Source organism: Nonomuraea monospora, assembly GCF_039531895.1.
Taxonomy (GTDB): domain Bacteria; phylum Actinomycetota; class Actinomycetes; order Streptosporangiales; family Streptosporangiaceae; genus Nonomuraea; species Nonomuraea monospora.
Genome location: NZ_BAAAQX010000009.1, coordinates 110,167 through 220,204 on the forward strand (window position 1 = coordinate 110,167; position 110,038 = coordinate 220,204).

114 protein-coding genes, 3 tRNA genes, 1 pseudogene and 1 riboswitch (2 of these 119 running past the window's edge) are annotated in these 110,038 nt (G+C 70.4%); of the genes and pseudogenes, 61 read left to right on the forward strand and 57 right to left on the reverse strand.

The genetic code is table 11. From position 1 onward, the window contains the following. Positions 1-552 carry the 5' portion of a hemolysin family protein gene (locus ABD331_RS19700; protein WP_344476733.1) on the reverse strand. 453 nt of this gene lie to the left of the window's left edge, so only the first 552 of its 1,005 coding nucleotides appear in the window; the start codon lies at positions 550-552; its stop codon lies off the left edge, out of view. 2 nt (positions 553-554) lie between these two features. After that, positions 555-1,904, reverse strand: coding sequence for a hemolysin family protein (locus ABD331_RS19705; protein ID WP_344476735.1), 1,350 nt, complete (start codon positions 1,902-1,904; stop codon positions 555-557). 243 nt (positions 1,905-2,147) lie between these two features. On the opposite strand from ABD331_RS19705, the gene ABD331_RS19710 reads away from it, so the two are divergent. Beyond that, the gene (locus ABD331_RS19710) at positions 2,148-3,446 is read left to right on the forward strand and encodes an LCP family protein (protein ID WP_344476737.1); all 1,299 of its coding nucleotides are present in this window, start codon (positions 2,148-2,150) and stop codon (positions 3,444-3,446) included. Here the strand turns inward: ABD331_RS19710 and ABD331_RS19715 are convergent. Continuing rightward, positions 3,443-4,126: a GOLPH3/VPS74 family protein gene (locus tag ABD331_RS19715; RefSeq protein WP_344476739.1), complete on the reverse strand. Its 684-nt coding sequence runs from the start codon at positions 4,124-4,126 to the stop codon at positions 3,443-3,445. The genes ABD331_RS19710 and ABD331_RS19715 overlap by 4 nt on opposite strands. Positions 4,127-4,150: 24 nt before the next feature. Between ABD331_RS19715 and ABD331_RS19720 the strand changes: the two genes are divergently transcribed. Continuing rightward, positions 4,151-4,756 (forward strand): TenA family protein, encoded by a 606-nt coding sequence (locus tag ABD331_RS19720; RefSeq protein WP_344476742.1) that lies wholly within the window; start codon positions 4,151-4,153, stop codon positions 4,754-4,756. 30 nt (positions 4,757-4,786) lie between these two features. Then, positions 4,787-5,665: an Fpg/Nei family DNA glycosylase gene (locus ABD331_RS19725; RefSeq protein ID WP_344476744.1), complete on the forward strand. Its 879-nt coding sequence runs from the start codon at positions 4,787-4,789 to the stop codon at positions 5,663-5,665. A gap of 49 nt (positions 5,666-5,714) precedes the next feature. Here ABD331_RS19725 and ABD331_RS19730 read toward each other — a convergent pair whose 3' ends face one another. Beyond that, positions 5,715-7,112 (reverse strand): MFS transporter, encoded by a 1,398-nt coding sequence (locus ABD331_RS19730; protein ID WP_344476746.1) that lies wholly within the window; start codon positions 7,110-7,112, stop codon positions 5,715-5,717. A 121-nt stretch (positions 7,113-7,233) separates the two neighbouring features. Between ABD331_RS19730 and ABD331_RS19735 the strand changes: the two genes are divergently transcribed. The 3 genes from ABD331_RS19735 (at position 7,234) to ABD331_RS19745 (ending at position 9,443) form a co-directional block, all read left to right on the forward strand. Next, a complete protein-coding gene (locus ABD331_RS19735; protein ID WP_344476748.1) occupies positions 7,234-7,623 on the forward strand; it encodes a winged helix-turn-helix transcriptional regulator in 390 nt (129 codons plus the stop codon). Continuing rightward, positions 7,620-7,943 (forward strand): rhodanese-like domain-containing protein, encoded by a 324-nt coding sequence (locus tag ABD331_RS19740; RefSeq protein WP_344476750.1) that lies wholly within the window; start codon positions 7,620-7,622, stop codon positions 7,941-7,943. The genes ABD331_RS19735 and ABD331_RS19740 overlap by 4 nt, the downstream gene beginning before the upstream one ends. Positions 7,944-8,019: 76 nt before the next feature. After that, positions 8,020-8,133, forward strand: a riboswitch (TPP riboswitch). Further along, on the forward strand, positions 8,124-9,443 hold the full coding sequence (locus tag ABD331_RS19745; protein ID WP_344476752.1) for a purine-cytosine permease family protein: 1,320 nt from the start codon (positions 8,124-8,126) through the stop codon (positions 9,441-9,443). Its footprint overlaps the riboswitch before it by 10 nt. Here the strand turns inward: ABD331_RS19745 and ABD331_RS19750 are convergent. Next, positions 9,403-9,981, reverse strand: coding sequence for a methylated-DNA--[protein]-cysteine S-methyltransferase (locus ABD331_RS19750; protein WP_344476755.1), 579 nt, complete (start codon positions 9,979-9,981; stop codon positions 9,403-9,405). The two genes, ABD331_RS19745 and ABD331_RS19750, sit on opposite strands and share 41 nt — an antisense overlap. Before the next feature lie 93 nt (positions 9,982-10,074). On the opposite strand from ABD331_RS19750, the gene ABD331_RS19755 reads away from it, so the two are divergent. After that, positions 10,075-11,943: an ATP-binding protein gene (locus ABD331_RS19755; protein ID WP_344476757.1), complete on the forward strand. Its 1,869-nt coding sequence runs from the start codon at positions 10,075-10,077 to the stop codon at positions 11,941-11,943. Positions 11,944-12,085: 142 nt separating this feature from the next. Next, on the forward strand, positions 12,086-12,517 hold the full coding sequence (locus ABD331_RS19760) for an ATP-binding protein (protein ID WP_344476759.1): 432 nt from the start codon (positions 12,086-12,088) through the stop codon (positions 12,515-12,517). Here the strand turns inward: ABD331_RS19760 and ABD331_RS19765 are convergent, their stop codons facing one another. The 3 genes from ABD331_RS19765 to ABD331_RS19775 all read right to left on the reverse strand — a co-directional run bounded on the left by ABD331_RS19765 (position 12,518) and on the right by ABD331_RS19775 (position 13,629). After that, the gene (locus tag ABD331_RS19765) at positions 12,518-13,165 is read right to left on the reverse strand and encodes a YidC/Oxa1 family membrane protein insertase (protein ID WP_344476761.1); all 648 of its coding nucleotides are present in this window, start codon (positions 13,163-13,165) and stop codon (positions 12,518-12,520) included. It abuts the gene before it with no gap. 87 nt (positions 13,166-13,252) lie between these two features. Then, positions 13,253-13,453, reverse strand: a complete 201-nt coding sequence (locus ABD331_RS19770) for a DUF6412 domain-containing protein (RefSeq protein WP_148443644.1) — start codon at positions 13,451-13,453, stop codon at positions 13,253-13,255. Positions 13,454-13,455: 2 nt separating this feature from the next. Then, entirely contained in the window at positions 13,456-13,629 is a 174-nt protein-coding gene (locus tag ABD331_RS19775; RefSeq protein WP_187415187.1) for a hypothetical protein, read from the reverse strand. A gap of 95 nt (positions 13,630-13,724) precedes the next feature. Between ABD331_RS19775 and ABD331_RS19780 the strand changes: the two genes are divergently transcribed. Further along, positions 13,725-14,420, forward strand: a complete 696-nt coding sequence (locus ABD331_RS19780; protein ID WP_344476765.1) for a response regulator transcription factor — start codon at positions 13,725-13,727, stop codon at positions 14,418-14,420. Between the two features lie 28 nt (positions 14,421-14,448). After that, positions 14,449-15,552 (forward strand): sensor histidine kinase, encoded by a 1,104-nt coding sequence (locus ABD331_RS19785; RefSeq protein ID WP_344476767.1) that lies wholly within the window; start codon positions 14,449-14,451, stop codon positions 15,550-15,552. Positions 15,553-15,696: 144 nt separating this feature from the next. On the opposite strand, the gene ABD331_RS19790 is transcribed toward ABD331_RS19785, so the two are convergent. Continuing rightward, positions 15,697-15,969 (reverse strand): hypothetical protein, encoded by a 273-nt coding sequence (locus ABD331_RS19790; RefSeq protein ID WP_240973466.1) that lies wholly within the window; start codon positions 15,967-15,969, stop codon positions 15,697-15,699. 310 nt (positions 15,970-16,279) lie between these two features. Here ABD331_RS19790 and ABD331_RS19795 point away from each other — a divergent pair, with 310 nt between their 5' ends. The 4 genes from ABD331_RS19795 to mptB all read left to right on the forward strand — a co-directional run bounded on the left by ABD331_RS19795 (position 16,280) and on the right by mptB (position 20,090). After that, a complete protein-coding gene (locus ABD331_RS19795; protein WP_148443648.1) occupies positions 16,280-16,627 on the forward strand; it encodes an STAS domain-containing protein in 348 nt (115 codons plus the stop codon). Between the two features lie 184 nt (positions 16,628-16,811). Beyond that, entirely contained in the window at positions 16,812-17,540 is a 729-nt protein-coding gene (locus ABD331_RS19800) for a glycosyltransferase family 2 protein (RefSeq protein ID WP_344476771.1), read from the forward strand. Positions 17,541-17,564: 24 nt separating this feature from the next. Beyond that, positions 17,565-18,104, forward strand: coding sequence for a DinB family protein (locus ABD331_RS19805; protein WP_344476773.1), 540 nt, complete (start codon positions 17,565-17,567; stop codon positions 18,102-18,104). 240 nt (positions 18,105-18,344) lie between these two features. Next, positions 18,345-20,090: a polyprenol phosphomannose-dependent alpha 1,6 mannosyltransferase MptB gene (mptB, locus tag ABD331_RS19810; RefSeq protein WP_344476775.1), complete on the forward strand. Its 1,746-nt coding sequence runs from the start codon at positions 18,345-18,347 to the stop codon at positions 20,088-20,090. Here mptB and ABD331_RS19815 read toward each other — a convergent pair. Beyond that, a complete protein-coding gene (locus tag ABD331_RS19815; RefSeq protein WP_344476777.1) occupies positions 19,975-22,632 on the reverse strand; it encodes a hypothetical protein in 2,658 nt (885 codons plus the stop codon). The two genes, mptB and ABD331_RS19815, sit on opposite strands and share 116 nt — an antisense overlap. Positions 22,633-22,642: 10 nt before the next feature. Between ABD331_RS19815 and ABD331_RS19820 the strand changes: the two genes are divergently transcribed. The 5 genes from ABD331_RS19820 to serS all read left to right on the forward strand — a co-directional run bounded on the left by ABD331_RS19820 (position 22,643) and on the right by serS (position 27,379). Then, the gene (locus ABD331_RS19820; RefSeq protein ID WP_344476779.1) at positions 22,643-23,152 is read left to right on the forward strand and encodes a hypothetical protein; all 510 of its coding nucleotides are present in this window, start codon (positions 22,643-22,645) and stop codon (positions 23,150-23,152) included. 85 nt (positions 23,153-23,237) lie between these two features. Continuing rightward, entirely contained in the window at positions 23,238-24,446 is a 1,209-nt protein-coding gene (locus ABD331_RS19825) for a glycosyltransferase 87 family protein (protein WP_344476780.1), read from the forward strand. 22 nt (positions 24,447-24,468) lie between these two features. After that, positions 24,469-24,888 (forward strand): DUF4446 family protein, encoded by a 420-nt coding sequence (locus tag ABD331_RS19830; RefSeq protein ID WP_344476782.1) that lies wholly within the window; start codon positions 24,469-24,471, stop codon positions 24,886-24,888. A gap of 159 nt (positions 24,889-25,047) precedes the next feature. Further along, positions 25,048-25,968 (forward strand): prephenate dehydratase, encoded by a 921-nt coding sequence (gene pheA, locus ABD331_RS19835; protein ID WP_344476784.1) that lies wholly within the window; start codon positions 25,048-25,050, stop codon positions 25,966-25,968. 148 nt (positions 25,969-26,116) lie between these two features. Further along, positions 26,117-27,379: a serine--tRNA ligase gene (serS, locus tag ABD331_RS19840; RefSeq protein WP_344476786.1), complete on the forward strand. Its 1,263-nt coding sequence runs from the start codon at positions 26,117-26,119 to the stop codon at positions 27,377-27,379. Between the two features lie 137 nt (positions 27,380-27,516). On the opposite strand, the gene ABD331_RS19845 is transcribed toward serS, so the two are convergent. Beyond that, on the reverse strand, positions 27,517-28,890 hold the full coding sequence (locus tag ABD331_RS19845) for a hypothetical protein (protein ID WP_344476788.1): 1,374 nt from the start codon (positions 28,888-28,890) through the stop codon (positions 27,517-27,519). 221 nt (positions 28,891-29,111) lie between these two features. Continuing rightward, entirely contained in the window at positions 29,112-29,315 is a 204-nt protein-coding gene (locus tag ABD331_RS19850; protein WP_043619750.1) for a cold-shock protein, read from the reverse strand. A 250-nt stretch (positions 29,316-29,565) separates the two neighbouring features. On the opposite strand from ABD331_RS19850, the gene ABD331_RS19855 reads away from it, so the two are divergent. After that, complete coding sequence (locus ABD331_RS19855; RefSeq protein ID WP_344476800.1) at positions 29,566-30,336, forward strand: HAD family hydrolase; 771 nt, start codon at positions 29,566-29,568, stop codon at positions 30,334-30,336. A gap of 202 nt (positions 30,337-30,538) precedes the next feature. Here ABD331_RS19855 and ABD331_RS19860 read toward each other — a convergent pair whose 3' ends face one another. Together ABD331_RS19860 and ABD331_RS19865 are read right to left on the reverse strand one after the other, a co-directional pair. Beyond that, positions 30,539-31,051, reverse strand: coding sequence for a bacterial proteasome activator family protein (locus ABD331_RS19860; RefSeq protein ID WP_148443656.1), 513 nt, complete (start codon positions 31,049-31,051; stop codon positions 30,539-30,541). A gap of 5 nt (positions 31,052-31,056) precedes the next feature. Further along, entirely contained in the window at positions 31,057-32,013 is a 957-nt protein-coding gene (locus ABD331_RS19865) for an NAD(P)H-quinone oxidoreductase (RefSeq protein WP_344476802.1), read from the reverse strand. Between the two features lie 114 nt (positions 32,014-32,127). Between ABD331_RS19865 and ABD331_RS19870 the strand changes: the two genes are divergently transcribed. Beyond that, positions 32,128-34,449 carry a nucleotide-binding protein gene (locus tag ABD331_RS19870; RefSeq protein ID WP_344476804.1) on the forward strand — a complete coding sequence of 774 codons (2,322 nt, stop codon included), beginning with the start codon at positions 32,128-32,130 and terminating at the stop codon, positions 34,447-34,449. A 108-nt stretch (positions 34,450-34,557) separates the two neighbouring features. On the opposite strand, the gene ABD331_RS19875 is transcribed toward ABD331_RS19870, so the two are convergent. Beyond that, positions 34,558-34,647: transfer RNA gene (locus ABD331_RS19875), tRNA-Ser, on the reverse strand. Positions 34,648-34,671: 24 nt separating this feature from the next. Here ABD331_RS19875 and ABD331_RS19880 point away from each other — a divergent pair. Beyond that, a complete protein-coding gene (locus tag ABD331_RS19880) occupies positions 34,672-35,025 on the forward strand; it encodes an STAS domain-containing protein (protein WP_344476806.1) in 354 nt (117 codons plus the stop codon). On the opposite strand, the gene ABD331_RS19885 is transcribed toward ABD331_RS19880, so the two are convergent. The 6 genes from ABD331_RS19885 to ABD331_RS19910 form a co-directional block, all read right to left on the reverse strand. Then, positions 35,022-35,864, reverse strand: a complete 843-nt coding sequence (locus tag ABD331_RS19885) for an NUDIX hydrolase (RefSeq protein ID WP_344476808.1) — start codon at positions 35,862-35,864, stop codon at positions 35,022-35,024. The two genes, ABD331_RS19880 and ABD331_RS19885, sit on opposite strands and share 4 nt — an antisense overlap. A 12-nt stretch (positions 35,865-35,876) precedes the next feature. Beyond that, complete coding sequence (locus ABD331_RS19890; RefSeq protein ID WP_344477214.1) at positions 35,877-36,578, reverse strand: M15 family metallopeptidase; 702 nt, start codon at positions 36,576-36,578, stop codon at positions 35,877-35,879. A 95-nt stretch (positions 36,579-36,673) separates the two neighbouring features. Next, on the reverse strand, positions 36,674-37,114 hold the full coding sequence (locus ABD331_RS19895; protein ID WP_344476810.1) for a universal stress protein: 441 nt from the start codon (positions 37,112-37,114) through the stop codon (positions 36,674-36,676). 49 nt (positions 37,115-37,163) lie between these two features. Beyond that, positions 37,164-37,400 carry a hypothetical protein gene (locus ABD331_RS19900; protein ID WP_344476812.1) on the reverse strand — a complete coding sequence of 79 codons (237 nt, stop codon included), beginning with the start codon at positions 37,398-37,400 and terminating at the stop codon, positions 37,164-37,166. Next, positions 37,397-37,822 carry a hypothetical protein gene (locus ABD331_RS19905; RefSeq protein ID WP_344476814.1) on the reverse strand — a complete coding sequence of 142 codons (426 nt, stop codon included), beginning with the start codon at positions 37,820-37,822 and terminating at the stop codon, positions 37,397-37,399. Before ABD331_RS19905 ends, ABD331_RS19900 begins: the two co-directional genes overlap by 4 nt. Continuing rightward, positions 37,819-39,630: an MDR family MFS transporter gene (locus ABD331_RS19910; RefSeq protein ID WP_344476816.1), complete on the reverse strand. Its 1,812-nt coding sequence runs from the start codon at positions 39,628-39,630 to the stop codon at positions 37,819-37,821. The genes ABD331_RS19905 and ABD331_RS19910 overlap by 4 nt, the downstream gene beginning before the upstream one ends. Before the next feature lie 97 nt (positions 39,631-39,727). Here ABD331_RS19910 and ABD331_RS19915 point away from each other — a divergent pair, with 97 nt between their 5' ends. From ABD331_RS19915 to ABD331_RS19925, 3 genes are all read left to right on the forward strand, one after another. After that, positions 39,728-40,288 carry a TetR/AcrR family transcriptional regulator gene (locus tag ABD331_RS19915; RefSeq protein ID WP_344476818.1) on the forward strand — a complete coding sequence of 187 codons (561 nt, stop codon included), beginning with the start codon at positions 39,728-39,730 and terminating at the stop codon, positions 40,286-40,288. A gap of 139 nt (positions 40,289-40,427) precedes the next feature. Next, entirely contained in the window at positions 40,428-41,750 is a 1,323-nt protein-coding gene (locus tag ABD331_RS19920) for a glycoside hydrolase family 6 protein (protein WP_344476820.1), read from the forward strand. A 67-nt stretch (positions 41,751-41,817) separates the two neighbouring features. Further along, the gene (locus ABD331_RS19925) at positions 41,818-42,813 is read left to right on the forward strand and encodes an LLM class flavin-dependent oxidoreductase (RefSeq protein ID WP_344476821.1); all 996 of its coding nucleotides are present in this window, start codon (positions 41,818-41,820) and stop codon (positions 42,811-42,813) included. A 33-nt stretch (positions 42,814-42,846) separates the two neighbouring features. On the opposite strand, the gene ABD331_RS19930 is transcribed toward ABD331_RS19925, so the two are convergent. Further along, positions 42,847-43,296 (reverse strand): hypothetical protein, encoded by a 450-nt coding sequence (locus ABD331_RS19930; RefSeq protein WP_344476823.1) that lies wholly within the window; start codon positions 43,294-43,296, stop codon positions 42,847-42,849. Beyond that, positions 43,286-44,038 carry a PAS domain S-box protein gene (locus ABD331_RS19935; protein ID WP_344476825.1) on the reverse strand — a complete coding sequence of 251 codons (753 nt, stop codon included), beginning with the start codon at positions 44,036-44,038 and terminating at the stop codon, positions 43,286-43,288. The genes ABD331_RS19930 and ABD331_RS19935 overlap by 11 nt, the downstream gene beginning before the upstream one ends. Before the next feature lie 157 nt (positions 44,039-44,195). On the opposite strand from ABD331_RS19935, the gene ABD331_RS19940 reads away from it, so the two are divergent. Further along, entirely contained in the window at positions 44,196-44,414 is a 219-nt protein-coding gene (locus ABD331_RS19940; protein ID WP_148443753.1) for a hypothetical protein, read from the forward strand. Here ABD331_RS19940 and fxsT read toward each other — a convergent pair. Then, positions 44,409-46,943 (reverse strand): FxSxx-COOH system tetratricopeptide repeat protein, encoded by a 2,535-nt coding sequence (gene fxsT / locus ABD331_RS19945; RefSeq protein WP_344476827.1) that lies wholly within the window; start codon positions 46,941-46,943, stop codon positions 44,409-44,411. The two genes, ABD331_RS19940 and fxsT, sit on opposite strands and share 6 nt — an antisense overlap. A gap of 145 nt (positions 46,944-47,088) precedes the next feature. Here fxsT and fxsA point away from each other — a divergent pair, with 145 nt between their 5' ends. The 5 genes from fxsA (at position 47,089) to ABD331_RS19965 (ending at position 52,409) form a co-directional block, all read left to right on the forward strand. Continuing rightward, the gene (fxsA, locus tag ABD331_RS60975) at positions 47,089-47,253 is read left to right on the forward strand and encodes an FxSxx-COOH cyclophane-containing RiPP peptide (RefSeq protein ID WP_425566014.1); all 165 of its coding nucleotides are present in this window, start codon (positions 47,089-47,091) and stop codon (positions 47,251-47,253) included. Between the two features lie 91 nt (positions 47,254-47,344). Beyond that, positions 47,345-48,223: an SIR2 family NAD-dependent protein deacylase gene (locus ABD331_RS19950; RefSeq protein ID WP_344476829.1), complete on the forward strand. Its 879-nt coding sequence runs from the start codon at positions 47,345-47,347 to the stop codon at positions 48,221-48,223. Positions 48,224-48,231: 8 nt separating this feature from the next. Beyond that, positions 48,232-49,869, forward strand: a complete 1,638-nt coding sequence (locus ABD331_RS19955; protein ID WP_344476831.1) for an nSTAND1 domain-containing NTPase — start codon at positions 48,232-48,234, stop codon at positions 49,867-49,869. Between the two features lie 75 nt (positions 49,870-49,944). Further along, positions 49,945-51,123, forward strand: a complete 1,179-nt coding sequence (locus tag ABD331_RS19960) for an FxsB family cyclophane-forming radical SAM/SPASM peptide maturase (RefSeq protein ID WP_344476832.1) — start codon at positions 49,945-49,947, stop codon at positions 51,121-51,123. Next, positions 51,120-52,409, forward strand: coding sequence for an HEXXH motif domain-containing protein (locus ABD331_RS19965; RefSeq protein ID WP_344476834.1), 1,290 nt, complete (start codon positions 51,120-51,122; stop codon positions 52,407-52,409). The genes ABD331_RS19960 and ABD331_RS19965 overlap by 4 nt, the downstream gene beginning before the upstream one ends. Here ABD331_RS19965 and ABD331_RS19970 read toward each other — a convergent pair. Continuing rightward, positions 52,397-53,800, reverse strand: coding sequence for a S8 family peptidase (locus ABD331_RS19970; protein WP_344476836.1), 1,404 nt, complete (start codon positions 53,798-53,800; stop codon positions 52,397-52,399). The genes ABD331_RS19965 and ABD331_RS19970 overlap by 13 nt on opposite strands. Beyond that, complete coding sequence (locus ABD331_RS19975) at positions 53,800-54,510, reverse strand: hypothetical protein (protein ID WP_344476839.1); 711 nt, start codon at positions 54,508-54,510, stop codon at positions 53,800-53,802. Before ABD331_RS19975 ends, ABD331_RS19970 begins: the two co-directional genes overlap by 1 nt. 240 nt (positions 54,511-54,750) lie before the next feature. On the opposite strand from ABD331_RS19975, the gene ABD331_RS19980 reads away from it, so the two are divergent. Then, positions 54,751-55,734, forward strand: a complete 984-nt coding sequence (locus ABD331_RS19980; RefSeq protein WP_344476841.1) for an ATP-binding cassette domain-containing protein — start codon at positions 54,751-54,753, stop codon at positions 55,732-55,734. Beyond that, positions 55,731-56,570 carry an ABC transporter permease gene (locus ABD331_RS19985; RefSeq protein ID WP_344476843.1) on the forward strand — a complete coding sequence of 280 codons (840 nt, stop codon included), beginning with the start codon at positions 55,731-55,733 and terminating at the stop codon, positions 56,568-56,570. The genes ABD331_RS19980 and ABD331_RS19985 overlap by 4 nt, the downstream gene beginning before the upstream one ends. Before the next feature lie 2,052 nt (positions 56,571-58,622). Here ABD331_RS19985 and ABD331_RS19990 read toward each other — a convergent pair. The 4 genes and pseudogenes from ABD331_RS19990 to ABD331_RS20005 form a co-directional block, all read right to left on the reverse strand. Continuing rightward, positions 58,623-59,744, reverse strand: a pseudogene (locus ABD331_RS19990) (AfsR/SARP family transcriptional regulator); the annotation flags it as partial. Between the two features lie 259 nt (positions 59,745-60,003). Beyond that, complete coding sequence (locus ABD331_RS19995; RefSeq protein ID WP_344476845.1) at positions 60,004-60,513, reverse strand: hypothetical protein; 510 nt, start codon at positions 60,511-60,513, stop codon at positions 60,004-60,006. Then, positions 60,494-60,673 carry a hypothetical protein gene (locus tag ABD331_RS20000; RefSeq protein WP_344476847.1) on the reverse strand — a complete coding sequence of 60 codons (180 nt, stop codon included), beginning with the start codon at positions 60,671-60,673 and terminating at the stop codon, positions 60,494-60,496. Before ABD331_RS20000 ends, ABD331_RS19995 begins: the two co-directional genes overlap by 20 nt. Positions 60,674-60,805: 132 nt before the next feature. Beyond that, a complete protein-coding gene (locus tag ABD331_RS20005) occupies positions 60,806-61,381 on the reverse strand; it encodes a hypothetical protein (RefSeq protein ID WP_344476849.1) in 576 nt (191 codons plus the stop codon). 109 nt (positions 61,382-61,490) lie between these two features. Between ABD331_RS20005 and ABD331_RS20010 the strand changes: the two genes are divergently transcribed. Continuing rightward, positions 61,491-62,132, forward strand: coding sequence for a DUF6461 domain-containing protein (locus tag ABD331_RS20010; protein ID WP_344476851.1), 642 nt, complete (start codon positions 61,491-61,493; stop codon positions 62,130-62,132). Continuing rightward, on the forward strand, positions 62,129-63,703 hold the full coding sequence (locus tag ABD331_RS20015) for a hypothetical protein (RefSeq protein ID WP_344476852.1): 1,575 nt from the start codon (positions 62,129-62,131) through the stop codon (positions 63,701-63,703). Before ABD331_RS20010 ends, ABD331_RS20015 begins: the two co-directional genes overlap by 4 nt. A gap of 102 nt (positions 63,704-63,805) precedes the next feature. On the opposite strand, the gene ABD331_RS20020 is transcribed toward ABD331_RS20015, so the two are convergent. Both ABD331_RS20020 and ABD331_RS20025 read right to left on the reverse strand, forming a co-directional pair. Then, a tRNA-Arg gene (locus ABD331_RS20020) sits at positions 63,806-63,878 on the reverse strand. Between the two features lie 182 nt (positions 63,879-64,060). Continuing rightward, positions 64,061-64,348 (reverse strand): hypothetical protein, encoded by a 288-nt coding sequence (locus ABD331_RS20025; protein ID WP_344476854.1) that lies wholly within the window; start codon positions 64,346-64,348, stop codon positions 64,061-64,063. Between the two features lie 551 nt (positions 64,349-64,899). On the opposite strand from ABD331_RS20025, the gene ABD331_RS20030 reads away from it, so the two are divergent. From ABD331_RS20030 to ABD331_RS20055, 6 genes are all read left to right on the forward strand, one after another. After that, complete coding sequence (locus ABD331_RS20030; RefSeq protein ID WP_344477217.1) at positions 64,900-66,174, forward strand: sensor histidine kinase; 1,275 nt, start codon at positions 64,900-64,902, stop codon at positions 66,172-66,174. Continuing rightward, a complete protein-coding gene (locus tag ABD331_RS20035; protein ID WP_344476856.1) occupies positions 66,171-66,812 on the forward strand; it encodes a response regulator in 642 nt (213 codons plus the stop codon). Before ABD331_RS20030 ends, ABD331_RS20035 begins: the two co-directional genes overlap by 4 nt. 1,179 nt (positions 66,813-67,991) lie before the next feature. Continuing rightward, positions 67,992-68,270, forward strand: coding sequence for a hypothetical protein (locus tag ABD331_RS20040; RefSeq protein ID WP_344476857.1), 279 nt, complete (start codon positions 67,992-67,994; stop codon positions 68,268-68,270). Between the two features lie 6 nt (positions 68,271-68,276). Further along, positions 68,277-69,008 carry a prolipoprotein diacylglyceryl transferase gene (locus ABD331_RS20045; RefSeq protein WP_344476859.1) on the forward strand — a complete coding sequence of 244 codons (732 nt, stop codon included), beginning with the start codon at positions 68,277-68,279 and terminating at the stop codon, positions 69,006-69,008. Beyond that, positions 69,005-70,522, forward strand: coding sequence for a radical SAM protein (locus tag ABD331_RS20050; RefSeq protein WP_344476862.1), 1,518 nt, complete (start codon positions 69,005-69,007; stop codon positions 70,520-70,522). The genes ABD331_RS20045 and ABD331_RS20050 overlap by 4 nt, the downstream gene beginning before the upstream one ends. 64 nt (positions 70,523-70,586) lie before the next feature. Next, on the forward strand, positions 70,587-70,847 hold the full coding sequence (locus ABD331_RS20055; protein WP_344476864.1) for a hypothetical protein: 261 nt from the start codon (positions 70,587-70,589) through the stop codon (positions 70,845-70,847). On the opposite strand, the gene ABD331_RS20060 is transcribed toward ABD331_RS20055, so the two are convergent. From ABD331_RS20060 to ABD331_RS20075, 4 genes are read right to left on the reverse strand one after another with little or no spacing between them, the layout of a single operon-like run. Beyond that, entirely contained in the window at positions 70,837-71,304 is a 468-nt protein-coding gene (locus ABD331_RS20060) for a sigma factor (protein WP_344476866.1), read from the reverse strand. The two genes, ABD331_RS20055 and ABD331_RS20060, sit on opposite strands and share 11 nt — an antisense overlap. Before the next feature lie 39 nt (positions 71,305-71,343). After that, the gene (locus ABD331_RS20065; RefSeq protein ID WP_344476868.1) at positions 71,344-71,802 is read right to left on the reverse strand and encodes a MaoC family dehydratase; all 459 of its coding nucleotides are present in this window, start codon (positions 71,800-71,802) and stop codon (positions 71,344-71,346) included. 11 nt (positions 71,803-71,813) lie between these two features. Continuing rightward, on the reverse strand, positions 71,814-72,971 hold the full coding sequence (locus tag ABD331_RS20070; RefSeq protein ID WP_344476870.1) for a TolB family protein: 1,158 nt from the start codon (positions 72,969-72,971) through the stop codon (positions 71,814-71,816). Next, positions 72,968-73,450: a SigE family RNA polymerase sigma factor gene (locus tag ABD331_RS20075; protein WP_344476872.1), complete on the reverse strand. Its 483-nt coding sequence runs from the start codon at positions 73,448-73,450 to the stop codon at positions 72,968-72,970. The genes ABD331_RS20070 and ABD331_RS20075 overlap by 4 nt, the downstream gene beginning before the upstream one ends. 235 nt (positions 73,451-73,685) lie before the next feature. Between ABD331_RS20075 and ABD331_RS20080 the strand changes: the two genes are divergently transcribed. After that, positions 73,686-74,867: an AAA family ATPase gene (locus ABD331_RS20080; protein WP_344476874.1), complete on the forward strand. Its 1,182-nt coding sequence runs from the start codon at positions 73,686-73,688 to the stop codon at positions 74,865-74,867. Between the two features lie 103 nt (positions 74,868-74,970). On the opposite strand, the gene ABD331_RS20085 is transcribed toward ABD331_RS20080, so the two are convergent. Beyond that, the gene (locus ABD331_RS20085) at positions 74,971-75,765 is read right to left on the reverse strand and encodes a MauE/DoxX family redox-associated membrane protein (protein WP_344476876.1); all 795 of its coding nucleotides are present in this window, start codon (positions 75,763-75,765) and stop codon (positions 74,971-74,973) included. A gap of 5 nt (positions 75,766-75,770) precedes the next feature. Beyond that, positions 75,771-76,712, reverse strand: coding sequence for a hypothetical protein (locus ABD331_RS20090; protein ID WP_344476877.1), 942 nt, complete (start codon positions 76,710-76,712; stop codon positions 75,771-75,773). A gap of 218 nt (positions 76,713-76,930) precedes the next feature. On the opposite strand from ABD331_RS20090, the gene ABD331_RS20095 reads away from it, so the two are divergent. After that, a complete protein-coding gene (locus ABD331_RS20095) occupies positions 76,931-77,428 on the forward strand; it encodes a SigE family RNA polymerase sigma factor (RefSeq protein WP_344476879.1) in 498 nt (165 codons plus the stop codon). Here ABD331_RS20095 and ABD331_RS20100 read toward each other — a convergent pair. Next, complete coding sequence (locus tag ABD331_RS20100) at positions 77,397-77,909, reverse strand: MarR family winged helix-turn-helix transcriptional regulator (RefSeq protein ID WP_344476882.1); 513 nt, start codon at positions 77,907-77,909, stop codon at positions 77,397-77,399. The two genes, ABD331_RS20095 and ABD331_RS20100, sit on opposite strands and share 32 nt — an antisense overlap. Positions 77,910-78,008: 99 nt before the next feature. On the opposite strand from ABD331_RS20100, the gene ABD331_RS20105 reads away from it, so the two are divergent. Both ABD331_RS20105 and ABD331_RS20110 read left to right on the forward strand, forming a co-directional pair. Next, the gene (locus ABD331_RS20105) at positions 78,009-78,572 is read left to right on the forward strand and encodes a YceI family protein (RefSeq protein WP_344476884.1); all 564 of its coding nucleotides are present in this window, start codon (positions 78,009-78,011) and stop codon (positions 78,570-78,572) included. 179 nt (positions 78,573-78,751) lie between these two features. Continuing rightward, a tRNA-Ser gene (locus tag ABD331_RS20110) sits at positions 78,752-78,841 on the forward strand. Between the two features lie 135 nt (positions 78,842-78,976). Here the strand turns inward: ABD331_RS20110 and ABD331_RS20115 are convergent. Both ABD331_RS20115 and ABD331_RS20120 read right to left on the reverse strand, forming a co-directional pair. Beyond that, positions 78,977-79,540 (reverse strand): dihydrofolate reductase family protein, encoded by a 564-nt coding sequence (locus ABD331_RS20115; protein ID WP_344476886.1) that lies wholly within the window; start codon positions 79,538-79,540, stop codon positions 78,977-78,979. A gap of 104 nt (positions 79,541-79,644) precedes the next feature. Further along, positions 79,645-80,268 (reverse strand): hypothetical protein, encoded by a 624-nt coding sequence (locus ABD331_RS20120; protein WP_344476888.1) that lies wholly within the window; start codon positions 80,266-80,268, stop codon positions 79,645-79,647. Between the two features lie 105 nt (positions 80,269-80,373). On the opposite strand from ABD331_RS20120, the gene ABD331_RS20125 reads away from it, so the two are divergent. Next, the gene (locus ABD331_RS20125) at positions 80,374-80,859 is read left to right on the forward strand and encodes a DUF6650 family protein (protein ID WP_344476890.1); all 486 of its coding nucleotides are present in this window, start codon (positions 80,374-80,376) and stop codon (positions 80,857-80,859) included. Positions 80,860-80,866: 7 nt separating this feature from the next. Here ABD331_RS20125 and ABD331_RS20130 read toward each other — a convergent pair whose 3' ends face one another. Beyond that, complete coding sequence (locus tag ABD331_RS20130; RefSeq protein ID WP_344476892.1) at positions 80,867-81,310, reverse strand: hypothetical protein; 444 nt, start codon at positions 81,308-81,310, stop codon at positions 80,867-80,869. Positions 81,311-81,459: 149 nt separating this feature from the next. On the opposite strand from ABD331_RS20130, the gene ABD331_RS20135 reads away from it, so the two are divergent. Together ABD331_RS20135 and ABD331_RS20140 are read left to right on the forward strand one after the other, a co-directional pair. Next, entirely contained in the window at positions 81,460-82,467 is a 1,008-nt protein-coding gene (locus ABD331_RS20135; protein ID WP_344476893.1) for an aldo/keto reductase, read from the forward strand. 61 nt (positions 82,468-82,528) lie between these two features. Beyond that, positions 82,529-83,191 carry a YoaK family protein gene (locus tag ABD331_RS20140; protein ID WP_344476894.1) on the forward strand — a complete coding sequence of 221 codons (663 nt, stop codon included), beginning with the start codon at positions 82,529-82,531 and terminating at the stop codon, positions 83,189-83,191. A 4-nt stretch (positions 83,192-83,195) separates the two neighbouring features. Here the strand turns inward: ABD331_RS20140 and ABD331_RS20145 are convergent, their stop codons facing one another. Next, positions 83,196-83,504 carry a hypothetical protein gene (locus ABD331_RS20145; RefSeq protein ID WP_344476895.1) on the reverse strand — a complete coding sequence of 103 codons (309 nt, stop codon included), beginning with the start codon at positions 83,502-83,504 and terminating at the stop codon, positions 83,196-83,198. A gap of 180 nt (positions 83,505-83,684) precedes the next feature. Here ABD331_RS20145 and ABD331_RS20150 point away from each other — a divergent pair, with 180 nt between their 5' ends. Continuing rightward, positions 83,685-84,830 (forward strand): hypothetical protein, encoded by a 1,146-nt coding sequence (locus tag ABD331_RS20150; RefSeq protein WP_344476897.1) that lies wholly within the window; start codon positions 83,685-83,687, stop codon positions 84,828-84,830. A 216-nt stretch (positions 84,831-85,046) separates the two neighbouring features. Beyond that, entirely contained in the window at positions 85,047-85,406 is a 360-nt protein-coding gene (locus ABD331_RS20155; RefSeq protein ID WP_344476898.1) for a neutral zinc metallopeptidase, read from the forward strand. 57 nt (positions 85,407-85,463) lie between these two features. Here the strand turns inward: ABD331_RS20155 and ABD331_RS20160 are convergent, their stop codons facing one another. Next, positions 85,464-86,594: a S1 family peptidase gene (locus ABD331_RS20160; protein ID WP_344476900.1), complete on the reverse strand. Its 1,131-nt coding sequence runs from the start codon at positions 86,592-86,594 to the stop codon at positions 85,464-85,466. A gap of 150 nt (positions 86,595-86,744) precedes the next feature. Here ABD331_RS20160 and ABD331_RS20165 point away from each other — a divergent pair, with 150 nt between their 5' ends. Then, positions 86,745-87,236: a hypothetical protein gene (locus tag ABD331_RS20165; RefSeq protein WP_344476902.1), complete on the forward strand. Its 492-nt coding sequence runs from the start codon at positions 86,745-86,747 to the stop codon at positions 87,234-87,236. A 29-nt stretch (positions 87,237-87,265) separates the two neighbouring features. Here the strand turns inward: ABD331_RS20165 and ABD331_RS20170 are convergent, their stop codons facing one another. From ABD331_RS20170 to ABD331_RS20180, 3 genes are all read right to left on the reverse strand, one after another. After that, complete coding sequence (locus ABD331_RS20170; protein WP_344476905.1) at positions 87,266-88,528, reverse strand: MFS transporter; 1,263 nt, start codon at positions 88,526-88,528, stop codon at positions 87,266-87,268. Between the two features lie 116 nt (positions 88,529-88,644). Beyond that, positions 88,645-89,097, reverse strand: coding sequence for a MarR family winged helix-turn-helix transcriptional regulator (locus ABD331_RS20175; protein WP_344476907.1), 453 nt, complete (start codon positions 89,095-89,097; stop codon positions 88,645-88,647). Next, on the reverse strand, positions 89,094-89,450 hold the full coding sequence (locus ABD331_RS20180) for a winged helix-turn-helix transcriptional regulator (RefSeq protein ID WP_344476909.1): 357 nt from the start codon (positions 89,448-89,450) through the stop codon (positions 89,094-89,096). Before ABD331_RS20180 ends, ABD331_RS20175 begins: the two co-directional genes overlap by 4 nt. Positions 89,451-89,543: 93 nt before the next feature. On the opposite strand from ABD331_RS20180, the gene ABD331_RS20185 reads away from it, so the two are divergent. Then, positions 89,544-90,119 (forward strand): NADPH-dependent FMN reductase, encoded by a 576-nt coding sequence (locus ABD331_RS20185; RefSeq protein ID WP_344476912.1) that lies wholly within the window; start codon positions 89,544-89,546, stop codon positions 90,117-90,119. A gap of 46 nt (positions 90,120-90,165) precedes the next feature. Further along, positions 90,166-91,449 carry a TIGR04013 family B12-binding domain/radical SAM domain-containing protein gene (locus tag ABD331_RS20190; RefSeq protein WP_344476915.1) on the forward strand — a complete coding sequence of 428 codons (1,284 nt, stop codon included), beginning with the start codon at positions 90,166-90,168 and terminating at the stop codon, positions 91,447-91,449. Positions 91,450-91,466: 17 nt separating this feature from the next. On the opposite strand, the gene ABD331_RS20195 is transcribed toward ABD331_RS20190, so the two are convergent. Continuing rightward, positions 91,467-91,715 (reverse strand): hypothetical protein, encoded by a 249-nt coding sequence (locus ABD331_RS20195; RefSeq protein ID WP_344476917.1) that lies wholly within the window; start codon positions 91,713-91,715, stop codon positions 91,467-91,469. A 40-nt stretch (positions 91,716-91,755) separates the two neighbouring features. Continuing rightward, positions 91,756-92,265, reverse strand: a complete 510-nt coding sequence (locus ABD331_RS20200) for a VOC family protein (protein WP_344476919.1) — start codon at positions 92,263-92,265, stop codon at positions 91,756-91,758. Between the two features lie 158 nt (positions 92,266-92,423). Between ABD331_RS20200 and ABD331_RS20205 the strand changes: the two genes are divergently transcribed. From ABD331_RS20205 to ABD331_RS20230, 6 genes are all read left to right on the forward strand, one after another. Next, entirely contained in the window at positions 92,424-92,612 is a 189-nt protein-coding gene (locus tag ABD331_RS20205) for a hypothetical protein (RefSeq protein WP_148438267.1), read from the forward strand. Positions 92,613-92,655: 43 nt separating this feature from the next. Next, positions 92,656-93,801 (forward strand): xylose isomerase, encoded by a 1,146-nt coding sequence (gene xylA, locus ABD331_RS20210; protein WP_344476923.1) that lies wholly within the window; start codon positions 92,656-92,658, stop codon positions 93,799-93,801. Next, positions 93,798-95,234 carry a xylulokinase gene (locus tag ABD331_RS20215; RefSeq protein ID WP_344476925.1) on the forward strand — a complete coding sequence of 479 codons (1,437 nt, stop codon included), beginning with the start codon at positions 93,798-93,800 and terminating at the stop codon, positions 95,232-95,234. The genes xylA and ABD331_RS20215 overlap by 4 nt, the downstream gene beginning before the upstream one ends. Positions 95,235-95,739: 505 nt before the next feature. Next, on the forward strand, positions 95,740-96,423 hold the full coding sequence (locus ABD331_RS20220; RefSeq protein WP_344476927.1) for a DUF998 domain-containing protein: 684 nt from the start codon (positions 95,740-95,742) through the stop codon (positions 96,421-96,423). A 56-nt stretch (positions 96,424-96,479) separates the two neighbouring features. Further along, the gene (locus ABD331_RS20225) at positions 96,480-98,843 is read left to right on the forward strand and encodes a sensor histidine kinase (RefSeq protein WP_344476929.1); all 2,364 of its coding nucleotides are present in this window, start codon (positions 96,480-96,482) and stop codon (positions 98,841-98,843) included. Continuing rightward, on the forward strand, positions 98,840-99,214 hold the full coding sequence (locus ABD331_RS20230; protein ID WP_344476931.1) for a DUF742 domain-containing protein: 375 nt from the start codon (positions 98,840-98,842) through the stop codon (positions 99,212-99,214). The genes ABD331_RS20225 and ABD331_RS20230 overlap by 4 nt, the downstream gene beginning before the upstream one ends. Before the next feature lie 10 nt (positions 99,215-99,224). Here the strand turns inward: ABD331_RS20230 and ABD331_RS20235 are convergent, their stop codons facing one another. From ABD331_RS20235 to ABD331_RS20260, 6 genes are all read right to left on the reverse strand, one after another. Next, positions 99,225-99,797 (reverse strand): GTP-binding protein, encoded by a 573-nt coding sequence (locus ABD331_RS20235; protein WP_148438261.1) that lies wholly within the window; start codon positions 99,795-99,797, stop codon positions 99,225-99,227. Beyond that, positions 99,778-100,140: a DUF742 domain-containing protein gene (locus ABD331_RS20240; protein ID WP_148438260.1), complete on the reverse strand. Its 363-nt coding sequence runs from the start codon at positions 100,138-100,140 to the stop codon at positions 99,778-99,780. The genes ABD331_RS20235 and ABD331_RS20240 overlap by 20 nt, the downstream gene beginning before the upstream one ends. Further along, complete coding sequence (locus ABD331_RS20245; RefSeq protein ID WP_148438259.1) at positions 100,137-100,544, reverse strand: roadblock/LC7 domain-containing protein; 408 nt, start codon at positions 100,542-100,544, stop codon at positions 100,137-100,139. The genes ABD331_RS20240 and ABD331_RS20245 overlap by 4 nt, the downstream gene beginning before the upstream one ends. Further along, positions 100,541-102,661, reverse strand: a complete 2,121-nt coding sequence (locus ABD331_RS20250) for a sensor histidine kinase (protein ID WP_344476935.1) — start codon at positions 102,659-102,661, stop codon at positions 100,541-100,543. Before ABD331_RS20250 ends, ABD331_RS20245 begins: the two co-directional genes overlap by 4 nt. Positions 102,662-102,825: 164 nt before the next feature. Next, the gene (locus ABD331_RS20255; RefSeq protein WP_344476937.1) at positions 102,826-103,698 is read right to left on the reverse strand and encodes a PrsW family intramembrane metalloprotease; all 873 of its coding nucleotides are present in this window, start codon (positions 103,696-103,698) and stop codon (positions 102,826-102,828) included. Further along, entirely contained in the window at positions 103,695-105,209 is a 1,515-nt protein-coding gene (locus tag ABD331_RS20260) for an FAD-dependent oxidoreductase (RefSeq protein ID WP_344476939.1), read from the reverse strand. Before ABD331_RS20260 ends, ABD331_RS20255 begins: the two co-directional genes overlap by 4 nt. 273 nt (positions 105,210-105,482) lie before the next feature. Here ABD331_RS20260 and ABD331_RS20265 point away from each other — a divergent pair, with 273 nt between their 5' ends. Beyond that, positions 105,483-106,154, forward strand: coding sequence for a hypothetical protein (locus tag ABD331_RS20265; RefSeq protein WP_148438256.1), 672 nt, complete (start codon positions 105,483-105,485; stop codon positions 106,152-106,154). A 59-nt stretch (positions 106,155-106,213) separates the two neighbouring features. On the opposite strand, the gene ABD331_RS20270 is transcribed toward ABD331_RS20265, so the two are convergent. Together ABD331_RS20270 and wecB are read right to left on the reverse strand one after the other, a co-directional pair. Next, positions 106,214-108,250: a glycosyltransferase family protein gene (locus tag ABD331_RS20270; RefSeq protein ID WP_344476941.1), complete on the reverse strand. Its 2,037-nt coding sequence runs from the start codon at positions 108,248-108,250 to the stop codon at positions 106,214-106,216. Between the two features lie 55 nt (positions 108,251-108,305). Next, positions 108,306-109,436 (reverse strand): non-hydrolyzing UDP-N-acetylglucosamine 2-epimerase, encoded by a 1,131-nt coding sequence (gene wecB, locus ABD331_RS20275; protein WP_344476943.1) that lies wholly within the window; start codon positions 109,434-109,436, stop codon positions 108,306-108,308. Between the two features lie 188 nt (positions 109,437-109,624). On the opposite strand from wecB, the gene ABD331_RS20280 reads away from it, so the two are divergent. Then, a protein-coding gene (locus tag ABD331_RS20280; RefSeq protein ID WP_344477219.1) for a glycosyltransferase family 4 protein crosses the window boundary here: on the forward strand, positions 109,625-110,038 show its start. The gene runs 1,137 nt beyond the window's last position; the window shows 414 of its 1,551 coding nt (coding positions 1-414); it begins with the start codon at positions 109,625-109,627; its stop codon lies off the right edge, out of view.

The following is a 110,038-nucleotide window of genomic DNA, read 5'->3' on the forward strand; positions in this document are numbered from 1 at the left end:
GAGCTGGCGCGGGGTCCTGGTCGTGGCCAGCTCGTCCCTCGCCTGCACGCCGAACAGGTGCAGTATGAGGTTCGTCAGCGCGTTCAGCGCCGACAGCAGCGGGCGCACGACCGTGGTGAACGCCCTGAACGGGAAGGTCAGCAGGAGCGCCGCCCGCTCGGGGTGGGTCAGCGCCCAGGACTTCGGGGCCATCTCGCCGATCACCATGTGCAGGAACGTCACCAGCGCCAGGGCGATCACCAGGGCGATGGGCAGCCGCATGGCCTCGGGGACGCCGATGGCGGCGAAGACCGGCTCCAGGTAGTGCTCAAGGGCGGGCTCGGTCACCTGACCGAGGCCCAGGGTGCACAGCGTGATGCCGAGCTGGGCGCCCGCCAGCATGAGCGAGAGCTGCCGGCTGCCGCCCGCCGCCGACCTGGCGGCGAGCCTGACGAGCCGGTTGCCGCCCACGGCCATCTCCTCCAGGCGGTGCCTGCGGGAGGAGACGAAGGCGAACTCCGCGGCCACGAAGAGCGCGTTGAAGGCCAGCAGCGCGAGGCTTAGAATGATCATGGTCATCGGGACGTCGCCTCCGCGTGCCGCAGCGGCGTCAGGCGCACCCATTCGGGCACCCGCCTGTTGAGCGAGATCACCGTCAGCTCCGCCTGGTGGTCCTCCACGTCTTCCGCGAAGGGGTCGGTGTTGGCGTCGATCGGTACGGTCACCGTGTCGCCGGGGTTGGGCATCCTGCCCAGCCTGGCCAGCACCAGCCCGGCGAGGGTGTCGTAATCGTCACTCTCCGGCAGCGACACCCCCGTCGCCCGCTCCACCTCGTCGAGACGCAGGCTGCCCGGCACCTCCCAGACGCCGCCCGGGTGCTCGACGGCGCCCACCGGCTCGGGGTCGTTCTCGTCCACCAGCTCGCCGACCAGCTCCTCGGCCAGGTCCTCGATGGTGATGACGCCGGCCAGGCCGCCGTACTCGTCGATGACGCAGACGATGTCGTCCTTGGCCGCCCGCATCCTGTCGAGGACCGCGGGCAGCGGCACCGAGTCGGGCACCAGCAGGGCCGGACGGGTGATCGCGGCGATGCTGCCCTCCTCCAGGCCGGAGGCGAGCAGCTCGCGGACGCCCGTGACACCGGCCACGTCGCCGTCCTCGCCCACCACCGGGTAGCGGGAGTGACCGCATTCGCGCATCACCGTCAGCAGGTCGCCGATCGGCTGCGAGGCGCGCAGCACCACCACGCGCGGGCGGGGCACCATGATCTCCTCCGCCGTGCGGTCACCGAACTCCAGCGCCCGCTCCAGGAGGTCGGAGAGCCGCTCGGGCAGTTCGCCCGCCTGGGTCGACTCCGCGATGATGCGGGACAGCTCCTCGGGGGTCGCGCCGTGCTCCACCTCCTCAACGGGCTCGATGCCGACGCGCCGCAGCAGGCCGGTGGCGGCCGAGTCGAACAGCTTGACCACGGGGCCCACGATCGCCAGGTAGACCAGCGTCGAGCGGGCCAGGAACTTGGCCACCTGCTCGGGCCTGGCGATGCCCAGGTTCTTGGGCGCCAGCTCGCCGAACACCATCTGCACCACGGTCGCCACGAACACGCCGGCGGCCACGGACAAGCCCGTGATCATGCCGTCGGACAGGCCCGTGCCGGCCAGCCACGGCCGTACGATCGTGGCGATCGCCGGCTCGGCCAGGAAACCGACCAGCAGCGCCGTCACCGTGATGCCCAGCTGGGCGCCGGAGAGCATGAAGGACAGGCGGGAAGTTACTTGGAGTGCCTTCTCGGCGGAGGTGTCGCCGGCGGCGGCCTGCTCACGCAGCGCCCCCCGGTCGGCGGCGACGAAGGCGAACTCCTGGGCGACGAAATAGCCGGTCGCCGCGGTGAGAAGCAAGAGGGCCAGCAGCCCGAGATAGGCGCTCACCGCAGTGAGCCCTCAGAGGAACCCGTGCCCGAGCACGGGCGAAGACTCCACGGGTCCGGATCGGACACGATCATCCCTTCGATAGAGGTCGTCCATAACCGTAACGACGCAGGTGGCAACTATGTTTCCGCAGTGACTCTCAGCTAGTTCCGCGTACTTTTCCGTGGAGAAACCTTGGCGGAACGTCTTCACTGCCGTGGGGTTGGACGTAGCGTCTATGACAAGCGAAGGGAAGAAGGCGAAGTGACCGAGGACGACCGGACCCGGGCCATGCGCTCACCAGGCGACGGCCGCCCGCTGCCACCACGGCCCAGCGACGGACTGCGCTCGGGGGGCGCGCCCGCTCACCGGCTCCCCCCGAGAGAGCAGGGAGGGCCGGGGGCGCCCACGCACCAGCTTCCCAACGCCGCCCACGTTCCCGAGTCGCCGCGCGCCGACGAGCCGCCGCGCGCCAGCTCGAAGGTCTACGGGCGGGAGCGTTCCGGCAAGAGCCCGATCAGGCCGATGCGGTCGCGCGGCGAGGAGCCGCCCAGGGGCCCCGGAGGGTCCGGCGGGCGCGGCGGGCCCAAGGGGCCGCGCAGGCGGATCTCCTGGAAGGCGATCGCGGCCGTCGTCGCCGGGCTGCTGGTGGTGTTACTGGTCGCGGCCGTCGCGCTGTTCTTCGTGATCGACTCGCGGCTGGCCGGCATCGACGGGGTGCTCGACGACTACGAGGGCAGGCCCGCCGACACCCCCGGCACCAACTGGCTGCTCGTCGGCTCCGACAGCCGCAAGGGCCTGACCGCCGCCCAGCGCAGGAAGCTGGCCACGGGGCAGGCCGCCGGGCAGCGCACGGACTCGATGATGCTGCTGCACATCCCCGAGGGCAGCGACAAGCCCACGCTGGTCAGCCTGCCGCGCGACTCGGCCATCACGATCCCGGGCAAGGGCCGCAACAAGCTCAACGCCGCGTACGCCATCGGCGGCCCCAGGCTGCTCACCCAGACCGTGGAGACGGCCACCGGGGTGCACGTCGACCACTACATGGAGATCGGCTTCGCCGGGTTCGTGGACATCGTGGACGCCATCGGCGGCGTCGAGATCAACGTCCGGGCGGCCGTGGACGACCCCAAGGCGGGCCTCAAGCTGAAGAAGGGCGTCCAGGAGCTCAACGGCTCCCAGGCGCTCGGCTACGTACGCACCCGCAAGGGCGGGGCGCTGCCCGACTTCGAGCGGACCAAGCGGCAGCGGCAGTTCCTCGGCGCGGTCGTGAAGAAGGCCGCCAGCCCGGGCGTGCTGCTCAACCCGTTCACCTCGGTGCCGCTCGCGTTCAGCGCCACCGACGCGGTCGAGGTCGACTCGGGCACGGGGGCGTTCAACATGCTCTCGCTGGGGCTGGCCATGGGCGACAGCCCGGTGACCACGGTGGTGCCGTTCGGCGGCAACGAGCTGATCCCCGGTGGCGGCTCTGCGGTCAAGTGGGACAGGACCAAGGCGCTGGCGCTGTTCAACGCGTTGAAGGAGGACAAGCCGGTGCCCAAGGACGTCGTGGACGCGGGCTAGTCCCCACCACCACCGTCGCCGCCGTCCCCGCCGCCGCCTCCGCTCGATGAGGACGAGCCGGTGGTCAGGACGGCGGACTCGATGGCGGCGATGGTCTGCGCCACCGCGTCGGCCGCCCACGCGCCCTTGGCGATCTCCTTCACGCGCCTCCTGCTCGCGCCTGGGAACGCCTTGCGGCTCAGCCCGGCCGCGCGGGTGATCGCGATCAGGGCGGCCGTGCGGTCGTCGGGGTGCGCGCCCGCCAGGACGGCGGACACCCGCTCCCTGACGTTCGCCTCCGCCCCGGGGTGCGCCGCCGGCCAGCGGGTGACGGTGAACAGGCCCAGCACCCTGCTGCGCTGCTCGCTCAGGATGCCCGCCGCGGCCAGCCGGGTGAGCAGCCGGCCGCGCAGCTTCTGCGACTGCAGCTCGTGCACCCACCAGGCCGGGCTCCTGCCGCCGCGCTTGGCGGCGATGCGGGCCAGGGCGGCGTCCAGTTCCTCGTCGCCGAGCGGGGCCGGGTCGGTGACCGTCAGCTTCTTGAACAGCCTGCCCGTCAGCTCCACCCGCTGGGCGACGGCCAGCTCGGCCAGGATCGCCCCCGCGATCGCCGGGTCGAGCCGGGTGATGTTGATGAGCGGCGTGCCCTTGTCGTCGCTGTAGGCGAGCAGGAGGAGCTCCTCGGCGATCGTCACCGTCATGCCGTGAACACTAACCTCCCAGCCATGAGCATTTCGGAGAGGTTGCACGCCATCGGTCACCCGCTGCTCCAGGCGCAGCTCGACCATGCCACGGTGGCCGGGATCGGGCGCGGTGACCTGCCCGAGCACGTGTTCAGGTCGTGGCTGGAGCAGGACTACCTGTTCCTGCTGGACTACGTGCGGGTCTTCGCCCGGCTGGCCTGGCAGGCGCCCGACGGGCACCTGGGCGACCTGGTGGACCTGGCGCACACCACCTTCCACGACGAGCTGAGCCTGCACCGGACGATGTCTGCGGAGTTCGGGGCCGATCTGGAGGGGGCGGTGAAGGGGCCGGCGTGCGAGGCGTACACGGGGTTCCTGCTGGAGTCGGCGGCGTCGTACGGGGAGGGGCTGGCGGCGCTGTACCCGTGCATGTGGGGGTACTCCAACCTCGGGCGGATCCTGGCGGAGAACCCGCCCAAGGAGCCGCGCTACCGGGCCTGGGTGGACACCTACGCGGATCCGGGGTTCGCGGCGCTCACCGCGCGGATCGGGCAGATGATCGACGAAGCCCGGCCGGACGTGGACCGCGCCGAGGAGGTGTTCACCGAGGGGATGACGCACGAGCTGGCGTTCTGGGACGTTCCGTGAACATGGGGTGGCGGCACGTACCCTGGTGGTATGCCCGAACTTCCCGAAGTGGAGTCCCTTGCCGGCTTCCTGCGCGAGCGGGCGGTCGGCCGCACGATCCTCGGGGTCGACGTGGTCGCCATCCAGGCGCTGAAGACGTTCGACCCGCCGGTCACCGCGCTCGGCGGGCTGACCGTCACGGGCGTGGCCCGGCACGGCAAGTTCCTCGACCTCGACTGCGACGGCCTGCACCTGGTCATCCACCTGGCCCGCGCGGGGTGGCTGCGCTGGCGTGACGACCTGTCCGCGGCCAAGCCGGTGCGGCCGGGCAAGGGGCCGCTGGCGGTACGGGTGAGGCTGGCGCCGGACGACGAGGGCCTGGCGCCCGGCTTCGAGCTGACCGAGGCCGGGACCCAGAAGCGCCTCGCCGTCTATGTCACGAAAAATCCGGACGAGATCCCGAACGTCGCCACGCTCGGCCCCGACCCCCTCGCCGACTCCTTCACCGTCGAGGCGCTCAAGCGGATCATCGGCGGCAACCGCACCCAGATCAAGGGCCTCCTGCGCGACCAGAAGGTGATCGCGGGCATCGGGAACGCCTACTCCGACGAGGTGCTGCACGCCGCCAAGATGTCCCCGTTCAAGATCGCGGCAACGCTGACCGACGCGCAGATCGCCGACCTGCACGAGGCCATCGTCACCACGCTGCGCGACGCGGTCGAGCGCGCGCACGGGCTGGCGGCCAAGGACCTGAAGGCGGAGAAGAAGTCGGGCCTGCGGGTGCACAACCGGGCGGGGCAGCCCTGCGACGTGTGCGGCGACACGATCAGGGAGGTCTCGTTCGCCGACTCGTCGCTGCAGTACTGCCCCACCTGCCAGACAGGCGGCAAGCCGCTGGCCGACCGCCGCCTGTCCAAGCTGCTCAAGTAGCGCTCGCCTGCCCAAAGCTGCTCAGGTAGCGCTCGCCTGGTGAAGCTGCTCAGGTAGCGCTCAGCACCTCTTCCCGGACCCGGGCGCGCAGGCCCGCGACCGCGATGACGGCTGCCAGCAGCGTGGCCGTGACGGGCACCACCAGGGCCGTGCGCATCGCGTCCAGCCCGGCCTCCGCCCCCGTCATCCCGCCCAGGGCCGCCACGTTGACGGCGGTCACCATGGACAGCCCCAGGGCCGCGCCGAACTGGAACGAGGAGTTGATCAGCCCACCGGCCAGCCCCTGCTCGTGCCCGGCGATCCCGTCCGTGGCCACGATCGTCAGCGGCCCGTACACGAAGGCGAACATCAGGCCGATCAGCAGCATCGACGGCAGCATCGCCGCGTACGTCCAGTCCAGGCCCACCCCGAGGAACAGCGCGTAGGCCAGCAGGCCCGACAGCAGCCCGCCGAGCACCACCCTGGCGTTGCCGAACCGGTTGACCAGCCACGGCGTCAGCACGGGGGCCAGCACCACGTCCACGGCCGCCGCCAGCATGGCCAGCCCGGTCTGGACGGCGGACCAGCCGCGCAGCTCCTGCAGGTAGAGGGTGACCAGGAACTGGAAGCCGAAGAACGAGGCCGTGAGCAGCGCGGCCATCACGTTCGCGCGGACCAGCGGGCGCGAGCGCAGGATGCCGAGCCGGACGAGGGGGCTGGCTGAGCGGCGCTCCACGGCCACGAAGAGCGCCAGCAGGGCCAGGCCGGCCGCGAAGGCGCCGATGGTCAGGAGGGGGCCGTCCGAGAGGTGCTCCAGGCGTACGACGCCGTAGACGAGCAGGATCATCGCGCCGGTGACGCTGACGGCGCCCGCCACGTCGAAGCCGCCCGCCGCGGGCGGCGCCTCCTGGTCCCTGATCAGGACGACGGCGGCCAGCAGGATCACCAGCGCCAGCGCCACCGGGGCGAAGAACACCCAGCGCCAGCCGATCGCGGTCAGCAGCCCGCCGATCACCAGCCCGAGCGCGAAACCGCCCGCGGCCGTGCCCGCGTAGACCAGCAGGGCCCGGTTGCGCTGCGGGCCTTCAGGGAAGTTGGTGGTGATCAGTGACAGGCCGGCGGGCGTCATGAACGCGGCGGCCACCCCGGTGACGAACCTGGCCACCAGCAGCACCCACCCCTCGGTCGCGAAGCCGCCGAGGCCGGAGAAGAGCAGGAACACCACCAGCCAGAGCAGGAACATCCGCCGCCGTCCCAGCAGGTCGGCCGCCCGGCCGCCGAGCAGCATGAAGCCGCCGTAGCCGAGCACGTACGCGCTCACCACCCCGCTCAGCATGCCGGTGGACAGCCCCAGGTCTGCCCGGATGGACGGCAGGGCGACGTTCAGCATGGCCACGTCGATGCCCTCCAGGAAGATGGCGCCGCACAGCACGATCAGTACGCCCCAGGTGCGGGCGGTGACAGGCACAACAAACCCCCGGTTACGAATAGGCAGGTCGGTTATCTCTTGTAACCGCCCACATCATGCGACAGCATGAAATCCTGTGGAAGACGGCACTTTGAGATCACTCAGTTATTGCGAAGGCACCGTGGACGACGACTACGACGTGCGCCAGTGGGACGTGCGCGAGGACTGCGAGGTCCGGCAGATCCTGGACCGCATCGCCGACAAGTGGTCGCTGCTGGTGATCGCCCTGCTCGACTGCCAGAGCCTGCGCTTCACCCAGCTCCGCCGCGAGATCGACGGCATCAGCCAGCGCATGCTCAGCGTCACCCTGCGCCAGCTCGAACGCGACGGCCTGGTCAGCCGGAAGGTCCATCCGGTGGTGCCGCCGCGCGTGGACTACGCGCTGACGCCGCTCGGCCGCACGCTGCACGAGACCATCAAGTCGCTGGTGACGTGGACCGAGTCGCACCAGGAGGAGATCATCGCGGCGCGTGCCGCCTACGACGCGCGGCGCGAGATGATGGAGCCATGACCGTTCCTGAGATCGAGGCCACCGCCGTCCCCTCCGACGCCTACCTGCTCGACGTCCGCGAGCAGGACGAATGGCTGGCCGGCCACGCCCCGGAGGCCGTGCACATCCCCATGACGCAGATCCAGGGCCGGGTCGAGGAGGTGCCCGCCGACCGCACGGTCTACGTGGTGTGCCGGGTGGGCGGCCGGTCCATGAACGTGGCGGCCTGGCTCAACCAGCTCGGGCGTGACGCGGTCAACGTGGGCGGCGGCATGCAGGCGTGGGAGTCGGCGCGCAAGCCGATGGTGAGCGAGACGGGGCAGCCGCCGTACGTCGCCTGAAGCCGAGCCGGCGGGCGCTGGAACCTACCCACTATGGCGGTTCTGTCGTCATTGGGGCATGATGAGGGCACAAACTACAGATCGTCGCGGGAGCTCGGGGTGCCGGGCTGAGAGGGCAGCAACACAGCCGCTGCCGACCGCCTGAACCTGTCCGGGTAATGCCGGCGTAGGGAGTGTGCGATGACGCATGTCGCCGACGAAGTTCCGCTGACACTCGAAGGCCGGCCGCCGAGGACGCTGGGCGTGCTCGACCAGGGCGCGCTCTGGGCGAACCTCGGCGTCAGCCTCCTCGGCTTCTCCGGGGCGATGTTCCTGGTCAACCCGCTCGGCGACGCCCCGCTCAGCCTCGCGGCGGCACTGGTGGCGACCGTGGTCGGCAGCCTGATCGGCACCGCCATGGTGGGCCTGTCGGCCATTCCGGGCACGCAGACGGGGCAGCCGTCGATGGTGCTGCTGCGCGGGCTGTTCGGGGCGCGCATCTCCTACGCGCCGACCCTGCTGAACATCGTGCAGATGCTCGGCTGGGGCGCCTTCGAGCTGTGGGTGATCGCCACGGGCGCGGGCGCGATCTTCCCCGCGGTGCCGTACGCGGTGTGGGTGATCGTGGCGGGGGTGCTGACCACCGCGCTGTCGATCTGGCCGCTCGGCTCGATCCGCGTGCTGCGCAGGTACGTCACCATCGGCGTGATCATCGCCATGGTCTGGTTCGCCTGGTTCTTCCTGCGTGAGGCGCCCGCGCAGGAGGGCGGCACGTGGATCGCCTTCCCCGCCGCGGTCGACTACGTGATCGCCCTGTCGGTGTCGTGGGTGCCGATGGCCGCCGACTTCGCCCGGCACTCCCGCTCCACCGGCGCCGCCTTCACCGGCGTGGTCGGCGGCTACACGCTGGCCCAGGTGGCCTGCCTGGGGCTGGGCGTCTACGCGGTGGCCATCGCGGGCGACGCGGACGCCGTCTTCGGCACGTTCGTCGCGGTGCCGCTGGGCGCGCTGTTCTTCGCGATCCTGGTGCTGCGCGAGACCGACCAGTCCTTCGCCAACGTCTACTCCACCACGGTCTCGCTGCAGAACCTGATGCCGCGCGTGGACCGGCGCGTCTTCTCCGTCGTCATCGGGGTGCTCACCGTCGTGATCGCCCTGCTCGTGGACGTGACCTCGTACGGCGCGTTCCTGGGCGTGATCGGGGCGGTGTTCGTGCCGATGTTCGCCGTGCTGGCCGTGGACTACTTCCTGCTGGGCGGCGCCCGCCGCTGGAACACCGCCGAGCACGCGCCCTCGCGCTGGCCGATGCTGGTGCCGTGGGCGCTCGGCTTCGCGGCCTACTGGCTGACGACCTCGACGCCGACCATCGCGGCCTGGGACGAGCTCTGGGCGGACGCGCGCGGCGCCATCGGCTTCACCCGGCAGGTGTGGATGAACGGGGCGCTGGGCGGCGCCCTGGTGGCCGCGGTGGTCACCCTGCTCATCGGCCTGGTGCTGCGGAGGCCTTCCGTTCGACGTTGAGCAGGTGCTGCTTGGCGGACTGGCCGCCCGCGTAGTCGCCGAGCGCGCCGTCCTCGCGCACCACCCGGTGGCAGGGCACGATCACGCAGACGGGGTTGGAGGCCAGCGCGTTGCCGATCGCCCGCAGCGCGCGCGGCCGGCCGATGCTCTCGCCGATGTGCTCCAGCGTCGTGGTGGTGCCGTAGGGCACGGCGATGGTCTTCTGCAGCACGGACCGCGCGAACGGGGTGGCCAGCCGCAGGTCGACCGGCACGGTGAAGGTGCGCAGCCGCCCGGAGAAGTACGCGTCCAGCTCTCTGCGCACCGGGTCGAGCCGCCTGGCATCGGGCCCGATGAACGTGCCCACGTGCCTGCTGACCAGCTCGTACACGTCGTTCTCCGCCTCGAAGCTGCAGGCGGCGACGCCCTTGCCCGTCACGGCCAGCACCAGCCTGCCCACGGCGCCGTCGTAGGTGCCGAAGGCGATGTCGGGCGGCGTCTCGCCCCGATAGGTGCTGGAGGTCACCCGCAACAGGGCATCGAGATCGTTGCTCGACATGCCTCGCACCCTCCACCGCCGGGAATCACCGTGACGGCAGCGTATCGGACGGATCTCCCGACGCACCCACCGCACCGCGTGCACTATGGAGTGGTGGGGGACGAATGGGCCGGTAGTGACGATGAGATCGCTCGCGCGGCGCTCGCCAGCTCGCCCAACGCCGTCGTGGCGCTCGACAGGGACCAGACCGTGCTGGTCTGGAACGCCGCGGCGGAGCGGGTGTTCGGCTGGAGCGCGGAGGAGGTGGTCGGTCGCAGGCCGCCCATCGTGCCCGACGAGCTGACGACCGAGCACACCGCCGCGCTGGAGCGGGTGCGCACCGGCGAGCCGGTCTCGCTGCGCACCAGACGGCTGCACAGCAACGGCACCCTGCTCGACCTGCGGGTGGACATCAGCGCGTTGCGCCTGGGCAGCGCTGTGGCGGGCTACGTGTGCGTCTACCACCCGGCGCTGGCCGACCACGTGGCCAGGGAGCGGGTGGCGCGCCGGGCCAGGCTCGTCCGCCGGCTCACCGACGTGGTCGGCGACATCAACTCCGAGCTGGAGCTGTCGGCCGTGCTCGACCGGATCTCGGCCAGCCTGACCGAGCTGACCGGGGCGGACGCGGGCGGGTTCGTGCTCATCGAAGGCGAGCGGCTGCGGCTGGTCAGCACGTACCAGTTGCCCGCCTCGATCAGGGGCACCACCACCGAGCTGCGCACGAGCCTGGTGGACAAACTTTTACGCACGGGCAAGACCGTGATGCTGGAGTCGAACGGGCTCGACGACCTGGTGTGGGCGCGGCTGGGCGGGCTGCACACGATCGCGCTGGGGCTGGCGGCCGTGGGCGGTCGGCCGTACGGCGCGCTCTACGCGCTGTTCGCCAACAGCACGCCGGGACACCTGGAGCTGGAGCTGCTGGAGCTGCTGGCCGGGCACGCGGGCATCGCGGTCGGCAACGCGGTGGCCTACCAGGAGGCGGTGCGGCAGCGGGCGCACGAGCGCGCCGTGTTCGACGCCAGCGCCGACGGCATCGCCGTGCTCGACCAGAGCGGCCGCGTCGTGCGCTGGAACCCGGCGGCGGCCGAGCTGACCGCGTTGCACGGCGAGACCGTCATCGGCGGCCCGCCGCCGTTCCCCGTGCCGGTGGCCGGGGAGAAGGGCACCTTCCAGCTCGACAACGGGCGGTGGCTGGACGTGGTCAGCGCGCAGATCGAGGAGACCGGCGAGGTCGTCGTGGACTTCCGCGACGTGACCGCGGCCAAGGAGCTGGAGGAGGCCAAGGACCTGTTCCTGGCCACCACCAGCCACGAGCTGCGCACGCCGATCACGATCGTGCGCGGGTTCGCCAGCACACTCGACTCGCGCTGGGACAAGATGGGCGACCCCGAGCGCCGCTCGGCCGTGCACACGATCGCCGAGCGGGCCAGGTCGCTGGGCGAGCTGATGGACCACCTGCTGCTGGGCGCCAGGGCGGGGGCCGACGAGCTGAAGGTGCGGATCGAGGAGTTCGACCTCGCAGGGCGGATCCACGGGGCCACTCTGGGGCTGCCCGATCTGTCGGACAAGCACCGGGTGGAGGTGGAGCTGCCTGACGGGCTGCCGTACGTGCTGGGCGACCCCCTGGCCACCGACATCATTCTCGGCCAGCTTCTGGAGAACGCGTTCAAGTACTCGCCGAGGGGCGGGCTCATCACCGTGGGGGCCTGGCCGGAAGAGGACAACGTGGTCGTCGTGGTCGATGATGAGGGAGTCGGTATCGCCCCGCCTGACCGGGAGCGGATCTTTGAGCGGTTCGTCCAGGTGGACAGCGGCGACCGGAGACGGTTTGGTGGAGTGGGGCTCGGGCTCTACATCGTCCGCAGTCTCGCCAGGGCACAGGGGGGAGATGTCAGCGCGCATCCGAGGCCAGGAGGAGGCACCAGAATGCGACTTGTACTCAGGTGTGCTTCCCCTATCCGATCCGACACACCGATGCGGTAACGAGGTGGTCACGGTTGAGCTGATCTATCGTCCAATGTGTACAAGCTGTGATCGAGATGCGGTTTCTGGGATCGAGTAACGGGGCATTTCGGTCGTACCGGGGAGTGTTCCCGCGGGGGGCACGGGTAACGGGGAGGTGGGTGTGTCAAGCGTGGTGCTGCTGCCGTACGCGCCGTCCAGCGTTGCCGTCGCCCGCCAGCGTCTGAGCACTGACCTGCAGGACTGCGGGGTCTTTGCCGCCGCGATCGACGATGCCGTGCTGGTGGTGAGCGAGTTGCTGAGCAACGCGCTGCGGCACGCGCATCCGCTGCCGTCGGGCATGGTGAGAGTGGCCTGGCTGCGAAGCGACGATCACATCGAAGTGGCGGTGAGCGACGGGGGTGCGGCCACCGAGCCGCGGGCGGGCCGCCCGACCCTGTCCTCACTCGGGGGCCGGGGGCTGGGCATCGTGGAGTACGTGGCGGAGAGCTGGGGGGTCCGGCACGACGGTGACACGACCACCGTCTGGGCCATCCTGCCCGCTCCCAGCCAGTCGGTGAACGGGCAGGTGGCGGCCCTGCGTGAGGTCAGCTAGCTAGGCGACCTGGAGCCGCCTGTTGAGCGCCGCCCGCTCCGTGACGGCCCATGCCGTCGAGACGAGCAGGTAGAGCCCGGCGGCCAGCGGCAGCACGAGCGCGGCCACCACGGAGCCGTACGGCAGCAGCCGCATGATCTTCTTCATCAGCTCGGGCTGCTCTTCGGCGATCTTCATCTGACGGGCGGAGAGCCAGGCCACCGCTGCGACCAGCGCGATGACCAATACAAAGACCAAAACCGGTCCGCTGACCAGACCGTAATTGGCGATCACCCCGGCGACCTGCTGCCCCAGGGGTGCTCCGAAAAGCTGGTGACCGACGAGCGCGGTCTGGTGCGTGGCAACGTTGTACATCAGCCACATGAACGGCAGTTGAACCAGCATCGGCAGGAAGCCGGCGAACGGCGAGGTGCCTTCCTTGGCGTACAGCGCGCTCAGCTCCCGCGACAGCCGCTCCGGGTTGCGCGCGTGGCGTTTCTGCAGCTCACGCAGCTTCGGCGCGAGCTTCTCGCGGATCTTCATGGTACGGGCCTGGCGGACGTTGAGCGGCAGCAGCAGGAGCCGCACGGCCAGCGTGAACAGCACGATCCCGAGCGCGGCGCTGCCGCCGGACATGCTGATGACGAACGTGACAAGAGAATCGATCATGAGCCCTGTTCCTCTGAGGGGGATGTCCGGGCTCGCTCATGCCTTCTCAGCCGAGAGAGCCCCGCTTGACGTGAAAGCGGGGCACGCCTAAGGCGCTCGTGGACGCGACCGGCCTGCCGCGTCGGGGTCGCGCTGCCGCTGGAAGGCCGTGCGGCGCGCGTAGGACAGCGGGAAGCTCGCCGGCTCTCCGCTGAGGGTGGGCAGCAGCGTGGCCGCCCACGTGGCCAGCAGCAGGATCGCCACCATGGTGATCCCCACCAGCCACGGATCGAACAGGAACTGCGTCAAGGTCAGTGCGACCGCGAGGACTTGCCCACCACGGCGACCGCCACGAAGACGAGGACCGCGATGACGCCGACGATCAAGGCGAGCTTGATCAAGCCTGCCAGCATCGGCAGCAGGAAGTTGAACAGCACGAAGAGACCCAGCAAGGTCCCTATGACGAGCATCACGACTCTACCCATGAGAGCCACCGTACGTCCTCGGGACATGATCCGCGAGCCTTACGAAGCGATGACGTACGCCGCACTTCCGGGCACCGCGGCCGTACCGTGAAATCGTGAACACGCGCATCCTGGTGGTCGACGACGATCCGACCGTGTCCGAGGTCGTGGCGCGCTATCTGGAGCGTGACGGGCACGAGGTCGAGTGCGTCGGCGACGGCGCGGAGGCGCTGCGCAGGGCGCTGGCCAGGCCACCCGACCTCATGGTGCTCGACCTGATGCTGCCCAAGATCGACGGGCTCCAGGTGTGCAGGAAGCTCAGGGAACGCTGGCCGGTCCCGGTGATCATGCTGACCGCGCTCGGCGAGGAGATCGACCGCGTGGTCGGCCTGGAGACCGGCGCCGACGACTACGTGGTCAAGCCCTTCAGCCCGCGCGAGCTGGCGCTGCGCGTGCAGTCGGTGCTGCGGCGGGCGCGCGGCGCCTCCGTCACCGGCGGCACCGGGGTCCTGCGTGACGGCGACCTGGTGGTGGACGTGGGGGCCCACGAGGTACGGCTGCGCGGCGAGGAGGTGCTGCTGACCGCTCGCGAGTTCGATTTGCTGGCCCACCTCATGCGCAACCCGCGCCAGGCGTTCAGCCGGTCGGCGCTGCTCAACCAGGTGTGGGGGTGGTCGTTCGGCGACTCGTCCACCGTGACCGTGCACGTCAGGCGGCTGCGGGAGAAGATCGAGCCCGACCCGACCGACCCGCGCAGGATCGTCACCGTCTGGGGGGTCGGCTACCGGTACGAACCCATGGAGGGGCTTTGATGCCGCGCGAGCCCGTGGAGGGGCCTTGATGCCCCGGCCGGGGGACCTGCCCATGATCGTGGCCGTCACGGCCGGGCTGGGGCTGCTCATCGCGCTGGCCGGCATCTGGCTGATGTGGCGGCTGCGCACCAGGTCCATCGGGGTGATGCTGGCCGTGGTCGTGGTGGTCGCCGTGACCGCCACGCTCGCCGGCGTCGTGGCGATCATCAACAAGATGATCATCGAGGGGGCGACCAAGGACTTCGTGCTGAGCGTGGTGGCGGTCGGCGGGCTCGTAGGCCTGGGCGTGGCGTTCGTACTGGCCAGACGGGTGGTCGGGGAGAGCAGGCGGCTGGTCGAGGCGGTGCGCAGGTCGCCGTTCACAGCCCCGGCAGGGCTGCCCGCCGAGCTGCAGACCATCGCGAACACCCTGGAGGAGGCGTACGTGCGGGAACGGGCCCTGGAGGAGGCGCGGCGTGAGCTCGTCGCCTGGGTCAGCCACGACCTGCGCACGCCGCTGGCCGGGATGCGCGCCATGGCCGAGGCGCTGGAGGACGGCGTCGTCTCCGACCCCGAGACCGTCGCCCGCTACCACGGGCAGATCAAGCTGGAGGTCGAACGGCTGTCCGCGATGGTGGACGACCTGTTCGAGCTGTCACGCATCCACGCCGGGGCCCTGCGGCTGTCGCGGGCCAGGATCGGGCTCGCCGACCTCGTCGCCGACACGCTGGCCGGCGCGGAGCCGCTGGCCAGAGCCAAGGGCGTGGTGCTCACCGCCGAGGCGTCGGCCGCCGTGCCCGTCGAGGCGGACGCCGGAGCTCTCGGCCGGGCCCTCGGCAACCTGGTGGTCAACGCCATCAGGCACACGCCGTCCGACCAGAGCGTGGTGCTCAGGGCCGGGGTGGACGCCTCGGGGATGGCCTGCCTGTCGGTCACGGACTGTTGCGGGGGGATACCCGAGGAGGACCTGCCCCGGGTGTTCGAGGTGGCCTTCCGGGGGGAGACGGCTCGTACCCCCACCGCTGACGGAGGGGCCGGGCTCGGGCTGGCCATCGCGCAGGGGATCGTGGAGGCGCACGACGGGGTGATCGAGGTGGTCAACGACGGGCCGGGGTGCCGGTTCGAGATCCGGCTGCCCCTGGTCGGCGGCTGACCTCTCCGTCGCCTCGCTCAGACGCTCCCAGGCTCTTGATCAGGCGCTCACGGCCCTTGAGCAGGCACCTCCGGCCTGTGCTCAGGCACCTCAGGTCCTTGCCCGGGCGCCTCAGGCCTCTGCTGCCCTACCTCAGGCCCTCGCTCAGGCGCTTTCCGGCAGGTCCCGCGGCTCGCCGAACGACTCCGCCATCGCCCGGAACGTCGGGCACGGCCAGCGCCACATGCAGCTCCGGCAGCGCAGTATCGGGTGGGCGGTGTCACTCGTGATGCCCCCCGCGTCGCGCGGCTGGTGCAGATCGAGCAACCGCAGCCCCAACTCGGAGAACCTGAGCAACTCGGTGCGCGCCCCGGCGAGGAACTCCAGGTCCTCGATCGCGAGCCTGGTGCGGATGGGGACGTAGCCTTCGTGGTTCACCAGGCCGCGCAGGCGTCCTGCTTGGTCATGCCATGACGTCGCCTTCTCTGTGCTGATGAGGATGGTCTCCAGGCGTTCTCGGAGCCCTTGGCGCTGAGCGTCTTCCGGTTTTTCTGCGTTCATCGATGCGGGGCCCGTCGGTCGTGCCCCAGCCCCTCCTTCTCCACGAAGCGGTGGCGGTTCCCGTGTCACGCTGTCAAGCTTCGCGTACTCTCCGTTTTCATGGAGCCCAAACGGAGGACAAAAACCTGTGGTTCCCCTATCGGCGTGACAACGTGACCGGAAGCGCTCGCGCCGCTAGCCTGCCCATGTGGAGCTCAAGGTCTCGACTCGATCACATGCCGGGTGCGCACTCGTTGCCATCACCGGAGAAATCGACCTCTATACGGCGCCCCACCTGCAGTCCGAGTTCACTCGGCTGCTGCAGGACGGGCCTAGCCGGGTGGTCATCGACATGTCCGCCGTGGATTTCTGCGACTCCACGGGGATGAATGTGCTGCTCTCGGCGCTCAAGCGGATGAAAGAGCAGGGAGGGGCGCTGGAAGTGGCGGCCCCGCGGCCGGCCGTACGCAAGATCCTTCAGGTGACGGGTCTCGACTCGGTGTTCACCGTGCACGACGAGGTGCCGCAGGAGTTTCTCATCGCAGAGGGCTCATGACGGTTCGTACGTCGCCGCGGAGGCGATGGCCGGAGGGGCCGGCGTCGCCGCGGTGGCGACGTACGGTGAGGGAGTCGCTGCGGAAGCGACGTACGGTGAGGATGGACGCGACGAGCGGTTTTCGCGAAGGCGATGACCGGTTGAAGGCGGACGCGACGAGCAGCTATCGCGGAGGCGATGACCGGTGAGCGGCGACACGGCGGTCATCATTCCCGCCGTCAACGAGGCGGACCGCATCGCGGCCACCGTCAAGGCCGCCGCGGCGCTGCCCGGCGTCGACCTCGTCGTGGTCGTCGACGACGGCTCGTCCGACCAGACCGGCAGGGTGGCCCGCGCGGCCGGAGCCAGGGTGGTGCGCCACAGCCGCAACCGCGGCAAGGCCGCCGCCATGGAGACGGGCGCCGAGGCCGTACGCCTCCTCGACGAGGACGCCACCCCGCGCCACCTCCTCTTCCTCGACGCCGACCTCGGCGACACGGCCCAGGCCGCGGCGCCGCTCATCGCGCCCGTGCGCGAGGGCGAGGCGGACATGACGATCGCCGTGTTCACCACGCGGGTGCGGCTCGGCGGCCACGGCTTAGTGGTCCGCCTGTCGAAGGAGGGCATCCGCCGGGCCACCGGGTTCGACCCCGCCCAGCCGCTCAACGGGCAACGCTGCCTCACGCGAGCCGCGTTCGAGGCGGCGCGGCCGCTGGCGCACGGGTTCGGGGTGGAGACGGCGCTGACCATCGACCTGCTGCGCAAGGGGTACCGCGTCGCGGAGGTCGAGGTGGACATGGCGCACCGGGCCACCGGCACCGACTGGCGCGCCCAGCTACACAGGGCACGGCAGTTGCGCGACGTGGCGCGGGCGCTGGCGGTGCGGGAGCCCGTGGTCGTCCAGAACCTCGACAAGCTCCGGCATCGCCGCTGAGCGGCCTGCCCCTACACTTCCGGCATGCCTGATATCGATGAGCAGGGTCGTCCAGAACCTCCCCTCGACGGCGACGAGCTCGCCACCCTCGTGGGTTACCTGGAGTTCCACCGCGCCACTTTCGCGTGGAAGTGCGCGGGGCTGGACGCGTCCGGGCTCAAGGCCACCGTGGGCGCGTCGTCGATGACGCTCGGCGGGATGCTCAAGCACCTGTCGTACGTCGAGAACCACTGGTTCTCCGTCCAACTGCACGACCGCGAGGGCCAGCCGCTGTGGACCACGGTGGACTGGAAGAGCGACCCCGACTGGGAGTGGCACTCGGCCGCCGAGGACACCCCTGAGGAGCTGCACGCCCTCTGGCAGGACGCGGTGTCCCGCTCGCGGCTGCTGCTCGACGAGGCACTCGCGGACGGCGGCCTGGGCCGCCTGTCCGGGCGTGCGTGGCCGGACGGGCGCAGGGTCAGCGTGCGGTGGATTTTGGTGCACATGATCGAGGAGTACGCGCGGCACAACGGCCACGCCGACCTCATCCGCGAGTCGGTGGACGGGCTGACCGGGGAGTGACGGGCGGGCACCGCGAGCCGGTCGTCCACAGGCAGCCGTGTTGCCGAAGCAGTTGTCCACAGGCAACCGTGTCTCCGCGGCCGGTATGCACTGGCAACCGTGCGTGCCTTTGCGGCAGCCGTCCACAGGTGATCGCTCCCCCGAAGCCGCCGTCCACAGATCACCGTGCTGTCGGAGCGGTTGTCCACAGGTAACCTTGCTTCGTCGGAACGCCTCTCCCGAGTGTGCTGGAATTTCCCGGTGACTTCGCAGACGCACCGCACGCACGCACCGGCCCGAGCGGCAGGGGCCGCCATGGCGGCGATCGGCGTCTCGATCCTCCTGACGATCACCATCGGCCTGCTCGGCCCATCGGCGGTGGTCCCCGCCCTGAGCGGCCCGTCCTGGCAACCGCCCTACTCCCTGAACGCCCAGCCAGAGCCACACCTGGTGATCGCCCTGGCAGCGCTGGCCATCGTGCTCGGCGGCCTCGGCCTGCTGGGCGCCCTGCACACCCTCGGCCCGCCGAGTTCCCCGCCCGCCACCAGCAGATCACGGCTGCCCGACCCGCGATCCCTCGTCCTCCTCGGCTGCCTGACCGCCGGCATCCTGGCGTTCCTCCCTCCCTCCGGATCCGCCGACCATCTCAACTACGCCGCCTACGGCCGCATGGTCACCCTCGGCCTCAACCCGTACACACATGGCGCCATCAACCTCCCGGGCGACCCCATCGCCGACGCGGTGGAGAAACCCTGGCGCGAAGAGCCCAGCGTCTACGGCCCCATCGCCACGGCCGTGCAGGCGCTGGCGAGCTGGATAGGCGGCGACTCACTCAGACTGACCATCTTCATCCTGGCCCTGGTCAACGCCGCCGCCTTCATCGCCACGGCCCTGCTCATCGACCGCTTCACCAGGCACGACCCCGCCACGCGCCTGCGCGCCGCGCTCCTCTGGACGGTCAACCCCCTCCTGCTCTACCAGCTTGTCGCGGGCATGCACGTCGACACCCTCGCCATCGCCTGCATGGTCGCCGCCCTCCTGGCCAGGAGCCGCCCCGTCGGCGCGGGCGTCCTGCTGGGCCTCGGGGTGGCCATCAAGGTCAACGCTGGCCTGGTGGCGCTCGGCCCGGCCTGGGAGCTGCGCCGCCGCCCCGCCCGCCTGGCCCTCATGGCGGGATGCGCGGTCGCGGTGGTGGTCGTGGGGTACGCGATCGTCGGCCCTGAGGCGATCGCCCCGATGACCAGGACGAGCAAGTCGATCTCGCACGCGTCCCCGTGGAAGCTCGTCCAGGGCTGGCTCCAGGCGATCGTGGGCCCTGGAACCGCGTACCGGGGAGAGATCCAGATCGGCTCCCTCCTACTGCTGGCACTCATCGCCTGGACGCTGCTCCGCCTGGCGACACGCAGAGCACTGCTCGGCGCGCACGGAGGTCTGCCCGGCGCACGCGGGAGGTCTCCCGACGCGCACGGAGGTCTGGGCAGCGCACGCGGGAGGTCGCCCGACGCGCACGGAGGGCTACGCGACGCAGACGGGAGGTCGCCCGGCGCGCACGGAGGGCTGCGCGGCGCGCATGGAGGACGGTGCGACGCGCATGGAGGACGGTGCGACGCAGACGGAGGGTCGCCCGGCGGGCGCGGAGGGTCGCTTGGCGCGGGCTCAGGCGGCGAGCTGGAGGCGCCGGTGGTGGCCGTTTGCCTGGTGGTGGCCTATTTGTTCGCCACGCCGTACATCCTGCCCTGGTACGACGGGCTGGCGTTCGGGCTGCTCGCCCTGGTCGCGGCCTCCGCCCTGGACAGGTTCGTGGTCGTGCACCTGCTGGTCCTGTCGCTGGCGTACCTGCCTGCCAGGGTGCAGGAGGTGCCGGTCGATCTCGACTGGCTCGGCAAGGTGCTCAGGCCTCAGCTCGCCTGGGCGCTGCTGGCTCTGACCGCTCTGCTGGTGATGTGGGCGTGGCGAGCTGCAGGGCCCGCACGCACGCCGCCAGCGTCAGCGGCACCGCCACCGTGAGCGCCATGGCAGGAATGGCGATCCCGGAGTCGTTCATCAAAAAGCCGACAAAGGCACACGTCAGCGCGCCGAACAATCCCGCCCTGAACGTCGGCGCCTGACGATAGGCCAGCCCGAGCGCCGCGGCCCCCCACCGCGACGGCCGAGCCAGCACCAGAAACAGGAAGGCCAGCGCCACCAGCGAAAGGAGCGTCAACGACCAGTTCCCCACAGTCACCCCGACCATGGCGCCGAACTTACGCCCGATCACGGTCCACGCCTGACCATCAATGACCTGCTGCACGAAATTCCCCAGGTGCGTCCGCTGCGTCTGCGGCCGCAACCAGTCCACAACCGACAACACCCCCACGATCGCCGCCCCTACCAGCCCCACGATGACCAGCCGCCCCAACGACACCCGTTTACCGGACAGCAACATCAGAAAAACGGCCAGCCCGATCACGAACGCCGGAACGCCCCCGAAGTCCGCCCCCCACGAAGGCCACCCATCCGCGAAGATCGCGAACCCCCCGTACAGCGCACACACCCCGACCACCACAACCCGCGCCACCCCTCTCCCGAGCAGCCACTGAGCCACCCCGGCCAACCCCAGCACAGTGCCCGTGGCGTAGATCGCAAAGGCGATGTTGCTGAACCCGTAAAAACGTCCACCGGTCACGGGCTCGTACCCGGTCACGGCGTTGACCTGCAGCTTCGAGCCCGTCATCACGTCAATCAGAAGGGCAAGCGAGGTGATGGAAGCGACGACGGTGAGAGGGCCGATCACATGCGAACGCCAGGGACCGGCGAAGGCGAGCCCGGTGATCAGGCCGGCGATGGCGAGGATCGTCACGATCACCGACAACATCGGCACGGGGAGCGTCCACCAAGGGACCAACTGGGCCAAGAAGGTGGATACGGCAATCGCACCGCTGATCACGGCCACGACCTGGACGGCTCTGAGCAGCTTGGAAGTGCTCGCGTCCAGCACACCCGCCACCTCCGCACCCCCCACACCCACACCCACACCCGCGCCCACGCCCACACCTGTGCCTGCGCTCGTGCCTGTGCCTGCGCTCGTGCCTGTGCCTGCGCTCGTGCCTGTGCCTGCGCTGGCACCAGCGCCGGTGCTCACCTCTGCGCCCGCACCCCCGTCCGCGCCGGAGCTAGCGTCTGCGCGTGGGCCAGTACCTAGGCCAGCGCCAGCACCTGCACCCACGTCAGCACCCACGTCAGCGCCCACGTCAGCGCCCACGTTCGCGCCGGAGCCAGCGCCCGCTCCCGAGCCCAGGACAGAGCCAGCACCTGCGCCCACGTCAGCGCTCGTGCCCCTGCCCGAGCCCGCGCCTGCTGCCTCCGCGTTGGCGTCCTGTGTCGTTGCCTGCGAGCCGTTGACCTTCGCGTCCGTGCCCCCCGTGCCCTGGGTGTCCCGGCGTGCTGTGGTCGTGGCGGGGGAGCGGCGGCGGCGCAGGCGGAGGGCGAGGGCGGCGAAGGCGTAGAAGAGGAGCTGGACCGCGACCAGCACGGCGAAGAACGGCCCCCGCACCTCCCGCAACACCTGGCTGGCCAGATCCGCGTCCGCCAGCTCTGTCACCGTCTCGGACGTCGTGGCGGGAGCGGGCCCGCCCGGCTGCCAGGATCGGCCGACCACCTGGGGTGCGGCGGGCAGGCCCAGGAGCTGGATGGTGGTGGCGGTGAGGTCGGTGATGGCGACCAGCGCGTCCTGGCGGGTGGAGGTCGCGGTGAGGTGGCCGTGGGGGTACGGGGAACCGTCCGGGGAGGGGCCGGTGGCGATGGCGACGTGGAGGTGGGCGTTCGGGGTGACGTCCGAGACGCCTGCTACCAGGATCGTGGTGTCGGCGGGGAGCCGGTTGATGAGGGCGCCGATGCGCTGGTCCGCCTGCGCCACCGCCGCCTGGCGCGCGGATGCGGGCAGAGGGGTGGGGACGCCGTACTCGTCGAGGGGCTGCTTGAACCAGGCGGTCGCGAGGTCGTCGGCGTCGAGGACGATCAGGTTGTAGGGGGTGGGGTCGCCCAGGGCGTCGAGGGTGGGGGCGTATTTGGCGATATTTCCGGACTTGTCGGCTGCCGCCAGTGCGGCGCCCGGGCCGATCGCGGCCACCTTCCCGCCACTCTCCGCGATGAGGCCGCCCAGGGTGCCGAGCTTGGCGTCGTAGCCGGTCTCCGCCTGGTACGCGGTCAGGGCGGCCCAGTTCGGGACCGTGGCGCCGTCGCCGCTGGGCTGGGGGGTGGGAGGAACTGGGCAGCCCTTGCCTTCCACGCCAGCTCGCTGGCCCGCCGAGATGGTCAGCCAGCCGGCTGTGGGGCAGGTGATGCCACGGTCCGGGGGTGGGACGGCGCGGGTGGAGAGGGAGGCCGACGCGCCCTGGGACACCAGGCGCCACAGGTTGGGGGTTCTGGTCTCGTCGAGGTCGCTCCACTCCAGGCCGGGGACGCCGATGAGGGCCACGCGCCGCTGGGGTGGGGCGTGGGTCGTGGCTGCGGCGGTTGCGGCAGCGGCTGCGGTGGCGGTGTCCGGGGTTGTGCCGGTGTGCCCGTCCACGCCGCTGGTTGTGGCGACGCTCGGGTTCGTGAGTGCGGCGCTGCTAGCGCTCAGGCTCTGGTGTGCGGCGGTGCCGGTGTTCCTGCCTGCGTGTGTGGCGGTGCTCGCGATCGCGCTCGTGTGTGCGTCAAGGCTCGCGTGTGCGGCGGTGCTGGCGTGTGTGGCGGTGCTCGCGACCGCGGTCGTCTGTGCGTCAACGCTCGTGTGTGCGCTGGCGATCGCGCTAGCGCGTGCGGAGCTGCCGGTGCTCGGGCTCAGGTGCGTGGCGGTGCCGGTGTTCCTGCTCGCGTATGCAGTGGCGCTCGCGATCGCGGTCGCGTGGGCGGCAGGGCTCGTGTGGGCGGCGGTGCTCGTGCTCGTGGACGTGGCTGCGGCGGCGTTTGCGGTTGGGCCCCATCCCGGGGGCGGCGTGGCGGCGGTGCTCAGGGCGGGGGTGGCGATGAGGGGGGTCAGGGTGAGGAAGGCGGTGGTGAGGGCGCGGGTGGCGTGGCGGCCGAGACGGGCCACGTACCGGCCCTGAGGCGGGTACGGCGTGGCGTTCGGCATGTACGGACCCCCAGTGGTCTGCCCCTCGATCAACAACAGCCACGGTAACGTGCCACACCGTGACAAGTGGCGAGGTGCGGGTGATCCGGCGGCAGTGGTGGGCGTGGGCGATCGTGGTGCTCGTCGTCGCGGCGGCCGCGGCGCCTCTGGTGCAGCAGTGGCTGACGAACCCCGACGACCAGCGGCTCGTTGACCTGGACGTTTACCGTACCGGCGGGCAGATGCTGCTCGACGGGCGCCCGGTGTACGACTACTACACGCCCGCCCCGCAACTGCTGCCGTTCACGTACCCGCCGATCGCCGCGATGCTGGCCGTGCTGCTGGCGGCGATGTCGTGGGAGACGGCGCAGTGGGTGTGGACGGCCGGGGTTTTCGTTGCGCTGGCCGTGACCGTGTGGTTCTCCTTCCGGCAGGTGCTGGAGCGGGATTCGCTGCGGAAGTACGCTCCGTGGCTTTTTGCGCTGCTCATGGTGATGTGCACGTACCTGATGCCGATCAGGGACCAGGTACGTTTCGGGCAGGTGGACATCCTGCTGGTCGCCCTGTGCCTGGTCGACTGCATGGCCAGGCGGCCGTGGTGGCCGAGGGGGTTTCTGATCGGGCTGGCGACGGCGGTCAAGCTGACGCCCGGCGTCTTCCTGATCTATCTGCTGATCACGCGGCAGTGGCGGACGTTCTTCATGGCGTCGTTCGCGGCGGCGGTGCTCACGTTGCTGCCGTTCGCGGTGATTCCGCAGGACGCGGTGGACTTCTGGTTCTCGGCGCTGCTCGACCCCGAACGGCTCGGCGCGAACGCGGCCACCACGAACCAGTCGATCCGGGGCATGCTGATCCGGCTGTACCTGCCGCAGGAGTGGATGACCTCGCTGATCTGGCTGGTGATCGTGGCCGTGGTGGGGTGGTTCGGGTTCCGGGGGGCGCGGGACGCGTACCAGAGAGGAGACACACTTACGGCGGTCGCGCTGGTCGGGCTCATGGCGGTGCTGCTGTCGCCTGTCGCGTGGATCCACCACCTGGCGTGGGTGGTCGTGGTGCTCGCGGCGATCGTCGGCGACGGGCGGGACCCCGTCAGGCTGCGGGTGGCCGCCGGGGTGTGGCTGTTCTACGTGGTGCCGGTGCCGTGGTGGGGGGTCTCGCTGATCTCCGCCAAGATTCCCGGGGTCAGTCTGGTGCTGGGGAAGATCGTTCAGAACGGGTTCGGGCTGGGAGCGGTGGTGCTGGTGTGGTTGTTGGTGTCCTGGCTTCCGAAACGCCGACAGATCGCTTGACCGAGCCATTACCCTCTGTGCCGTGCTCGTTACCACATGGGTGATCGTGGGTGTCGTCGCCGGAATCAGTGGCGTAATGATCGGTTGTCTGGCGCTGCGCCAGGCCAAGGCCACGGTGGAGGACTGCCAGCGCCTGCTCTCCCGCCAGATCAGTGAGGGCCGGGGCGATCTCAAGGCCGTCAGGGACGTCGCCGTGTGCCAGTACGACGCGCTCGCCGAGATGACCGGGCGGATGTCGTTCTCGGTGGCGATGATCAACGGGCTGGGGGACGGGATCGTGCTGACGTCCATCAACGGGCGCAGCGAGACCCGCACCTACGTGCGGACGGTGGTGGGCGGCAAGGGGCAGCAGCCGCTGTCGCCGGAGGAGGAAGAGGCGGTGCGGGCGGCGCGGCTCGGGCACGGCCCCGTGGTGGCCTGCCGGGCTCCCGAACTGCTCTGAGCCCGCTCAGCCGCAGGTCGCCGGGTGAAGCAGCCGCAGGTCGCCGGGTGAAGCAGGCACAGGTCGGCCGGTGAGCAGGCGCAGGACGGCGGGTGAGCAGGCGCAGGTCGGCCGGTGAAATGGCCGCGGGTGCTGTCCACCTGCGGATAGCCTGTAAGTATGCCCAGACTCGCCTATCTCGGACCGGAAGGGACCTTCACCGAAGAGGCCCTGCGGCTCCTCGACCCCATCGCCGAGCGGCTGCCCTGCGCCACCGTGAGCGCCGCGCTCAACGCCGCACGCTCCGGCGACGCCGACGGCGCGGTGGTCCCGCTGGAGAACTCCATCGAGGGTGCGATCACCACGACGCTCGACGAGTTCGCCTGGGGCGAGCCGCTGCTGATCAACGCCGAGCTGCTGCTGCCGGTGCAGTTCTCGCTGCTGGCCAGGCCCGACACCGAGATTCCGCACATCAAGCGGGTCTACACGCATCCGGCCGCCATCACGCAGTGCCGTGCCTTCATCGCGCGTGAGCTGCCCGACGCCGTCGTGGTGGCCGCCCCGTCCACGGCCGCCGCCGCACAGGAGGTTTCGCTTCCTGGCTCGCCGTACGACGCCGCGATCGCCGCGCGCATCGCCGGGGAGCACTACGGGCTGGTGGAGCTGGCCACCGACATCGGCGACAGGTCCGACACCGTGACCAGGTTCGTCAAGGTGAGCCGTCCCGGGCCGCCGCCCGAGGCGACCGGCTCCGACCGCACCACGCTGGTGGTCTTCCTGGCCGACGACCACCCGGGCGCTCTGCTGGAGATGCTGACCGAGTTCTCCGTGCGCGGGGTCAACCTGACGCGCATCGAGTCGCGGCCGACGGGTGACGGGATCGGGCGCTACTTCTTCCACTTCGACTTCGAGGGGCACGTCGCCGACGCCCGGGTGGGTGAGGCCATCGCCGGGCTGCACCGGATCTGTGGTGAGGTGCGGTTCCTGGGGAGTTATCCGCGGGCTGACGGGGTGGCGCCGAAGATCAAGCGCGGCACGTCCGATCCGGAGTTCGCGGAGGCGGGCGACTGGCTGGCGCGGATCAGGGCCGGGCAGGTCTGAGCGCGGCTGGCGGGTACGTTCGGGCGGGTGCGTTCGGGCGGGCCGGACGCGCGTCCCGCAAGCCAGGGGCGCTGGGCATGGGCGTCCCGCGAAAACGTACGGGAGAAAGCAGGGGCGCGGCGCGTCCGCGCGCCGGTAGCCTTTCCTTGTGATTGACCTGCGTACCCTTCGTGAGGACCCCGACCGGCTACGGGCGTCGCAGCGTGCCCGCGGTGAGGACGACTCGATCGTCGACACGCTGCTCGACCTCGACGAGCGCCGCCGATCCGCGCTGACCTCGTTCGAGTCTCTGCGCGCTGAGCAGAAGAGCATGGGCAAGTCGGTCTCCAAGGCGCAGGGCGAGGAGAAGGCCGCGCTGCTGCAGCGCGCCAAGGACCTCGCGGGCCAGGTCAAGACCGCCGAGTCGGAGGCCGAGAAGCTGGGCGCCGAGCTGGACGAGGTGCTCCAGACGGTGCCCAACATCGTCGAGGAGGGCGCACCGTCCGGCGGCGAGGACGATTACGTCGTGCTGGAGACGTACGGCGAGCCCCGCACGTTCGACTTCGAGCCGAAAGACCACCTGGAGCTGGGCGAGGCGCTCGGCGCCATCGACATGGAGCGCGGCGCCAAGGTGTCGGGCTCGCGGTTCTTCTTCCTCAGGGGCGTCGGCGCGCGGCTGCAGCTCGGCCTGCTCAACATGGCCATGCAGCAGGCGATCGAGGCAGGGTTCACGCCGATGATCACGCCGGTGCTCGTCAAGCCGGAGACCATGCAGGGCACCGGCTTCCACGTGGCCCACGACAAGGAGATCTACCGGCTCCCCGAGGACGACCTCTACCTGGTCGGCACCTCGGAGGTGTCGCTGGCCGGATACCACGCCCAGGAGATCCTCAGCGCCGACGAGCTGCCGCTGCGTTACGCGGGCTGGTCGTCGTGCTTCCGTCGCGAGGCGGGCTCGTACGGCAAGGACACCAGGGGCATCATCCGCGTCCACCAGTTCGACAAGGTCGAGATGTTCTCGTACGTGCGTCCCGAGGACGCCCACGAGGAGCACCAGCGGCTGCTTGGCTGGGAGAAGGACATGCTGGCCAAGATCGAGGTGCCGTATCGGATCATCGACACGGCGGCGGGCGATCTGGGCATGTCGGCGGCTCGCAAGTTCGACTGCGAGGCGTGGATCCCGACCCAGGGGCGGTACCGCGAGCTGACCTCGACGTCCAACTGCACCGAGTTCCAGGCGCGCAGGCTCGCCGTCCGGTACCGCGACAAGGACGGCAAGCCGCAGCACCTGGCGACGCTGAACGGCACGCTCGCCACGACCCGCTGGATCGTGGCGATCCTGGAGAACCACCAGCAGGCCGACGGCTCCGTGGTGGTTCCTCAGGCGTTGCGTCCGTACGTGGGGCTCGACGTGCTGGAGCCCGTGAAGTGACGTGCTGGGGCCCGTGAAGTAGGGCCCACGACACGCGCGTGGTGCGGTAGGCCCGCATCACGCGCGCTTTGAGATGCGGCGCGCGTGGTGCTGCGGTAAGCCCCGGATCACGCGCGCGCTGTTGAGGTGCGGCCGGATCACGTGCCGGTGGGGCGTGGTTCTTGGTCGCCGGAGTTCGCGCGGCGGGCGTCGCTCCTGATGGCGGCGGCGCTCGCCAGCACGACCAGCCCGGTCAGCAGGGCGGCGAGCGCGACCGCGACCCCGTACGAGTCAGGCGTCCCCTCCGCCCACCACGTGAACGGCAGGTAGACGGCCCCGAAGACGAGCGGCGCGGCCAGCATGCCGATCGCGACGGGGGTGAGCCGCGCCTGGCCGACGCCCGCCAGCACGACGCAGCCCACGGCGCCCGACACGGTCAGGAGCAGGCTCGGGAAGCCGATGGGCACTCCGGCGGCGAAGGCCGCGTCCTGCAAGGTGCCCGAGCCGACCAGGAACAGCGCGCCCAGGCAACCGGTGAGCGCGGAGCAGGTGTAGGCCAGGCCGTAGCGGCGCAGCCCGGCCCCCGCGCCGGCGAACATCATGCAGATGGCGAGGAAGAGCGCCAGCCGCCACTCGGGCTCCAGGTCCACGTCGGGGGCCTCGGCGCCGGGCCAGCCGACGCGCCGCCACGCGCCCGAGGTGTCGCGGATCGCGATGCCGTCCGCGCCGTTCGCCACGACGACGAGGTGCCCGCCCTCCTGCGGCACCACGGCCAGCGACTGCGAGCGCAGCCCGGACGGGGGGTCGTACTGCCTGCTCAGGCGCTTCAGCTCGTCACCGGACGGCGCCCACGCCGGACGCCAGGTGGTGCCGCCGTCGTCCGACTGCTCGACGCCCAGCCGGTCCTTGAACACCTGGTAGCACCTGGTGGCCTGGCCGGGCACGCACTGGGCGCTCTGCCCGCTCTGCCCGCTTCCTTCCCGTCCGCCGCCGGGCCCGCCGGTGGCCTGCGTCCAGGTGCGGCCGCCGTCCTCGGAGGTCACTCTGCCGTCGTGGTTGGTGTGGACGTGGATCCTGCTCCCCTCCACCTCGACGATCTCGGCCGACAGCGGCGGGGGCGCGGCGCTGGTGGCGGTGACGGCGAGCACGGCCAGGGGCATCGTCACGAGGATCCGCCAGCGGGCCGAGGAGGGCCGGGCGAGGGTGCGCCGGCGTACCCACCACGCCAGGGCGAGCGCGGGCAGGGCCAGCAGGTCCGTGGGATCCGCCAGGACGCGCGACGGGCCCGCCACGAGGGTCCAGACATAGGACGCGGCCTCCGCGCCCGTCTCCGTCGTTTTCACGACCGTGAAGAGCACACCGGTGAGTACGGTCGCCGTCAGATCGGCCCGCCGCCAGAACAGCAGGGCGAGCAGCGCGGGCGCGACCACCAGCCCGGCGACGTCGCTGAGCTTGCCCGTGACGAACCCGGGCCAGGACTGTTTCAGGAGGTGGTCGTTGACCAAAAGCACGATGACCCCGGCAACGGTCACGGGGTGACACAACCACGCGTACCTCATACTCGAGTCGATGGCTGGGCGTGGCGGCCGGTTCAACAGGTGTGTGAGTCGAGTCACAGCCGTGACCGATCCGTCACCGGCTCCGTGATCTTTCTCACTTCCGGATGTCCGGGACCGCCGTTACGGACGGCCCCGGACAAGCAAAAGACCGGAGCCCGCTGGAAGCGAACCCCGGTCTATCTCGCTACTACAGGTCAGATGGCTCGGACCTGAGAGGCCTGCGGCCCCTTCTGGCCCTGCGTGATCTCGAACTCGACCCGCTGGCCGTCTTCAAGGCTGCGGTAGCCGTTGCCGACGATCTCGGAGAAGTGAACGAACACGTCCGGCGCACCGCCGTCCGGGGCGATGAAGCCGAAGCCCTTCTCGGCGTTGAACCACTTGACGGTTCCCTGAGCCATAAAAGCTCTCCCTCAGGATGTGAATCTATGGGACCCACACCTCGTGGGTCCCGGTGTGTCGTACAGCAAGCACCCGGGGTGGCTCAGACAAAGTCATGCTGGTTTTCACTACGGGATCAGCTAATACAACGCCATCACATCTAACACCATTCTGGAGCGTTGGTGTTCCCGTCCTCAGGAAGATTTCTGTCAGGCGGCATCACCGGGCAAACTGGAACCTGTTATGCAGAGTCTTCCCGCGCCGCGTCTAGTGGCCACCGACCTCGACGGAACCGCCCTGCGCACCGACGGAACCGTGTCTCCCCGGACGGTCGCCGCCTTCAGCAAGGTCGAGGAATCAGGGGCTGTGCTGGCGTTCGTCACGGGGCGTCCGCCCCGGTGGATGGGCGGGGTGGCCGCCGCCGTACGCCACCGTGGCCTGGCCATCTGCGCGAACGGAGCCCTGATCTACGATCTCCATACCGAACGGATAGTGGAATCTCACCTCATCGCCGTGGAGGTACTCGAGGAAGTCGTCGCTCAGCTAAGAGCGAACGTGTCCGAACTCGTATTTTCGGTCGAGTATGAAGCCGGTTTTGCGCATGAGTCCGATTTCCTGCTGGGCGGCTTGGACCGCCGGCTGGGGGCGGTCAGGGTCGACTCGGTGACCGCCAAGCCGTGCGCCAAGCTGCTCGCCCTGCACCCGGCCATGGGCGCGGACGAGCTCCAGCCGGTCGTGGACGAGTTGGTGGGGCATCTGGTGACGGCCACCCACTCCAGCCGCCGGGGGCTGATCGAGATGAGCGCCCAGGGAGTGACCAAGGCCAGCGCGCTGGCGGCGTTCGCGGCTGAGCACGGGATCAAGGACACGCAGACCGTGGCCTTCGGTGACATGCCTAACGACCTGCCCATGTTGAGCTGGGCAGGGACGTCTTACGCGGTGGCCAACGCGCATCCCGACGTGCTGGCGGCGGTCGATCACGTGACGGCTGCCAACGACGATGACGGGGTGGCACGGGTGATCGAGAAGCTCTACCGGTAACCGGGCGCCGTGCCGCGCTGTGGCGGGGTGCTGCGCCACGCGGCCGGCGCCTCCGGCTGGGCCGCGCAGAAGGGCCGTGGCGGGCCGGACGCAGCCGTGCGTGCACCGGGCCGGGCGCTGGCCGTGCTTGGCCGTGCCGAAGCGGCGGGCCGTGCCGGAGTGAGGCCGTGCCCGCCCGGGAAACGGTGGGGCGGCGGGCCGCCTACAGGTACGGGCCGGAGCCGCCGTGCGGGCGCGGGCCCTCGTCGCCAGGGACGCCGGGCAGGGCCCTGCGCATCTGCTCCAGCTGGGCCCGAGCCGCCATCTGCTGAGCGAACAGCGTGGTCTGGATGCCGTGGAACAACCCTTCGAGCCACCCCACGAGCTGGGCGTGCGCGATGCGCAGCTCCGCCTCGCTCGGCGGCGTGCCGTTGTCGTCGGTGAACGGGAGCGAGAGCCGCTCCAGCTCGTCGACGAGCTCCGGCGCCAGCCCGTCCTCGAGCTCCTTGATGGAGGACTCGTGGATCTCCTTCAGCCGCTTGCGGCTGGCCTCGTCGAGAGGGGCCGCGCGCACCTCTTCGAGGAGCTGGCGGATCATGCTGCCGATGCGCATCACCTTGGCGGGCTGCTCGACCAGGTTGGTGACCGAGCGATCTTCTTCGCCGCTATCGCCCTGACCTTGGAAGTCGGGGCCCACCACCACGATGTGGGGGGTGTTGTTGTCCTCAGCATTCATAACACTCACCGTACTAGCAGGATCTTGCCGACGTGCTCTCCCGAATCCAACATTCGGTGAGCTTGTGCCGCCTCGGACATGGGGACCTCCGCGTACACGACGGGACGTACCGCACCCGCCGCGACCAGGGGCCATACGTTGTCGACGACGCTGCGCACGATGACGCCCTTCTCGTCGACAGGACGGGCGCGCAGCGTGGTGGCGTGGACCGACAGGCGCTTGGAGAGCATGGCGCCCAGGTCGATCTCGCCCTTGCGGCCGCCCTGCAGCCCGATGATCACCAGCCGGCCGCCGGTGCGCAGGGCCTGGACGTTGCCCGCGAGGTACTTCGCGCCCATGATGTCGAGGATGACGTCGGCGCGTACCTTGTCGGCGAAGTCCTCCTCGCGGTAGTTGATGACCTCGTCCGCGCCCAGCTCCCTGACGCGCTCGGCCTTCTCCGCCGAGCCGACGGTGGCCACGACGTGCGAGCCGAGCGCCTTGGCGAGCTGCACCGCGAACGTGCCGATGCCGCTGGCGCCGCCGTGCACGAGCAGCGTCTCGCCCCTGCGCAGCCGTCCGACCATGAACACGTTGGACCAGACCGTGCAGGCCGCCTCGGGCAGCCCGGCGGCCTCGCGCAGCGCCACCTTGTCGGGCACGGGCATGACCTGCTGCCATGGCACGGCTACGCGCTCGGCGTAACCGCCGCCGCCGAGCAGCGCGCACACCTCGTCCCCCGGCTTGAACTGCTCGACGTCCGCCCCGACCTCGGCCACCACACCCGAGACCTCCAGCCCCGGGTACGGCGAGGAGCCCGGCGGCGGGTCGTAGAAGCCCTGGCGTTGCAGGACGTCCGCTCGGTTGACCGCCGAGGCGGTCACGTCGATGAGCACGTCCCCGCGCTCGACGGGTGGGTCCGGCACCTCGCGCCACTCCAGAACCTCAGGTCCGCCCGGTGCGACGATCTCAATGGCTCGCATGTGAACCACGGTAGCCGGGCAAAGAAGTTGTGGGTTGCCGGGCTGCGCGGTCAGCCATGGCGTTAATCTGCAAGGTATTTGCTGCCCCTTTAGACCCACCCGAGGGGGAACACGGTGGCAAGACACGATCGAGAGGAATCTCTCGAGGAACAGCTGGCCTGGCTGGATGCGATCAAGGAGACGGAGGAGGCCCCCGTCCCTGTCACCGCCTCGGCCGCTGCCGCCGACGAGCAGATCGCCTCGCCGTACCCCAAGGACCCGTGGTCGCTGGTTCCCCAGCACCACGACACCCCGACGCCGCCGCTGTTCCGCGCGGCCGTCGACTCCGTGTACGGCGCCGAGGCGGCCGAGGAGGTGCCCGAGCGGGAGAGCGAGGCCGGCGAGTGGCTCGGCAGGGCCACCGTCACGGAGGAGCCCGCGGCGCCCGCCGACGACCCCTTCCACACGCCGCTGAAGCCGCTGCCGCGGCCCGACGACACCGACGCCTACCCGTCGCTGTCGTTCACGCCGCCCGAGCAGGCGGCCGTCGAGCCTGAGCGGCCCGAGGAGACGACGTGGCCGCCCTCCGGCGAGGAGACGGCCTGGGTGACGCCTCCCGACTGGCCCCGTCCGGCGACCGAGGAGGCCGGTTCCGGCGCCGCGCAGGAGACCACGGCCGACGAGCCGGTACGCGCGGAGCAGCCGGTCCGTGCGGACGGGTCGGCCCGTGCGGAGCAGCCGGTCCGTGCGGACGACGGGCCGGTCCGCGCGGAGGAGCTGGTCCGTGGGGAGCAGTCGGTTCGTGCGGAGCAGCCGGTACGTGCCGGGGAGGAGCCCGCCGCGCCGGCCGAGGAGAAGGTCGCGTGGGCGGACACCCAGCCGGGCAACGAGCGCCCGTCCTGGGAGGAGCCGTCCGCCCCGGCCAAGGAGGAGCCCGCCACCGCGGACTCCACGCAGGCGGTGGCGCGCGCCGATCTGCCGCAGTGGGCCCAGTCGTCGGAGACGATGCCGAGGAGCGACCGCCCGCATTGGAACGAGCCCGAGGCCCGCGGCGGCCAGGAGCATCGGCTCACGTGGTCGGAGCAGCAGGACCGTTCCCACGGGACCGACCGCCCGTCCGACCGCCAGGAGTGGACGGGCGAGCGCTCCGAGTGGACGGGTGACCGTCCTGAGTGGACCGAGGGCCGCCCGACCGGCGACCGTCCCGAATGGACTGAAGGACGCCCGACCGGCGACCGTCCCGAGTGGACCGAGGAGCGTCCGTCCTGGACGGAGCAGCCTGAGGACCGCCCGCAGTGGACCGAACAGGCCGAGGACCGCCACCAGCACCCCCAGCCCTCCGACGAGCGCCGCCGCCGGCCCCAGCACTCCGGCGAGCACCGCCAGGACCCCGAGCAGCGCACGCAGTGGACCGAGCAGCCCGAGTGGCGTCCCGCGGAACGCGAGATCCCGCCCGCGCCGCGCCGCCGCCCCGCTCCGACCCCGGTCTTCACCGCCCCGCCCAGGCCGCCGGTCACGGGCCGCCCGACCGCCGAGAGCCTCGACCCGGAGTCCCTGCTACGCGGACGGCGTAACGCCCCCTCCAAGGGCTGGCGCCGCCTGGTGTACCGGGCGTCCGGAGGCTGGATCAAGCCCGGCGAGCCGCCCGAGGTGCGCCGCCAGCGCGAGCTGGTCACCAGGGCCCGCACCCCGGTCACGGCCGGCCACCACCGCGTGGCCGTGCTGAGCCTGAAGGGCGGCGTGGGCAAGACCACGACCACGGTCGGCCTCGGCGCCACGCTGGCCCAGATGCGCGGCGACCGGGTCATCGCGGTGGACGCCAACCCCGACAGGGGCACGCTGTCCGACAAGCTTGTCCTGGAGACCTCGGCCACGGTGCGCGACCTGCTCAACGAGCGTGACCAGGTCAAGCGGTACGTCGACATCAGGGCGTTCACCTCGCAGGCGCCGTCGCGGCTGGAGGTGCTGGCCTCCGACCGCGACCCGTCGGTCTCGGAGGCGTTCAGCGGCGGCGACTACCAGGCCGTCTCGCAGGTGCTGGAGAACTTCTACTCCATCTGCATCACCGACTGCGGCACGGGCCTGCTGCACTCCGCGATGGGCGGCGTGCTCGGGCTGGCCGACCAGATCGTGCTGGTCAGCTCCCCGTCCGTGGACGGCGCCAGGGCCGCGTCCGCGACGCTCGACTGGCTGGAGGCGCACCACTACGCCGACCTGGTCAAGAACGCGACCGTGGTGCTGTGCAGCGTCAGGCCTCGCTCGAAGTCCGCGGTGGACATCAAGAAGCTGGAGGCCCACTTCGCGGCCAGGTGCCGGGCGGTGATCCGGGTGCCGTACGACCCGCATCTGGAGGAGGGCGCGGAGATCGACCTCGACCGGCTCCAGGAGCCGACGCGGGACGCGTACCTGCAGCTCGCCGCCTGCGTGGGCGACGGCTTCGCGGGGGTCAGGGAGTGAACGGGCGCGCTGCCGGTGCCGTCGCGCGCCGGCGGCGGCCCGCCGGGCGCGGGGTTGCCGGAACGCCGGCCTGATGACGCCGCCGTAGGTTGGGAGCCCAGGAATTTCTGGCGGAGGGTGTGGGATTCGAACCCACGAGGCCATCGCTGACCTGGCCGCTTTCAAGGCGGCTGCACTCGTCCACTATGCGAACCCTCCTGTGCGGAAACCACGATAGCGGCTGTGGTGACAGGGGTGTACGTTCAGGAGGTGGCGGATCTCAACGTCGAGGTGCAGCGCGGCGGCTGCGACGCGCTCGTGCGCCTCACCGGCGACCTCGACAAGCTCACGGCGCCACTGTTGAAGGACGCTCTGGTGCAACTGTTCACCGAGGGCCGGGTGCAGATCGTCATCGACGCGGGAGAGCTGGAGTTCTGCGACTCCAGCGGCCTGTGGGTGCTGGTGGAGCATCAGCGCAGGGTCGCCGCGCACGCCGGCTCCTTAGGCATCGTGGGCGTTCACGGGGTGCTCCAGCGGGTGCTGGACGTGACGGGGCTCAAGGCCGCCTTCGACCGGGTCGTGCCGGCCGAGATCTAGCGGAGCTGCGACAGCAGCCACCTGGGGCCCGCGGTCTCGGCGCCCAGCCGGACGACCCGCTCCTTCAGCGCCCTGTCGGCGGTGACCACGAGCACCCGCTCCCACGGCTTGACCTGGCGGACGACGTCCACGATCGCGTCGTCGCCGCTGCCGGTGGCCGCGACCACCTGGATGCCCTCCACGGCGGGCGCGCTCCTGGCGGCGCCCTCCACGACCGCCACGATCCGCGGATACCACTGCGCCAGCACGGGATGCGTCAGCCGCACCCCCGCCACGTCGCGCAGCAGCCGCGTGGCCGCCCCGAGGCGGTCGTTCCACCAGCCGCGCTCGGCCCGCGCGCCGACGATGTTGGCCACGTCCAGCACGACCGTCTCCGGCCTGATCGCGCCCTGGATCTCGCTCCAGGTCGCCGCGAAGCCCGGGTGCAGCCTGCGCGAGGTGATCTCGGGCAGCGCCAGCCAGCGCAGCTCGGTGCTCTCGCGGTTGGCGGGCGCCGCGGCCAGCAGCTCGGCCGACTCGGCGATCACCGTCTCGAACGTCCACCCGCCGTGGTCGTCGAGGTAGACGCCCTGCACGCGCAGGCCGTCACCGGCCAGCGCGGCCTCCTCGTGGGCCTCGCGCAGCGCGCTGGCGACGGCGTCCTCGTGGCTGTCGCGGGCTCCGCCGGGCAGCCCCCAGGTGCCGCCGTGGTGGCTCCACCAGGAACGCTTCTGCATGAGCACGTACGGCACACCGGCCTCGTCATGATGGACGACGAGCAGTCCGGAGGCGCCGTGCACCCCCCAGTGCCGGTGGCCTTGACCGCATTCGGTCCACCCGTCGCCGTCCTTAGCCGCCATGGGGCAATTCTCTCAGCCTCCGCCCTTGGAGAAATGCTGGTAGTCCTTGGCCCCCGACCAGTAGCCGCCCCACTCCCAGCCCACCTTGGCGAAGGCCTTGACGACCTTGTCACCAGGATTGATAACACCTTTACCGTTCATTGGACGTTCGGTGAACTTCTTGGCGTTTTGGTGTGCGGTGCTGCCACTTGCGGTGACATATGGGTTCTCGCGGGGATTGATGTCTATTGCCTCCCCGTACGCGTGATTCGACCAGTTGCTCGACCCCGTCGCCTGGCGGCAGTTGAAGGCCGAGGTGTTGTTGGCCTCGATGGAGTCGAAGTCGTCCGCCTTGAAGGCGTCCACCAGCTTCATCTGCTTGATCGGCCAGCGCCAGTCGTACAGCTTCTTGAACACCGTCTCGATGTCGTCGGTGACCGTCTCGCGCACCACCAGCTCGCCGGTGTGCGGCTTGTCGTCGAAGCCCCAGTACGTCAGCGTCACCAGCCGCAGGTCCCGGTAGTGCACCGGGCAGCCGGGGCGCCAGGAGTAGGGAAGCTGCTCGCGGGTGACCTGCGAGACCTTCGAGCTGAAGGCGGGCGGCCCGGTGGAAGAGGGCGTCGCCGGTGCGGGCGTGGGCGATTCTGTGAGCACTTCCTGGTCCGGAGCGGACGTCGCGGGCGCGGGCGCGGCGGACGGCTCTCCCGCGCCGCACGAAACGGCTCCGAGCACCACGAGCGCCAAGGCTGCAGCACGTCTCATCTGGCCACCATATGCGACGTCCGGCCAGGTCAGAGGGCTATTGGCGGACGCGTCGCGCGTACGGAGAATCAGGGCACGATCAGCACCGTGCGGTGCGAGCGTCTGGCCAGGTGGGCCGCCACCGACCCGCGCCAGGGCGAGCGGGAGCGGCCGACCACGATGCCGTCGGCCATGTGCGAGTCGGCGAGCGTCTCCAGCGCCCTGGCCGGGTCGCCGCGCAGGCTGACGAACTGCCACGGCACCCCGGCGCCGCGCAGCTCGTCGTGCAGCTCCCCGGCCAGGTCCGACGCCGAGTCGGGGATGATCGGCGACCCGGCGAAGAACCAGAGCGAGGCGCTGTTCAGCGACTCCACGAACGCGACGAGCAGCGCGGCGTTGTCGCGCCTGGCGAGCCCGGCCGCGTACGCGAGCGCGTTGCGGCTCGGGCCGGATCCGTCGAACCCGACGACGAGCAGGCCGGCGCCGTCCTTGCCGATCTCGAACTGCCCTGCGGGGAGCCGGCCTGCCACAGGCTCCCACCGCGGGTCGGTGCCACTGCCGGACACGGCATGACTCGCGTCAGGAGTCGGCGTGCTTGCCGCGGCGGGCCAGGTCGCGCAGGGCGTCGGCCGCGTAGATCACGAGGGCGGCGAACGAGAGCGCGGCGAGGCCCCCGCCGACCCACAGATCGTTGACCGTCGCGTCCAGGTACTCCTCGCCCCGGGGCTGGTAGCCGACCGCGAACGGGGCCGCCACCAGCCAGAGGCCGGCGAGGAACAGCACGATCAGGGCGCCCACGCCCAGTTTGGCCTTCATCGGTTCTCCTCCACTCCCACCAGGGAAGCCTTGCCGTTCTGCCGGTGCTCGCCGGCGCGCGGGGTCGGGTGCAGGTCCTCACGCAGCGCCTCGACGAGCGGCGCGAGCAGGCTGGCCAGCTCGGCGGACGAGGCCTGCGGCGCGGCGGCCACCGGGACGGGCTCGGGCTCCGGCTCGGGGCGCTGCTTCGGCGCGATGAGGCCGCGCACGACCAGCTCCTCCTGGATGGCCAGCACGAAGGCGATCGCGCCGACGAGCCCCACGACGGCCACCCCGAGGCCGGCGAAGAACTCGGACTGGGTGGCGTTCGTCCAGTCGGCGTCCTCGGGCTGGGTGCCGAGGGCGAAGGGGGCGATCATCAGCCACAGCCCGGCCAGCACGGCCAGGGCCGCCGCGACGGCGCCCACGAACTTGCGAATCATTGCGAGATTCCTCCTGTGACGAGGTCTTTCTGTGGGGGCGTGGCCTGCGAGATCAGAGCGCGCGAGGTGGGCCGCAGCACGTTCTGCACGACCGATCTCGCCCGCTCGCGCTCTGAGCGGTCGTCAGGCGGCGCCATCTTGGCGACGGCGGTCAGGAGCGCGGAACGTTCGCCGTTCACGCGCTCGATCCGCTGCGCGATCAGCTCCAGCAGCAGCCCTGCCAGGACGAGGTCGTCCTTGCTGAGCGGCTTGGCCTCGGGAGCCGCCGGCACGCTCGCCCCGCGCAGCGGCAGCTCCTTGAGGAAGAGCGTGGCCAGGAAGCCGAGCAGCGCGATGGGCACGCCCACCAGGAACACGGTCTCCAGTCCCCGGGTGAACGCCTCCAGCACGATGTTCTTGATCGGCGTGGGCAGCATCTGGATGGCGCTGGGGCTGCCGAGCTTGACCTCGCCGCCGCCGGCCATGTTGATGCCCGCGGCCTTCACCATCTCGGCGATCTCGTCCTTGAGCCGGCTGGTCAGGATGGCGCCGAACGCGGCCACGCCGACCGCGCCGCCCAGCGACCTGAAGAACGACACGCCGGACGTGGTCGAGGCCATGTCACGCAGCTCGGAGCCGTTCTGCGCGGCCAGGATGAGCATCTGCATGGACAGGCCGAGCCCGATGCCCAGCACCGCCACGTCGAAGCCGATGAGCCACTCGCTGGAGTCCACGTGCAGCCGGGACAGCAGGAACAGGCCGATGGCCACGATGAGCAGGCCCGCGACCGGGAAGATCTTCCACTTGCCGGTCTGGGTGACGATCTTGCCGGAGATCACGCCGGCCAGGAACAGCGCCACCACCATGGGCAGCGTCATCAGACCCGAGGCGGTCGGGCTGAGCCCCTTGACGATCTGCAGGTACTGCGGCAGGTAGATCATCGCGCCGAACATCGCCATGCCGACGAACAGGGAGGCGAGGCTGGTCAGCACGAAGGTGGGGTTGCGGAACAGGCGCGGCGGCAGGATGGGGTTGCGCGCGGTCCGCTCCGACAGCACCGCCAGGGCCAGCGAGAGCAGGGCGACCGCGCCCAGGAAGTAGGTCCAGCCGGAGTTCCACTCGAACTCGTTGCCGCCCAGCGTCAGCAGCAGCATCAGCGAGCTGGCGCTGGCCGTGATCGTCGTGGCGCCCCAGATGTCGATCGAGGTGCTGCGCCTGACCTTCGGCAGCTTCAGCACCTTCTGGATCACGATGAAGGCCACCAGCGCGAACGGCACCACCACGTAGAAGCACCAGCGCCAGCCGAGCCAGTCGGCGTCCACGATGAAGCCGCCCAGCAGCGGGCCCGCGACCGTGGAGATGCCGAAGACGGCTCCCATGTAGCCGGAGTAGCGGCCACGCTCGCGGGGGGAGACGATGTCTCCCAGGATCACCTGGGCCAGTGCCGACAAACCGCCCACACCCAGGCCCTGCACGGCACGCGCCGCGATGAGCTGCCCCATGTCCTGCGACAGGCCCGCCACGAGCGACGCCGCGACGAACAGCCCCAGAGCCGTCTGGAAGAGCAGCTTGCGCCCGAACAGGTCGGACAGCTTGCCCCACAGCGGTGTGGAGACCGTCATCGTCAGCATGGTCGCGCTCGCGACCCATGAGTACTGGTCCTGACCGCCTAGCTCCCCCACGATCGTCGGCAGCGCGGTGCCCACCACGGAAGTCGAGATCATCGACGTGAGCATCGCGAGCATGAGCCCGGACATGACCTCGAGGATCTCGCGGTGGGTGTAGGTCCGCTGCTTCGTGGGGGACGCGGCCTGCGCCTGGGCTACCAAGACACAACATCCCCTTCTTACAGTTTTATCCGACTTGAGTATACGCATGTTTACTAGCCGCGCGGTAAGTGGGGTGTGCGTTCAGTAGAGTGCGGGCATGAACCCCCAGGTGACTGAGGCCAGGCCGCGCGACCGTGAGGCCACCCGGGAGCGCATCCTGCAAGCGGCCCGCACCCTGTTCGGCGAGCAGGGCTATGAGCAGGTGACCGTCCGCATGATCGCCGCCGCCGCGGAGGCCAACATCGCCCTGGTGGGCCGCTACTTCGGGTCGAAGGCCGGCCTGTTCGCCGCGGTGCTCCAGGGTGAGCCGACCTTCGGCGAGCTGTTCACGGGCCGTCCGGAGGAGCTGCCCAGGCGGCTGGCGGAGTACGCCGCCCAGCGCATGCAGCATCCCCCCGAGAGCCCGATCCTGCGCACCCTCGAACGATCGGCCTACCATCCGGAGGTTCGGGCGGCGGCCAGGGAGCGCCTGCTCACGGCGGTGCTCGGCCCGCTGGAGGCCATCCTGACCGGCCCCGACGCGCACGGGCGCGCCCGCATGGCCGTGTCGGTCGTGCTGGGCATCGGTGCGATGCGCCGCCGCGTCGGCCCCGAGGAGCCCACCTCCGCCGACGTGGACCGGCTGACCGCCGTGTTCGAGGCGTGCCTGGCCGGTTGAAAGTTTCACCGCTCATCAGGGCGCTGACCTGCGGGAGCGGTGTGGGAAGCGATCCGATGTCTTTGTCGGGCCCCGGAGGGCTACCTAGCATCCGGGGTGCCCGTGGGAGCGCTCCCACCCGACGGACGGAGTTATCCACATGTCTCGCAGAAGGCCCATGTTGGCGGTGCTCGTCACAGCGGCCGCCATGGCCGCGGCCGGCGCGGTCGTCCTGGTCACCCCCAGCGCGCAGGCCGCCGACTCCGCTTTCTACGTGGATCCGCAGACCAACGCCGCCAAGTGGGTGGCCGCCAACCCGAACGACAGCCGCACCCCGGTGATCAGGGACCGCGTCGCCGCAGTGCCGCAGGGCCGCTGGTTCGCCACGTACAACCCCTCGACCGTGCGCGGCCAGGTGGACGCCTACGTCGGCGCCGCCGCCGCGGCGGGCAAGATTCCGATCATGGCCGTGTACGCGATGCCGAACCGCGACTGCGGCGGCCCCAGCGCGGGCGGCGCCCCCGACCACACGGCCTACCGGGCCTGGATCGACGAGATCGCGGCGGGCCTGGCGGGCCGGCCCGCCTCCATCGTCCTCGAACCCGACGCCCTGGCCATCATGACGAACTGCATGAACGCCTCGGAGCAGGCCCAGGTGAAGGCCTCCATGGCCTACGCGGGCAAGAAGTTCAAGCAGGCGTCCTCACAGGCCAAGGTGTACTTCGACATCGGCCACGACGGCTGGCTGTCCGCCTCGGAGGCCGCCTCCAGGCTGGTCGGCGCGGACGTGGCCAACAGCGCCGACGGCCTGGCGGTCAACACCTCCAACTACCGCGCCACGCCCGGCCTGGTGTCGTACGCGAAGAGCATCATCGCGGCGACCGGCGTGTCCAGGCTGAAGGCGGTCATCGACACCAGCCGCAACGGCAACGGCCCGGCCGGCAGCGAGTGGTGCGACCCGTCGGGCCGCGCCACCGGCATCTGGAGCACCACGCAGACGGGCGACTCCGCCATCGACGCCTACCTGTGGGTCAAGCCTCCGGGCGAGGCCGACGGCTGCATCGCCGGCGCCGGGCAGTTCGTGCCGCAGCGCGCGTACGACCTGGCCGTCGCGGCGGGCGGCACCTCCACGCCCACGGTCACCCCGACGGTCACCCCGACCGTGACGCCCACGACGGGGCCGGGTGGGTGCAGCGCCACGTACAAGGTGGCGAGCCAGTGGTCGGGTGGCTACCAGGGCGAGGTCACCGTGAAGAACACCGGCTCGTCGCAGACGAGCGGCTGGCGTGTCGCCTGGACGCTGCCGGGCGGCCAGACCATCTCGCAGCTCTGGAACGGCACCCTGTCCGGCACGAGCGGCGCCGTCAGCGTCACCAACCTCAACTGGAACGGCACGCTGGCAGCCGGAGCGAGCACCACGTTCGGCTTCCTCGTCAACGGGCAGTCCGGCACCCCCGCCACGGTGACCTGTACCGCCTCATGAAATAACGCGCCTTTCGCGGCTGTTGTCCACTGCCAGGTCGAACCGCATCTGCGAAAGGCGCGTACCCATGGCTCTGCCGCTGTCCATCCTTGATCTGGCGCACATCGGCGAGGGCGAGACCGCGGCGGACAGTTTCGCCGCCAGCGTCGCCCTCGCCCAGCGAGCCGAGGAGCTGGGCTACCGGCGCGTCTGGTACGCCGAGCACCACAACATGGACAGCATCGCCTCCTCGGCCACGAGCGTGCTCATCGCCCACATCGCCGCCCACACCCGGACGATCCGCCTGGGAGCGGGCGGCGTCATGCTGCCCAACCACTCCCCGCTGACCATCGCCGAGCAGTTCGGCACGCTGGAGACGCTGCACCCGGGGCGCATCGACCTCGGGCTCGGCCGGGCGCCCGGCAGCGACCAGAACACCATGCGGGCGCTGCGCCGAACCCCCGCCGCCGCCGACACCTTCCCGCAGGACGTGCTGGAGCTCCAGGGCTACCTGACCGGCCAGACCCGCATCCCCGGCGTGCACGCGACGCCCGGCAAGGGCACGGACGTGCCGCTCTACATCCTCGGCTCCTCCCTGTTCGGCGCCCAGCTCGCCGCCATGCTCGGCCTGCCGTACGCGTTCGCCTCCCACTTCGCGCCCACCGCGCTGGAGGAGGCCGTCGCGGTCTACCGGCAGGAGTTCAAGCCGTCGGAGCAGCTCGCCGAGCCGTACGTGATCGCCGCGCTGAACGTGATCGCGGCCGAGACCACCGAGGAGGCCGAGGAGCAGTTCCTGGCCTCCAAGCGGCTCAGGGTGAGCAGGTTCCTCGGGCGGGGGCGCACGTTCACCACCGAGGAGGCCGACATGATCCTCGACTCTCCCGCCGGGCAGCAGCTCGTGCAGATGGCCAAGTACTCGGCCGTCGGGAACCCCGCCGAGGTGAAGGCGTACGTGGAGCGGTTCGCCGAGCACGCCGGGGCCGACGAGCTGATCGTGGCGTTCGCGGCGCCCGACAGGAAGGCCTGGATGCGCTCGGCCGAACTGCTCGCCGACGTGCTGATCAGCGAGCAGCCACCGTCCTGATCGGCGCGAATCCCGGCCGCCGCCCCCCGCCCGTCACTCCTGCTGCGGGTGCCGGAGCTGGTAGGGCCCGGTGGTCTCCGAGGCCGGCGCCGGTGACAGGCCCGCAGCCAGGAGCTGGGTGCGCAGCGAGACCACCGTACGGTCGAGCGCCCGGATCTGCGCCTGCAGCCGGCGGATCTGGTCGCGCATGGCCGTGGAGGCGGTCTGCTCCTCCGCCAGGTCGGAGCTCACCTGGGACGCCTGGCTCTGCATGCGGTTGAGCTGTTTCTCGAGCTGGTCGAGGGCGTCCTCGTAGATCGTCTTGGCGCGCAGGAAGGCCTCGGCGTCCACCTTGGACCGCTCCAGCTCAGCCTGCCGCTCCACCTGGAGCAGCGCGGTCTGGTGGGTCTTCTTGTTGGCGTCGGTGGCCGAGCGGAAGGCCAGGTAGGCCACTCCGAGCGGAACGGCGCCGATCGCCACCTGGATGAGGATGTCAGTCAGCATCGCCGCCTCGCAGGGGCCTGATGACGCCGGTGTAGGCGATGCCGTCGTCGCTGTGCCACGCGTTGACGGTCAGCGCGATGGGGAACTCACTGCCGTCGCGCCGCAGCCCGATCAGCGGGATGATGCGCCCCGCCAGCTCGGACGCGCCGGTGACCCGTACCCTGGCCAGGCCCTCGACGTGCTGGTGGCGCAGGCGCGACGGCATGAGGATGGTCAGCGGCCGGCCGACCGCCTCCTCGGTGCTCCAGCCGAACAGCTTGGCCGCCTGCGGATTCCAGGACTGGATGAGCCCGTCGGCGTCGGCGACGATGACCGCCGCGCCGCCCGTCGCCCGGTCGGCCGCCTCGGCCTCGGGCCAGGTCGCGATCAGCGCGATCCAGCCGCCGAACGCCAGCCAGACGGCCGCGCCGACCCAGCCGCGCGGGTTGTCGCCGTTGAAGGTCGAGATCAGGTACACCAGGCCGTACAGCAGGAGCAGCGCGGTGGCGGCCGCGAAGGCGATGCGGTCCGAGCGCAGGAACATCTGCACCAGGCACAACGCTCCGGTGGCGCACCAGGCCAGCGCCCAGACGTCGAGGGGGGCGATGGCGGCGAGCACGGTGTAGCCCGTGGCGGCCCGCTGCTCGGCCGGGGGGAACGCCAGGGAGGCCGCGATGGCTAAGCACAGCAGGCCCACGAAGCCCAGCGAGGCGCCGCGACGGCCGATGCGGTGGAGGAGGCGGGTGAGATCTCGATTACTCACGGTCGTTAGATTAATGCATATAGTTAGTTTTTGCGGCTGGTTAGTCGCCTCGGCTATGGACGGTGCGACTATCGTGACTCCCTGTATGTGACACCGTTCCCAGATGGCCTGATTTCGCCGGGTGGACCGGCTCGGCGGGGCTGGTTACAGTGACCGCATGACTACAGTGGGTTACGACGTAGAAGCGCTCCGCACCGCGTTCCCCGACTGGTCGTTCTTCTTCAGCGACGAGGGCGTCCTCTACGCGACCAGGCGCGGGGTCCGGCTCGACGACGCCGACATTCTCAAGGGGCTGCACCAGACCGTGAGCGCGAACGACGTGGAAACGGTCGTGGACCTCCTGGAGGACCAGCAGCGTGTGGCAGCGATGTCATAGCACCGGAGGGTCGAAGTCGAAGTCGAGGCGCCGTCGCTGCTCCGCCACGTCGACGTCGGGGTGTCCGGGGCCGAGCACGCGCAGGTAGCGCTGGAGCGTGTCGGCCTTGAGCGACTCCGCCTCGCTCTTCGCGTCGAGCTTGTACAGGTCCACGACCAGGTTCGCGGCCGCCGCGAGCGTCAGGGGGTGGTCGGGGCCGAGCAGCTCGCGCAGGCGGCTCAGCGTGTTCTCGCCCAGCATCCTGGCCTGCTCGACCTCGCCGGTCTCCGCCAGGTCGCTGGCGAGGTTGATCGCGCAGGTCAGGGTGAAGTGGTGGTCGCGGGTGAGCCGCCGGTCGAGGCCCTCCAGCGCCTGGCCGTCGAGGGTCACCGCCTCGTCCGCGCGCCTGTTGACCCGCAGGAGCAGGGCGAGGTTGGTGTCGCAGCCGTACCGGAAGGGGTGGTCGGCGCCGTACATGGTCTGGAACTGCGGGGTCAGCTCCTCCAGCAGGCTCAGCGCCTCGGCCGTCTCGCCGGAGGCCCGCTGGGCGTTGGCCAGGCACAGGCCGGTGGCCAGGGTGTCGGGGTGGTGCATGCCGGCGTTGCGCATCTGCAGCTCGAAGGTGCGCCGCGCCAGCTCCAGCGCCTCGTCTGCCTTGGCGTCGCGGCGCTTGGCGATCGACAGGTCCTTGGCCACGCGCAGCGTCCACGGGTGCTCGACGCCGAGTTGCTCGACGCCGTACTCGTAGGCGTCCTCGCCGATGTCGCAGGCCTCGCGGTACTTGCCGCTCAGCCGCACGACGCGGGCCAGGCCGTTCCAGGACGACAGCACGTTCATGCTGCTGACCCCCGAGCCGGGCCGCCGCTGCAGCCGGAACGTGGTGGACTGCAGCTCCAGGGCTCGCTCGTAGTTGCCGAGCAGCAGGTAGTCGAGGGCCAGGTTGTTCATCGCGCGCAGGGAGCGGCGGTGCTCGGCCCCGAAGACCTCCTCGTGCCGGCGCAGCGAGTCGAGGTCGTGCTGCAGCGCCTGCGCGAAGTCGCCGCGGAAGCGCAGGTCGGCGCCGTGGCTGTTGAGCAGCAGCAGCGTCTCCTCGTGGTCCTCGCCGAGCACCTCGCGCATCTGCGCGAGCAGGCGCTGGTTCAGGTCGAACGACTCGGCGAGGTTGCCCAGCTCGCGGGTGACGATGGCCAGGTGGCGCTGCGCCGACAGGACGTTCTGGTCGTCGTCGCCGCTGGTGGCCCGCCACTGCGAGATGCACCGGTCGACCAGCATCTGCGCCGACTTGAAGTCGCCGGAGGAGTACAGGTAGCGGATCATGGTGAGGGTGAAGCGCCGGATGCGCGGGTCCTCCGAGTGGTCGACCTGCGACGGCGTGATGTGGCCCAGCAGGCCGCCGTAGCGGGGCCAGGCCGCGGTGTCGTCAGGCTCGTACGGGTCCGCCGCGGCGGCCATCAGCAGGTGGGCCTCGTTACGCATGACCACCCGCTCCTCGGGCGGCAGGTCGTCGCGCAGCAGGGCCTGGACCAGCCGGTGGATCTGCAGGGTGCGGCTCGCGGAGTCGATCCTGACCAGGGCGTACCTGCCGAGCTCGCGCAGGATGCGGCTGGTGATGATGGGGTCGGCCAGGGTCTCGGCCAGCTTCGAGCCCTCGGCGAACTCGGGGGGCAGCCGGTCGAACAGGTCGCGCGGGATCGGCTCTGGGCCGAAGAAGGCGCAGCAGCGCAGCAGCTCGACCGCGATGGGCATGCGGGTGGTGAGCTGCGAGACCGACAGCGCCCACGCGGCCGACATCGACAGCGGGTAGTCGGCGGGCTTGTTGGTGCCCAGCAGCCGGGTGGTCTGCTCGTCGAGCAGCCTGAGGTAGTCCTTGACCGAGATCGTGGTCTCGACCTGGAGGGCGCCCGCCTGCTCCAGGGCCAGCGGCAGGTCTCCGAGCGCCTCCGCCAGCTCGTCGGCCTCGGTCTCGGTGATGCCGTGCGGGACGCGCTTGGTGAGGAACTCGATGCTCTCCGCGCGGGGGAAGACGTCGACCGCCAGGGTGTCGACCACCCCCTGCCAGCTGTGGTTACGCGAGGTGATCAGCACGTGGCCCGGCCCTCTGGGCGCGATCGCGTTGATCTCGTCGACCTCGTCGGCGTTGTCGAAGATCAGCAGCCATTTTGCGTACGGCACGCCGCGCCGCAGGGCGTCCAGCGCGGCCTCGGCCGCCTCCTCGACCCCGGTGGAGGGGCCGATGGGCAGCCTTAACTCGCGGGCGAGCCCGGCCAGTGACGACTTCACCAGCATCGGCTGGTCGGCGGGGATCCACCAGACCAGTTCGTACTCCTTGCGGAAGCGGTGGGCGTACTCGATGGCGAGCTGGGTCTTGCCCACGCCGCCGAGCCCGTGCAGCGCGTGCGGGACGACGGCGGTGACATCCGACATCAGCCCTTCGTGAAGGGCGCGCAGCAGGTCGGTGCGTCCCGTGAAGTTCATGTTTCGCTGCGGGACGCGGCCCCAGATGGCGGGAAGTTGTCCGGAGGATTCCGGCGAATAGTGCGAAACCGACACGATTACCGCCTCCGCTGGCCCCGGGCTTTAATTGAGCTTAGACGTCGTGCAGACGCAGGTGAAGGCATAGACTGCCACTCTCGCCAGGACTTCTCAACCGTGCGAGGATGAGTCCGCACAGTTGTCATCCGGCCCGGAGAGTGTTATGGACAGCGCAGAAGGAGAATACGGCGGAGGTCTCATCGACGTCAGTGGATGGAGCCTGAGCGACCTGGACGGGTTGCCCTCCACCCCCTTGACGTCGGCCCTGCGCCGCCTGGTGGAAGAGGCGGGAACCGGCCCCGTGGCGGGTTTTCAGTCGGCGCTATGAATCGCCGCCCTGAGGTCTTAGCCTGAACCAACACCATTGTGTTACGGCAATTTTAATTCTCAGGCACACGATGTGATGTCGGGATGGGCGCGTGAAGGATGCCGACTGGGACCGGCTGGTCCGGCAGTTGCGTCGCGGGGATTGCACGCCCCTTCTCGGTGCGGGCGCGAGTTCCGGTCGGTTACCGACCGGAAAGCAGCTCAGCCAAAAATTCGCCGGCATCTACAAATATCCGTTCACCGACGTGCACAACTTACCGCGCGTCATGCATTACGCGGTCACGGCCAACGGCGACCCGGTGGACCTCAAGCACCAGGTGTGCTCCTATCTGCGTGAGTACAAGCCGCCCGCCGACGACCCGCCTCCTCCGATAGATCCGCACGAGGTGCTCGCGCAGTTCCCGATCAGGACCTTCCTCACCACGAACTACGACGACTTCATGGCCCACGCGCTGCTCCAGGAGAAGTCGTGCCGCAAGAACCCCACGAGCACATCTCCGAAATGGTGGGACACCGAGGAAAAAGAGCCGCATATCGAGCTGCCCACGCATGAGGAACCGCTGATCTACCATCTGCACGGCCGCTGGGACGACCCCGGCTCACTGGTGCTGACCGACGACGACTACCTGACGTACCTGGTCAACATGGTCGAGGCCCGCGCGGCCAACGACCAGCCCCCCTTGCCCAGCACCGTGATCCGCGCGATGACCTCCCATCCGCTGCTCTTCGTCGGCTACAGCCTCCAGGACTGGAATTTCCGCGTCCTGTTCCACGGGCTGCTCAAGGCCATGCCGCTGATCATGCGGCGGCGGCACATCAGCGTGCAACTGATGCCGGATCTCAACGAATCCGTGGCAGACGCCGGCGAGCGCGCACGCGAATATCTCGAGAAGTACCTCAACGACTGGAGCATCACGATATTCATCGGCAGCACGCAGGAGTTCTTCGAACAACTGCGCGGGAGGATGTGAAGGGACGCATGCAAGAGCCGAATCCGCATGTGCACCCGTACGTGGGGCTGCGCCCTTACCGGCGTGAGGAGAGCGCGCTGTTCTACGGCCGCGAGCGCGAGGCCCAGGAGGTCGCGACCCTCTGGCAGGCCACCGGCCTGACCGTGCTCTACGGCGCCTCGGGCGTGGGGAAGACCTCCCTGCTGCACGCCGGGGTGCTGCCGCTGCTCGACCCGGAACGCACCGACGTGCTGCCCGTCGCCCGCATCGGCTCCCACCTGGCGCCGTCGGAGTCGGGCGGCAACCCGTACGTCGTGGCGCTGTTGTCGTCGTGGGACCCCGAGCTCGGCCCGGCGCGGCTGGCGACGCTGACGATCTCCGAGTACCTGCGGCTCAGGCCGGAGCACACCGACCTCTACGGCGACCCCGTGCCCACCCTGGCCGCCATCGACCAGGCGGAGGAGATCTTCCACGGCTCGCCGCGCCTGGAGAAGGAGCGCAAGGCGTTCCTGGAGCAGCTCGCGACCGCCGTTCGCACGCATCCAGGGCTGCACGTCCTGCTCTCGCTGCGCGAGGAGTACCTCTTCCTCGTGCTGCCCTACGAGCGCCCGATCGGGCAGGGCTCGCGAGCGCGCTTCCACCTGCACCCCCTCACCCCGGAGAAGGCCAGGGAGGCGATCCGCAAGCCGCTCGGCCACACGCGCAGGACCATCACGCCGGCCGCCGCCGACCTGCTCATCGACGAGCTGCGCACGGTCAACTTCGTCAACGAGCTCGGCGAGACCTCCACCATCCAGCTCGACACCGTCGAGCCCATCCAGCTCCAGGTGGTGTGCTCGGCGCTGTGGGCCTCGCTCCCGGAGGAGGTCACCGAGATCACCGAGGACCACGCCCGCCTGTACGCCCAGGTGGAGGAGTTCCTCTTCGAGTTCTACAAGCACACGATCTCCGACGTGGCCCTCGAGCACCGGGTGCCGGCCAACGAGATCCGGTTCTGGATGCGCAACGTCTTCATCACCGAGCACGGCACCAGGAACGCCGTCTACGAGGGGTTGAGGACCACTCAGGGCATGCCCAACGAGGTCGTGCGCGCGCTGGAGGACCGCCACCTGCTCCGCGCCGAGCAGCGGCTCGGCATCCGCTGGTACGAGCTCACCCACGACCGCCTCATCGGCCCGGTCTCGCGCTCCGACTCGCCCGAGTCGTCCCTGCGTGAGGCCCGTCTGGCGCTGGAGGAGCAGAACTACGAAGGCGCCAGCAGGCTGGCCGACGCGGCCGTCCGGGCCGCCGACGCGGGCGCCTCCTGGGTACGCGCGGAGGCGGCCGAGATCTTCGCCAGCGTGGCCGCCGCCAGAGGCGAGATCCTCACCGCGCGCAGATACTGTGAGGAGGCGGCGGGCATCTTCGCCGAGCGGCAGCGCTTCGACGGGGTGGCCAGAGCCTTGACCACCGACGGTCTCCTGTGGCTGGCGCAAGGTGACCCCACCAGGGCCATCGAACGCATCAGCGCCGCACTGAACTGGGCGCCGAACGACGTGGCCGCCCGGATCGCGCTGGCGGAGGCGCTGCTGAAATCGGGGACCCCGAAGGCGGCGGACGCGGTCATCAACGGGTTACCTTCAGATCTTGCCCAGCAGACGTGGAAAAAGCTTCGTGATCCGACGTGACTGATTATGCTCGACGGCCATGACACCAGACGCGCGGGCCGGCCGGCCTTGCCTGAGTGGCCTCTAACACTCGACGTGGCCAGGCTCGCCGATGGCGGCTGGCGGCCGACCCCGTTCAGGCAGTTCATCCTGAAGATCCACAGCAGGTGTGATCTGGCCTGCACGTACTGCTACATGTACGAGATGGCCGACCAGAGCTGGCGCTCGCGGCCCCTGCGCATGGCGCCCGACGTGGTGGAGGCGGTGGCGGCTCGGATCGCCGAGCACGTACGCGGCCACGACCTCCCCTCGATCGAGCTGATCCTGCACGGCGGCGAGCCGCTCCTGATGCGGCCCGAGGAGATCGACGGGCTCGTCGGCACCGTGCGTGACACGGTCGACGCGCACGTCGCCGTGACCGTGCAGACCAACGGCGTCCGGCTGGACACGGCCTACCTGGGGGTGTTCGACCGGCTCGACGTCGGCGTCGGCGTCAGCCTCGACGGTGACCAGCGGGCGCACGACCGCAGCCGCAGGACGCCCGGCGGGCGCGGCAGCCACCACAAGGTGGCGGCGGGCCTGCGGCTGCTGACCGAGCCGCCCTTCCAGCGGCTGTTCCGCGGCCTGCTCTGCACGGTGGACCTGCGTAACGATCCGCTGGAGACGTACCGGGCGCTGCTCGAGTTCGGGCCGCCTGTCATCGACTTCCTGCTGCCGCACGGCACCTGGGCGCAACCGCCGCCGGGGCTCGGCGGCGACAGCGGCGACGGGGGCGGCACGCCGTACGCGGACTGGCTGATCGCGATCTTCGACGACTGGTACGCCCAGTCCGCCAGACCGGCGGGCGTGCGCCTGTTCGACGAGATCATCTACCTGCTCGTCGGCGGCAGGTCGGCCAGCGAGCAGATCGGCCTGTCACCCACCGCCATGGTGGTCGTCGAGACCGACGGCGAGATCGAGCAATCGGACATCCTGAAGTCCGCCTACGAGGGCGCACCGGGCACCGGGCTGCACGTGTTGCGCAATTCTTTCGACGAGGTGCTCGCCCTGCCGTCCATCGCCGCACGTCAGATCGGCTGGGCCGCGTTGTCGCCCACGTGCGCCGCCTGTCCGGTCGCCCGGGTCTGCGGCGGCGGCCACTATGCTCATCGCTATCGGCCTGGCAGCGGATTTCTCAACCCGTCGGTCTACTGCGCCGACCTGCTGCGACTCATCACCCACGTCGCAAACACGATCAAGCGTGACATCACAGCACTGCAGAAGGACTTCCGATGAACCTCGCAGAGCACCGCATCCCGGCCTCGGCCTTCGACGAGCTCGCATCGGGCGCAGGCGGGACGGACACCGTGGAGCGGCTGAAGGCCGCCCAGCGCAGCAGGCACCTTCTCCTGCTGCGGGGAGTCCTCGACACCACGCGCGGCGCCGGCGATCCCCGCTGGCCCGCGGTGCGCCGGGCCTACGACCTGCTCGCCAGCGTGCAGGCCACGCATCCGGAGGCGGTCAGCGCCGTGCTCCACCACCCGTCCGTGGGCGCCTGGGCCCGCCACACGATCCAGACGCTCGAAACACCCGAGCAGATGTCCGCCCTGGCGGCGGCCGCCGCCATCCGCGCCCGCTTCGCCTGCGACCTCGACGTCGCCGTGGTGGACGGCGTGCTCAACCTGCCCTCGCTCGGCCAGCTCACCGTCGGCCCCGGCGTCACCACGGTGACCGTGCACTGCTCGGCCGACGGCGCGGAGGTCTCGACAGGCGGCAGATACCTGCAGATCAGCGAGGACGAGCCGGCCTGGCGGCCGTTGCGCCACCTGTCCGCGCGGGCCGCCGACGAGCACTTCGACGTGGTCATCGACGACCTCGACCCGCACCGCATGCCGGGCTCGGGCGCCCTGCGCCACCCCCTGACCCCGCAGGAGGCCGGCCACTGGCAGGACCTCCTCGACGGCGGCTGGGAACTGCTCGTCCGCAACCACCTGCCCATGGCCCAGCAGGTGTCGGCGGCCATCACCGTCTTCACGCCCCTGTCGGCGCCGCCCGACGGGATGTCCAGCGCCACCTCGCGCGAGACGTTCGGCTGCATCGCCATGTCCACGCCGCCCGACGCGCACGCGCTGGCGGTCACGCTGGCCCACGAGACGCAGCACGCCAAGCTGTCGGCGCTGCTCGACATCGTGCCGCTGACCAAGCCCGACGACGGCTCCCGCTACTACGCGCCGTGGCGTCCCGACCCCCGGCCCGCCGCCGGGCTGCTGCAGGGCACCTACGCCTACGTCGGGGTCACCGACTTCTGGGAGCGCCAGCGGCACCACGAGAGCGGCGAGTCGGAGGTCAGGGCCAACGCGGAGTTCGCCCGCTGGCGGTCGGCGGCCGGGCTGGTGGCCCGCACGCTGCTCGAAAGCGGCGCTTTGACCCCGCCTGGGGTGAGCTTCGTGAGCGGCATGGCGCGGCGGCTGGAGGAGTGGGCGCGCGAGCCCGTGCCCGGTGCGGCGGCCACCCTCGCGGAGGGGGCCGCCGACCGGCACCGGTCCCTGTGGCGGGAGCGCAACGCGGGTCAGGCTGGATAACCGTTCGCCGGATAACCGTTCGCCGGCGGCCCGCCCATCGGCGGCCCGGCTGCTGGCGGCCCGGCCATCGGCGGCCCGGCGTACGGTGGCCCGGCTGCGGGAGGCTCGGCCATCGGTGGCCCGCCCATGTACGGCCCGCCTGGTGGCGGGGGTGGCGTCGGTCCGCGGCGGGCCTTCGGCCTGCGCATGACCAGCACCGCGCCCAGCAGGAACAGCAATCCCACCGCCGCCGCCACGCCGCCGATGGCCACGTACGACATGTCGATCGGCGGGTTGGTGGTCGGCGGGGCGGCGGGCCCGTCACCGAAGTACTCATCCCCCTTGTACGGTGCCGCCTCGGTCTCGGCGGCCTTGGCCGAGCCCGCCGCCTTCACAGCCGCCGCCGCGTCGATCAGCCCGAACCCGAGCAGCACGTTGTAGCCGCCCGCCGGCTTCCGCGCGGTCCGCACCAGGATGTCGCGCACCTGCCGTGGCGTCAGATCGGGCTGCCGGGACAACATCAGCGCCACGGTGCCCGCCGCGAGCGCGCACGCGGGCGAGGTGCCGTCCCCCATCGCGTAGCCGCCGCCGTTGTCGGCGGCGTAGATGTCCACGCCGGGCGCGGCGATCGTGTTGTACGTGTGCACCTGCGAGAACTGCGCCCGCGAGCCGTCCGGCCCCATCGCCGCCACGCCGATCACGCCCGGGTACGCCGCCGGGTAGGAGACGACGTTGTTCGCGTCCACCTCCAGCGGGTCGGTGGATCCGCCGTTGCCGGCGCTGGCCAGCAGGACGACGCCCTTGCCGAGGGCGTAGTCGACGGCGGCGGCGGTGAGCTCGTCGTAGTCGCTGCCCAGGCCCCACTCGTCGCTGCCGAGGGACATGGAGATCACCTGGGCGCCCTTGTCGGCGGCGTACCGGATGCCGTTGGCCAGCGCGGCGGCCGCCTTCATGCTCTGCTCGTCGGCGGGGCCGCCCGACTCGGCGGCCTGCTCGGCGCGCTTGCGCGCCGGGTCCTCCTTGTCCCAGAGCACCCGGACGTCGAGCACCTTGGCCTGGGGAGCGACGCGCAGCACGCTGGAGGCCATGGCGGTGCCGTGGTCGCCCCAGTACGGCTGTCCCGGCTTGGCGCCGCCGCCGATGAAATCGGTGCCGGTGGTGACCCGGCCGCGGAACTCCGGGTGGTTGCGCATGACCCCGGAGTCCAGGACCGCGACCGTGACGCCCTTGCCCTGTCCGAGGCGCTGTGCGGCGGGCACCTTCATGACCTGCTGCTCCCAGCCCTTCGGCGCCTCGGCGACGGCCGGTGCCGCGGTGGCCGCCACCAGCCCGGCGACCAGCACGGCCGCACAGGTCAGCGTGCGCATCATGACCCCTCTGAGCAGCACGGCCGCACAGGTCAGCCTGCGCATCACGGTCCCACCTTCCTCGTCTCGGCCTGCACGCGGGTGCCGAGGCTCTCCGCGAGCCCCTGCGCGGTGTGCGCCCACGCCTCGCGGTCCTCCTGCTGCGGGTAGGCCCGCCTGCCCCACGGCAGCGGCAGGTTCCCCGCCCGGCGGCCGTCGGCCGGTCCGGCGGTGACGGCCACGTACATGGGGGTGCCGCCGACGCCCCAGCCGCCGTTCCCGGCGCGCGCGGCGTCCTTCCACTGGGTGCCGGGCGCGGCGAGGGCGCGTACGACGTGCTCAGGTTTGTCGTCCGCCTCGCTCATGATGTCCTGCAGCCCCTGCTGGGGGTACTGGTCGTCGCGGAAGGCGATCAGGGCGACGGTGGCGGCGGTTCCTCCGGTGTCGTCCAGGTACGTGGCGCGCAGGGCGGCGACGCAGCCGCCCTTGTCGGCGGCGCCGGCGAGCGCGCCGGAGAGCGCCTGCTGGCAGGAGGTGCTGGAAGAGATGGCGGCCCTGGTCCAGCCGCGTTCGTCGTTCGGGTCGCGGTAGGTCTTGTCGGGGTGCTCGCGGCCGAGCCGCGCGGGGAACAGCGTCTCGACGGGCACGTTGCGCCACAACTGCTTGCTGTACTCCGGGTTGTGGATGACCTGCCGGCTGTTGGACCAGGCCTTGGCGATGAACGCGCCGCCGCCCAGCAGCGGCAGCAGGCCGACGCCCGCGAGTACCAGCCCCACGATGATCCGCCAGGGGCTCCGTGGCGGACGCTGAGGTGGAGGCCAGGGGGCGTGCTGGGGTGCTGGTCGAGGGGGATACATCCCCGGCCCGGAGCCGGACGGGGGGTACACCATCGTCTCTCCTGTCGTGCTTCCTTTTGGGCCCATTTGATCTATTTGAGCGTTCTGACCCTACAGGCACGACAACCTGGTGAAACCCGGTGAGGGTGCCGTGAAACCGGCGTCCCCGACAGTGAACGCATGAACATCGCAGAACCCGGACGTACCGGGGGCGCCGATCTGGCCGTACGCACGGCGGGGCTGGCGAAGTCGTTCGGCGAGCACCGGGCCGTGGACGGGATCGACCTGGAGGTGCGCCCCGGCGAGATCTTCGGCGTCCTCGGCCCGAACGGCGCCGGCAAGACCACCACGCTGCGGATGCTGGCCACCCTGCTGACGATCGACGCCGGCCAGGCCGAGATCTTCGGCGTCGACGTGGCCGCCAACCCGCACGTGATCCGCCAGCTCGTCGGCGTCACCGGACAGTACGCCTCCGTCGACGAGAACCTGACAGCCCGCGAGAACCTCTGGCTTTTCAGCCGCCTCCAGGGCATCGCCGCGCCCCGCGCCCGGCGCATCGCCATCGACCTGCTGGGCCAGTTCGGCCTGGAGAAGGCGGCCGACAAGCCGATCGCGCAGTTCTCCGGCGGCATGCGGCGGCGCCTCGACCTGGCCGCCAGCCTGATCACCCGGCCTCCGCTGATCTTCCTCGACGAGCCGACCACCGGTCTCGACCCGCGCACCCGCGGCCAGATGTGGGACACCATCCGCGGCCTGGTCGCCGACGGCTGCACGGTGCTGCTGACCACGCAGTACCTGGACGAGGCCGACCAGCTCGCCGACCGCGTCGCCGTCATCGACCACGGCCGAAAGGTCGCCGAGGGCACCCCCGACGAGCTGAAGACCACGGTCGGCAACTCCACCCTCCAACTGCTGCTCGCCGACCCCGAGGAAGTGCCCGCCGCCGTCGCGGTCGTGCGGCGCGTGCTCGGCTCCGAGCCGGTGCTCAGCCCCGAGCAGGGGCGGCTGAACGTCGCGCTCGACCAGGCCGACCTGACCGCGGACGTACTGATCGCGCTGCGCACGGCCGGGGTGTCGATCACCTCGGTGAGCGTCGCCAAGCCCAGCCTGGACGAGGTGTTCCTGGCCCTCACCGGCCACGAGACGAACGAGGACGACCGATGAGCAGCACCATGATCGCGCCGAGCGGCGAGACGGTCCGGGCCGCCGACCGCGTGGCCGCCGCCCGGCGGCACGTCACCCTCGGGGAGACGGTCGCCCAGACCCTGACGATGGCGTGGCGGGCGCTGAAGAAGATGCGCCGCAACCCCGAGCAGTTCTTCGACGTGGCCCTGCAGCCCATCCTGTTCACCGCCATGTTCGCCTTCATCTTCGGCGGCGCCATCGCGGGCGACGTGCAGAGCTACCTGCCCCTGATGATCCCCGGCATCCTCGCCCAGACCGTGCTGACCACCTGCATGGCCACCGGCACCCAGCTCCGCGAGGACATGGAGAAGGGCGTCTTCGACCGGTTCAAGTCGCTGCCGATCGCCCGGATCGCGCCGCTCGCCGGCCCGATGGTGGCCGACCTGCTGCGGTACACGATCGCGGCCACCCTGACCTTCGGCATGGGCCTGGTGATGGGCTACCGGCCGGGCGGCGGGGCGGGCGGCGTGCTCGCCGCGATCCTGCTGGCGATCTTCACGGGCTGGTCGCTGGCGTGGGTCTTCACCTACGTGGGCACGATCGCCCGCAGCGCCCAGGCCGTCCAGGGCATCTCGATGATGATCCTGTTCCCGCTGACGTTCCTGTCGAACGCGTTCGTGCCCGTCGAGACGCTGCCCGGCTGGCTGGCCGCGTTCGTGCGGATCAACCCCGTCTCACACCTCGTCACGGCCGCGCGGGACCTCGCCAACACCGGGACCGTCAGCGGCGCGGTGGCCTGGACGCTCCTGGCGTCCGTGATCGTCATCGCGATCTTCGCGCCGCTGTCGGTGCGCAGCTACAAGCGGCACCTGTGACCGCAGCCCGTCGCGTACCTGCTTGACGAGACCGCGCGCCTCGTCGAGCAGGTCGAAGCCGCGCCGGTCGCCGTAGTGCTCCCGCAGCGCGGCGAGCACGCCGGGCGCGGCCCGTTCCGCGCGCCGCTCGATCCGGTCGAACGCCATGCTCGGCATGGTGCCGTTGTAGGCGAACCGCTCGGCCAGCACCAGCAGCCTGATCGCGTCACGGGGCGTCATCACCTCGCGCAGCAGCCCCCAGGCGCCCAGCCCGAAGAGCATCGAGCCGCACAGCGGGTAGTCCAGGGCCGGGTTGTGGACGGTCAGCACGTCGCGGCCCAGCACGGTGGCGAACAGCTCCTCGCCGTACTGGACGTGCGCCTCCTCGCGGGCGTGGTAGGCGTACGCCGTCAACGTGACCGCCTCCGCCACGATCGCCCACGGCGGGCACTCCGACGCCGGCAGCCCCGGCAGGCGCAGATCCCGCGACCGCTCGACCGCCTTGCGGTAGGCCGCCAGCGCGGCGGCCGTCTCGCCCCTGGCGTACGCCATCTCGGCCGTGCACAACGAGACCATCGCCACCCCGCCGAGCACGACCTCCTTCTCGTTGATCCGGTCGATCACGGCCAGCTGCTCCTGCGCCGCGTCCAGGTCGCCGTCGGCCAGCGCGGAGGTCAGCAGCACCGCCCTGAGCTGGGTCTCGTCGTCGGCGGCGCCGAGCCGGCTGAGCACCGGGATCGCGACGCGCGCGTGCCCGACCGCCCGCCCGCGCTCACCGAGCTGGATGTGCAGGTGGGCCAGCACGGCGTTGATGATCGCCACGAACCACGGGCCCTCCTCCCCGCTGACGTGCGCCAGCGTCCACTCGGCGGCCTCGATCGCGCCGTGGATGTCGCCCGCGTTCTCCAGGACGTGCACGCTCGAGTGCGCCGCGGCCAGCGCCACGTCCGGGTCGGCGCTGCGGCGCAGCTCGGCCAGCCGGCGGTGCATCTCGGCGCCGTCGTCCGTGTGGCAGGCGAGCGCCACCGTGACCATCGCCGCCACGCGGGAGTCCGTGGCGTCGCTCGCCGGCAGCGTGCGCAGCAACTCGCGCAGCGGGTCGTCACGGCGGTCGTTGGCGATCATGATGTTCATCAGCGTGACCAGCAGGGCGACCCTGGTCACCTCGACGAGCTCCGGCGGCGGACGCCAGCCGGTGACCACCTGGTTGATCGCGTCGCGGTGGGCGATGATCCGCAGATGGTCGCCGCGGATCGACCACAACGTGCCGATCCCCGCCAGCAACTGCACCGTCGTGACCGGGTCGGACTCGCCGAGCGCCTGGCGGAGCAGGTCGGCCAGGTTGCCCTCCTCGGCGCGCAGCGCGTCGGCCGCCTCGAACTGCCCCCGGCTGAACAGGTCGGCGGCGTGCTCCAGCGCGTACCGGGCGGCCCAGGCGCGCTGCGCCGCCCGCGCGGGCGCCTCCTCGCCGGCCTCCCTCAGCCGCATCCGGCCGAACTCCCTGACCGTCTCCAGCATCCGGTACCGGAGGCCGAACGCCGTCTCGCGGACGCTCAGCATCGACTGCTCCGTCAGCGCGTCGAGAGCGGACAGCGCGTCGGGGCCCAGCACCTGCTCGGCCGCCTCCAGCGCGAAACCGTCGCCGAACAGCGACAACCAGCGCAACGCCCGCCGCTCCCGCTCCGCCAGCAGGTTCCACGACCAGTCGATCACCGCGAGCAGCGTGCGGTGCCGGTCGGGCGCCGTGCGGTTGCCGCCGCGCAGCAGCCCGAACCGGTCCGCCAGGCGCCGCGCGATCTCCTCCACCGACATGACCCGCACCTTGGCCGCGGCCAGCTCGATCGCCAGCGGCAGCCCGTCGAGCCGCGACACGACCTCCCCGACCACCCGCTCGTCGATCCGCACGCCCGGCCTGGCCGCCGTGGCCCGCTGCCGGAACAGCTCCACGGCGTCGCCCGCCGGCAGCTCGCCGAGCGGATAGGCGCGTTCGGCGGGGATCGACAAAGGGGCGCGCGAGGTGGTGAGCACCCGCAGGTCGCGCGTCGTCACCGTCAGGAACCCGACCAGGTCCGCCACGGCCTCGATCACGTGCTCGCAGTTGTCCAGGATCAGCAGCGCAGGAGCCTGGTCGAGCTGCTGCGCGATCCGCGCGCGCACGTCCGCCCGCTGCTCGGCGGTCAGCGCGTTCCGCCCGCCCACCGAGTCGCGCACCCCCAGCGCCGAACCCACCTCGCCCACCACGCCCTCCGGCGACGAGACGCCGACCAGCTCGATGAAGTGGGCGACCGGCTGCGCGGCGTTCCTGCCCACCACGTGCGCCAGCCGGGTCTTGCCCAGCCCGCCGGGGCCGATGATGGACACCACCCGATGGGTCCGCAGCAGCGCGTGCACCGCCCGGATGTCGTCGTCGCGGCCCAGCAGCGAGGAGCCGTCGAACAGGATGCCCTCGCGCACCGGCCGGTCCGCGACCAGCAGCTCGGCGTACACGCGGGCCAGCTCAGGCCCGGGCTCGGCGCCCAGGCGGGCCACCGTGCCCGAGCGGTAACGCTCGTAGCGCTCCAGCGCCGCGGCGGCCCCCCGCACGGCCGCCTCGCTGCGCAGCAGGCAGGCCAGCAGCTCCTCGTCGTGCGGACGCTCGCCGGCGACCTCCTCCAGCAGCGGCAACGCGCCCTCGTGCGCCCCGCCGCGGCTGCGCGCGATCGCCGCCACCCGCCGCGCCTCGGCCGCCCCCCTCACGGCCACGCCCTTCAACTCCGCCAGCGGCCCTTCGGCCCCGTCAGGACCGCCCGCCACCAGCCCCATCGCCAGCCCCATCGCCAGCCCCATGGCCAGCTCCGCACGGTCGCGCGCCGCCGCCACGTCGTCCTCGCCCAGCGCCGCCCGCGCCTGCTCCACCAGCACGCCCAGCAGCAACGCGTCCACCTGCTCAGCGGGCAGCCCCAGCCGATACCCGCGCGGAATCCGCTCCACCACGTCGGCGCAGGTCGCCGCCCTCGTCCTGGACACCACCACCTGCAACGCCTTCGTCGGATTGGCCGGCGCCTCCTCCGGCCACAACTCCTCCACCAGCCGATCGTCACTGACCCCGGCGCGGCCGTGCAGGGCTAGCACGGCCAGCAAGGTGTGCGCACGATCGCCGACCACGCGGACACCCTGCCAGCGGACGCCGTCCAGCAGGATCAGAGCAGGGGACACCCCTTCAGCTTACGGATCGGGCTGGGGTAGGGCTCTTTCCTCACCCGACCGACGAGCCGCCCGCGCCGCCCGGCTTCTCCTCCGCCGAGGCCTTCGAAGCGGCTGAGATCGCTTACTGGGAGCTGCCCGATGCTCTTGTCCTTGACGGTCGTCACTCACGATCCCACGCAGCCGAGATCGACAAGGCGCCGGTCGAAGTCACGACGCACCCTCAGCCACCGCCGGAACCCTGCCCTCATCCACCAACGGCTTCAAGTGTCTAGCCAGAAACCGACCGATACCGGGCTGCCGCCAGATCCTCGGCAAGGTCCTTGAGAGACAGCTCGGCGTTCAATACGCTGACCACTTCCTGCGTCAACGGACGCAGCTCGTAGACGTGCCGCACCGCATCAAGGGCGATGGGCACCTCGTGGTAGTCCTCCGCGAACCGCCGATACGCCTCCGGCGTCGGGTCGGCCAGACGCGCGAACAGGTACCCCGCCCCGTCGGGGTCGCTCAGCCCGTCCGGATACTCGATCTCACCCACCTGCCAGCCGTCATCCTCGGCCGCGCGCCACATGCATGCGGTCACCACCGGCATGCCGTCCTCATCACAGAACGCCGGCTCCCGCACGTAGTGACCGAAGATCTCGGGGACGGAGTCGAGCACCCCCGGCCAGGGGCCGTCGTTACCGTACGGGCTCATGAGCGCCTCGTGGCCGAAGCCCCGGATGTAGGCGCCCGCCGCTGAGAAGACGATCGCGTACTCGTCACCTGAGCCGTTGCGCATCGAGGCCAGCTCCTCCCCGGGGGGACCAGCCTGTGTCGAAGAAGTGGTAGCGGTCGAAGTCTTCTGGGCTCAGGATGGCGTCCAGCACCGCCATGGAGCGGGACAGGTCGCGGAGCTGGGGGATGGCGGGCAGCCGGCGGGCCACGTCGTGAGCGGTCATGAGCGCACGATAGACCGAGCCGCTCCCCGAACTTCACAAAGGCAGCCACGACGTTCTTCGGCTCCACATTCTCGGCTCGCGCGGGATGCGGCTTGATCACTGCGTCAGTCAACCGCGCAGGCGGGAGCGCGGTCAGGAAGGCGCTCGATGCCGAAGATCCGTCACGGTGACGACTCCAGCAGAGGCCGCGCCGACGCACCATTCCCCGTGCAGCTCTGACGCATCTGGCGGAGTGAGCGCTGCTCCTCGCCCGCAGTACTCCGGATCGAGATAGACGAAGATCGAAGTCTTGGTCTCGTCCGACGCGGTGAAGGACGTCACCGGCGAAGGAGAGGTACCCGGCCGCAGTTCCTGACGTGCGCCCCGCCTGCCTTCCTGGACCTCGATGAGGACCCGTTCACTGACGGCGGCTACAGAGCGCAGACCCCACCAGCGTGGCCGGTCGAACAACACGTCCATGGGCTCCCGGCAGAGACGACCCTGCTCGAACGTGACGACAAAGTCGAGGCCAGAGCGGATCTCGAGGTGAACATCGCGATGTTCGCCGCCTTCGAGATGGAGAGCATCCTCCACTGCCGCTCGCAGCACGCGGCTGGGGAATTCCGGCCTATCCGGCCCGATGCCGAAGTACATGCCGGGGCGACGCCGAATCGATTGATCCCCTGTGAGCACGGTGATATCGGCAGCGTTGTATTTGTGACCCTCCATCTCCTCACCCTATGTAGGACGCAGCCGCTGGAACCGCCAGATCCTCCGGCGCACAAGCCCACGTCCACCTGTGACGCCTTCTGTCATCCCCGGCTGGCAACATGCCGGCATGATCGCGACTGCCGCCGACTACGCCTGGTTCACCTACGGCTGGTTCATCTACGACGAGTACACCGATCTCCGGGAGGCATACTGTTTCACTCTCGTTCGGGGGCTGACACCCGAGCAGGTCCTGGCCCGGACCGCGGCCGAAGACCTCCCGCCCATGGGGCTGAAGGAGCTGATCAAGGCAGGGGTGTCCGGCCTCGGTCGGTCCCGCTCCGGGTATGGCCACTTCTTCGGGGTCGTACCCACCGACGACTGGGCGTTCATCGTCGAACCCAACGGTTTCATGGGCGTTCTCCCCAGCATCGCCGGACGGCTGTCGGCGGGCACCCGGCTGGTCTCCCATTTCCGCAATGTCAACGGGCGGGACGACTTCCTCTGGATGGAAGACGGCCAGGAGCGTCTGGCCTTGGAGCCGAGCTGCTCCGACCTCGGCTCCTACACCAAATGGGAGGAGGAATTCAGCGAGATTGCGCGGCAGGTCAAATTCGACGATGCACACAGCAGTGAGTCGTTCTTCGCGATGGCCGAGTACCTGACCGGGGTCAAAGTGACGGCGGAATTGCTGGAACGGTCGGTCTACCTGTGTGGGATCGCACATGAACCACAGCCTCAAGTTAACCGATCCGGGTCCATGCCCACGTGATCCGCGCCGCTGAAGCTTCCGCAGCGCATACCTTCCGCCCGAGCCCCGGCTGCGCGACCGATGAGATGTCCTGGACGGCTGCTAACGTCCGGCTCGTGGTGGAATTGGGGAGAGGAATCGGGGACGTGGCGGCCATGCCGTTGCGTGGCGGCGGGTTCGGCGCCTGCGTGGTCCTGGGGACGGCCGGCGAGCGAATCATCGTGGGTGCGCTCGACTGGCACTCCGAGTTCTTGCCGAAGCTGGAGGACCTGCGCTCCGCGTCCACACTGATACTCGATCACCATGCGCACGTGGCGCATCCGGCCGTCATCTCCATCGACCGTGGCGCCGCCCCACCTTCCGACTGGCGCTGGCTGGGCACTCTCGACGGAGTTGAGGCAGTTGAGGATTGCCTGAGCTTCAGCGGATGGGAATACCTGCCGGATCAGGTCGACGCCCAGCGTCGCTGGAACTTGTTCGTCTCCGAGGCGGCCAAGACCGCCCACCCGTCCATGACGGTGGAACTCGACTTCGGAGGCGGACCGCACGAGTTCCCCGCCAGAATCGAGAACCTCGACTTTCGCCTACTGGCCGTCCTTCCGCAGGAGGGGCCGCCTGATTGGTCTCAGTTGGACGGCCTGCCGATGCTCCGGGGGCTGGTCTGGGAAGGATCCGATCGTGGCCTGACCGCGGCTCTCGGCCGGCGCCCTGGCGTCTCCGCGCTGCGCTGGGAGAATCCACCGTCCGTGGTCGACCTGTCCGGCACGGGGGTCACGTCCCTGTGGATCAGCGGAACCTGCCCTCGCCGATTGCTCCTCCCCGGCCGGCTCGAACGTTTGACGTTCCTCGACCACACCGGCGAGCTCCCCGAGGTCGTGGCCGAGGCCGACGGTGCGCGCATCGGGCTGTTCATCATCGCGCCGGAGCCGTCCGTCCCGTCTGGGCTGCGCTCGGTCCGAGACCTTGAGTTGAGCGTCGGCGGCGCCTTTTCTGCCTCGTCCTTGTCCACCTTGGCCGCGCTCGAGGTCCTGCGGATCGACTGGACGGCTCCTCCCGGCGAGCTGACCGATGCTGAGAAGCTCGCCAGCCTCCGCTCGCTTCGCAGCCTTGAACTCAACGGCGCCTACGCACTGGAGGCCGACACGCTTCCCGGCACCTGGCCGGCGCTCCGCTCGCTGCACGTGGACGGAATCAGACGCCCGACGGCCGAGCTGCTCAAGGCCCGCTACCGCGGCTCCGGGCTGGACCTCGCCGTTCGAGGTGTGAAGACCGATGAGTGGCTGGCCGCGTACCTGACCAACCCGTTTCGCGACTGGGTGGAAGACGACCGACGAGCCGCGACCGTCGCCTGCGAGGCGTACGACACAGCACTGTGCGCGGTCAGCAGCCTGAACGGTGCTTTTCCGGAGGAGGCCGAAGCGGCTCTCCGCGCGTTCATCGAAGCGCTCAACGTGATGGACGAGCGTCATGACGGCTTCATCGACACCATCCGACGTGAGGAGTCCTATGACGCGTTCCACGACCTCGGCCGACGCGCGGGTATCGACCCGGCCCAGGCCGATGAATGGTTCGATGCCTGGCGCGACTTCTAGCTGAGCCCTCAGAACGCCCGCGTTGGCAGGATCTCGGGATCGTCCTGACAAACACTAAGGCCCGCTCCCAGAATCTCTCTGGTAGCGGGCCTTTCGTATGTGCGCGGCCGGAGGTACTCGAAACCCCAACCTTCTGATCCGTAGTCAGATGCTCTATCCATTGAGCTACGGCCGCTCGCTGCGTAAACAAGCATAGCGGGTTCTGAGGAGTGCCTCGAACCAGAAACGGCAATCATGGTGTCGCCGGTTCGGGGCTCGGGGCGTTCGGCCGGTGGTCGGTGGCGGGTGTGTGTGGTGTTGACCTGGGGTTGAGGGGGTGGGGCGGGCCCCCGACGCGGGTCGGGGGCCCGTGATGATCTAGGCGTCCAACCGCTTGGCCAGGCGCTCGATCACCAGCGCCAGATCGGTGAGTCTGCGGTGGACGGCGTGGTGCTGGTCCTGGATCTGGGAGCGGAACTTCGTGAAGTGGTCGTTCGACTGCCTTCGGAAGCCTCCGATCTCGTCGTTCAGGGCGGAGAGGTCCTGGGTGAGTTCTGCCTGGAGGTTTCTGATGGCGGCGTTCGGACTAATGGCCTTCCTGGGGATTGCCGGGGTGTCGGGTTGCATGTCCTCCAGCGGGGTGCAGTTCTGGGCCGGGACGTTCATGCGCCGGCGCCTTGCCCTCGTGCGGCGGCGGCCGGAGGCTGTGCTGCCGGAGCGCGCGCTTGCTTCGAGGGCGTCCACACGGAGTTTCAGCTTGCGAATCTCCGCCTCTATATCCACGTACCCCTACCCTTGCGGTAGTCGGAAGGGCCCCTCGGTCCGGGTGTGATCGGAGCTCGGGTCCCACGTACTGTGAGCACATCGTCGCAATGAGTGCGACGTTGTGGGAACCCTTAGGGGCCTGCGGGGTGGGGTTTTATGCCCTGCCGGTGTTGTTACCTCCTCGCTGGGGCGAGATCTGTTCCCGGCGGGCTGGTCGCTAAGGGTGCGGTCCGGGCGAAGGGCTTGTAGGGCCGCAACGGCTGCGTCTGTGGGTATCTGGGGCATTGCGGGCTGGGGACCGTTCAGCTGGGGGCGGGCCTCGGTGCGTCACGCGTTCTCCTCTTGAGCTGCTGCCTGTGGATAAGTCGCTGCCTGCGGCTACATCGAAGGGTGTATCCACAGGAAGACTTTCGTAGGAGGGAGGAGCGGGCGCGAGGTGGTGGGATGTGGGCATGAAGCAGGTGGTGCTGGGGGCCGGGCTCGCCTTCGCGGTCGGGGTGGTGCTGATCGCGGGCGGGTCCCATCTCGAACGCGGTGTGCCCACGTGGGTGCTGGTCATACCGCTGGCGTTCACCTGCGCGGGGGTGCTGGTGCGGCAGCGGGCGCCGCTGGCCTCTCTGGGGCTGGGAGTGGTCGGCATCGTGATGGACGGGTTCGTGGGGCCCTCTCTGGGGACGGTCCTGGTCTTCACCGACAATTTGTACGCCGCCGCGCTCTACGGGCCGGCACGGTTCGCCCGGGTGCTGCTCGGGATCGCCGGGGCGCTGGCCGTGGTGGCCGGGGCCGTGGCGGGGTTCCTGTATGAGGACTGGCGGATGCTGGCCGTCATGGGAGTGCAGGCCGGGCTGGTGCTCATCACGCCCGTGACCACCGCGGTGGTGCTGCGGGAGCAGCGCGATCGGGCCGCGGCCGAGAGGATGCGTGCCGAGCAGGTGGCTCGCCTCGCGGAGTTGGATCGGCAGGCCGCGGTGGCTGCCGAACGGACGCGGATGGCGCGTGAGTTGCATGACATGATCGCCAACCACTTCAGCGCCATCGCCATTCAGTCCACCGCTGCGCTCTCACGTAAGGATCTCGATCGGGAGACCGTACGGATGGTGATGGAGTCCGTGCGGGAGAACAGCGTCAAGGGGATGGCCGAGATGAGGGCCATGATCGGGCTGCTGCGGCAGGACGGCGACGAAGCGGAGAACGAGGCCACCCGGCCACGCCTGGCCGATGCGGAGACCCTGGTCGAACGGGTGCGGCGGGCTGGGATGGCCGTGGAGCTGCGGGTCGAGGGGGAGGCTCGGGAGCTGCCTGCGGCCGTTGATCTTGCCGGGTATCGGATCTTGCAGGAGGCGTTGACCAATGCGCTCAAGCACGGGGGGTCGCCTGTGTCGGTTGTCGTCGGTTATGAGGGTGCGCGGGTGCGATTGAGCGTTGAGAACGCGCTGGGGGAGGAAGGGGGCGAGGCGGGGCTGCCTGGGGCTGGGGCGGGGTTGATCGGCATGCGGGAGCGGGCCTCGCTGGTTGGCGGGGTTTTCGACGCCGGGGTTGTTCGGGATGGGGCGCTTCGGGATGGGGCGCTTCGGGATGGGGTGGAGGTGGGTGGCGGCGGGGAGCGGTGGCGGGTGCTCGTGGTTCTGCCTACTGCTGGGGGCGAGGCGGCGGGTGAGGATGCCGGGGATTCGCTTGGGCGGGGCGTGACAGGCAGGTTCAGCGGGATGGGTGGAGGTGGCTGGTGACCGTCAGGGTGCTGGTGGCGGACGATCATGCGGCGGTTCGGGTCGGGATCGTGCTGATTCTGGGTGGGGCGGATGACATCGAGGTCGTGGGGGAGGCCGGGGATGGGGAGCAGGCCGTGGCCATGGCTCGGGAGTTGCGGCCCGATGTGGTGTTGATGGATGTGCGAATGCCTCGGCTGGATGGGATCTCCGCTACTCGGGAACTGGCCGGGGTCTGCGATGTGCTGATTCTTACGACGTTCGATGTGGATGAGTATGTGTTCGGGGCTTTGCGGGCGGGGGCGGCTGGGTTCTTGCTCAAGAACGCTGAGGCTGAGGCGTTGATCGAGGCGGTGCGGGTGGTGGCTCGGGGGGATGGGCTCATCGCGCCGGGGGTTACGCGGAGGTTGATCACTGCTTTTGCCGAGCAGGCGCCGGTTCGGCGGGAGGTGGATGAGGGCGCGGGTGGGGTGGCTGGGCTGACGCCTCGGGAGAAGGAGGTGCTTGCTTGTATCGGGCGGGGGTTGTCCAACGCTGAGATCGCCAGGGAACTGGACATGGCGGAGGCTACGACGAAGACGCATGTCAGTCGGGTGTTGAACAAGCTGGGGTTGAAGAGTCGGGTGCAGGCGGCGATCTACTACTCGGAGGGGCTGTAGGGCGTCGTAGGGGTTGGGGGTGGGTAGGTCGGGCTGGCCGCTGAGGGGCTGGTGAGAGGGTGTTGATGCGATGGCAATCGTGGGTGCCTAGTCTGATCATGACTAGAGGGGTAGACCAAGCCAATGAGCGCAACGCCACCACCTCCGCCGTCCGAGGAGCCTGACAACGGGTCAGGGGCTGGGGCGGTGCCAGAAGGGGAACCGGAATTCCTGCCGCCGCCTGGGAGGGGGCGGGAGGAGGGCATGTCGTCGCCGAGCGGCCCGGCGGAGGGTACGCCGTCTACGGGCGGTCCGGCGGAGGGTACGTCGTCTACGGGCGGCCCGGCGGAGGACATGTCGTCGCCGGGCGGGCGATCGGAAGACATGCCGTCTACGGGCGGGTTGCCGGGAGGCAGGCTGACTGTGGGTGGGGAGTCGGAGGGCGCCTCGTCTGCGGGCGGCGGGCCGGAGGGGGCTGCGTCTGTGGGCGGGGAGTCCGCGGGCGCGGTGTTTGAGGGCGCGGTGTCTGAGGGCGCGGTGTCTGAGGGGAGGGGGACGGGCGGTCTGCCGCCTGCGGGTGGGAGGCCGGAGATCGTGCCGCCTGTGGGTGGGGAGTCGGTCACTGCGCCGCCCCCGCGTGGGGAGCCGGTGATGATGCCGCCTCCGTCCGGTGTGCCGGGGCCTATGTCGTCGGCGGGCCGTGGTGGAAGGGCTGGCTCGGGGGAGCAAGGGGCTGGGCATGGACCCGGGCCTGAACCTGGGGGCGGGGCTGGGGCTGGGCAGGCTGGTCGGCCGTCGTTCTTGCCGCCGGACAGTGGGGGTGGGTCTGGGCAGGGTGGCGCTGCGGCTTACGGTGGCGTTCCGGGGCAGGGTGGTCCGGCTCGGGGTGGTCTGGAGCAGGGTGGTCCGGCTCAGGGCGCCGCAGGGCAGGGCGGTCCAGGGCAGGGCGGACCGGCTCAAGGTGGGCAGGGCGCGGGGCAGGGCGGGCCAGGGCAAGAGCAGGGGCCGGGGCAAGGGCAGGGAGCGGGGCAGGGGCAGCAGCCGTCGTACGGAGGGCAGCCGGCGTACGGAGGGCAGCCCTACGGTCAGCAGCCGCCCCACACACCCACCCCGACCTACGGCCCTTCACCACACGACCAACCGGGCGGTTATCCCCCACCCCCACCCCCGAACAGCAACTCCACAGGCATGCTCGTCGGCATGCTGTTCGCCGGCCTGGCCATCTACAGCCTCCTCAACGCCATAATCGGCTTCTTCATCTTCTTCGCCGCCATGGGCGCCACCGGCAGCCCCACCCCCTACCTGGCAGCAGGCGCAGCCCTACTGGCACTGGTAGGGCTCGGCGCGGGCATCGGGTTGTGCTTCGTGCGCAAGCCGTGGAGCCGAGGCCTCGGCCTGGGGCTGATGATCGGGTGGGCGCTGTGGTCGATCCTGTCGGCCGGGATCTGCACCGGCATCAACCCGAGCCTGTACGGCTGACAAGCCATGCCCCTTCACGAGATCTTCGTAGGACTGGGTGTGGCGGTGGCGGCCGTCGTCTTCGTCCGGGAGGCGCGCAGGCGCGGCGCGTTGAACGAGCAGTCGCTGTTCGCGGTCGCCGGCGCGCTGGTGGGCGGCGCGATCGGGATGCGGCTGGCGGGCTGGATGGAGACGCTGCAACTGGACAGCCTGTGGTTGTACGGGTCGCGGAGCATCCTGGGCGGCCTGACGGGTGCGTACGTCGGGGTGCTGGTGGCGAAGCGGATCATCGGTTTCAGGGAGCGGACCGGGGATCTGTTCGCGCCGGCGGTGGCGCTCGGCATGGCGGTGGGCAGGATCGGCTGCCATCTGACGGAGGCGCCAGGCAGGCCGACGGACCTGCCGTGGGGTGTGCACGCGCCCGCGACGACCCCGGAGTGTCCCGGTTGTCTCGCGGGCCAGGCGATGCACCCGTCGTTCATCTACGAGATCATCTTCCAGCTCGCCGCGTTCGCCGCGCTCGTCTGGGCGCGCGACCGGCTCACCAGGCCGGGCGAGCTGTTCACGCTGTACGTCGCCGCGTACGCGATCTTCCGTTTCCTCGTCGAGTTCACCAGGGCCAACGAGACGATCTGGCTGGACCTGACCAGGCCGCAGTGGTTCCTGATCCCGGGCCTGCTGCTGCTCGCCGTCAGGCTCGGGTACGGCTGGCGGCGCGGCTACTATGCCCCCTTGTTCACGCGAAAGGTCATGACATGAGCGCAGGGATGGGGCTGCGAGGCGACCGCATCCTCAGGTACGTCAACGCGTTCTGCCCGAAGTGCCACGGCCGCGACCTCGACAGGGTCGAGCGGCTCAGCGGTTACCTGGCCGAACGCGACGGCCGCGTCTGGCTGGAGCGCGGGTGCCGCGAGCACGGGCTGGTCCGCACGCTGTACGACGAGGATCCGGAGATCCTGAGCTACCTGGAGGAGTGGACGGCCCCCACGAAGCAGCACGTCCCCGACGTGACCGGCAACTTCGACCCGATCCCCGCCGCCTACCTGCGCGGCCTGCCCGAGCTGCAGACCCAGCACACCTGCATCCTCCTTGAGGACATCGCGGAGACCTGCAACCTGCGCTGCCCCACCTGCTTCGCCGACAGCTCGCCCGACCTGTCCGGCGTCGTCCCGGTCTCCGACGTCCTGGCCAACGTCGACCAGCGACTGGAGCGGGAGAACGGCAAGCTCGACGTCCTCATGCTGAGCGGCGGCGAGCCGACCCTGCATCCCGAGCTGAAGACGCTGCTCGCCGAGCTGAGCGCCCGCCCGATCACCCGCATCCTGATCAACACGAACGGCGTCCTGCTCGCCAAGGACGACTCCCTGCTCGACCTGATCACCGAGCACCGCGAGCGGGTCGAGGTCTACCTGCAGTTCGACGGCACGTCGGCCGAGGCGTCCCGGCACCACCGGGGCGGCGACCTGAGGAGGATCAAGGCCGAGGCCATCGAGCGACTGTCGGCGCGCGAGATCTTCACCACGCTCGTCATGACCGCCGCCCTCGGCGTGAACGACGGCGAGATCGGCGACGTCGTACGCCTCGCGCTCGACACTCCGTACGTCGGGGGCGTGTCCCTGCAACCCCAGTTCGGCTCCGGCAGGTCGGCCGCCATCGACCCGGACGACCGCCTCACCCACACGGGCGTGCTCAAGCGCCTCGGCCCGCAGACCGACGGCCTGGTGACCTGGCGCGACCTGACCGCCCTGCCCTGCTCGCACCCCCACTGCTGCTCGGTCGGCTACCTCATCCGCGACGACGCCCGGCAGTGGCGCTCGCTGACCGCGCTGATCGGCCACGACCGGCTGAAGGCGAACCTGGGCCTGGTCTCCAACCGCATCGCCGACACCGAGCTGCCGAAGGAGCTGCGCCTGGCCGTGCAGGAGTCGCTGCTCGGGCTGCTCTCCGAGCAGTCGTCGCTGTCGCATCCGCAGGTGGGCGACCTGTGGCGGACCATCTGCGAGAACTGCGACCTCGGCGTGTCCACCCTGCTCGCCCTCGCGTCGTCGGCGCTGCCCGGCCGGCGCAGGAAGCTGCGCAGGATGCTGGGGGAGCGGGTGGTGCGGCTGACGGTGAAGCCGTTCATGGACATCTCGACCATGATCGAGGAGCGGCTCACGCAGTGTTGCGTGCATGTGGGCACCCGCGCCGAGCAGGATCAGTGCGCGCCGTTCTGCGCGGTGCAGGCCTGGCCGCAACTCTCCAAGCAGCGACTGTCGGCGGTGGCCAGGTGAAAGACGGTGCCAGGTGAAAGACGGTGCCAGGTGAAAGTCGGTGCCAGGTGAAGGACGGTGCCAGGTGAAGGACGGTGGCCAGACGAAGGACGCCAAGGAGCCGTACGACCCGCTGCGGCTGTGCGTGTACGCGACGGTCGCCTTACTGGCGTGGCTCCTCGGCCCGTGGGCGGTGCTGGCGTTCGCGGCGCTCGGCTTCGCGGGCTACTGGAAGGCGCGGCGAGCCGGGCTGACCCGAAGCAAGTGCTTCCTCCGGGACACCCGGCTCGTGCTCGCCTACCTCGGCCTCCTCGCCCTGGTGGCGGTGGCCGCGATCATCGTCTGATCGCTTCCACGTTCAGCACCGTGTACTCCTCGCCGCCGCCCCGCGTTCTGATCTCGCAGGCCCGGTCCTCGCAGTGCCGGTAGAACTCCGCGTCGGCGTCCCAGAAGAGCAGCGGAAAGTCCTGGATGCGGCCCACGTCGTGCTTGCGGGGCAGTTCCTGGAGCTCGGCCCACAGGTCGGCGTCGCCGTAGCGGTCGTGCTCGCCGCGCTCGGGGACGGCGGCGACCAGGTCCTCCCGGTGCCGGCGGCGCCACGACCTGATGTGCAACCGCACCATGGTCGTGCGGACGTACCCCTCGGGGTCGTCCTTGTTGCGCACGCGGGGCCAGGCGTCGCCCAGGCGGGCCAGCGCCTCCTGGACGAGGTCGGCCGCGTCGTCGGCGTTGCCGGTGAGCACGTAGCCGTACCGGAGCAGCGCGTCGCCCCGGGCCCGGACGAACTCGTCGAATTCCTCCACGAACCCAGGGATCGCGTCACACGGGTTTCTGTTGCACGCCTATTCGGCGGCCACGTACAGGCTGAGGGTCTCGGCGACGCAGGCCGGCCGCTTCTCGCCCTCGATCTCGATCGTCATCTTCAGGCTGGACAGGTATCCGGCCGGGGAGTTCTTGACGTCGGTCAGCTCGCCCACCGCCCTGATCCGCGCGCCGACGGGGACCGGCTTGTGGAAGCGGACCTTGTTCAGGCCGAAGTTGACGCCCATCGCGATGCCCTCCACCTTGATCAGGGAGAACATGAACGAAGGCAGCAACGACAACGTCAGGTACCCGTGGGCGATGGTGCCGCCGAACGGCCCCTCCTTGGCCCGTTCCACGTCCACGTGGATCCACTGGTGGTCGTCGGTGGCGTCGGCGAAGGTGTTGACCTGCTCCTGAGTGACGGTGCGCCACTCGGTCGGGCCGAACTTCTCGCCGACGGCCGCCTTGAGTTCCTGTACGTTCGCGAAGGTCCGCATGGCCCCGAACGCTATTGCGCGGACGGGACGGCTGCCAAGTTCAGTACCTCGTAAGTGCCAGGCTTCCTGGTCCTCCAGTAGATGAGCGTGCTGGGCTCGCCCGCCGCGCCGAGCGCCACAGTCCTGGCGTCGATGGTGGCCGTCGAGCCGGTCGCGAGGTCGTACACGCCGTCCCGCAGCGGTACGAAGCGGTTGAGTATCGGCGCCATCGACAGCGGTTCCGGATGGCCGAAGACGCCCTTGACGTCGCGGAGGTCGCTGCCGTCGATCCGCTGCGCGAAGCCGCCTCCGGCGTGGCGGCCGAGGCACCAGTGCGGTCCGCAGCGCACCCCCTTCGCGCCCGGCCTGCTGTCCACCTCGTGCGAGGTGATGAGGGTGAGGTCCACCAGCACCGTCTGGTTGCGGTCGCCCAGGTCGGGACCGGCGGGCGCGTCGCTCGCCCACGGCCATCTCAGCAGGTGCAGGCCGTCGGTGGCGGTGATCTGGTCGGGCACGCCGCCCGCCAGAGGGACGCGCCAGACGCCGCCGCTGCGTTCGGACCAGATGACCTGGTCGCCGTTGACCGAGATCGCGTCGAGGTCGGAGCGGTCGCCGGACAGCTCGGTGACCGGCCTGGCCTTCCCGCCCGCCAGCGGCGCCGTCCAGATCTCCAGCGCGGACTTGCCGGTGGACGACTGCCAGACGACGTTCCTGCCGTCGGCGGCCACGGACCCGACCATGAACCGCCCCGACCTGGGCAGCTCGGCGACCGTCCGGCTGCCGCCCGACGCGGAGTCGTAGACCTCCAGCACGCCCTGGCCCTGCGGGCCCGGCATCCTGGACAGGACCAGGATCTGCGTCGGGCTGATGCCGGTGAGGGGGACGCGGTGCGTGCCGCCCGGCCCCTGCATGGCGAACGTGAAGACGGCTCCGGGCCACAGCTTCCCCGCGGGAGCCGACTTCGGAGTCGTGGCCACGTCGCCCTCGTCCGCACCGCCACCGGACAGGACGACGCCCCTGATACCCGCGCTCAGCACCACCACGGCGGTCGCCGCCGCCAGCACGCGCAGCCGCCGCCGGGTCCTGCGCCGCCTGCGCGACGCCACGCCCGCCAGCAGGCCGCCGCCGTCGTCGGGAGCGTGCTCGCCCGCCGTCCGCAGCGCGCCGATCAGCTCGTCCTCGCTCCTCATGGCCGCTCCCCCTTCCGCACCGACTCGCGGATCGATGGCTTGACGCGCAGCGCGTTGAGGGCGTGGAACGCCTGGCTGCGCACGGTTCCCCGGGAGATGCCGAGCAGCTCGGCGATCTCCTTGTCGGACAGGTCCTCGTAGTAGCGCAGCACCAGGACGACCCGCTGCCTGCGCGGCAGCGTGGCCAGTTCCCGCCACAGCTCGCCGTACGAGTGCTCGTCGGTGTACGAGCCCTCGGGCAGGTCGTCGGTCAGGTGCTCCCTACGCCGCCCGCGCCACCAGCTGATGTGCTGCCTGGCCATGGTCGTGCGGACGTAGGCCTCCGGGTTGTCCTTGTTGCGGACCCGTTTCCAGGTGTCGCTCAGCTTGAGCAGCGCCTCCTGGACCAGATCGGCCGCGTCGTCGGCGTTGCCGGTGAGCACGTAGCCGTACCGGAGCAGGGCCGGGCCCCGTGCCCGGACGAATTCCTCGAAGTCCACATCTCCTGGACGCATCATCGGCATCGGCCTGTTGCAAAGATCTTTACTCGAAACCATCGCATGAGTGTTCGAGTCCGCGCTACAGTTCTAGGTACCGCAATCGAACAGAGGTTCGGCCTGGTGGAAGGGGGTGTGTCCGATGACGGTGCTCGCGCCCGCCCCTGCTCGGACACGCCGTAGCACTTTCTTCCCAAATCTAAGACGGCCGCTATATCCGGCAATAAAGTCCGAGAGCGTGGACCCTGTGCGAAACCCCTACGCTCCAGGCGCCGGGCAGCGCCCGCCGGAGCTCGCCGGGCGCGATCGCGAGCTGCAGCAGTTCGAGGTCGTGCTGGAGCGGGTGGCCCGCGGCCGTCCCGAGCGCAGCATGGTCGTGACCGGCCTGCGGGGAGTGGGCAAGACCGTCCTGCTCAACACGTTCAAGTCGATGGCCATGCAGCGGCTGTGGGGCACGGGCAAGATCGAGGCCCGGCCCGACCAGTCGATCAGGCGGCCGGTGGCCGCCGCCCTGCACATGGCCATCCGCGAGCTGGCGCCGCGGCACCGCGCGCCCGAGCGCATCGAGGAGTTCCTCGGCGTGCTCAAGGCGTTCGCGATGCGCGACCCAGCCGCGGCCAAGGGCACCTCCCACTGGTCGCCCGGGATCGAGGTGCCCGCCAGCCGCGGGCGCGCCGACTCGGGCGACCTGGAGATCGACCTCACCGAGCTGTTCGTCGACGCCGCGAGCGTGGCCACCGACCTGGCGGTGGGCATCGCCCTGTTCATCGACGAGATGCAGGACGTGCAGGCCGCCGACGTCTCCGCGCTGTGCGCCGCCTGCCACGAGCTGTCGCAGAGCGGCGGGCCGCTGATCGTGGTGGGCGCCGGGCTGCCGCACCTGCCGAGCGTCCTGTCGGCCAGCAAGAGCTACTCCGAGCGGCTCTTCCGCTACGCGCGCATCGACAAGCTCGACCGGGAGGCGGCCGATCTCGCGCTGATCCTGCCGGCGCGCGAGGAAGAGGTCGAGTTCACCCAGGACGCGCTCGACGCGCTCTACGAGGCGGCCGACGGCTACCCGTACTTCGTGCAGGCCTACGGCAAGGTCGCCTGGGACCTGGCGCCGCGCAGCCCGATCACCCTCGAGGACGTCAAGGTCTCCGCTCCGGAGGCCGAGGAGGAGCTGGCGGTCGGGTTCTTCGGCAGCCGCTACGAGCGGGCCACCCCGGCCGAGCGCGACTACATGCACGCCATGGCACAGATCGGCGACGAGCCGGTGCCGACCGCGGAGGTGGCCGACGCCCTCGGGCGCAAGCCGTCCAGCCTCTCGCCCGCCCGCGACAGCCTCATTAAGAAAGGGCTCATCTACAGCGCCGAGCGTGGCCTGATCGCGTTCACGGTGCCGCACTTCGGGAGATTCCTGCGCGCTCAGCCCATCTGAGCGACGCCCCTAGACCTCTATTGGGCTGTCTAGTGGGGAAGCTAGACAGCCCAATAGAGCTATATCCGCACGCGTGTAGAGCGTTGTATAAGGCTCTATAGCGTCAGGCCGATACGGGCGTATATTCCGGCAGAGACCCGCTGTCCTCCTGCGCTCCCACCACCGCCATCCGCACCGCCGGGCGCCGCCCGGCCAGGTAGACGGCGAAGACCACGTCGTCGCCGTCGTGGTTGCGGTAGGCGAAGAAGCGCCAGCACAGCTCCCGCCACGTGTCGTACGGCTCCGCCGAGGTCAGCTCGCCCCGGTGCGCCCGCCAGGTGCCGCTCGACCTGAGCCGCGACAGCGTCACCGACTCGGCGGGGCCACGGCGCTGCTCGCAGGGGGCGCGGTACCGTACGCGGTCGATCAGCTCCTCGATCTCCGGCGACAGCAGCAGGAGCACCGCCGCGCCGGCCGCCAGCAGCCACGACGGCGAGATCGCCGCCGCCCAGCCCGGCACCGGCGCCCAGACCGACACCGCCGCCATCCCGGTCAGCACGAGCGTCCTGGCCACCGAGCGCAGCCCCACCGGCGCCGAGCTGACGTCGCCGAAGCAGCCGCATCCCGCATCTGGCCGCCGCCTGCGCAGCTCCAGCAGCACGTACGTGGACAGCGCGAAGAACGCGACCGTCCCCCACCGGAACAGCGGATGCGTCGTGAGCAGCAGCCCCGCGGCCAGCGTCAGCTCACCGGCCGCGCACACCAGCAGCGCCGGGCCCTGGATGCGCTCGGGCACCAGCACCGCGGGCCCCAGCCTCGACAACCCGCCAGGCTCGCCCTTCGTCGCGACCGTGAACACCTTGGCCGCCGTGCCCAGGGCGAGCATGACGATCAGGAGCGGGAGCTGCGATTCCAGCACGCGCGTCACCCCCATCCGATCTGCGCGTTGAAGCATCCCTTGACCAGTTCGCCGCCCAGCTCCACGTAGGAGGACGGCGACAGCTCCGCGATCCGCCCGCGCGGCGAGGTGTCGCACTCCACGCAACGATCGCAGAACCGTCCCGCCATGCACCCGCACGCCACCACGGGCACGTTCGAGGAACGGTTCGAGCACACGTTCCTGACCTGCAGCAACGACCCCACCGAGAGGTACGGCAGGCCCGCGCACGACACGCCCGCCTGGGCGCAGCCGGTGTCGGCACGTTCCAGCATCGGGTACGCCGCGCCCCGCTCCTCCTCGTCGAAGGTGTCCGACCAGGTGGCCGCCCCGGAGATGCGCGTCTGCTTGTACGCGGGCGGAGGCGGCGGCACGGACCGAGCCGGATAAGGCGGCTGCGAGGTCGCTGGCAGCAGGGCGAGGCTGGCCCCGTCACGCCGGACGCCGATGGCGTCGAAGAGGTAGCCGGGCTCGAACTTGGGATGGCGCACCTGCAGCCGTCCCGACGAGCGGTAGGGGATGACGACCGTGCGGTGGCCGCGGTGCGGGCCGCAGTCGAGCTCGACCGTCAGGTCCTTGCGGCCCTCGATGGACAGGATCGTGCCCGTGATGCGGGTGGTGTCGGCCCAGATCCGCTCGATCACGCGGCCGTCGCGCAGCGCGCGCATCAGCACCATGGAGCCCAGGGGCAGGTCGGCGGGGGCGACGTCGGCGCCGTGCCAGGCGGTGGCCCACGGGGCGATCACCAGCCGTTCCTGGGCGCCTGAAGGGGTCTCGATGGTGATCAGATGCGGGCTGACGTCCAGCACCTCGCCCACGACGGCGCGCAGCGGCTCGCCGTCCACCGGGTCGGGGCCGGGAACGCGACTCTCGCGGCCGAGCGCGGCCGCGGCGAGCACCCGGCGGCGCTCAACGCTCGGATACCCCATCCGCCCCTCCCTCGCTCGGGTACTAGATTCACATGACTTGGGGGCGGCTCACACCGTAGTGGTCCAGAACGGAGCAAAATACGCATCCCCGGGGAAGTGCCTTCACCTACGGCGGCGTACAAACCACCACCGACCTTGACGGACCTTTATCCTCGGCGGGCCGAAACCTGAATTGAGGTTCAGGCCTAATAGGGCATCAGGCTGCGATTCTGGCCACGATGCAGACCACCGGCTGGGAAGACGAGTTCCGCGAGTACGTCACGGCACGCGGTCCCGCGCTGCTGCGTACGGCCCATCAGCTCACCGGGCATCCGCTGGACGCCGAGGATTTGTTGCAGAGCGCGCTGACCAAGACCTACCAGGCCTGGGAGCGCATCGAGGACCGCGGGGCGCTGGACGGCTACGTGCGGCGGGCCATGGTGAACATCAACATCTCGCAGTGGCGGCGGCGCAAGCTGGAGGAGTATCCGTCGGACGAGCTGCCCGAGCAGGTGAGCTGCGAGCCGGCGGGGACGTCCGAGGTGCACGAGGCGCTCGAACAGGCGCTGCGGGAGCTGCCGGAGCGCATGCGGGCCGCGATCGTGCTGCGCTACTACGAGGACATGACAGAGCCGGAGATCGCCAAGACGCTCGGGATCAGCGTCGGCACGGTCAAGAGCACGGTGTCGCGGGCGATGGCCAAGCTCAGGACGGCGCTGGAGCTTCCCGCTCCTTAGGGCACGTGTTCTCCGTGGCGCCGGCCGTGGCGCAGGGGCGCACCACGTCCCTGATCTTGCGCAGGCTCTTGAGGAACGCCTCCAGCTCGCCGGCGCCCAGCAGGCCGGTGAAGCACTCCTCGATGTCACGCAGGTGGTCGGGCAGAACCGATTCCAGCCGCTCCCTGCCCGCGTCGGTGAGGGCGGCGTAGGAGGCGCGGCGGTCGCTGGCGCACGCCTCGCGCCTGACCAGCCCCTCACGTTCCAGCCTGTCCACAACCCGCGTCACGCCGCTGGTGGAAAGCTCGGTCTGGGCGGCCAGATCGCTCATCCGCAGCCGCTGCTGCGGGGAACGTGCCAACCGGATGACGGTCTCGAAGTCGATCTCCGACAACCCCGCCGCGCTCAGGACCGGCTGGAACCGGTTCATCAACCCGGAGTGGACCTCGGTCAGCAGTCCGATGGCCGTCAGCCGGGAGTCGTCGAAGTTCATCACGCTCATACCTTATCCGACGATAGTTGACGCGCGGAATATTCCTCATGTAGAAAGTTGTTGCCGCAGACATCCGCACGACAGCTACTCACCTTCTAGGAGAACCCCATGACCACTCGCACCTGGGAGTCCCTGACCATCCCGGCCGCCGGCGCCTACAACCTCGACGTCGCCCACACCACCATCGGCTTCGTCGTCAAGCACATGATGGTCAGCAAGGTCCGCGGCCACTTCGGCGCCTTCAACGGCTCGGTCACGATCGCGGACAACCCGCTCGAGTCCGCCGCCGAGCTCACGATCCAGGCCGAAAGCATCGCCACGGGCATGCCCGACCGCGACGGCCACCTGCGCAGCGACGACTTCCTGGCCGTCGAGAAGTTCCCGCAGATCACCTTCAAGAGCACCCGCGTGACCGGGCACTCCGGCGACGAGTTCACCGTGGTCGGCGACCTCACCATCCGCGACGTCACCCGCGAGGTCGAGCTCACGGTCGAGTACGGCGGCACCGGCACCAACCCCTGGGGCCAGCAGGTCTGGGGCTTCTCGATCAGCACCGAGTTCGACCGCGAGGACTTCGGGCTGACCTGGAACCAGGCGCTGGAGACCGGTGGCGTGCTGGTCGGCAAGAAGGTCAAGATCGAGATCGAGGGCGAGGCCAACCCGGCCGCCTGACCCCCTTGTGCGTCCGGGTGGGTTATCCACAGGCTTGAAGCCCGCTCCAGCTCTGGGCGGGCTTCTTCCACAGGGGGTTACCCACAGGCTGTTGATAACTCTTGGTGGGGGCCACTGGGGGAATCGCTTTGCTGCCTCGGCAGAAGGCCGGTACGCTGTGCTGAGCCGCGGTGGCTCCTGGAGGATTCGCCTAGTCAGGTCTATGGCGCCGCACTGCTAATGCGGTTTGGGTTTACCGCCCATCCGGGGTTCAAATCCCCGATCCTCCGCGCGAGAGAGGCCCTCTCCCCGTTCTCGGGGAGAGGGCCTTTCGATCTTTCGCGATGGGAGAGCTGACGTGGCCGGAGCTGGGCACGGAAATCATGGCCCTGTCGTGTTGATCTTCTCATCAAGACCGGCGCTGGTCAGCGGGGCCGGCGGTACCGCAGATAGACGATCCCGTTGCTGGAGGCGGTGCTGGAGACCAGGTCGAGCTGGTAGGACCTGGGGACGCCGTCGAACAGCCGGGTGCCCTCGCCCGCGACGTAGGGGAACATGCTCACCTGGAGCTCGTCGATCAGGTCGAGCCGCATGAGCGACCGCCAGAGCTCGACGCCGCCCCAGACGATGATGTGGCCGTCGCCGCCCAGCCTGAGCTTGTCGATCTCTTCGGTCGTGTCACCAGCGGCGATGGTGGTGTTGGCCCAGTCGGCCGTCTTCAGGGTGCGGGAGAAGACGACCTTGCGTCCCGCGTTCAGGATGTCGGCGAACGGGTGGTCGGTGGAGGTGGTCATGCCCTTGGCGATGCTCTCGTAGGCGGTGCGGCCCATGGCGTGGGCGTACGCGCTCTGGAGGAAGTCGAGGTGCGCGCGGTCGTCGGGGTCGCGGTTCTCGGGCAGGTCGAAGCAGAACTTCCAGAAGTCGATGCCCTCGTCGGCGAGGAGGCCGTCGAGGGAGTAGTTGAACACTGTCGCTATCAGCTTCCGCATGATCGGGCTCCGCGGTGTCGGGGGTGTTATTGGCTGATGTTTGGACGACACTGCTGCCCGGAAGTCATCGGTGCCCGGTTCGGTGGATCTCGTGTGTGACGCGATCAAGGCAGCTCGCCGACTGGGGCGACGGTATGCGTTCCGTCGCCCGTACACGTCCACACCGCCAGTCCGCCTTTTATCCGGACGCGCAGGCCGCGATCGTGTGTGGCGCAGACGGGCCAGGCCTTCCAGATCAGCTCCATGATCACTTCTTGGGTGGCGTCGGCCACGCTAGCCAGCGCCCCCTGGGCGTCGGCTCCCGCGGCGGGTGGGATGCCGTTGCCGTGGTAGCCGTCCTGGAACTCCACCCAGGCGTGACCGCTGCCGTCCCAGTCGGGTGTGGACAGCCGTAGCGCTGTCGTGATTCCTGAGGTGCGGACGTCGCACTTCACGACTTCGAGCGCGTGCTCCAGCGCCTCCCACCTTCTTGGTTCGAGGGCGAAGGTCGGCTCGAAGCGGGTGTCGCTGAGCAGGCCTTCGGCCAGCCGGGTCAGGTCGGCAGGGGGCAGGCGGGTGATGCGGTGGTTGAGGAGTTCCTGTGTGGTCGGCGTGGTCACGCCCCATTCCTCCAGCAAGGCGGCCAGTTCCAGGACGGGGGCGGCGTCCAGGCCGCCGTCACGCAGTGCCGTGTAGATGCGGGCTCTCAGCTCGTCGGCCACTTGCTTGGCTTGCTCTTCGGAGTGCACGCCGCAGTGTCGCCCACCTCGTCAGCTCGTGCAATCAAAGCAAGGCGTTCGCGTCTTTGTGGAGATCCTGCTCGCGTACGGTGACGGGGCGGCTACGCTCGGGTCATGGGTCGCATACCGTTCGAAGCCGTTGGAGTGGGCACGCCGCTTTTCGGCGTTCAGTGGCGGAAGACGAGTGCGGAGCGCAGGGCCGCTCATGAAGTGATGGACTTTCTCGAAGAGCGCAAGCTGCTCTTCTTGGATCCGCATGTCGATGATGTGGAGCGCTGTGTTCGCTCGGCTCTTGAGATTCGGGCCTTCATCGCCGAACAGCTTGAACAGCATGATGTCGGGCGGGAGCTTTCCGTCACGTTGAAGTCGATGCGGGCCGCCTGCCGTCGGTTCGTGGAAGTGGCTGGGCCACGAGGTGAGGGCTTTGGCTCTCCGACGAGTGTTGTGGGGGCCAGGCGGCTTGGGCTGGCGCTGGGTGATCTGCGGTCCCAGATGGGCTTTTACGTGGCCGCGATGGCTACTCAGTATCTGATCGAGATAGATGACGATCTTTCTGTCATCCTTCCGCCGCGTCCCCACGACCAGGACGAGGACGCCTGACCACCTGTCACGGCGGGTTTCTGGCGGGATTGGTGAGCAGTATCACCCGGTCCGCCTCGGCGTCGAACGCGAGGTCCGGATGGTCAGGGGAGTGCTCCGCGCTCATCAAGACGGTGACCGGCCTGGCTTTCCCGCCCGCCAGCGGCGCCGTCCAGACCTCCCTCGCGGGCTTGCCGGTGGACGACAGGATCGGCCAGACGCGTAGCGCCGGGGTGACGGCCAGTTCGGGCGCGCCTCCGCCGTCGGCGCTCGCGACCATGGCGGCGGCTGAGACCAGCTCCGCGGGCTCGCCGCCGACCGAATAGGCATGAGGCCACTCCCGTGCCTGGATGAGATTCAGCAGGGCCTGCCAGTCCTCGGCCGTCGTCTCTTCTATTACCACGTCGGGCAAGGATCCGTTGAGGTCGGGATCGAAGAGATCCTTCACCTCGTCCCACAAGAGGTCCGGCACGATATTCGTCCATTCCTAGTAGTCGTCACGGGGGCACCTGGGCGGTCGAATCGCTCTTGACCTGGAGTGCGCTCAAGCTCCTAGCGTCAACACCGACCGCCTGAAGCGTCAACCGGTAGCTGACCACCAGCGACGACAGGAGAAGTCACGTGAGAACCGTGCAGCTTGGCCGTACCGGCGAACAGATCAGCCAGCTCGCCCTCGGATGCATGATCATGGGCACCGTCACGCCGGAGGACGAGGCGGTGACGATCCTGAACAGGTACGCGGAGGCGGGCGGCAACTTCCTGGACACCGCCGACTGCTACTGCTGGTGGGAGAGCCAGGGCAGTTACGGCGGGGAGAGTGAGGAACTGGTCGGCCGGTGGCTGGCGAGGAGCGGGCGGCGGGAGGACGTGTTCCTCGCCACCAAGGGCAGCGCCGTCGTACGGAATCTGGATCTGGTCTGGAAGGACGGCCGGCCGGAGTGGGACGCCGCCTACCGGAACTTCGTCGGAGCCGGGGCGAAGACGTTGCGCGACGCGATCGACGGCAGCCTGCGGCGGCTCGGCACCGATCACGTCGACCTGTACTACGTGCACGTCGACGACCGGAGCACGCCCCTGGAGGAGACGCTGGAGGCGCTCGCCGGGATCGTGCAGGCGGGCAAGGTCCGGTACATCGGCTGGTCGAACGTGCGGACCTGGCGGCTGGAGCGGATCCGGCAGTTGTGTGCGCAGCATGGCTGGCCGGCGCCCGTCGCGTTGCAGCAGCAGCACTCGTATCTGCGGCGGCGTGCCGGGTTGCGGCATGTGTCCATCGTGGACGACGAGCAGCTCGACTATTTGCAGACGCATGACGATCTCACGCTTGTGGCGTACTCGCCGATTCTCAAGGGGATTTACGACGATCCTGAGAAGCGGAGGAACCATGGGGTGATGAGCGCGTACGACGGGCCGGATGCCGAGGCTCGGGCTGCGGCGGTTGTCGAGGTGGCGGCGGAGGTGGGGGTGACGCCGAACGCGCTGGTGCTGGCGTGGTTGATGCAGCAGTCCTCGCCGACGGTGGTGCCGTTGATCGGGCCGCGGACGCTTCAGCAGTACGAGGCGGCGTTGCCGGCGCTCGACGTGAAGCTCACGGAGGAGCAGGTTGCCCGGCTTGACGCCGCAGGCGCCTGAAGGGCGGGCGTGGCGGTCCGGGGTGCGGGGTGGAGGTGCGTGGTTACGCTGAGTTATGCGGATGGCGCGGATCTCGGTGCTCGGGCTGGCGCTCGCGGCAGGGGCCGTCGACGCGTTGAGCTATCTGGCGTTCGGCGAGGTGTTCACCGCGAACATGACGGGCAACGTCGTGCTCCTCGGCCTGGCGCTGGGTGACGGGCGGACGGAGCACGTGATCAAGTCGGGGGTGGCGTTCGCGGGGTTCTGTGCCGGGCTGGCGGCGGGGTTCGTGCTGGTCGGGCGCGGGGCGGGTCGTGCGGGTACGGTGCGGGGCCCCGCCGTCGCGTTGGGCGTGGAGTTGGTGCTGCTGGTGGGGATCGCCGTGGGGTGGATGGCGCGGGTGCCGCGTCCCGGGCTGATCGCGGGGGCGGCGGTGGCGATGGGGTTGCAGAGTGCGGTCACCCGGTGGGCCGGGGGATCGGGGCTGTCCACGACGTACGTGACGGGCACGGTGACCGGGTTGGCCGGGCAGGTGATCGGCCCGCGGAGCCGGGACGGTGGTGGGGTGGCGCGGCCGGTCGGGGTGGTGCTGGCGCTGGTGACGGGGGCCGTGCTGGCGGCTGTGGCTTTGCGGGTGCATGGGTTCGTGGCCATGTTGATCGCTCCGGTCGCCGTGGCGGTGGCGGCGGGGTGGTGGGGCGTGTCGGTGCGGCGCGGTGGTCGCGGGGCACGTTCGGAGGCGTGACGGGCTACAGGCTGTTCAGCATCGCGGAGAAGATGAGGAGGGCTTCTTCGGTCAGCAAGCACACCGCGCCGATCGCTGCGCCGGCCGCGACGCCGATGAGGCGTTGGCCGCGGGGGCGTCCCGACGTGATGGCTGCCCCGAGCGCCATTCCCGCGGTCATGACGAGGACGGCAGCGACGGCACCCACGATGAGCAGCCTGGAGGTCAGCATGTCTCGAAGGCCCCAGGCGAGCAGCACGTACCCGAGCAGGGTTGAGAGGGCCAGGATGGCGAGGCCTGAGGCCCCGTAGAGGTGAGATCGTGAGGCGCCCATGCGGGAGATGATCGCAGACCAGCGCGGGCGGTGCTCGGGTGTGGGTGGGTGCACAGTGCTCGGGTGTGCGTGGATACACGGTGCTCGCGTGTGCGCCGGGCGCGGCGCTAGCGTGTAGCGGTGAAGCAGCCGTCAAGGGCAGGCGGTGAGCAGCCGCCGAGAGCAGGGGGAGAGTGGCACATGCGGCCTGCCTCGGACGCGGACCCTTCACCACCGACCGCCCTGTCCGAAGACCTGCTGGAACGCCTCATCGAGGCCGACGAACGCGCCCCCGGCCCCGAGGAGCACGACCTGACGGCCGTGGGCGACGAGTTCATCAGCCGGGAGATGTTCCAGCGCCTCACCCGCCTGATCGGCCTCCCGATCAACATCCGCCGCAACAAGGCGGCCACCGCCCTGTCGGTGGCGTTCATCAGCTCCTGGCCGTACCTCCTCAACCTCCTGCTCTGGCCGCTGCCGTGGGAGCTCGCCTACCGCCACTCGGCGGGGAACCTGTTCGCCGTGGGCGCCGTGGTCATCTGCGTGACCACGCTGTCGGTCGTCTGGTTGTCGTACGAGACGGCGTGGAAGATCGGCAAGGCGATGTCGGAGCTGGTCGCCGCCCCGGGGGAGCGGGCGCGGCTGCGGGAGTGGCTGCTCATAGGGCCGAGTCTGTGGCGGCAGTTGAGCGTCGCGCTGCCGATGGCCGGGGTCGGGGTGGCGCTGGCCGTGGTGGCGTTAGGGGACGAGGGCGGGTCGTGGCCGTCGAAGGGGCTGCTGTTCCTCATGGGCGGCTGGCTGGGGTTCCTGACGGGGAACATGCTGTATTGGCTGCTGGCGGTGGCGTTGATTCCCGGCCGGTTGATGCGGGCAGGGAAGTTGCGCATGGCGTGGATCGACCCGGCGAGCACGCCGGCGGTCGGGGATCTGAGCCGGTTCTACGCGTTCATCGCGGGTGGGCTGGCGGTGACGGTGCTGGTGTCCGAGGTGGTCGCGGTGGTGTACGCGACGTGGCAGCAGTCGGAGGCGGCGAGGGACCTGGTGGTCGCGTTGCCGGTGATCTCGGTGGCGATCGCGCTGTACGTGGGCGTGTGGCCCTTCGTGGTGATCTCCCGGATGGTGCGCCGCCAGATCGACCTCACCCTCGATCCCGTACGCGCTCACCTGCGGCAACCCCCGGCTGCCCTGCTGACCAGCCCCGGGTTCGAGGAGCTGGTGAAGGTCTACCAGTACTTCATGGGGCTCAGGACGCTGCCCTTCAGGACGTCCGCTCTGCTCCAGTACGTGGCGGGCATCGCGGCCTCGCTCGTCGTCTTCTTCGTGCAGCGGTATCTGGCGATGGAATGACCGGAAAGATCATGTACTGTCTCGTCTCATGCGGATGGGCTCCTTGATCGTGCCGCTGACGTCGAGGTCCTGCGCATCTACGTCGAAGACGTCTCCGTCTGCCTGGACAAGGCGTGGGGGCCGCTCGTCAAGCGGGCGGGGCCGCCGTAACAGCGTCTACTGCGCGAACACCAGGACCGTGCACACTACGGGCTGACCGGGGAGATCGACAGGCCGATGTGGCTGGACGCGCTCTCCGCCGGCTGGGCCCTGCACGTGCAGAACGTCGCGGGGGTCACCGGCGCCGTGGCGAAGGCCGTGAAGAAGGCGTCCAAGCGGGACCTGCTCGCCATGCGCGCGAAGCACACGCTGCAGACGCTCTGTCTGACAGGGGCCTTCACCGGCAGCGTCTGGGACTCGCTCGGTCATTCGAAGAGGAGCGGGCACGAGAGTTACATCAACCGGGACGCCCGTTACGGCGATGTCCCCGGTTTCGGCACGGCGGCGAACCGCGCGTACTGGACGCGCAGGGGGTTCGAGGCCGAGTCGCCGTCGGCCTGCAACACCTTCACCGCCCCGGCCGCCAGAGTGAAGTAGCGCGGCGCGCCCGGGGAAGGACGCGCCGCGCGGTCGAACAGCCGGAACCAGCCGGAACTAGCCGGTGGTGAGGGTGAGGCCGTACGCGCCCAAGGCCTCGTTGACGGGCTGGTGGTACGTGGTGCCGCCGGTCGTGCAGTTGCCCGAGCCGCCCGACGTCATGCCCTGAGCCTGGTTGCCCGAGATGAACGAGCCGCCGGAGTCGCCGGGCTGGGCGCACGCGCTGGTGCGGGTCAGGCCGGTGACGGTGCCCTGGGCGTACCGGACGGTGGCGTTGTGCTGCTGGATGGTGCCGCAGCGCCAGCCGGTGGTCGAGCCGGAGCGGCAGATGGAGGCGCCGACAGAGGCCTGGGTGGAGCCTCGGACGGTGACGTTCGCGCCGCCGGAGCCGCGGACGTACGGCGTCACGGTGTTACCGGGAGCGGCCACCCAGGCGTAGTCGTTGCCGGGGAAGGACGAGCCCTGGAAGGTGCCGGTCGGGCTGGTCGTCCTGGAGCCGGCCCGGCCGCAGTGCCCGGCGGTGACGAAGCCGGGGGTGGTGCCGCGGGTGACGGAGAAGCCGACGCTGCAGCGGCTGGAGCCGATGTAGTACGCGGCGCCGCCGATGATGTTGATGAACGTCGTCGGCTGCTCGGCCGTCGCCGACACGACGACCGCGCTCCTGTCCACGCCCGCCGCCGCGACGAGGGCCTCGGCGGCCTGGACGGTGGGTGCCTGGACGGAGACGGTGTTGGTCTTGACGTCGACGAACCACAGCGACGCCTTGGCCGTGGCCCGCCTGGGGGCCGCGTCGAGCTGCTGCATGACGCCGTTGAGCTGGGCCAGCGAGCGCTGGACCACGACGGGCTGAGCGCCCTGCGCCTCGATGGACGGTGCGGTCGCCGGGTCCGTGGTGGCGACCATGAGCTTGGAGGCGTCGTCGTTCAGCCAGGCTCCGCCGAACGAGTCACCCAGTGCGGGGGTGAGGCTCGCCTCCGCGGCGGCGGCGCGCTCCTCGTTGGCGAGGCGAGTGATGACCTGTGCCTCGGAGAGGCCGAGGTCGCGCTCGAGCGCGTCGATCATGGAGGGGGGTGCGGTGGGGGGAGCGGCGGCTTGTGGCGCCGTGTCCGCTGCTGCTGGGCTGAGGGGGGTGGCCAGGCAGACGGCGAGGATGGCTCCGCCTACCAGCGCACAGCGTTTACTCAACATGTGCACTCCTCGGGTGGGGGTGCTGTCAAGCTAACGGTTGCTTCGTCGCCTGCTTAGATACCAAACAGGCACTATTTCGGTGTTATGGACCCTTTACGGTCCTCGACCCCAATATGAAATTTTCAGCCTTTAAGGCGGAGGCTCTGATGGGTGGGTAAGGTGCCGTGGCTGGAGGTGTTCTCTGTGCGTAATGGTGTTCGTCATCTGCTCGGCGCCGGCGCAGGACTGCTGGCCGCACCGCTCATCGCGGCGGGCCTTCTCTACTTCGCCAGCGGCCGGGCCCTGGCCCCCTGGATGGCCGCCGCCGCGCTCGGCGCCACGATGGTGCTGGTCGGCGCGCTGTCCGGGTCGCGGATCTCGCCGATCGCCTCGCTGGTGCCCGGCCTGGCGCTGGCCGCCGTGGCGGGGCTGGCGTACGTGCCGGCGGTGTCCGTGGCGGGCCTGCTGCCCGTCGAGTACGCCGAGCCGTACACGAGGCTGGCCGGGACGTGGGCGCTGCCCGTGGCCTGCGTGCTGCTGGCCGCCTCGGTGTTCCCCGCGCGCTGGCGGGCCCGGGCCGTGCGGCCCGAGCCGCCGGCGGAACCCGAGGAGGAGGTCCCCGAGCCGCCGCCGCTGCCCAAGCGGATCCCCTCGCGTTACTGAGCGATCAGGGTTTACTGAGCGATCAGGGCTTACTGAGCGATCAGGGCGATGATCAGGTACGGCAGCGCCAGCAGGGCGAACGTCATCCCGTGTGACACCTGCGACGACACCGTCCCGTACGCGGTGTAGACGCCGAGCGTCACCACGTTCGTCCCCAGGCCGGCCACCGAGGTCACGGTGGCGCGCGCCTTGCCCGTGATGCGCTCCTGCAGTCGTACGTCGGCCAGCACCTGGGCGAGCTGGAACGCGCCGACGGCCAGGGCGATCGCCACGAAGCCCGCCGGGTGCCCGCTGAGCGCGCCCCCGGCCATGGCCAGCGCGGCCAGCCCGAGCAGCACGGCGTACCCGCGCGTCCGGAGCCGTTCGGCCGGACCGGGCAAGTCCCCGGCGCTGGTCGGCGGGGGCGGGTCGGTGGTGGGCGGGTGTGAGGCGGTAGCAGGCTGGTGTGGGTCGGCGGTCAGTACCCGCGCGTCGCCAGCCGATCGTGACAGGAGGCTGTCGGCCGCGCCCGCGAGCAGGCCGCCGGCCGTGGCGCCCACCCAGACCAGGAGGATCAGCAGCGGAATCGTCGCCTGGGCCACGCCCGTCTCCTCCCCCAGGAACGGCACGTACTCCTCCAAAGCCCCCCAGATCGCCGTAACGAAAGCGACCAGCAGCACCACCCGTAGCACCCCAGGATCCGCCCTGGTCAGCCGGAGGCCATCACGCAGGGTCGCCAGATAACCCGGTTCCCCACCGCCCCCGGGCGAGCGGTGCTCGGGCAGGGTCAGCGCCGTGACCGCGCACAGGACGCAGGCCAGCACACTGGCCACCGCCACGGCCGGATACCCCCCGGCCGCGAACACGGGCGAGGCAAGACCGATGGCCGCCGCGCTACCGGCCAGCCCGAGGGCGGTCGCGCGACCCATGACGTGCGCGTACCTGCCGGACAGGCCGCGCCGCTCCAGTTCCTCGTACGCGAGCGCCTCGTAAGCCCCGGACACCAGCGCGTCACCGGCCCCCCACAACACGAACCCGGCCGCGAACACCCAGTAGGACGGGAACGACACCCACAGCGCGAAGCCCGCACCGCTGAGCAGCGGGCCGAGGAACAGCAGCAGCCGACGGGAGACGGCGTCGGCCAGGGCGCCCGAGGGGATCTCCAGCACCATGCCCGTCACCGACCAGATGACGAACAGGGTGGAGACCTCGGCGACGGAGATCCCGGTGTCGGTGAACAGCAGCGCGTACACCGGATAGATCAGGATGAATTCGCTCAGGAACGCGTAGACGTACAGCGAGATGACAAGCATGAGACCTTCCAGAGGGACGAGTGGGGGCTCCGAGTGCTTGCCGTCTCGGAGGCCCGCGTCCACCTCTGGTGAGCGGGGCGGTTATGGATCAATGTCGCCAGGTCATGTGACCGAGTCTAGGGGTTGACGTCCCCGATGCGCGCGCGAAAATCGCGGCGCTCCAGCGCTCGCAGCGTGGCCGTCATGAGCTGCTCCAGCGGGACGGGCAGCTCGGCGTCCAGCTCGCGTACGGCCCGCTCGGTGGCCGCCCGTTCGGCCTCGATGAGGGGCAGCGCGGCGCGGGCCCGCTCGGTGAGGTGCACGATGCGGTGGCGGGCGTCGGCGCCCTTCTCCAGGGCGGCGAAGCCGCTGCGCCGCATCTGGACGACCGTCTGGCTGGCCGCCGAGTGGGTGACGCCGATCTCCCTGGCCAGGTCGCGGATGGACAGCGGGCCCTTGGCCACCAGCGTGCGGACGACGGGCGAGTAGCGGGGACGGTAGTCGGGCAGGCCGTGCTCGGCGTAGAGGTCGGCGATGGCGCCGTCCATCAGCTCGTGCACGTGGCGCATCAGTGTGCCCAGGGCGATCACGACACCAAAGTAACAGTGCTGTCGGGCTCCTCCTCCCCGGGCAGCGGGATCCACTTGTGGGACCACTTGACCAGCTCGTCCAGCACGGGGCGCAGCTCCTGGCCCATCTCGGTCAGGTGGTACTCCACCCGCACCGGCGAGGTGGCCAGCACCCGCCGCTCGACGAGGCCGGCGCTCTCCAGCTCGCGCAGCCGCCTGGCCAGCATCGTGTCGTTGATGCCGGGGATGGCGGCCTTGACGTCGGCGTACCGGTGGGCGCCCTTGAAGATCATGTGGATCACGGCGCCGGACCAGCGGGCGCCGATCAGCTCTAAGGCGATGTGGAAGCGGGTGCAGACCTGGTCGAGGCTCATGCCTCGCAGTCTAGCGTTTGCTAAGGAATCTGTAGTTACTCAATAATGTTTAGTAGCCGCAGCCACCTCACCATCACTTCGCTAGGAGTCGTCATGGACAAGCCCGTCCTGCAGATCATCGTCGCGAGCACCCGCCCCGGCCGTGCCGGTCGCGCGGTCGCCGACTGGGTGCGCGCCAAGGCCGAGGCCTCGGGGCTGTTCGAGGTGGAGCTGGTGGACCTGGCGGAGGTGAAGCTGCCCTTCCTGGACGAGCCCCACCACCCCAGGCTCAAGCGGTACGTGAACGCGCACACCAAGGAGTGGAGCGCCACCGTGGACCGGGCCGACGCGTACGTGTTCGTGACGCCCGAGTACAACCACAGCTTTCCCGGGGTGCTCAAGAACGCGCTGGACTACCTGCACCACGAGTGGCAGCACAAGCCGGCCGCGTTCGTCAGCTACGGCGGGGTCTCCGGCGGCACCCGGGCCGTGGCCGCGCTGCGGCACGTGGTCAGCACGCTGCGGATGGTTCCTGTCATGGAGGGCGTGATTATCCCGTTCGTGCCGCAGTTCCGGGACGAGGACGGCAACCTGCGGCCCAACGAGGTCATGGACGGGAGCGCGGACGCCATGCTCGCCGAGCTGGCCAGGTACAGCGGCGCGCTCGGCGCGATGCGGCAGTCGGCCTGAGCTCCACGACGACACGGGCGCCGGTGGGCTGGGCTACGCTGCGGGCGTGGCGCTGGCAGTGTGTGTGGTGGTCCGATACCGCAAGGCGGTGACGTACGGCGTGCACGCGCTGCTCGCCGCCCTCGACACCGCGGAGGTCGAGCACGAGCTGCGGCTCGGCACCACCCCCGAGGAGACCGCCGCGCACATCCTGGCCACCGACGCCGACCGCGTGCTGGTGCTCTGGTCGTTCTACTCGCCGGACGCCGAGGCCATGGCCGCCGAGCTGGCCGAGGTCCGTGAGCGCAGCGGCGGCAGGGGGCTGCACATCGCGGGCGGCGTGCACGCCACCGCCGAGCCCCAGCAGGTCATCGACGCGGGCTGGGACCTGGCGGGCATCGGCGAGGGCGAGTCGACGATCATCTCGCTCGTCCGGGCGCTCCAGGAGGACGCGCCGCTCACCTCCGTCCCCGGCCTGGCGGTCAAGGACGCGGACGGCGTCGCCCTGCGCACCAGACCGGCCCCGCAGCTCCCGCTCGACGCGTTCCCCTCATTCGTCGGCAGGAGCGGGCCGATCGAGATCACCCGGGGCTGCCGCTACACGTGCCGCTTCTGCCAGACGCCTTTCATGTTCGGCGGGCAGTTCCGGCACCGGTCGGTGGCCAGTGTGCGCGAGCACGTGCGCGGCATGGTCGAGCGGGGGCTGCGCGACGTGCGGTTCATCACGCCGACCTCGCTGTCGTACGGCTCCCCCGGGCCCGAGCCCGACCTCGGGGCCGTGGAGGAGCTGCTGGCCGGGGTCAAGGAGGAGCTGCCGCCGCACGGGCGGGTCTTCTTCGGCAGCTTTCCCTCAGAGGTGCGGCCCGAGCACGTCACGCCCGAGGCGATGCGGCTGCTCAAGCGGTACGTCGCCAACGACAACCTGATCATCGGGGCGCAGTCGGGGTCCGATCGGGTGCTGGCCGCGTCGGGGCGCGGGCACGACACCTCGCCCGTGCGCGACGCCGTCAGGATCGCCGTCGAGCACGGCTTCCGGCCGAACGTGGACTTCATCTTCGGCATGCCGGGGGAGACGGAGTCGGATCAAGCGGAGTCGTTGCGGCTGGCGGGCGACCTGGCCGATCTCGGTGCGCGCATCCACACCCACACGTTCATGCCACTGCCCGGGACGCCGTGGCGGGACGCGGAGCCGGCGTTCATCCCGCTGGCGACCATGAGTGAGCTCGACCGGCTGGCGCAGCGCGGCGACGCCTACGGGCACTGGCGCAGGCAGGCCGAGCACGCCGTACGGCTGGCCGAGACCGCCAAGGCCTACCCGCGCAGGACCCGGCGTCGCCGCGCCACCGACTGACCCCCGGCAGCGGCGAGTCAGGTGGGCCGGGGCCCGTCGTCCTCGTCGTCCAGCATGCGCAGCGCCCGCTCGAAGGCATCGCTCACCGGCCGGAGCGCGTGCGAGAACGCGTTGACGAGCGGGCCGAAGATCTCGCTCACCTCGGACATGAGGTCGGGACTCTTGTTCTCGGGAGGCGCCCACCGCATGGCGTCGGCGCTCAGTGTCTCCCACTCGTCGACGACACCGTCGATGGCATCGAGCACATGATCAGGATCGCTTGGCATGACCGTTTCTCCGTGAAAGGGCCGTTATGTCCACGGTACGTCATGCCGGGATCGACACGCCCACGCCACCACGGGTCTGTGCGCCGTAGCGCTGCTTGTCGGCGTCCAGGTCGAGAGGACGGATGTGCGCACGCGCGGACAGGATCTCCTCGGTGAGCAGCGCGGCCGGCACCAGCCACGACACCTCGAACTCCAGCCCGTCGGGGTCCTTGGCGTACAGCGCCTTGGTGGTGCCGTGGTCGGAGGAGCCGACCAGCGCGCCCAACTCGGCGAGCTTGGCCTGCACGCGCTCCAGCTCCTCCAGGGTGTCGACCTCCCACGCCAAGTGGTACAGGCCGACGGAGGTGCGGCCGGCCGGTGAGGGGGCGGCCTGCTCGCCGATCTGGAACAGGCCGAGGTCGTGGTCGTTGGAGGAGCCGGGGGCCTGGAGGAAGGCGGCCCCGCGCATGCCCATGACGACGTCGAAGCCGAGCGCCTCCCGGTAGAAGGCGACGCTGCGCTCCACGTCGCGGACGTACAGAACCGCGTGATTGAGCCGTTGCACCGGCATGATGTGCCCCTTTCCCCGGAGTCCTCCTCCAAAATAGTTGAACGCGCATCTACCTGGCGATGGCCGGATCGGGACGGATCGACACGCGGGCTGGAGTAGCGCGCGAACTGTCGGGCCGAGGCCGTAGCGTTCTCCGGGTACCCGACCGAGGAGAGGCGATGCACGACACTGACGATGCACTGTTCAGGGTGGTTCACGGGGTCGCGGGGCGGTTCGCCGGGCAGCCCGTTCCCGTGGTGATGGAGGCCTTGCTGCGCCATCTGCCCCAGACTTCGGGTGTCGAGGCAGCGGACATCAGGAAGATCGCTGAGGAGATCAGCGTGGGGCGCGATCCCTCGGGCTTGTAGCAACCGCTTGTGAACAACTGATCGCCAGGGGAGCATCGGACTCATGTACGAGCCAACCCCTGACGATCGATTCACGTTCGGTCTGTGGACGGTCGGCTGGCAGGCACGCGACCCCTTCGGGGACGCCGCCCGTGCGCCCCTCGACCCGGTCGAGAGCGTGCATCGGCTTGCCGAGCTGGGGGCCTACGGCGTCACCTTCCACGACGACGACCTGCTCGCCGTCGAACCCGATCGCGAGCGGGCGGTCGCGTCCTTCCGGAAAGCGCTTGCGGAGACTGGGCTGAAGGTGCCCATGGCCACCACGAACCTGTTCACTCACCCCGTCTTCCGAGACGGCGCCTTCACCAGCAACGACCGTGACGTGCGCCGATACGCCCTGCGCAAGGTCATGCGCAACCTCGACCTGGCCGCCTCGCTGGGCGCCTCCACCTACGTGTGCTGGGGCGGCCGCGAGGGGGCCGAGTCCGACGCGGCCAAGGACGTACGCGCCGCGCTCGGCCGCTACAAGGAGGCCATCGACCTGCTCTGCGGCTACGTCCGCGAGCGCGGTTACGACCTGCGCTTCGCCATCGAGCCCAAGCCGAACGAGCCCCGCGGCGACATCCTGCTCCCCACGATCGGCCACGCCCTGGCCTTCATCGGCGAGCTGGAGCACCCCGAGATGGTCGGCCTCAACCCCGAGGTGGGCCACGAGCAGATGGCCGGGCTGAACTTCGTGCACGGCATCGCCCAGGCCCTCTGGCACGGCAAGCTCTTCCACATCGACCTCAACGGCCAGCACGGCCCCCGCTTCGACCAGGACCTGATCTTCGGTCACGGCGACGTGATGAGCGCGTTCTTCCTGGTGGACCTGCTGGAACACGGCGGCTACGACGGCCCCCGCCACTTCGACTACAAGCCTTTGCGCACCGAGGACGCCGCGGACGTGTGGGTCTCGGCCGCCGCCAACATGCGCACGTACCTGATCCTGCGCGAGAAGGCCAGGAGCTTCCGCGCCGACCCGGAGGTGCGCGAGGCGATGCGGGCCTCCCGCGTCGAGGAGCTGGGCCTGCCGACGCTGAACCGCGGCGAGACGCTGGCCGATCTCGCGGCCGACGACTTCGATCCCGAGGCAGCTTCGGCACGCGGATACCATTTCTCCCATCTGAACCAGCTTGCGCTGGAGCACTTGTTAGGAGTTCGTGGGTGACGCTGGTCGCTGGGGTCGATTCCTCCACGCAGAGTTGCAAGGTCGTCATTCGAGACGCGGAGACGGGAGAGCTGGTACGGCAGGGCCGTGCCGCGCACCCGGCGGGCACCGAGGTGCACCCCTCCCATTGGTGGGCCGCGTTGCTGCGGGCCGTCGAGGAGGCCGGTGGGCTCGACGGGGTGGCCGCCATCAGTGTGGGCGGGCAGCAACACGGCATGGTCTGCCTCGACGAGTCCGGAAATGTCGTACGCGACGCCCTGCTGTGGAACGACACCCGCTCCGCACAGGCCGCCCTCGACCTGATCGCCGAGCTGGGCGGCCCCCAGGCGTGGGCCGAGGGCGTCGGCTCGGTGCCGGTGGCCTCGTTCACGGTGACCAAGCTGCGCTGGCTGGCCGAGCACGAGCCGGACAACGCCCGCCGCACGGCGGCCGTCTGCCTGCCGCACGACTGGCTCACCTGGCGGCTGTCGGGCGCGCTCGCCTCCGGTGTGCCGTTCTCCGCCGCCGCCTGGGCGGACGCGCCGCTGCCTCCGCTGTCCCACCTGGTCACCGACCGGGGTGACGCCTCGGGCACCGGCTACTGGTCGCCCGCGACGGGCGCCTACCGTACGGACCTGCTCAAGGCCGCGTTCGGCGCCGTCCCGCTGCTGCCCAAGGTGCTCGGCCCGGCCGACGAGGCGGGCGCGGCCGTCGCCGGAGGCGCGGGCCCGATCCTGATCGCCCCGGGCACCGGCGACAACATGGCCGCCGCGCTGGGCGTCGGCGCCCGGCCGGGTGACGTGGTGGTGTCGCTCGGCACGTCCGGAACCGTGTTCGCCGTCGCGGAGACGCCCAGCGCCGACCCCACGGGCGCGGTCGCCGGGTTCGCCGACGCGACGGGCCGGTTCCTGCCGCTGGTGTGCACGCTCAACGCCGCCCGCGTCCTGGACGCCGCCGCCCGCCTCGCCGGCGTCTCCCTGGACGAGCTCGGCTCGCTCGCGCTCCAGGCGCCCGCGGGAGCCGACGGCCTCACCCTCGTCCCCTACCTGGAGGGCGAACGCACCCCCAACCGCCCCACCGCCACCGGCTCCGTCCACGGCCTCACCCTGGCCACCTCGACCCCCGCCCACCTGGCGCGGGCCGCCGTCGAAGGCATGCTCTGCGGGCTGGCCGACGCGCTCGACGCGCTGGCGCTGCGGCCCGAGCGGGTGCTGCTGATCGGCGGGGCCGCCCGCTCCGAGGCGGTGCGCCGGATCGCGCCCACGATCTTCGGGGTCCCGATCACGGTGCCGCCGCCCGCCGAGTACGTCGCCGACGGCGCCGCCTACCAGGCCGCCACCCTGGTGACGGCTTCGCCCGACTGGCGGTCGGGGGAGACGGCCGTTTACGAGGGGGAGGCCGTTCCGGCGATCCGCGACCGCTACGCCCGCGCCACGACACACATCCTGGACTGACGCCGCTCCCCCGCCCCCGCCCCGCGTGGTGGGGGCCGTGCGCGGTGCGGGCCGTGCGCGGCTGAGTTATGCCCGGCTCGGCTGCGGCAGGCACAGCCGCGGCAGGAGCACCGTGCAGCGGGGCGTCGCGTGGCGGGGCGTCGCGTGGCGGGGCGTCGCGGGGCGGAGGCGCTGCGTGGCGGGGCGGGGCATTGCGCTGCGTGGCGGGCGTTGCGCTGCGTGGCGTGGCGGGGGTTGCGTGCGTGGCGGAGGCGTCGCGCGGCGGAGACGTCGTCGTGCCCGGCGCTGGTGCTGGTGGCGGCCCCGCGTGGTGCGGCCCGCGTGGTGTGGCCGTGCGCGGCCGGGCGCTGGTGGTGGCGGGCGATCGGCCCGGCGCGCCGTCCGACCCCCGAGGACCGCGGCGGTGCCGTAGGGGGCCGGCCGCAGATGACTCAGGGACGGGTCAGGGTCGGGTCGGGGACGGGACCGGATGCCAGGAAAAGGGCAGGCCGGGAGAGTAAAGGGCATGACCGCAGTGAAGAGGCTCTCCCCCTGGATCGCCTGCGCTTCGATCCTGTTCTCGGTGGTCGCGGTGGTGGCGGGCCAGTTCGGCCCCGACCCCTACCTCGACCCCATGAACATCACCATCAGCGAGTACGCCGTGTCCGACCGCGGGGGCGTCACGGAGGTCGCGATGGCGGTGCTCGGGATCGGATCCCTGGTGCTGCTCATGGGGCTGCGGTCGGCGGGAGCGCCTGTGAAGGGGGCTCCGCAGTGGTTGCTGACGGTGTGGTCGGGCGCGCTGCTGGTGGCCGCGCTGGTCCCGACCACACCGATCGGCCAGGACCTCGATCTGGCGGCGCAGATTCACCGGTACGTCTCGATCGCCGCGTTCGTCAGCCTTCCTGCCGCCGGTGCGCTGCTGGTGCCCAGGCTGGCCTCAGACGCCTCCTGGAAGCCTGTGGCGAGGGTGGTGGAGTGGGTGGCCCTGGCGGGGGGTTTCGGGCTGCTGGCGATCACGTACGTGGCCATGCCCGGCGAGCGGGTGATGATCGGGCTCGTGGAGCGGTTGCTGCTGGGGGCCGAGGTGGCGTTGCTGGCGGTGCTGGCGGGATGGCTCGTTCGGCTCACGTGGCAGCGAAGCGCCGCACGAGCCGCCATGGCCGCAAATTTCCCGACATATCACAGATTTATCGCTAGTCGATCTTAAAAGCATCTGTTTCGGTGCTATTCTCTCCCGCGATCTTCTATCCGGGAGCAGGTGTCATGGCATCGGGCAGATCCATCAGATTCAAGATCTCGACGCTGCTCGTCATCCCCTTGATCTCCCTGATCGCGCTCTGGGGCTTCGCCGCGAGCACCACGTCGGGAGAGGCGCTCAACCTGCTCAAGGTCGAGACCATCTGGACGGACGTGATCAACAACGCCGACGGCCTCGTCGGTAACCTCCAGACCGAGCGCCTGGCCTCCGCCGAGCGGCTGGCCGGCGCGGCGAGCGACCCGGACGCGCTGGCCAAGGCCCGGTCCAAGGTGGACAACAACAACAAGACCCTGCGCCAGCGGGCGGCGGGCGACGACGTGCAGTCGGCGCTCACGGAGGACATGAAGACCCAGCTCCAGACGGTCTTCCAGGCGATCGACCGGCTGCCCGACATCCGGCGCAAGGTGGACGACCGGCGGCTCACGCCCGGCGGCCTCGTCGAGGAGTACGCGAAGATCTCCGACGAGGTGCACCTGCTGTACTCCCGGCTGACGGTGAGCACCGACCTGGAGCTGGCGCTCCAGGCGCAGGGCCTGATCAACGCCGACGAGGTGCGCGAGCTGCTGGCCCGCGAGCACGCCCTGATCGTCGCCGCGAACGGCCAGGCGAGCATGCACGACGTGCACCTGCTGGCCGGCATCGACGGCACCCGCAAGCACCTGTTCCCCAAGGCCCTGGCCAACCTCGACACCGACCTGCGCGCCCCGTTCGAGAAGCTGTACTACTCGCCCCGGTACGTCACCATGGAGAACCTCCTGGAGGGCTACATCGGCGGCGAGTCGCTGGACCTGGACCTCTGGCAGGGCATCTCCGACCAGGTGCAGAAGGAGTACCGCGAGGCCATCTGGCGCACCGGCGACAAGCTGCTGGCCAGGATGGAGCCCGCGGGCGTGGCCATCGTGGTGCGGGCTGGGGTCGCCGGCGCGCTCGGCCTGATCGCGGTGATCGCCTCGATCGTCATCTCCATCAGGATCGCCCGCCGGCTCACCAGGGAGCTGGGCGCGCTCCGCCGCACCGCGCTGGACCTCGCCGAGATCAGGCTGCCCGACGTGGTCGCCAAGCTGCGCAAGGGCGAGCCCGTGGACATCGCCACCGAGGCCCCGCCCATCACGGTCAGCCAGAAGTCGACCAGCGAGGTCCGCGACCTGGCGACGGCGTTCGACAGCGTGCAGTCCACGGCCGTGGACGCCGCCGTGGAGCAGGCCAAGTTGCGCGAGGGCGTCTCCGAGGCGCTGCGGAACCTGGCCAGGCGCAGCCAGTCGCTGCTGCAGCGCCAGCTCAGGCTGCTGGATGAGATGCAGCGCCAGACCGAGGAGCCCGAGGCGCTGGAGCGCCTGTTCAAGCTCGACCACCTCACCACCCGCATGCGCCGCCACGCGGAGGGCCTGGTGCTGCTCTCCGGCGGCGCGGCGGGCCGCAGGTGGCGCGGCGTCATCCCGATGGAGGACGTGCTCAGCGGCGCCGCCGCCCAGGTCGAGGAGTACACCCGGGTCCGGGTCTACCCGATGCCCGAGGCCGGCGTCTCCGGCTCGGCGGTGGCCGACCTCATGCACCTGTTCGCCGAGCTGATCGAGAACGCCACCACCTTCTCCTCGCCCAGCAACGAGGTCTCCGTGCACGGCGAGATGGTCGGCAGGGGCTTCGCGGTCGAGATCGAGGACCGTGGCCTGGGCATCGACGAGGCCACCCGCAGGGTCATCAACGAGCGGCTGGCCAGCCCCCCGGAGTTCGACGCGTCGCAGACGGAGCGGCTCGGGTTCGCGGTGGTCGGCATGCTGGCCGCCAGGCACGGCATCAAGGTGACGCTCAAGCCGTCGCCGTACGGCGGCACCACGGCCATCGTGCTGGTGCCCGCCACGCTGGTGGAGCCGCTGGCCATGCCGGTGCAGCCGGTGGAGTTCGAGCCGGTGTCGGTGTCGGTGCTGCGGCCGGACGAGGACACCACGGGGCCGGGCGAGCTGCCGCGGCGCGTGCGTACCAGCAGGAGGAGCACGAACGGCGCCGCCACGTCACCGGCGGCGCTGCCGCAGCAGGCGCCGCCGCAGGACGACGCCCCGCCGCGGCAGTTGCCGCGCCACGACCGCCCGGCGTCCCTGCCGCAGCGGGACCGCCCGGTGGGGCTGCCGCAGCGGGAGCGGACCCCACAGCGGGAGCAGCCGACGGGGCTGCCTCAGCGGGAGCAGCCGACGGGGCTGCCGCAGCGGGAACGGCAGACGGGGCTGCCGCAGCGGCGCATGCAGGAGCCGCCCGCCGCGCCACCGGCCGAGGAGCGTTCACCTGAGGAGACCAGGGCGCTGCTCTCCTCACTCCAGTCAGGCTGGCAGCGCGGACGGCAGGAAAGCGACCAGGATGGGGGATCTCAATCGTGAGCCGCGAGCACGAGTGGGTTGACGAGGAGGCCGGGCCGGTCGTGCGGCCTTACGCGGTCGCGCGCGGGCGCACGAAGTCCGCCTCCTCGGAGGTCGACCTGCTGGCGATCGTCGTCTCGACGGGGCTGCCGGCCCCGTCCAAGGCAGAGCTGGGCGCCCAGCATCGGCGCCTGCTGGCCTGCGTGGCAGGCCAGAGCAGGCCCGTCGTGGAGGTGGCCGCCGACCTGGGCCTGCCCGTCGGTGTCGTCCGGGTGCTGCTGGGGGACCTGCTGGAGCACGGCCTGGTGACCGTGCGTCCGCCGCGTGACAAGGCCGCCACCCCGACGGAGAGCCTGCTCCGCGAGGTGATCAACGGCCTCAGGGCGCTGTGATCGGCCGTGCTCAGTTGGCCGAAGTGAGCGTCCGCAGCGAGTGCTCCACCAGCGTGATCATGACCTCCTTGGCCGAGGTCCTGCGGCGCACGTCGCAGAGCATGACCGGGACGTCGTCGTCGAGGTCGAGCGCGATGCGCACGTCGTCCACGCTGTGCCGGTCGGCGCCGTCGAAGCAGTTGACGGCCACCACGAACGGCGTGCCGCGCTGCTCGAAGTAGTCGACGGAGGGGAAGCAGTCGGTCAGCCGCCTGGTGTCGGCGATCACGACCGCGCCCAGCGCGCCGTAGGACAGCTCGTCCCACATGAACCAGAACCGCTCCTGGCCGGGCGTCCCGAACAGGTAGACGACGAGCCCTTCGCGGATCGTGATGCGGCCGAAGTCCATCGCCACGGTGGTGGTGGTCTTGGCCTCGACGCCGTCGAGGTCGTCGACGCCGATCCCGCGGTCGGAGAGCACCTCCTCCGTGCGTAGCGGCTTGATCTCGCTGATCGACCCGACCAGGGTGGTCTTGCCGACGCCGAACCCCCCTGCGATCAGGATCTTGAGCGCGACGGGGTCCTCAGAGAGCACGGAGTCCATTGATCACTTCCTTGAGAATGCGCTCATTCGACCGCGCCCCTCCGGCGGAGGGCGACGTCACCGAGATGAGTCCGTGGTCACGCATGTCACCGAGTAACACCCGGACGACACCGACGGGCAGGTCGAGCTCGACGGCCAGGTCGGCCAGCGAGATCGGTTCACGTGCCGCCCGCAGGATGAGTTGCTGTTCGGGCCCGAGCTCGCCAGGGGGATCGCCGATGGCGCGCACGGTGGCCACGAGGTCGAACGCGTCTCCTGATGAGCGTGTGCGACCGCGAATGAGAGCATAAGGCCGGACGACCGGTCCCGCCTCCTCATCGAACCACTGCGGGCTATCGCTCATGACGCTCCAGCGCGCGGGTTGGTGGTGATGTGCTGGCCCACCCGCTTGACCAGCATCGCCATCTCGTAGGCGATCTGGCCGACGTCCACGTTCGCGTCGGCGATGACGGCCAGGCAGGTGCCCTGGCCGGCGGCCGTCACGAACAGGAACGCCGACTCCATCTCCACGATGGTCTGGCGCACGTCGCCGCCGCCGAAGTGCCGCCCGGTGCCGCGGGCCAGGCTCTGGAACCCGGCCGCCACGGCCGACAGGTGCTCGGCGTCCTCGCGGGTCAGCGCCTTGGAATGACCCACGGCCAGGCCGTCGGTCGACAGGATGACCGCCTGGCGTACGGCGGCGACCCTCGTGGCGAGGTCGTCCAGCAGCCAGTTCAGCTCACCGGTGTTGGTGCTCGGCGCACTCATGCGTCCCCCTTACTCATGGGCCCCTCCTCGGAGGCTTCTTCTCTGGCGCGTTGCGTTCCCCGCTGGAAGGCGGAGAACAGGTCGCGAACCTCGTCGGGAGAGCGTTCGGCCGGCTGCTCGGGCGCCGGCTCTGGCTCAGCCGGCACGTTGAGCTGGGGCGCCAGGTTGGCCTGCCGGACCCGCCTCGGCAGCCCCGCGTGGGTGCCGGAGCTCACGACCGCGAGCGCCTTCTTCCTCGTCCTGTTCGGCAGCGCGGCCTTGCCGTCGCCGCCTGCCGCCTCCAGCGCGGACTGCTCGGTCACCGCCGAGCGCGGCACCAGCACGATGACCGTGGTGCCGCCGAACGGCGAGCGGCGCATCAGCACCTTGATGCCGTGCCGCTGGGCCAGCGTGGCGACCACGAACAGGCCGAGCTGGTCGCTGTCGGCCAGGTCGAACTCGGGGGGCGCGGCGAGCAGCGCGTTGAACCGCGCGTACTCGGTGGCCGGCAGCCCCAGCCCCTTGTCCTCGACCTCGACGACGTAGCCGTTGCTGACCAGGTCGCCGCGCACCTGGACCACGGTGTCGGGCGGCGAGTAGATGGTGGCGTTCTCGACCAGCTCGGCCAGCAGGTGGGTGACGTCGGCCGCGGCGGTGCCGTCGATGGCGCCCGCGGGCATCGTCTCCACGGAGACCCTGGTGTAGTCCTCGATCTCGGCGACCGCGGCGCGCACGATGTCGATCACGGGCACCGGCTTGCGCCAGGCCCGTCCGGGCGCGGCGCCGGACAGCACGATCAGGCTCTCGGCGTGCCGCCGCATGCGGGTGGTCAGGTGGTCCAGGCGGAAGAGCTCCTCCAGCCTGTCGGGGTCGTGCGTACGGCGCTGCATGCCGTCGAGCAGCGCGAGCTGGCGGTGCAGCAGGCCCTGCTTGCGCCGGGCGAGGTTGAGGAAGACCTGGCCGACGCCGCGCCGCAGCGCCGCCTGGCCGACGGCCGCCGTCACGGCGGTGCGCTGCACGTACCCGAAGGCCCTGGCCACGTCGGTGATCTCAGCGGAACCGCTCACCTTGATCGACTTGGCCTCCTTCCGCACGTCGACGTCCTCGCCCCTGCGCAGCCGCGCCACGATGTCGGGCAGCCGCTCGCGCGACAGCTCGACCGCGGCGGTGCGCAGCCCTGCCAGCTCTCCGGCCAGCCGGCGACCGAAGCGTACAGAGATGATGATCGACGCGAGCACGGCGATCAAGCCGAGACCGCCCGCGATGGCGATCTCCACGACGGTGCCGGTGGCGGCCTGCGACGTGCGGGCGGCCAGGGTGTCGGAGGAGGTCTTGCCGAGGTCGTCGAGGCGGCCGGTGAGCTTGTCGACCGCGCGGTGCCAGCCGTCCTCGTCGGGGGGAGGCGCGCCGGTCTTGATGACGCGCGACTCCATGGTGGCGAAGGTGAGGAACGGCTCGGTGGCGAAGATCTGCTCGTACGGCCTGCGCAGCGTCACTTCGAGCCCGGCCAGGCCGCGCGAGTGCAGGAACTTCCTGGAGGCCGCGTACTCGGTGAAGGCGGCCGTCTCCTGCGGGGTGAGCCGCTTGTCGGCCAGCGCGCCGATGGCCAGCGCGTGCTCCCTGGCGATGTACTCCCTGGCCATGCCCATCGCCTGCAGCGACGACGCCTGCTGGAAGATCTCCAGGTCGGAGACGGAGATGAGGTGGTCGTAGAGCTGGAAGATGGCGTCGAGCACGCGGTTGTACTCGGTCAGGCCGACCAGGCGGGAGCTGATCCCGTTGTCGATGTCCGACCGGATCAGGGCGAGCCTGTCGAGTGCCATGTTGAGGTTGTCGAGGGAGCGGCTGAGGTCTTCGCCGACCGCGCCGCCGGCGTCCGTGACGGCCTGCCTGAAGTCGGTGACGGCCTTGTCGGTGCGGGCGCGCTGGCCGCCGAGCACCTCGGTGAGCTTACGCGTGGTGAGCGCCTCGGCGGAGCGCACGCGCTCGGCCTGGAGCTGTAATCCCAGGTCGGTGGAGGTGACGCCGATCGTGCCGTAGAGCGTGTTCGCGCGGAGCAGTGACTGCGCGTCGCCCATGGTGAGGTTGAGGACGAAACCCCAGAGCGCGCTCAGAGACAGGAGGGGTAGCAGCAGCAATAAAAAGATCTTGAACCGAATTGGCCGGTTTCGCGAGCCCATGTCCCAACCTCGAGTCGGGGGCATTTCCACACCTTGTGTAAATACACCTCCGGAAGATCGCACAGGAGACTAGCACCGATTATGCTTCCGGCGCAGTGGGAGGAACACGTTCATTACCGTGATTATTGGGACAAGATCCCCCGATCGCGACGATCCGTGGCCACTGTCGTCCACAACCACCCGATCGCGACCAGCGAGATCACGATGAGCCCCGTCCAGTTCAGCACCGTGTACACGTGCACCTGCCAGTCCGTCACGTGCGGCACCCGGCCGATGCGCAGCAGCTCGAACTGCCACGGCCGCCCGGTCAGCACCAGCGTGACCGCGATCGCGATGGCGCTCATCGAGTCCCACAGCGCGTGCAGCAGCGAGACGCCCAGATAGGTCAGCAGGACCGGCCCCGTCAGCCGGCCGCCCGCCCGGAACAGCGCCCCGCCCGTGATCGCGGTCCACAGGCCGTGCCCGACCGGGGTCAGGATGCCGCGCAGCACCTCGGTCTCCACGAGCTGCGTCAGCGACAGGCCGTCCGCGGTGAACAAGGCGTTGAAGGCGTACCCCGCGCTCTCGAAGGCGGCGAAGCCGAAGCCCACGGTGGCGCCCAGCACCACGCCGTCCCTGGTCACCCGCCTGGCCACGTGCCGGGTGACGAAGATCAGGGCCGCCAGCTTGACGCCCTCCTCGATCAGGCCGACCAGCACGTACACCAGGACCGACGGCCGCAGCAGCCAGCTCTCCAGCAGCGACGCGCCCAGCACGCCCAGCACGCCGCCCACCACGAACGCCACGAACAACCGCTCGACCGTCACCTCGGGCGAGCGCCCCCGCCCGTACGCCCACACCACGAACGTCACCGGCACCAGGAAGCTGCCGAACAGCACCACCGTCGGCACCAGGTTGGAGTTGCCCGTCCAGGCCGTCACCACGACGGTGGCCAGCCACAGCACGAGCCCCGTCAGGAAGATCCGCAGCCACAGTGCCTTCATCGGGGCCCTCATCGCGTCAGCTCCTCGACGGCCTGCAGAGCCGCGACCACGGCCGCCTCGCCTCTGGCGGCGGGCACGGCGTCTGAGCCCGCGATCGCGATCCTGCCGAACCGCCCCCGCGCCGCGTCCGACGGGAACGGCCCGTCCGGGTAGAACGCGTGCCACGGCCGGCAGTACTCGGGCGCCAGCGCGTGACCCCACCGGTGCACCGTGATCTCCGCGATGCCCCCGCCAGGGTCGAAGCCGACAGGCCCGAGCAGCCGGGCGAGCTGGTCGCGGACGGTGTGCTCCAGCGTGCTGTACGGCGTCATGAGCAGCTCCCGCCTGCCCGCCGCCGACCCCGCGCCAGGCCCCAGCTCCGACCGGCACGGCGTGGCCAGCAGCCGCACGGTGTCCGGAGGCGTGAACGCCGAGGCGCACCAGTACGCGCCCGTCCACCGCACTCGCCGCACGCCCAGCCGCCGCCACGCGTCCGCGTCGCGCAGCCGCACGGTCGCCTCCAGCAGCGGCACCCGCGTCGCCTGCCGCAGCGCCCGCAGCCGCTCCGGCGGCAGGTCGGGCATCAGGTACGGCACCACGGCGCTCCAGCACGCCAGGATCACCGCACCCGCGGCCACGGTGAGCACCTGGTGCCCGTCGAAGTAGCCCACGGTCGCGGACCCCGCGCCGTCCCGTACGGACACCACCGGGCTGGACGCCCGCACCCGCACCCGCCCGTCCAGCGCGGGCACGGCGGCTGCGGGCGCGGCCCCGTGCCGGCGGCTGCGCACGGTCGGCGAGTTGAACCTGGAGGGCTCCTCGCCGAGCTGCAGCCCGGCGAACCCCGGATACCCGGTGCCCCAGGCGTCGATCGCGCCGAACGCCCGCGTGTCGTACCCCCACTCGGCGCTCGGCATGGTCCGGCAGAACCGCTCCACGTCGGGATGCGCCCCGCACACCTCCCGCAGGAACCCCGAGTACGTCAGCCCCGCCAGCCGCTCCTGCTTGCCCTCGGCGGGGACGCCGGGGAACCAGTCGGGCGGGTCGTCGTGCAGCAGGCGCAGCTCCCGCCTGGCCCGATCGGCGATCGGCAGCCGCTCGATCCAGCCGGGGGAGCCGGTCGCGACCAGGGTGTCGGACCCGAAGCTCTCCGCGTCGCACATCACCGCGTCGAAGCCGGTCGGCGCGGGCTCGCGCTCGTCGAGGCGGTCGTGGTTGTCCAGCAGCAGGACGCTCGCCCCCGGGCGGCGGCGCAGCCACTCGGCCGCCGCGCCGCGCCCGCCGCGCCCCCCGCCGACCACGACGAGGTCGTAGCTCTCGCCCGTCGGCACGGGCGGGCCCGCGCGCTCCCAGAAACGGCCGTCCCGCAGCGCGTGCGCGACGCTGAGCGCCTCACTGGTGTCCCCGCGCACCGTGAAGGGGCGTGCGGGGGTGAGGGGCTTGTGGGCCGCGCTGCCGGCCACGCAGCTCACGGCGATGCCGTCGAAGAAGTCCCTGCGGGTGATGGGCACGTCCATCCCGAGCGCGCGCGGAGAGAAGCTCATGCCGCGATCATCAGCAGCCGGGAGAAAAGCCGCATCAGGACGCGCAGGGCCTCGGGAAACATTTTGCCCGCCCTATTACCGCGCGGCCGATTTGACGGGTGGCGCCACCCTCGCCCGCATCGGCCCAGGTAGTCGCCCTGAGTAAGGCAAGGTGGCGAACCGGGAATCGCTCGTGAAGCCGCTGAATACCGCGAATAGCGACGTTACTCGGTGGCGCGGGCCGCGCTTGCTCTAGCGTTTTGTGCAACGTCCATGCTGTGAAAAGGAGCGGCCATGCATAAAGCCATTCCCAGTATATTCCTGAGCACTCTGGTCATCGCCGGATGCTCCTCAGCGGAGGAGCCCAAGGCGCCCGCCGCCTCGGCGCCGCCGCAGGCGTCGGCCGAGAGCGCCAAGCTGCGCGCCGCGCTGCTGCCGGTGCCCAAGGGGATGAGCGTCTCCTACGGGCCGGAGATCGGCGCGTTCGGCGCGCTGAAGTCCACCCAGCAGGGGATGGAGGCGGTCCGCAAGGCCAGGGCGCAGCACCCCGAGTGCGCGGGGGCGGCCCAGCTCGACGCCGCCAAGCCGGAGGTGGCCAAGTCGCCCGCCGCGGTGGTCGCCTTCTCGGCGGCCCGCGGCTCGATCACGCAGGCGGTGGTCTCGCTGCCGTCGGCGGCCTTCCCCGAGCCGCTGCCCAAGCAGTGCGCCGACTACACGGCCGACGTCGGCGGGACGAAGGTCACGTACAAGACCAAGACGCTGGACATGCCGGCCAAGGGCGACCAGTCGCGGGCCTACCTGACGACGGCGGCGGGCGACAAGAACAACGCGCAGATCGGCTCGGTCATGATCAGGCGGGGGAACGTGATCATGAGCATGCTGGTGGTCGGGCAGCGGGTCAAGCCGCAGGGCCTGTACGAGCTGGCGAACCTGGCCGACCAGAACCTCGCCCGCGTGAAGGCGTAGCCCTAGCATCGGCAGGCCCGGTGTCCAGGTCACCGGCACCGGGGTCCGGCCGGGACGCGCTAGATGAGGACGTGGTCGTCGGGGCGGCCGACGAACGAGAACTGGGCGTTCCTGGTCAGCTTGATGTGGTCCGCCTGCCAGGTGTGCATGGCGGTGTCGGCGCTGCGCCAGTAGACGAAGTTGAACCGGTCGGCGGAGTAGATCTTGACGCCGTCCTCCTTCAGCCGCCGCACGAGGTGGGTGTCCTCGCCGCGGGTGATGTCGGCGAACGGGTAGGCGCGGAACAGGTCCGCCTTGCCCAAGAACGTGCCGCCCTGCACCAGCCACGAGTACCGGTGCTCCAGGCCGGGCAGCCGGAGCATGGTGGTGTTGCTGCCCTCGAAGTAGGCGTAGTGCGCGCCCTTGCCGGTCAGCTCGGCGTCCGAGAAGTCGAAGGAGCGCACCAGGTCCGACAGGTAGTGCTCGCCGTACAGGTTGTCGTCGTCCATCTTGGCGATCAGCTCGCCCTCGGCGGCGGCGATGCCCAGGTTCATGCACGCGCCGAGTGACAGCGAGGCGTCGGCGGGCAGGACGGTGACGTCCGTGATGCCCGCCATGCGGGCCTTGTCCGCCACCACGACGGGGTCGATGTCCAGCCCGTGCAGCACCATGACGAGCTGCAGCGGCCGGTGGAGCTGCTTGGCCACCGAGGAGATCGCGTGCTCGATCTGGGAGGCGCGGTTGGTGGGCAGCACGACGGTGATCGAGCGCGACCGGGGCGTCACGTGGTGGCCGAGGTCCTGGAGGATCTGGTCCACGCGGTGCGAGAACAGGTGCTTGTCGAAGACCTCGCGCATCGCCAGGTGTCCCATCCTGGCCCGCAGCTCGGGGCTGTTGATCAGGTGCAGCACCTGGTTGTAGGACTCGATCGGCTCGCGCGCGATCGGGATCAGCTCGCCGAACGTCTCCTCGATGGCCCGCGACCACCCGGACACGACGGGGGTGGAGCAGGCGGACAGCTCGAAGACGCGCCGCGCGCACATGGTCGGCGAGTCGAGCACCGAGTTGACGTTGAGGAAGACCTTGTACATCCGGTACGCGGCGAGCATCTGGTCGTAGGGCAGCTCGCCCACGATGTGCGGCCGGTACTTCTCCGGCCAGGCGTACTTCTCGTCCACCTCGCCGTTGCGCGCGAAGATGTGCATCCCCAGCTCGCGCACCGGGTCGAGGACGGTCTCCATCTGCTCGCGGCGCTCGGGGTGCTTGTCGCGGAAGTACATGCCGGCGAAGACGACGTCGTGCAGGCGGCCCTTGTTCTGCTGGATCGGGTTGTGCACGCGGGGCTGGGCGGCGAACTGCAGCACGTCCACCCGGTCATGTCCCAAAATTTCCCGATATTTCGGCAGCATGTCACCGTCGCAGGTGAACACGTAGTCGAACAGCTTGGCCGTGTCGATGAAGAAGTCGAAGTTCGGCGGGTCCTCCTTGTTCCAGAAGACCGTCGGGATGCCCTCGCTCCTGCACCACGCCACCAGGTCGCGCAGCGGGTCCTTCGGAGCGTTCGTGCCGGTCATCTGGTAGCGCCAGCGGCCCTGGTTGCCGTGCCAGGCCGACTCGCAGAACAGCAGGTCGGGCCGCTTCTCGGCGAAGATCTCCGGCCAGTCCTTCAGGCCGAACTCGATCTGGTCCCACTCGTAGCGGAAGGCCATCCTGGAGAAGTCGTCCAGGATCACCGCGACCTTCAGATCGGGCCGGTTCACCGGGCCGTTCGGCCACTTCACGGCCGGCACCTCGACCTGCGGCGGCCGGTTCCCGGCGGCGGCGGTCGCCAGGCTCACCGGGATGGGCGCCTTGGGCGCCTTCTCCTTGGAGCGCACCGCCTCGACGATCCTGCCCGGGCTCTTCGAGCCCAGCGCCTCGCCCAGCTTGAACGTCCGCTTCGCCTGCGTGGCCTCCAGCTTCCAGTTGGCGTACGCGGCCTTCGCCTCGGCGATCTCCAGCCGCCGGCGCAGCTCCCTGACCTCCGCCTCGTACCGCTCGACGAGCTTGCGCTCCTCGGGCAGCCAGTTGACGGGGCCGAGTCGCTGGTAAGTGGGCTGTTCAGGGGTTTCGGCCATGGTGGTACGCCAATCGCTTCAGCAGAGGTAAGTCATAGTACGGCGGATACCGCCATCATTCGGGGCGTTTGCCCTGAGAAGCGGGCGCCAGGTTGTCCCCCTTGAGCCAGGCGGCGATCACCGTGGCGATGCGCGGCCCCGACTTGCCGTCCCACAGCACCGGCAGCTCGCCCGCGGGCGTCGCTGCGCCGTCGGCCAGCGCCTTCTCCGCCGCCGCGGGCAGCAGGGCGGGCGTGACCAGGCGGTTCGTGCCGTGCGTGATCGTGATCGGCCGCTCGGTGTTGGGCCTGACGGTCAGGCAGGGGACGCCCAGCATGGTCGTCTCCTCCTGGACGCCGCCGGAGTCCGTGACGACCAGCGCGGCACCGCGTACGAGTGAGAGGAAGTCCACATAGCCCAGCGGGTCGACCACCTTGATCGACTCGCCGTCCACGAGCCCCGCCTCCGCCAGCCGCGCCTTGCCGCGCGGGTGGATCGGCACCACGATCGGGACCTGCCGCGAGACCTCCAGAACCGCGTCCACCAGCTCCCTGGCGGCCTCCGGGGTGTCCACGTTCGCGGGGCGGTGCAGGGTGGCGACCGCGTAGCGCTCCGGCAGGCCGAGCCGCGCCACCACCGTCGCCGGGTCGAGCGTCGGCAGCGCCGAGAACAGGCTGTCGATCATCGGGTTGCCCACCAGGTGCACCTTCGACGCGGGCACCCCCTCGTTCGCCAGGAACGCCAGCGCCTCCGGCGAGGTGGCGAAGAGCAGGTCGGCCAGCGCGTCCGTGACGACCCGGTTGACCTCCTCCGGCATGCCCCGGTCGAACGAGCGCAGCCCCGCCTCCACGTGCGCCGTCGGCACGCCCAGCTTGGCGCAGACCAGGATCGCGGCCAGCGTGGAGTTGACGTCGCCGTAGACCACGACCAGGTCGGGGGCGTGCTCCTGGACGACCTCCTCCAGGCCGACGAGCAGCGCCGCCGTCTGCTTGGCGTGGCTGCCGGAGCCGACCCCCAGGTTCGCCACCGGCTCGGGCAGGCCGAGGTCGGCGAAGAAGACGTCGGACATCAGCGCGTCATAGTGCTGACCAGTGTGGATGATGCCCTGCCGCACGCCGAGCTCGCCGAGTGCCCGCACCACCGGGGCCGCTTTCACGAAATTGGGACGAGCACCCAATACGTGCAGGACCAGGGGGTTCTCCCTCATTGGCCTCGCCTTTCATAGCGGAAGGGAAAAAACGCTGCCTATGGTACGGTCCCACCGTGGCATCCGACGCCAGTCGTCAAGACTCCTCCCGTTCAGCAGACAGGGTTTCCGCGAAGTCCGCCCGTGCCGGCGTCGGTGGGCTTCTCAAGGGATTCGTCCAGCACCCGATCATCGTCTCCCGCGTGGTGATGACGAAGGTCAAGTCAGACCCCGTGCGCGTGGCCCAGGCCGCCGCCGACACCCTCCCGCCCAAGTTGCGGCCCTTCGTCGGCAGCGTCGCCTGGCCGGCCGCCCGCCGGGCCCGGCGCATCGTGCGCAAGTTCGGCATGCGCGTGGTCAAGGGGCCGTGGAACGAGGCCAAGGAACACTGGGACTCCGGCCGGGTCACCGAGGCGGCCGCCGTGCTGGAGGCCCACACCAAGTACCCGTTCGTCAAGCGCAGGGCCGCCTACTACCGGGGCGAGCTGGCCGCGATCAGCCCCGACCCGATCCCGCCGGGGCCCAAGGTGGCCATCCTGAGCCGGGTCCAGAACCGGGTCCTGCACGTGGTCACCAACGCCCTGCCGTACACGCAGGCCGGCTACACCGTCCGCACCCACCGC

Excerpts from the sequence above, each read along its gene's own strand:
- ABD331_RS19775 (WP_187415187.1), bottom strand. The coding sequence starts at position 13,629 with ATGGGTAGAGTCGTGATGCTCGTCATAGGGACCTTGCTGGGTCTCTTC.
- ABD331_RS20095 (WP_344476879.1), top strand. The coding sequence starts at position 76,931 with ATGCAGACCACCGGCTGGGAAGACGAGTTCCGCGAGTACGTCACGGCA.
- ABD331_RS20260 (WP_344476939.1), bottom strand. The coding sequence starts at position 105,209 with ATGAGCTTCTCTCCGCGCGCGCTCGGGATGGACGTGCCCATCACCCGC.
- ABD331_RS20160 (WP_344476900.1), bottom strand. The coding sequence starts at position 86,594 with ATGTTGAGTAAACGCTGTGCGCTGGTAGGCGGAGCCATCCTCGCCGTC.
- ABD331_RS20180 (WP_344476909.1), bottom strand. The coding sequence starts at position 89,450 with ATGAGCCTCGACCAGGTCTGCACCCGCTTCCACATCGCCTTAGAGCTG.
- ABD331_RS19930 (WP_344476823.1), bottom strand. The coding sequence starts at position 43,296 with ATGCTGACTGACATCCTCATCCAGGTGGCGATCGGCGCCGTTCCGCTC.
- ABD331_RS19995 (WP_344476845.1), bottom strand. The coding sequence starts at position 60,513 with ATGCGCAACGGCTCAGGTGACGAGTACGCGATCGTCTTCTCAGCGGCG.
- ABD331_RS20065 (WP_344476868.1), bottom strand. The coding sequence starts at position 71,802 with ATGCGGACCTTCGCGAACGTACAGGAACTCAAGGCGGCCGTCGGCGAG.
- ABD331_RS20025 (WP_344476854.1), bottom strand. The coding sequence starts at position 64,348 with ATGAACGTCCCGGCCCAGAACTGCACCCCGCTGGAGGACATGCAACCC.
- wecB (WP_344476943.1), bottom strand. The coding sequence starts at position 109,436 with ATGAGGGAGAACCCCCTGGTCCTGCACGTATTGGGTGCTCGTCCCAAT.
- ABD331_RS19720 (WP_344476742.1), top strand. The coding sequence starts at position 4,151 with ATGAGCATTTCGGAGAGGTTGCACGCCATCGGTCACCCGCTGCTCCAG.
- ABD331_RS20220 (WP_344476927.1), top strand. The coding sequence starts at position 95,740 with ATGACCGCAGTGAAGAGGCTCTCCCCCTGGATCGCCTGCGCTTCGATC.
- ABD331_RS19915 (WP_344476818.1), top strand. The coding sequence starts at position 39,728 with ATGAACCCCCAGGTGACTGAGGCCAGGCCGCGCGACCGTGAGGCCACC.
- ABD331_RS20150 (WP_344476897.1), top strand. The coding sequence starts at position 83,685 with ATGCGGCCTGCCTCGGACGCGGACCCTTCACCACCGACCGCCCTGTCC.
- ABD331_RS20100 (WP_344476882.1), bottom strand. The coding sequence starts at position 77,909 with ATGAGCGTGATGAACTTCGACGACTCCCGGCTGACGGCCATCGGACTG.
- ABD331_RS20225 (WP_344476929.1), top strand. The coding sequence starts at position 96,480 with ATGGCATCGGGCAGATCCATCAGATTCAAGATCTCGACGCTGCTCGTC.
- xylA (WP_344476923.1), top strand. The coding sequence starts at position 92,656 with ATGTACGAGCCAACCCCTGACGATCGATTCACGTTCGGTCTGTGGACG.
- ABD331_RS20115 (WP_344476886.1), bottom strand. The coding sequence starts at position 79,540 with ATGCGGAAGCTGATAGCGACAGTGTTCAACTACTCCCTCGACGGCCTC.
- ABD331_RS20005 (WP_344476849.1), bottom strand. The coding sequence starts at position 61,381 with ATGGAGGGTCACAAATACAACGCTGCCGATATCACCGTGCTCACAGGG.
- ABD331_RS19965 (WP_344476834.1), top strand. The coding sequence starts at position 51,120 with ATGAACCTCGCAGAGCACCGCATCCCGGCCTCGGCCTTCGACGAGCTC.
- ABD331_RS19725 (WP_344476744.1), top strand. The coding sequence starts at position 4,787 with ATGCCCGAACTTCCCGAAGTGGAGTCCCTTGCCGGCTTCCTGCGCGAG.
- ABD331_RS20170 (WP_344476905.1), bottom strand. The coding sequence starts at position 88,528 with ATGCTTGTCATCTCGCTGTACGTCTACGCGTTCCTGAGCGAATTCATC.
- ABD331_RS19745 (WP_344476752.1), top strand. The coding sequence starts at position 8,124 with ATGACGCATGTCGCCGACGAAGTTCCGCTGACACTCGAAGGCCGGCCG.
- ABD331_RS20235 (WP_148438261.1), bottom strand. The coding sequence starts at position 99,797 with ATGGACTCCGTGCTCTCTGAGGACCCCGTCGCGCTCAAGATCCTGATC.
- ABD331_RS20200 (WP_344476919.1), bottom strand. The coding sequence starts at position 92,265 with ATGCCGGTGCAACGGCTCAATCACGCGGTTCTGTACGTCCGCGACGTG.
- ABD331_RS19765 (WP_344476761.1), bottom strand. The coding sequence starts at position 13,165 with ATGATCGATTCTCTTGTCACGTTCGTCATCAGCATGTCCGGCGGCAGC.
- ABD331_RS19905 (WP_344476814.1), bottom strand. The coding sequence starts at position 37,822 with ATGATTCGCAAGTTCGTGGGCGCCGTCGCGGCGGCCCTGGCCGTGCTG.
- ABD331_RS20195 (WP_344476917.1), bottom strand. The coding sequence starts at position 91,715 with ATGCCAAGCGATCCTGATCATGTGCTCGATGCCATCGACGGTGTCGTC.
- ABD331_RS20205 (WP_148438267.1), top strand. The coding sequence starts at position 92,424 with ATGCACGACACTGACGATGCACTGTTCAGGGTGGTTCACGGGGTCGCG.
- ABD331_RS20155 (WP_344476898.1), top strand. The coding sequence starts at position 85,047 with ATGTGGCTGGACGCGCTCTCCGCCGGCTGGGCCCTGCACGTGCAGAAC.
- ABD331_RS19925 (WP_344476821.1), top strand. The coding sequence starts at position 41,818 with ATGGCTCTGCCGCTGTCCATCCTTGATCTGGCGCACATCGGCGAGGGC.
- ABD331_RS20125 (WP_344476890.1), top strand. The coding sequence starts at position 80,374 with ATGGGTCGCATACCGTTCGAAGCCGTTGGAGTGGGCACGCCGCTTTTC.
- ABD331_RS20010 (WP_344476851.1), top strand. The coding sequence starts at position 61,491 with ATGATCGCGACTGCCGCCGACTACGCCTGGTTCACCTACGGCTGGTTC.
- ABD331_RS20000 (WP_344476847.1), bottom strand. The coding sequence starts at position 60,673 with ATGACCGCTCACGACGTGGCCCGCCGGCTGCCCGCCATCCCCCAGCTC.
- ABD331_RS19885 (WP_344476808.1), bottom strand. The coding sequence starts at position 35,864 with ATGGCGGCTAAGGACGGCGACGGGTGGACCGAATGCGGTCAAGGCCAC.
- pheA (WP_344476784.1), top strand. The coding sequence starts at position 25,048 with ATGCCCAGACTCGCCTATCTCGGACCGGAAGGGACCTTCACCGAAGAG.
- ABD331_RS19985 (WP_344476843.1), top strand. The coding sequence starts at position 55,731 with ATGAGCAGCACCATGATCGCGCCGAGCGGCGAGACGGTCCGGGCCGCC.
- ABD331_RS19980 (WP_344476841.1), top strand. The coding sequence starts at position 54,751 with ATGAACATCGCAGAACCCGGACGTACCGGGGGCGCCGATCTGGCCGTA.
- ABD331_RS19740 (WP_344476750.1), top strand. The coding sequence starts at position 7,620 with ATGACCGTTCCTGAGATCGAGGCCACCGCCGTCCCCTCCGACGCCTAC.
- ABD331_RS20040 (WP_344476857.1), top strand. The coding sequence starts at position 67,992 with ATGCTGTTCGCCGGCCTGGCCATCTACAGCCTCCTCAACGCCATAATC.
- ABD331_RS19970 (WP_344476836.1), bottom strand. The coding sequence starts at position 53,800 with ATGCGCAGGCTGACCTGTGCGGCCGTGCTGCTCAGAGGGGTCATGATG.
- ABD331_RS20145 (WP_344476895.1), bottom strand. The coding sequence starts at position 83,504 with ATGGGCGCCTCACGATCTCACCTCTACGGGGCCTCAGGCCTCGCCATC.
- ABD331_RS20265 (WP_148438256.1), top strand. The coding sequence starts at position 105,483 with ATGCATAAAGCCATTCCCAGTATATTCCTGAGCACTCTGGTCATCGCC.
- ABD331_RS20255 (WP_344476937.1), bottom strand. The coding sequence starts at position 103,698 with ATGAGGGCCCCGATGAAGGCACTGTGGCTGCGGATCTTCCTGACGGGG.
- ABD331_RS20140 (WP_344476894.1), top strand. The coding sequence starts at position 82,529 with ATGGCGCGGATCTCGGTGCTCGGGCTGGCGCTCGCGGCAGGGGCCGTC.
- fxsA (WP_425566014.1), top strand. The coding sequence starts at position 47,089 with ATGGACAGCGCAGAAGGAGAATACGGCGGAGGTCTCATCGACGTCAGT.
- ABD331_RS20090 (WP_344476877.1), bottom strand. The coding sequence starts at position 76,712 with ATGGGGTATCCGAGCGTTGAGCGCCGCCGGGTGCTCGCCGCGGCCGCG.
- ABD331_RS20185 (WP_344476912.1), top strand. The coding sequence starts at position 89,544 with ATGGACAAGCCCGTCCTGCAGATCATCGTCGCGAGCACCCGCCCCGGC.
- ABD331_RS19940 (WP_148443753.1), top strand. The coding sequence starts at position 44,196 with ATGACTACAGTGGGTTACGACGTAGAAGCGCTCCGCACCGCGTTCCCC.
- ABD331_RS20030 (WP_344477217.1), top strand. The coding sequence starts at position 64,900 with ATGAAGCAGGTGGTGCTGGGGGCCGGGCTCGCCTTCGCGGTCGGGGTG.
- ABD331_RS20050 (WP_344476862.1), top strand. The coding sequence starts at position 69,005 with ATGAGCGCAGGGATGGGGCTGCGAGGCGACCGCATCCTCAGGTACGTC.
- ABD331_RS19850 (WP_043619750.1), bottom strand. The coding sequence starts at position 29,315 with ATGGCTCAGGGAACCGTCAAGTGGTTCAACGCCGAGAAGGGCTTCGGC.
- ABD331_RS19750 (WP_344476755.1), bottom strand. The coding sequence starts at position 9,981 with ATGTCGAGCAACGATCTCGATGCCCTGTTGCGGGTGACCTCCAGCACC.
- ABD331_RS20270 (WP_344476941.1), bottom strand. The coding sequence starts at position 108,250 with ATGGCCGAAACCCCTGAACAGCCCACTTACCAGCGACTCGGCCCCGTC.
- ABD331_RS19715 (WP_344476739.1), bottom strand. The coding sequence starts at position 4,126 with ATGACGGTGACGATCGCCGAGGAGCTCCTCCTGCTCGCCTACAGCGAC.
- ABD331_RS19865 (WP_344476802.1), bottom strand. The coding sequence starts at position 32,013 with ATGCGAGCCATTGAGATCGTCGCACCGGGCGGACCTGAGGTTCTGGAG.
- ABD331_RS19785 (WP_344476767.1), top strand. The coding sequence starts at position 14,449 with ATGCCCCGGCCGGGGGACCTGCCCATGATCGTGGCCGTCACGGCCGGG.
- ABD331_RS19805 (WP_344476773.1), top strand. The coding sequence starts at position 17,565 with ATGCCTGATATCGATGAGCAGGGTCGTCCAGAACCTCCCCTCGACGGC.
- ABD331_RS20245 (WP_148438259.1), bottom strand. The coding sequence starts at position 100,544 with ATGAGTGCGCCGAGCACCAACACCGGTGAGCTGAACTGGCTGCTGGAC.
- ABD331_RS20045 (WP_344476859.1), top strand. The coding sequence starts at position 68,277 with ATGCCCCTTCACGAGATCTTCGTAGGACTGGGTGTGGCGGTGGCGGCC.
- ABD331_RS20070 (WP_344476870.1), bottom strand. The coding sequence starts at position 72,971 with ATGAGGAGCGAGGACGAGCTGATCGGCGCGCTGCGGACGGCGGGCGAG.
- ABD331_RS20105 (WP_344476884.1), top strand. The coding sequence starts at position 78,009 with ATGACCACTCGCACCTGGGAGTCCCTGACCATCCCGGCCGCCGGCGCC.
- ABD331_RS19860 (WP_148443656.1), bottom strand. The coding sequence starts at position 31,051 with ATGAATGCTGAGGACAACAACACCCCCCACATCGTGGTGGTGGGCCCC.
- ABD331_RS19955 (WP_344476831.1), top strand. The coding sequence starts at position 48,232 with ATGCAAGAGCCGAATCCGCATGTGCACCCGTACGTGGGGCTGCGCCCT.
- ABD331_RS20240 (WP_148438260.1), bottom strand. The coding sequence starts at position 100,140 with ATGAGCGATAGCCCGCAGTGGTTCGATGAGGAGGCGGGACCGGTCGTC.
- ABD331_RS19920 (WP_344476820.1), top strand. The coding sequence starts at position 40,428 with ATGTCTCGCAGAAGGCCCATGTTGGCGGTGCTCGTCACAGCGGCCGCC.
- ABD331_RS19900 (WP_344476812.1), bottom strand. The coding sequence starts at position 37,400 with ATGAAGGCCAAACTGGGCGTGGGCGCCCTGATCGTGCTGTTCCTCGCC.